Source organism: Thauera aminoaromatica, from assembly GCF_000021765.1.
GTDB lineage: Bacteria > Pseudomonadota > Gammaproteobacteria > Burkholderiales > Rhodocyclaceae > Thauera > Thauera aminoaromatica.
Genome location: NC_011662.2, coordinates 4344089 through 4457145 on the forward strand (window position 1 = coordinate 4344089; position 113057 = coordinate 4457145).

Genomic DNA, 113057 nt, shown 5'->3' on the forward strand with positions numbered 1-113057 from the left:
TGAGGTAATGCACCCGCTGCGCCACCGCGGCCGCGGCGATGCGCATGCCGATGTCGAAGGGCCCGGCGTCGATCACCGCCCAGCGCCCTTCCAGCTCCGCGGCGAGCGCATCGGCGTCGGCGACGTCCAGCGCGCAGGCCTGCACGTGCGCGAGCTCTGCCCCCACGCGCTCGACCGCGGCGGGGTCGCGATCCGCGACCGTCACCGCATAGTCTCCGCTCCCGGCGAGCAGATCGGCGATCACCGTGCCGATCTTGCCCGCGCCGACGATCAGGATGTCCCTCATGACGCCCTCCCCGCGCGGATTGGCTGGTTTCAGGCCTTGAGACCCTGCGCGCGGGGAAATGGTTGCGCGGCGCGGGCCGCGGGGCGCCGGCGCCTCTTCAGCCCAGCCAGGGCGCCGCCAGCGCCGCCACGTCCACGCGCGCGCGCAGCCGCGCCGCGAGCAGGTACAGGCCGCCGAGCTTGCGGTGCAGGAAGAGCGCATCGGCGGGCGGGGTGTGCCAGAAGTCGCGCTCCATGCTCAGCTTCAGCCCGGCATCGCGCAGGCGCAGCGGCAGGTCGCTGGTACCGAAATCGTAGGCGCCGGGGTGGCGCACCGGCTCGCAAGCGATCTCGAAGAGGTCGATCACCGCATCGCGCTGATGGGCATGGATATTGTCCTGGAAGTAGCCGATCGCCTGCGCCGCCTCGCCCATCGTGACGCGGTCGCCACGCACCGAGCCCGCCATCAGGCGGCGGTAGGCCTCGACCACCGGCTCGGCGTAGGGCCGGGTGGCGCCGAAGTCGAGCAGGACCACACGGCCGCTGGCGGCGTCGAAGCGGTAGTTGGCGAAGTTGGGGTCGGTCTGGATGAGGCGGAACTCGAACAGCTCGCGGAACAGCAGGCCGATCAAGAGGCTCGCCACGCGGTCGCGCAGCGCCTGGTCGGCCGCCTGCGGGTCGGCGAGCGTCTCCACCGCCACGCCCTCCACCCAGCTCATCGCCAGGATGTCGCTGCGGGTGAGCGCATCGACCGCGCGCGGCAGCACGAAGTGTTCCGCATCGCCGAGCAGGCCGCCGAAGCGGTGCAGGCTCTCGGCCTCGCGACGGTAGTCGGCCTCCTCGTGGAGCTGGCGCTTGGCCTCGGCGAGCAGCGGCGCGAGATCGAGCGCCTTGGGCAGCAGCCCGGAGACGCGCAGCAGGGTGGCGACGTTGTCCACGTCGCTGTCGATGCTGCGCCGCACGCCGGGATATTGCAGCTTGATCGCCAGTTCCTCGCCATCGCGGGTGCGCGCGCGATGCACCTGGCCGATCGAGGCCGCCGCGCACGGGGTGAAGGAAAAGCGCTCGAAGCCCTGCTCCCAGCCCTTGCCCCAGTGCGTCTCCAGCACCTCGACCACCTGGCTCATCGGCATCGTGCGCGCGTCCTCGCGCAGGCGGGCGAGGATGTCGGCGAGTTCGGGCGGCAGCAGGCTGCCGGCGTCCATCGACATCAGCTGGCCGACCTTCATCGCCGCACCGCGCAGCTGCGCGAGCTGTTCGGCGACGCGGCGGGCGTTGGCCGGGGTGAGCACCAGCTCGCTCACCTTGGGTCGTTTGCCGGCGGCGAGCTGGCGCGCACCCTCGGCGAGCATGCCGCCCGCCACCCCGGTGGCGAGACTGCCCAGGCGGGCAAGACGGGACAGGCGGCCGCCCGGTACCACGGCGCTGCGCGCGGCATCCGCGACGGGAATGCTCGGGTCGATGGCGCTGGCGGCGGTGTTCATGGCGTGCTCCTCGGTGGAGATTCGGGCCGGGCTCGGGTGGGCAGGTGCAGACTTCAGTACGGCCATTGCACGAAGGCGCCGCTGATCAGCGCGATGCAGGCGACGGTGGTGAGGCGCAGGCGCAGCGGCAGATACCACTCGGGCAGACCGGCCACGCGGGCCAGACGGCGGTCCTGCACGTAGTGCAACACGAAGCCGAGCACCAGCAGCACCGCGGCGTCCGACGGCACCAGCAGCAGCGCCGGCCAGGCAATCAGCGAAGGCACCACGCTCCACAGCAGGCTGCGCACGCGAGTACGTTCGTCCAACCCGGGCAGCGCCATCGCGAAGCCCCAGTGCAGCGCGCACACGAAACTGAGGATCACGGCCCCGTAGGCGAACAGCGCGTCGCTCCAGGTGATGCCATGGTGGGCGTCGAGCAGGCTGGCGGGGGCGAGCACCACGAAGGGGATCAGGCCGGCGTAGCCGAGCCGGTTGGCGGTGCGGCGGACGGAGTCGGGAAGCAGGACGTTCATGATCGCGGCTCGCGGGGGAGGAAGAAGGGCAGGCTTGGGGGCGGAGGGACAGAGCGGAGTCCGGGGTGGGCGCCGTGGCCGGCCCTGCGCCGCCAACGGAGGCTCGGAGTCGGATTGCGCGCCTTGGCCATGCACGCCCCGCGCTTGAGTTCATCTTATGAAGCCAATCCTATTTTGTCCAGGACAAAAAGAGTATATTCAAGCTCGTGTCCAACTCCCCCCTTCCTCCCGGATCGCCCATGAACGCCAATCCACACCTTGCAATCATCGGCGCCGGGATTGCCGGCCTGGCCTGCGCGCGCAGCCTCGCCGACTCCGGAGTCCGCGTCACTGTCCTCGACAAGAGTCGCGGCCCGGGCGGGCGCACCAGCACCCGCCGCGGCGAGGGCTGGGCCTGCGACCACGGCGCGCAATACTTCACCGCGCGCCACCCGGACTTCATCGAGGAACTCGCAGCCTGGCAGGCGGCGGGGGTGGCGGCGCCGTGGCCGGCGCGCCTCACCGTGTTCGACAGCGACGGCCGCCGCGGCGTGCACGGCGAGGAGGCGCGCTTCGTCGGCACGCCGCGCATGACCGCGCCCGCCCGCCACCTGGCGCGAGGCCTGGACCTGCGCGTGCAGCTGACGGTGAGTGCGCTGCAGCGCTACCCGCACGGCTGGGAGATCGCCACCGCCGAGCGCGGGATGCTGCCCGAGGCCTTCGACGGCGTGCTGCTCGCGGTGCCCTCGCCGCAGGCGGTGCCGCTGCTGCTGCCCTTGTCGCCGGCGCTCGCCGCGACGGCGCAGGCGGCGCGGATGCAGGCCTGCTGGGCGCTGATGGCGCGCTTCGATGCCCCCCTGGCGGTGGATTTCGACGCCGCCTTCGTCAATCGCGGGCCGCTGCGCTGGGTCGCGCGCGACCGCTCCAAGCCGGGGCGGGACGGGCTGGAGACCTGGTCGCTGCACGCGAGCGCGGAGTGGAGCGAGGCGCACATCGAGGATGCGCCCGAGCGCGTCGCCGTGGCGCTGGTCGGCGCCTTCGAGGAACTCGGCGGGCGCATGCCGCTGGGCTGGGCGGCGCACCGCTGGCGCTACGCGATCACCGAATCCGCGCTCGACGGCGGCTGCGCCTGGGATGCCGCGCAGGCCTTGGGGCTGTGCGGCGACTGGGCCAACGGCGGCCGCGTGGAGGGCGCCTGGCTGAGCGGGCGCGCGCTCGCGCGCCGGGTGCTCGACGGCCTCGCGGCGGGCTGAGCGTGCGCGCATGAATGCGCTGCCGGGGTCGAGCATGACCGCGCCCGCGACGCGTCCCGCTCGCGCACGCACGCGCAGGAGCGCGCCGTGAGCTACGGCCTGGTCTGGTTCAAGCGCGACCTGCGCCTCGCCGATCACGCCGCCTTGGCCACGGCCGCGCGGCGCGGGCCGGTGCTGTGCGTGCTGATCGTCGAGCCGTCGCTGTGGGCGCAGCCCGACGCCGCGCGCCAGCACTACGAGTTCATGCTCGAAAGCGCACGCGAGCTGCACGCCGGGCTGGCCCGCGTCGGCGGTCGCCTGCACCTGCTGGTGGGCGAGGCCGTCGCGGTGCTCGATCGCCTGCACGCCGCAGCGCCCTTCGACACCCTGCATTCGCACGAGGAGACCGGCAACGCCGCGAGCTACGCGCGCGACCGCGCGGTGGCGCGCTGGTGCCGGGCGCGCGGCGTGCGCTGGCACGAGCCGGCGCAGTTCGGCGTGGTGCGCCGGCTCGACGACCGCGACCGCTGGCAGGCAGCGTGGGAGGCGCAGGTCGCCGCGCCGCAGGTCGAGCTGCCCGAGCCCTCGCGGCTGCGCTTCGTTGCGTTGCCCGCTGCCCTGCAGCCGGGCGCCGGCGCGACCTGGCCGGATCGCGGCGCGATCGCCGCCGTGCGTGCGCCGGCGGCCGTGGCCCTCGGGCTCGACGCCTTCGAGCCGCCCCGGCGCCAGCGTGGCGGGCGGCACGCGGCGCTGGAGGTGCTGCACGACTTCCTCGACGCGCGCAGCGGGCAATACCGCGGCGGCATCTCCTCGCCGCTGAAGGCACCCACCGCGTGCTCGCGGCTGTCGCCCTACCTGGCCTGGGGCTGCCTGAGCCTGCGCGAACTGGTGCAGGCCACCCGCGCGCGCGTCGCCGCGCTGCCCGAGGGCGACCGCCGCCGCGCCGGCCTGGCGGCCTTCCTCAGCCGCCTGTACTGGCACTGCCACTTCATCCAGAAGCTGGAGAGCGAGCCGACGCTGGAGTTCCGCAACCTGCACCGCGGCTACGACGGCCTGCGCGAGCCGGAATGGAACCAGGCGCATTTCGACGCGCTGGTGGGCGGGCGCACCGGCTGGCCACTGGTCGACGCCTGCGTGGCGATGCTGCGCGCGACCGGCTGGCTCAACTTCCGCATGCGCGCGATGCTGGTGTCGGTGGCGGCCTACCCGCTCTGGCTGCACTGGCGCGAGGTCGGCCTGTGGCTGGCGCGCGCCTTCCTCGACTACGAGCCCGGCATCCACTGGAGCCAGCTGCAGATGCAGTCCGGCACCACCGGCATCAACACCACCCGGGTGTACAACCCGATCAAGCAGGCGCGCGACCACGACCCGCAGGGCGTGTTCGTGCGGCGCTGGCTGCCGGCACTGCGGCGGGTGCCGGACACCTGGCTGTTCGAGCCCTGGCGCATGCCGGAGTCGGTACAGGCGCGCTGCGGCGTGCGCGTCGGCGAGGACATCGCGTTGCCGGTGGTCGATCTGGAGAGCGCCACGCGCGCCGCCAAGACGCGCATCCACGCACTGCGCGCCCAGCCCGAGGTGCGCGCGGCGAAGGCGGCCATCGTCGAGCGCCACGGCTCGCGCAAGCCGCCGCAGGGGCGGCGCAAGACGGCGGCGGGGTCGGCGTCGGGACAGCTGGACCTGGGGTTTTGAGGGGGCAAGGCGATGCGGATGCGGCGCAAGGGGGATCTGCCGACGAAGCCATGCGCGGGGTGTGGGCGGCCGTTCGCGTGGCGGAAGAAGTGGGAGCGCGTGTGGGACGAGGTGCGCTTTTGCTCGGAGCGCTGCCGGCGGGAGCATGGCAAGCCGGGGCGCTGAACGACGACTTTTTGCGGCGGGCCGCGGAGAACAGGCGGGCCTCGAGGGCTTTGCGGGTGGGTGTCGATGCTTTCGGACGTGGTGATCTTCTGGTTTCGCAACGATCTGCGCGTGGGTGACAACCTCGCGCTGGTGGAGGCCTGTGCGTCCGCCGGGCGCCTGCTTCCGGTTTACTGCCACGACCCCTCCGCCGATGCACCGACGCGCTGGGGCTTCGTGCGCCGCGGGCCGCATCGGCGCGCCTTCCTGGAGGCGGCGCTGGGCGACCTGGATGCGGCCCTGCGGGCGCGCGGCAGCGCGCTGCTGCAGCTGAACGGCGCGCCGCGTGCGGTGCTGCCGGCGCTCGCGGAAGCCGTGGGGGCGGCCGTGGTGGTGTGCGAGGCGATCGCGGCACCCGAGGAGGAGGACGAGCTCGCCGCGCTACGCGCCGCCGGGCTGAAGGTGAAGGCGATATGGCAGTCCACCCTGCTCGACCCCGCGGCGCTGCCTTTCGCGGCGGCGCGCCTGCCCAAGGTGTTCACCGCCTTTCGCCAGGCAGTGGAGTCCGCCGGCCTGCAGCCGCCCGCGCCCCTGCCGGCGCCGCGGACCCTGCCGCCGTGGCCACCGCTCGATCGACCGACCCGCAGGAGCGACGCAAGTCGCGATCTCCGCGCCGGGCGCTCGCCGGGGGTGGCCGGTCGCGATCCTTGCGCCGGGCGCTCGCCGGGGGTGGAGCGTGCGGAACCGGGGAATCGCGACTTGCGTCGCTCCTACGGGGGCTCCTGCGGGGCCGCCGATGCGCTCACCGTGGAAATCGGCGAACAGGCCTCGTTTCCGTGGTGGCAGCCGGCATTCGCCGGGGGCGAGCGTGCGGCGCTCGCGCATCTGGCACGCTATTTCGCCGGCGATCGGCCGCGGCACTACAAGGCGACGCGCAACGGGCTGAGCGGCGTCGACTTCTCCAGCAAGTTCTCGCCCTGGCTGGCGCAGGGCGCCTTGTCGGCGCGGGTGGCCTTGGCCGCGCTGCGCCGCCACGAGATCGAGCAGGGGCCGAGCGACGGAAGCTACTGGCTGTGGTTCGAGCTGCTGTGGCGCGACTACTTCCGCCTCCTGCATCTGCAGCAAGGCCGCCGTCTGTACCGGGCGCGCGGGCTGAACGAAGGCGCAGCGCAGCCCGCGCACGACGCCGCTGCGTTCGCGGCCTGGCGCGTGGGCGGCACCGGCCATCCCTTCATCGACGCCGGCATGCGCGAGCTCGCGGCCACCGGCTGGCTGTCGAACCGCATGCGCCAGATCGTCGCCAGCTACCTGATCCACGACCTCGGCTGTGACTGGCGTGCCGGCGCGGCGTGGTTCGAGGCGCAGCTGGTCGATTACGACGTGTATAGCAACCAGGGCAACTGGCTCTACATCGCCGGCCGCGGCACCGATCCGCGTGGCGGGCGGCGCTTCGATCCGGACCGGCAGGCGGCGATGTACGACGCGGACGGCGCCTATCGGGCGCTGTGGGCCGAGCCCGAGCCGCGCACGCGGGCCAGCGCCGCTGGCGGCAGCGCGCCGAGCAGGGCCCCGGCCGACACCACCACGATGCCGACGATGGTGGTCGTGCCGAGGGCCTCGTCCAGGATCAGATAGGCGCCGATCGCGGTAAACGCGGGCACCAGCGCCAGCATCATCGAGGCTTCGCCGGCGCCGACCTTCTGCACCGCGTAGCTGTAGAAGCCGGCGGCGAGCATGGAGGCGATCACGCCCTGGTACACGCACTGCAGCGCGATCTCGCCCCAGCTTGCGGCGCCGATGCCGGATGGCAGCCAGAGCAGGTAGATCGGCATGAAGACCAGCGCCGAGAAGCTCGCGATGCCGAGGATGCCGAACTGCGGCTTGACCTGCCAGCGCCGCATCAGCAGGCCGAAGATCGCCCACGCCAGTGCGGCGGCGAGGAAGAGCAGGTCGCCGATCCAGGCGCTCCCCTGCGCCGGGGCGAGCAGGCTCTCGAAGCCGATCAGCAGCAGGCCGGCGGTCGAGAGCAGCAGGGCGACCACGGTCGGGCGGGCGATGCGGAAGCCGCTCGTCACCGCCATGATCACGATGGTCCAGAACGGGATGCCGCCGTTCACGAAAACCCCCGCGTGCGCGCTCGGCGCGAAGGCGAAGCCCCAATACACGCACAGCCCGTAGGCCAGCCCGCCGACGCAGGCGAGCACGGCATGGCGCGGCCAGTCGCGCATCGGCACGAAGCGCAGGAAGAAGGGCAGCGCGATCATGCCGGAGACGCCGTAGCGCATCGCGGCGAGGTCGAAGGGGCTGAAGCTGGTGGTGGCGCCGAAGCGCGACACGAGGTTGAAGCCGGACCAGAACACCACCACGGCGAGTGCGGCGAGCAGGCCCCGGACGGCGTCGGAGTGGGAGGGGTGGGGCGTGGTCAATTCGGCTCCGGATAAGGTACGGGTGGGCGGCGGTGATCGTCGGCGCGCCAGGACCGGGAGCGGCCGGGCGCGCCGGGCGGCCGCGGGCGGCTTCAGCCCGGCTGGTTGCGCATGAAGTCGGCGGTCTTGAAGAAGCTCTGCAGCAGGCGCTCGCGCATCGGCTCGGCGATTCCCGCCTCCTCCATCGCCAGCAGCATGCAGGCGACCCACTGGTCGCGCTCGCGGGTGCCGATCGCGAACGGCATGTGGCGGGCGCGCAGGCGCGGGTGGCCGAACTGCTGCACGAAGAGGTCCGGCCCGCCCAGCCAGCCGGAGAGGAACATGAAGAGCTTGTCCCGGGAGCCCTGCAGGTCTTCGGGGTGCAGCGCGCGCAGTTCGGCGAACTGCGGGGTTTCGGCCATGAGGCCGTAGAAGCGGTCGCACAGGCGGGCGAGTACGGGTTCGCCGCCGATCGTGTCGTAGGGGGTGGTCGGGTCCATCGTGGTCCACGGGGGCTGTGGGGGGGGTTGCGGCACCTCGAACCAGGCGCACCGACCAGGATTGTCGCAGACTCGGGCAGCGCTTGCGCGGTTCGGCGCCCGGCGGTACGCGCGGCGAGGCATCCACCTCCGGCGCGGCCGGATTGCAGCCGCGGGAGCGGGCTGGCTGGCGTATCCGAAACCGCACTCGTCGCCGGCTGCGCCGGTTTTCCGTGGGAGCGACGCGAGTCGCGATGACGGCCACCCGGCTGCGACGAGTCTCGGCGGGTGATCAGACGTTGCCATCGCGACTTGCGTCGCTCCTGCAGAATCCGCCTTGCATCCCGGATGCTGCGCCGGCTGCGCCCGACTCGTGCCCCGCCCCCCGGGGGGCGTGGCTGCGCCTTAGAGCTGCACCACCGGCAGCCGCCTCACCGCCTTGACCAGGATCTTGTAGATGTCGTGGTCGAAGGCCGGGCGGCCGGCCTCCAGCAGGTCGGCGAGCATGGCTTCGTCGGTGGCGGTGCCGAGCCAGCGCCAGCCGTCGACGACGTGGATGGCCTCGCCCTCGCGCAGGCCGACCGGGCCGGGCCAGGTCCAGTGCTCGACCTTCAGCGCGTGCAGGGCCTCGATCAGGCGCAGGGCGTGGGCCTGGGGGGATTCGCCGCCGTGGCAGGCGCCACGGCAGCGCTTCAACTGGAAGTCGAAGCAGCGCGCACCTTGCGGGGGTTTCTCCAGGCCGAGCAGCGGCGGGCACAGGGCGTGGTCGCGGGCGAGCGCGCGCAACCGGTTGGTGGCCTCGCGGCGGGTGCGGAAGAAACCGTAGAGGTCGTCGCGGCGGCCGAAGTCGAGGTCGGCCGCATGCACCAGCTCCAGCCGCCAGTCGCCGACGATGTCGGTGGCGAGCCGCCAGGTGCACAGCTCGCGGTTGCGGCGCAGCTGGCGGTTGTGGGTGGGCTGCAGGCGCTTGACCAGTTCGGCTTCCTTCAGCAGCGCGCCGATCTCGCCGGCGGTCGCGATCCATTCGATGCGGCGCACCTGCTGGGAGAGGCTGAGCTCGCGGTCGCTGCTGTGGTCGGCGGCGAAGTGCGACAACACCCGGCTGCGCAGCCGCGTGCTCTTGCCGATGTAGAGCGGCAAGTCCTGCAGCGGCGCGTGGCGCTTGCGGTCGCGCGCGCCGGTGCGCGCCCTGCCGGGTCCGAGCGGATCGGCCTCGGCTTCGGCGTCGGCTTCATCGTTGCCCCCAAGCTGGCTGCTCTCGCCCCCGCGCTCGCCGTAGAACAGATACACCCCCGGCGTGTCGGGCAGGTCGGCGATTTGCTCGGGGTCGAGGTGGGGGGGCAGGCTGGGGTGGCCGATGAGTTCGCGCACCGCGGCATCGATGTGACCGGGCGGAAAGCGTTCGTGGATCTTCTGCCAGAACTGCCACAGCAGCCGGGCGTCGCCGAGCGCACGGTGGCGGTCGGCCACCGCCAGGCCGTGGCGCTCGATGAGGTGGTCGAGACCGTGGCGGCGGTGGTCGGGGAACAGCCGGCGCGACAGCTTGACGGTGCACAGCACCTGCGGCCGCATGTCGAGCCCGGCGCGGCGGAAGGCGGCGCGCAGGTGGCCGTGGTCGAAGCGTGCGTTGTGGGCGACGAAGAGGCGGCCGTCGAGACGGTCGAAGACCTCGTCGGCGATGTCCTCGAAGCGCGGTGCGTCGGCGACCATGTCGTCGTCGATGCCGGTGAGGCGCTGGATGGTCTCTGGGATGCGCGACGCGGGACGCACCAGCGTCGACCACTCGCGCACGCCGTCCTCATCCACCTGGACGATGCCGATCTCGGTGATGGATTCGCGTTGGGCGGGGCCGCCGGTGGTCTCGATGTCGACAAAGGCGAGGCCGCCGGGAAAGCTGCGGAGGGTGGGCGTCAAGAGGGGGCGAACCGGCGGATGGGGTCGCTCTTCGAGCGTGCGCGGGCGCGCGGGTTCCCGTGCCCGCCGTGTTCAGCGCACGCCGAAGCCGGCGTCCTCGATGGCCTGGTGGATGTCGGCCTCGGCGACGAAGGCGCCGTGCTCGATGGTGGCCGCGCCGGTCGCGAGCGAGATCTCCAGCCAGCCGATGCCGGGCAGGTCCTGGATGGCATTGGTCACCAGGCGCAGGCACTCCTCGTCGCGCATGCCGGTGATCGTGAGCGTGGTGGTGTTCATGGGCAGCTCCGTGTCCGATCGGCGCATCTTGTGCGCAGGCACGGGCGCGCGCAAGCCCGGGCCGCCTGCCGAGCGTCTCAGCGGGTGGAGACGACCTGCGACGCGTGCACCGGCGGCACAGACTGCGGCGCGGCGAGCAGCCTGCGGTAGAGCGCGGCGAGCCGCCCGGCCATCACGCCGTCGGCCCACTCCGCGGCGTAGCCCCGCGCCTCGGCGGCGAGGCGCCGACGCAGGCGGGGGTCGGCGAGCACGACGTCGACCACGGCGGCGAAGCCGTCGGGATGGTCGGGCGCGATGCGTGCGCCGCGCTCGGGGCGCAGGATGTCGGTGGTGCCCATCGCGGACAGCGCGACCACCGGCAGCCCGGCGGCCATCGCCTCGAGCAGCACCAGGCCCTGCGTCTCGGTGCGCGAGGCGAACACGAACACGTCGGCGGCGGCGTAGCAGTCGGGCAGGCGGCGACGGCGCTCGAGATAACCGACGAAGCGCACGGTGCTGCCCAACCCGGCGGCGAGCGCCTGGCGCTGCAGGCGGGCGTTCGCCGGGCCCTCGCCGGCGACCACGAGGACGAAGTCGGGGCGGCGCGCCTTCAGCCGGGTGGCGACCTCGAGCAGGAAGCCGATGTTCTTCTCGTGCGCGACGCGGCCGATGTAGAGCGCCATCGGCGCATCTTCCGGGATGTCGTAGAGGCGGCGGAAGTGCGGACCGTCGCCGGCGGCGAAGTCCTGCAGCGGGATGCCGGTGGGCAGGACCTCCATCGGGCTGCGCACGCCGTAGCCGGCGAGGCGCTCGTGCATCGCGGTCGAGGGCACCACCACCGCATCCACCGCATTGCACTGCGTGCGCGACACCCGCCGCGCCAGCCCGCGCAGCACGCCCGCGGGCAGGAAGGGCAGGTAGTGGTGGAGGTATTCCTCGAAGAAGGTGTGATAGGTCAGCAGTACCGGCCTGTCCTGGGCGCGCGCGGCGCGCAGTCCGGCACGATGGGCGAGGAAGGGGGTCTGGATGTGCACCAGGTCGCAGACGGCGGCCTCGCGCAGGGCGGCGGCATGCATCGCGCGCGCATCGACCAGGCGGTCCTCGGGGTCGAGCGGCAGGCGGCGCCCCGCGACGCGCACGATGCCGGGCTCCTCGGCCTCGCCGGCGTAGCGCGGCGCGATCAGGCGCACCTCGACACCCTGCGCGGCAAGCGCGCGGCGAAAGGTCGCGATCGACGTGGACACGCCGTTCACACGCGGAAAGAAGACGTCGGAGACCATCAGCACGCGGATCATTCGGCCAGCATGCGCCGGGCGTGTTACCGCAGGGTGAAGGCCTCCCTGCGGGTTAGCCGAGGTCCGCCTGCCGGGCCACGGGTGCGACAATGTGCGCAGCCGCCTCAGGTTTCAGTCGGCTGGAGCCGTTATACAGAATCTAAAGCCTGTGCCGAGTCCCCCATGAACCGTCCTGAATCCGACCGCCTCCTGAGCGAGGAGGCCTTCTCCATGCCCGGCAACGACGAGACCCGCGTCGGCGAGATCATCGGCCGCAACCTGCTCGAGTGCGCCCCGGACGAGCCCCTGCACGAGGCCGCGCGGCGCATGAGCGAGCGCCGGGTGAGCTCGATCCTGGTGGTCGAGGACGACCGTGTGGTGGGCATCTGGACCGAGCGCGACGCATTGCGGGTGGATTTCGACGACCCCACGACCTTCGCCCTGCCGGTACGCGCCGTGATGAGCTCGCCGGTGCGCGTGGTGTCGACGGCGACGCCGCTGCACGAGCTGACCGTGCGCTTCCGCGAGGAGCACGTGCGCCACTACGTGGTCGAGGACGAGACCGGCCGGCGCGTGGGCATCGTGTCGCAGACCGACGTGGTGCTGAACCAGGGCATCAAGCACTACCTCAAGCTGCGTCGGGTGGATGCGCTGGTCAAGGGCGGCCTGCACGCGCTGCCCGCGGCGGCGGGGCTGGGCGAGGCGACGCGGCGCATGCGCGAGGGCGGGGTGGACGCGGTCGTGGTGGATTACGGCGCGGCGGACGCCTCCGCGCCCGCGGGGCGCTACGGCATCCTCACCGAGCGCGACGTCACCCGGCTGGTGGCGCAGCGCACGGCCGACCGCGCGCTCGGCGAGCTCGCCAGCCGGCCGCTCGTCACCTGCCGCGCCGACGACAGCCTGTACCGCGTGCGCATGCTGCTCGCCGAGCGCCACATCCGCCACATCGGCGTGCTCGACGGCGAAGGCGAACTGGTCGACCTGGTCAGCTTCAAGGACATCCTCAGCGGCATGGAGCTGGCGTACGTGCATGAGCTGCACGACGCCCTGCGCGCGCGCGACCTCGCGCTGAGCGCCTCGCAGCGCGACCTCTACCTGGCCGAGAAGGTGATCGAGAGCTCGCTCGAAGGGGTGATGGTCACCGACGCGCACGCGCGCATCCTCTCGGTGAACCCCGCCTTCACGCGCATGACCGGATATGCGCCGGAAGAGGTCGTCGGGCTCAATCCCTCGGTACTCAACTCCGGCCGCCAGAGCCCCGCCTTCTACGCCCGCATGTGGGACGGCCTGCTGGGCGACGGCCAGTGGCAAGGCGAGGTGTGGAACCGGCGCAAGACCGGCGAGGTGTATCCGCAGCTGCTGCACATCACCGCGATCCGCGACCGCGAGGGCGTGCTCACCCATTACGCGGCGCTGTTCACCGACATCAGCCGGCTCAAGGAGACCGAGGCGCGCATCCGCGACCTCGCCTATTACGACCCGCTCACCGGCCTGCCCAACCGCCGCCTGCTCGACGACCGCCTGCAGGTCGAGCTCGCCCACGCCGCACGCCTGCGCTGCCGGCTGGCGGTGATGTTCGTCGACCTCGACCGCTTCAAGCGCATCAACGACAGCCTCGGCCACGCGGTGGGCGACAAGCTGCTGGTCGAGATCGCCGCCCGCCTGCGCGCCAGCCTGCGCGACGACGACACCGTCGCCCGCATGGGTGGCGACGAGTTCCTCGTCGTGCTCAACAACCTGTCCGGCCCCGACGAGGCGGCGACGATGGCGCGCAGGATGGTCGCGGAGCTGCGCCGCCCGGTGAATGTCGAGGGCCGCGAGCTGGTGGTGACGACCAGCGTGGGCGTCGCCGTGTACCCGGACGACTCGCGCGACGCCGACACCCTGGTCAAGCACGCGGACGTGGCGATGTACCGCGCCAAGGACGAGGGGCGCAACAGCTTCCAGCTCTTCGAGCCGGCGATGAACGCGCGCTCGCTCGAGCGCCTCGCGCTCGAGACCGCGCTGCACCGAGCCCTGCCGCGCGACGAGCTGCAGCTCTACTTCCAGCCGGTGATGAAGGCCGAGGGAGGCGAACTGGTCGCGGTCGAGGCCTTGCTGCGCTGGCGCCACCCCGACCTCGGCCTGGTGTCGCCGGCCGACTTCATCCCGCTCGCCGAAGACACCGGCCTGATCGTGCCGATCGGCGAATGGGTGCTGCGCAGCGCCTGCGAGCATCACCGGCGCTGGTGCGAGGCGGGCGGCGCACCGCTGCACATGATGGTGAACATCTCGGCGCGCCAGTTCCGCGAGGAAGGCTTCGCCGCGATGGTCGGCAGCGTGCTCGCCGAGACCGGCATGACGCCGGGCGACCTGACGCTGGAGCTCACCGAAAGCATGCTGATGGACGACACCGACCGCGCGCTCGCGCGCCTCGACCATCTGCGCGCGCTCGGCGTGTGCCTGGCGATCGACGATTTCGGCACGGGGTATTCGTCGCTCGCCTATCTCAAGCGCTTCCCGATCGACGAACTCAAGATCGACCGCCTGTTCGTGCGCGGCATCGACCGCAATACGCGCGACGCGGCGCTGGTTTCGGCGATCGTCTCGCTCGGCCACAGCCTGGGCCTGCGCGTGGTCGCCGAGGGCGTCGAGACCGCCGCCCACCTCGACGTGCTGCGCCGCCAGGGCTGCGACCTGGCGCAAGGCTTCCACTTCAGCCCGCCCTTGCCCTGGGAAGAGTTCGTCAAAGCCTACCCGCCGGCGGGCTGAGCGCCGCGGTCCTCGTACGGCCAAATCGCGACTTGCGTCGCTCCTACCGGGGCTGCACCGGCGGCGGTCGTCCGGAGCGCGGTGCCGCGGTTCTCGTAGGAGCGACGCCAGTCGCGATCGGCCGCAATCCACGCGCCGCGGTCCTCGTACGGCCAAAATCGCGACTGGCGTCGCTCCTACCGGGGCTGCGCCGGGGGCGGTCGTCCCGGAGCGCGGTGCCGCGGTTTTCGTAGGAGCGACGCCAGTCGCGATCGGCCGCAATCCACGCGCCGCGGTCCTCGCCCGGCCAAATCGCGACTTGCGTCGCTCCTACCGGGGCTGCGCCGGCGGCGGTCGTCCCGGAGCGCGGCGCTGCGGTTTTCGTAGGAGCGACGCCAGTCGCGATCGGCCGCAATCCACGCGCCGCGGTCCTCGCACGGCCAAATCGCGACTTGCGTCGCTCCTACCGGGGCTGCGCCGGGGGCGGTCGTCCGGAGCGCGGCGCCGCGGTTTTCGTAGGAGCGACGCCAGTCGCGATCGGCGGCAATCCACGCGCCGCGGTCTTCGTACGGCCGAATCGCGACTGGCGTCGCTCCTACAGGAAACCGCTACGGTTTCCGGGATGGGGGCGTCCGACCGCCTGCCACGCCGCGCGCACCGCCTCCTCGCCGTAACGGCGTTCCAGCCGCCGCACGGTGAAGTGGCCGCGGCTGACGGCCTGGAAGTGGTCCATGAACATCAGGTTGATCGTCGCCCCCGCGGCGGCGCCGATGCCGGGCACCAGCATGCCGGCGGCCTTCTGGGTGAGCTGCACCTTGTAGCGCGCCGCCACCATCGTGATCAGCCGTGCCAGCGCCGGCGCGCCCTCGCTCGACAGCCCCTTCTGCGCGAAGTGGCGCGCGGCCTCCGACACCGTGGTGGCGAGGGCCGCACGCACGGCGTAGTAACCCGCCTCGGCCGCGTCGTCGCTGCTCGCGTTGCCGCCGAGGGCGAACACCTCGAGCGCGGCCAGCCTCGCCTGCGCGCTGCCGATGTCCTCGCCCTCGCCGCGCGCGATGTCGAGGATTGAGCGCATGATCAGCACGGTCGACAGCGGGATCTCCACCGTCAGCCCGGCGACCCCGAAGGCGCCGCCGCCCGCGCCGCTCACCGAGCCGAGCAGCTTGTGCAGGCGCGGAGAGGCTGGCTGGGCGGCGGGCTGCAGGGTCTTCGCGGCGGTGTCCATCGCCTTCATCAGCGCGTCGTGGGCGAGCCCGCCGATGCGCTCGCGCCAGCTCGCCGGCAGGCGCGCCATGCCCTTCTCCAGCGGGCTGCCGACGAAGCTGCTCAGGCGCGCGGCCAGGCTGGGCCGCTCGAGCAGCACGCGCGCCTCGGCGAGCGCGCGCAGGTCGGCGGCGTCGAGCATGTGGCGGGTTTCGTGGCTTGCGTTCATCGCGATCGGGTCCGGTGAGGGTGTCCCTGCTCAGACGCGTCGGTGGCGGCGGGCGTTCCCGCCCTCAGGACGGTTTGCCGGTTTCCAGCGCCTGCAGCAGCGCGGCGCCGATCACCGCGGCGGACTGTGCGCCCGACAGGCTGAGGCGGCGGTCGAGGATGAAGAAGGGCACGCCCTCGATGCCCTGGCGACGCAGCCCGGCGGCCATGCGCTGCACCTTGTCGGCATCGGTACCGCGCTCCAGCCACTCGCGCACCAGTTCGCGGCGGTCGCCGCAGGCGGCGGCGAGATCGGCCAGGGTGTCGAGGTCGCCGATGTCGCGCCCCTCCTGGAAGTGCGCGGCGAACAGCGCGTGGGCGAGCGCGCGCACGCGCTCCGGCTTGTGGCCGTGGGCCTGGGCACGGTAGAGCAGGCGGTGCGCGGCGAGCGTGTTCGGGCGCGTGGCGATGCGCTCGAAGGCGTACTGCAGCCCGTCGCCGGCGGCGGCCTCGCGCACCTGGTCCAGCACCGCCTCGGCCTTCACCGGGCCGCCGAACTTGCCCTCCAGGAAGGCGCGGTAGGGCTCGCCCGCGGGCGGAGTGTCCGGGTTGAGGAAGAAGGGCAGCCAGTTGATGCGCGGCTCGATGTCGGGGCGCGTCGCGCGCAGCTCGGCGAGCGCGCGGTCGAGACGGACGGCGCCGAGGAAGCACCACGGGCAGACGAAGTCGGAAACGAGGTCGATGTTCAGGATCATGGGGAGGGGGTGAGTTTCGATGTACGGCTGGGGAAGCGGGGATGCGGGCACGTCGTCCGCGGCGGGGCTCAGGTTAAAGGATTCCTGAACACCGCGCGTCCACGTTGAAGCCCGCCTTGATGGCGACACACGACCGCGCCCGGCCGGCGGTGGTCGCACTTCACAGAAAGCGCGCGATGAAGCAGGGTCGCGCCGGGTCCGCATCCGCCGGCAGCGCCAGCCAGACGCGCCGGCCGCTGCCCGGCACACGCTGGATCGCCTCGCCATCGGCGCCGAACAGCCGCTCCAGCACCGCCTCGGTGTTGCCGCCCGGCTGTACGAACTCCAGCCGGTCGCCGACGCCGAAGCCGTTCTTGACCTCGACCTCGGCCAGGCCGCGCGCGGCATCCCAGCCGACCACCTCGCCCACCAGCAGGCTGCGCCCGGATTCGGAATGGCCGCGCAGGTAGTTCTGCTGCTCGGGGGTGGAGTGGCGCTGATAGAAGCCGTCGGTGTAGCCGCGGCTGGCCAGGCCCTCGAGTTCGCCGAGCAGGCGTACATCGAAGGGCCGCCCGGCCACCGCATCGTCGATCGCGCGCCGGTAGCCCTGGGCGGCGCGGGCGACGTAGTAGGGGCTCTTGGTGCGGCCTTCGATCTTGAGCGAATCGACGCCGATCTCGACCAGGCGCTGCACGTGCTCGATCGCGCGCAGATCCTTCGAGTTGAGGATGTAGGTGCCGTGCTCGTCTTCCTCGATCGGCATCCGCTCGCCCGGGCGGGTGCCTTCTTCCAGCAGCCACAGCTTGCTGCCGCCGAGGTGGCGCGGGCCGCCGCCGAGTGCGAGGCCCTGCGCGGTGTCGAGCGCGCTGCGGGTGGCGGTGCCGACCGCGCCGGCGTCCTTGGGGTTGCCGATCGGCGCGCCGCCGCAGGCCTGCACGTCGCCGGCGGCGTCCTCGGCGGCCTCGTGCAGCTTGTAGTCCCAGCGGCAGGAGTTGGTGCAGCTGCCCTGGTTGGGGTCGCGGTGGTTGAAGTAGCCCGACAGCAGGCAGCGCCCGGAGTAGGCGATGCACAGCGCACCGTGCACGAAGACTTCCAGCTCCATGTCCGGGCAGGCGTCGCGGATCTCGGCGACCTCGTCCAGCGACAGCTCGCGCGACAGGATGATGCGCTTGACCCCCACCGACTGCCAGAAGCGCACCGAGGCGTAGTTGGTAGTGTTGGCCTGCACCGAGAGGTGGATCGGCAGCTCGGGCCAGCGCTCGCGCACCATCAGGATCAGCCCGGGGTCGGCCATGATCAGCGCGTCGGGCTGCAGCGCGATCACCGGCGCCATGTCGTCCTCGAAGGTGCGCAGCTTGGCGTTGTGCGGATAGATGTTGGCGACGAGATAGAACAGCTTGCCGGCGGCGCGGGCCTCGGCCATGCCGGCGGCGAGCGTGTCGAGCTGGCCGAAGTGGTTGTTGCGCACGCGCAGCGAATAGCGCGGCTGGCCGGCGTAGACCGCGTCCGCGCCATAGGCGAAGGCGGTGCGCATCATGTCGAGGGTGCCGGCGGGGGCGAGCAGTTCGGGGCGGCGCGGGGCCGGGGGGGAGGCGGGCATCGGGGGCGGGCGGGCAAAAGCGCATTTTACCTGCGCGGGCGGGGGGCGCCGGCGGTGGATTCTTGCTGCGATGATCGATCTGCCGCACCTCCGCCACGTCACCCGGCTGCGGCGGCCGGCATTCAAGCCCTCAACGATGCTCGAATCTCGGCTTCCGCTTTTCCGTGAACGCGGCAAGCCCCTCGCGAAAGTCATGCTCGGAGAAACACGCGTGGAACAGCTCGCGCTCCAGGGCAAGGCCGGCATCGAGCCCCACCTGCGCCCCATTGACCGCGGCCTTGATCCTGCAGGCGACCGGGCTCGAGTACGACGCCACCAGCCGGGCGACGGACATGGCAGCGGCTTCGAGCGCCTCATCCGGAACCACGCGCGACACCAGGCCGGCGACAAGCGCCTCGTCCGCGCTCAGCGCGCGCCCGGTGAGCAGCAGATCCATCGCGACATGCTTGCCCACGACCCGCGCCAGCCGCTGCGTACCGCCCGCGCCCGGCATGGCGGCCAGCGTGATCTCGGGGTGGCAGAAGCGCGCCGAAGCGGCGGCCACGACGATGTCGCACATCTCCACCAGCTCGCACCCGCCACCCGCCGCCAGTCCCCTCACGGCAACGATCAAGGGCTTCCGGAGCCGGGGTGGCGCGGAAACGCAGCCAACAAACCCCGTCGCCCTGGCCTGTTCGGCGCTCATGTCCAGCATCTCCCGGATGTCCGCCCCGGCACAGAAGTGCCTCAGCGACGTGGAGATGAGGATCGCCCGCACGTCTTCGCGCGCGTCCAAGGCCAGGAGCGCATCGTCGATTTCCTTGCAGAACTGCAGGTCCAGCGCATTCAGCGCATCGGCGCGATTCAGCTCAAGATGGCCGACGCCATCAGCGCATTCGACGGCAACCGAGGTCATTGTCGTTGTCTCCGCTGTATGCAGATTCAAGAATTTCGTTGTCCGCTTGGAATGACTGCAGTCGACCCAATCCAGCCGTCGGGCACTTCGTGGCTCGAACGGCAAGTAACCGAGTGAAGCCGCCACCTCGCATGAGATATTGGGGACGCGAAGTTGGTGCTTCGTTCAATCAATGTGAGTGCCGATGGTGGATGTCTGGAAAGTGCGGGTGCTTGTGAACCAGCGCCTCGTGACGGTGCCAATGTTCATGTGACTCGTCACTGTTCCAGGCGAAGTCGTGTTCGTGCTGGTGGTGTTCGTCATGGGTGTGCCGATGGCCATGCTCCATCGGCTCATGCACGTGCTCGTGCTCGTGATGCTCGGTGAGGTGTAACCACACCCCCCAGCCCATCAGGGCTGCCGCAATCCAGAATGAGATCGAGGTCGACTCCCCCAGCAGGGCCAGCGACACTGCCGCGCCGATGAACGGCGCAGTCGAGAAGTAGGCGCCGGTGCGCGCCGTCCCCAGTCCGCGCAGCGCAAGCACGAAGAGGACCAGGCTGATGCCATAGCCGAACAACCCGACGACCAGGGTGCCGAGCAGAACCGCACCGTCCGGCAGGCTCGCGCCGAGCGCAAACGCCAGTCCGACGTTGACCGTGCCCGCCACCGCACCTTTCGTGGCCGCGATGAAGAGCGCATCCGAGGCCGACACGCGCCGCGTCAGGTTGTTGTCGATTGCCCAGCACATACAGCCGGCGGCGATGGCGAGCGGGCCGATCCAATCGTTCGTGCTCTCTTCACTACCCGACCAGGACAGCACGACCCCGCCAGCGACGATCGCGAGCATGCCGAGCACGATACGGCGGTCGGCGTTCTCCCTGAATACGACCCACGCGATCACGGCGGTCAGTACCGCCTCGAGGTTGAGCAGCAGCGACGCGGTCGAGCCGCTGGTGCGCGTGAGGCCGAACATCAGTGCGAGCGGGCCGAGCACGCCGCCGAAGAAGATCGCCCCCAGCAGCCACGGCCATTCCCGCTTGCCCAGGCCGGAGGGCGTCCAGCTGCGATCGCGGATTAAGCGCGCCACAGCCAGCCCGAGCCCGCTTCCAAGGTAGAGCAGCCCGGCCAGCAGCCAGGGCGACATCTCGCCGACCAGCAATTTGGCAAACGGGGTGCTCGCGCCGAACAAGGCCGCCGCGAGCAGTGCATGGATCACGTGGATGTTGTTCATTGCCCTGGCCCGGACGGCGTGGCAGCCATCCGATGGAAACGATAGCCGGAAACGCCCCCGCCCCGGACAGGGCGAGGGCACCACGTTTACAGCACGCGCTCGATCCTGGCGTACTCGCCCTGGGTCTTGAGCGTGACCGTGACGTCGTAGCCGGAGCGGTTGCGCCAGAACCAGCCATGCTTGCCGTCGAACGCCGCGACCAGTTCGCCCTTGCTGCCGAGCTCGTTACGCCCCTTGCCGTAGCCGTGATAGAAGTCCTTCGGCGCGTCGTAGGGGTCGCCATGTGTGTCGAAATTCACTGGGCCGCCGGCGCTCGCCCACTCATAACGAACGCGGTGGTCCTTGTTCATCGTCAGTTTGACTTCGGCGCCCTGACCGGGCTTGAGCGTCACGGTCACCGTGTCCTGTCGTGCGGCGGCGGGCGCGGGCGCGACCGCTGCGGGCGGCAGTGCGGCGACCGCGAACGGCGCAGGTGCCGGTGCCGGGACAGGCGCCGCTTCGGCACGAACCGCAGGCGCGACGGCTACGGGCTGTGCGGGCGCCGTTTCCGTGGCAACGCGCTCGTCGGCGCGGGCCTCGGCCGCGAGCGAGATCTTGATCTCGCCCATCGGCGTGAGGCCCAGGGCGCGGCCGATCCCGGTGGGGTCGATGCCGTACTCGGCCGGCAGTACGGTGGTGACGAGGAGCCCACCGGCGATCAGGGCAGCGAGGGCGGTCGAGCGCAGCAGCTTGCCGGTGGTCGGCAGGTCGGCGCGTTTGGGAAGGTCGGTGTTGTACATGGTGGATGACTCCAGGAATCTCAGGATACGAACAGGCCGGTGAGCTGATAGCCGATCAGCATGAACCCGGCGCACATCATGGCGACGTTGGCGGTATAGGCGTGCTGGAAGAAGCCGGCGGTGCGGCGCCAGAAGCCCATCGCGATCAGGATTGCGCCGAGCGCGAGCAACTGGCCGATCTCCACGCCGACATTGAACGCCAGCAGGTTGGGCAGCAGGCCATCGCGGGCGATCTCGAACTCCTGGATCTTGGCCGCCAGGCCAAAGCCATGGAACAGGCCGAAGACCAGGGTCGCCACCTTTGTGTTCGGCTGCACGCCGAACCAGCGCTGGAAGGCGCCGAGGTTGTCGAGCGCCTTGTAGACGACCGACAGGCCGATGATCGCGTCGATCAGGTAGGCATTGACGTTCACCCCGGCGTAGACGCCGTACAGCATGGTGACCGAGTGCCCGATCGCGAACAGGCTGACGTAGAGCGCGATGTCCTTGAGCTTGTAGAGGAAGAAGATCACCCCGGCGAGGAACAGCAGATGGTCGTAACCGGTGACCATGTGCTTGGCGCCAAGGTAGGTGAAGGGCAGCAGGTGCGTGCCCGAGATCTCCTGGATGTAGCCCTTGTCGCCCTCGGTCACGCCATGGGCGTGCGCGAAAGCGCTCAGGAACAGGTAGAGCAGCACGCCGATGAAAGCGTGCAGCAGCGGTCCGGAGCGTGGCAGCACGGCTGCCCGCCCCCGGCTGGGGAAGGTATGGGTCATGAAAGTCTTCCGATGAAGTTTGTTGGGTGAGCCCGGCGCTTCACGCGCGCGGGACTCGACAGGTCAAACGATCAGGAGACGTTTTGGCGGGCGCTCGAGCAGGGCGCAGGGCGCGGGATAGGCGGGTCGACGCTCGTCGGCGATCCACTGATCGGACAACGGTGCGACACCCATCGCGTGCGTGGGCGGCACGTTCGGCTTGTCGTGACTGTGATCGGCCGGATTGTGCCCATGCTGGTGGGGCCCGCCCTCGTCCTCGAAGTCATCATGGCGATGGCCATGATCGTCCTGACCTGTGTCTGCATCGGCAAACGCATGCGCGTGCGTGCTTGCATGCAAGGGGTCGTGAGACAGGGAGATCGCGCTCGAGAACGCGATCAGCGCATGCGAGAGCATCAGCAGCCCGATCACCCCCCTCGCCAGAACGCGGGCGATCTTTTGCGAGAAGAGAGAGGGGGCGGCAAACACGGTCATGTCGGGTCGGTTTCGCGAGGGCCGGGCGCCTTCGGCGATCCGTTGGCCGTTTTATACAGGAGTCCGGATTGTTGCGGGAAATTCGCAACAAACGGAAACGTCAGGGCCTTGGCGAGAATCGACCCGCCCACGTGTGGACGCAACTCCGTTGCCGGCACCAAGGTTGGGGATGACGCAACGAGTGCAGCGGGCGGGAGTGTGGTCTGGATGGCCGTTATCCCGATGCGGTTTGCGCGGTCGCCGAGGAGGGATGAGCCGCAGAGATGGGTAATAGGTTGAACAGAACGTTGTGGTTCAAACATCAAACAACACTCATCACCTTGGGAAGTTTGGTTTTGAGCTATCTCGTCCGTCTTGTGAGCCTTCCCAAGTCATCAACTGGGTGCAGGCGCGTCTGCCGTTCGGTCAAGGCATGGGGCTGACGAAACCCGGCTCGCCAACCCTGACCGTACCCTTTCATTCTCATGACTTAAACGTAATTGCCGGGTCACTGCCCTGTCAGTGGTCGGCTCATATGATCGAGTCCATGGTTACTCAAGCACGAGCAGCCAATCTGGACAACCGGACAAGGAGCCATCATGAAAAAGTCGATCATCGCCGTCCTCGCCGTCTCGGCCATCAGCAGCCTTGGATCTTCCGCTGCGTTCGCACACGAAGACTATTCCAAACGCGGTACGTTGCACTGGCTCGAGCATGTCCAGGCACGCGCTTCAAGCCCGACCGAGCGAGAGCTGGCCACGTATGGCTACGCGAGCAACGCCACACCCTCCCGCACCGTGATCGTCAATGCGGACACGCGCTACATCAACGTCACGCGGCTTGAGACGGTTGCCCTGAAGGTCGGTGACAAGACGGTCAACTGGACCTTCGACACCATCGGCACGAACAGCTTTCCGCTTTCGAAGGTGATCCAAGGCGGCGACAAGGTGACTGTCTATCTCGAAGAAAGCCCGCTTTACCGCAGCGGCTCCTGATAGGACCAAGGTTCCCCAGGAACCGAGGCGGGTAAGGCATCGGGCAAACTTCTAACGGCGACGCCCGATGGGATTTTCAGCGGTTCATTCAAGGAGCGAAAATGTTGAAGAAGGCACTAATGGTCGCGGCACTTGGGATTGCCACCACATCGGCCTTCGCGGTCGATGTCGAGCGGGTCGAAAAGTCCATCCCCATGAAGGATGGCTCGACGGTCTACATCTTCAAGGATGGGAAAATGGGCATGGAGGACAAGATGGGCCGTGCGGTGAGGATGAAACACGGCGAAGTGATGGAGACCAAGGATGGACAGAAGATCATGATGCACGGCGACGAGGTCATGCGTCTCGACAGCATCCTTCGCCACGACACCCGTAACTGATTCGCACGTTTCAGGATGAACTTGCCCCCGGTGTCGATCCCGGGGGCTTTTCTGTCGACCTTTTTCAGGATCGGCGGGTTTGATTGATCAAACTCACTCTGCCCCGCGCGCATGCATGGTGCCCCAAACTCAAAGGCGCCTTGCTTGCAGGCAATGAGGAATCTGCGCGTCGGCATCTCCCTCTACTTCGCAAGCGGCGCTCTGGACCAAACGATCCGTCGAACTACCGCAGGCGAGGAATGAACGCCGGCGTGCGGTCGCGGTATGAGCGATAGGCATCACCGAATGCCTCGATCGCATCGAGTTCTTCCCGGCGGGCGAGCCTGGCGTACACGATCAACAGAACCGGGAACATGATCAGCGTGATCAAGGTCGGCCATTGCAGCAAAAAGCCGAACATGACCAGAACGAAAGCGACGTATTGCGGGTGTCGAATGCGTGCGTACGGGCCACTGTCGGCGACGCGGCGGGTGCGCTGAGCCTCGAGGAGTACGGGCCAGGCCTTTGCCAAGAGCCAGAAGCCACCGACGATGAACACCGTGCTCAAGAGGTGAAACGGGCCGAAGTGCGGGTTACTGCTCCATCCGAACATCACCTCCAAGAGGTGCCCCGAGTCGTGGGCAAAAAAATCGATTCCCGGAAATTTCGAAGACAGCCACCCAGAGAGCAGGTAGATCGTCAACGGAAAGCCGTACATCTCGGTGAAGAGCGCGAGGATGAAGGCCGAGTAAGCGCCCAAGGATCGCCAGTCCTGGCTTGTGCGGGGACGCGTGAAGCTGAATGCGAAGGCGATGAAGAACAGCGAGTTGATGATAACCAGTGACCACAAGCCGTAACTCGACGTCTCACTCATCTCGATCTCCCGTGGCATCACGCATCATGGTTACCTTGGTCTTCAGCCGGCGTTCGTTTTCTCTTGTGGCCGTGACCGCGATGCATGAAGACGTGCATCAGGGGGCACGCAAGCAAGATGAGCCACGGTAGGTAGCCGAGCACATGGAGCCGGTGCTCGGCGATAAGGAGAACGGCCGCCAGTACGACGAAGACCGGAAATACGCGGCGAACCCTTAAGTTCGATTCAGCCCGACCGGATGGACGGGGCTCGGCTTCCGTCTCGGCTTTCATGAGACAGCTCCTTGTGCGCAAACATCGACACGCTGACGCCGGCATGCCTCCCAACGAACGAAGTACCCGTCACGCAGTTCGTCTGCCCAGCTTTCCGTGCGGGCGGATTGAGGTCGATCAGATCCTTTTCCGTCCGAGGCGCAACGCGTTGCCGACCACGGACGCCGAACTGAAGCTCATCGCCAGGGCGGCAATCAGCGGTGAAAGAAGCAGCCCGAACGCTGGATAGAGCACCCCGGCTGCGATCGGCACACCCGCTGCGTTGTACAGGAAGGCGAACACGAGGTTCTGGTGCATGTTGCGCACGGTGGCGACGGAGATGCTGCGTGCGGTGGCGATGCCCCGGAGATCACCCTTGACCAAAGTCAGATGGGCACTGTTCATCGCGACGTCGGTCCCCGTGCCCATCGCGATACCCACATTCGCGCGCGCGAGCGCCGGCGCGTCGTTGATGCCGTCGCCGGCCATGGCGACGATGTGCCCCTCGGCCTGCAGTCTTCCGACCAGATCGTTCTTGTCGGCGGGCTTCACTTCGCCATACACCTCGTCGATGCCCAGGCGGGCACCGACCGCGCGCGCCGTGGTGAGGCCATCGCCCGTGGCCATGATGATCCTGAGCCCGCTCGCCCGCAGCGCATCGAGCGCTTCCGGGGTCGAAGCCTTGATCGGGTCGGCAACGGCGATGAGGCCGACGAGCACGCCCTCTGCGGCGAGGTACATCACGCTTGCGCCCTCAAGGCGCAGAGCCTCGGCGCGTTCCGCGAGCCCGCGCCAATCGATGCGCTCATCGTCCATCAGGGCGGTGTTCCCCAGAACCACACGTTGGCCATCGACTGTACCGCGCACGCCGATGCCGGAAGAGGATTCGAAGGTGTCCGGTGTGCTGAGCGCCAGACCGCGCGCGCGGGCCTCGGTCACGATGGCCTGGGCGAGTGGGTGCTCGCTGCCCTGATCGAGGCTGGCTGCGATGCGAAGCACGTCGGCCTCCGTCCCGCCCGGCGCCGCCACCACACTATGGAAGGCGGGGCGCCCTTCGGTCAGGGTGCCGGTCTTGTCCACGATCAGGGTGTCGACCTTGCGCAGCGACTCGATCGCCGCCGCATCGCGAAACAGCACGCCCTGGGTGGCTGCCTTGCCGGTCGCGACCATCACCGACATCGGCGTGGCCAGGCCCAATGCGCAGGGGCAGGCGATGATCAGCACCGCCACCGCGTTGATGAGGCCGTAGGCCCAGCTCGGCTGGGGTCCGAAGAGTCCCCACACCACGAACGTGGTGAGGGCGATGAGCACGACGACGATGACGAACCAGCCCGCGACGACATCCGCCAGGCGTTGCATCGGCGCGCGCGAACGCTGAGCCTGCGCGACCATCTGCACGATCTGCGACAGCATGGTCTGTGCGCCGATCTTCTCGGCGACCATGACCAGCGCTCCACTGGTGTTGAGCGTGGCGCCGATCACCTTGTCCCCGGGGCGCTTGGTCACCGGGATCGGCTCGCCGGTCAGCATCGATTCATCGACCGCGCTTTCGCCTTCGTCAACGGAACCATCGACGGGCACCTTTTCGCCCGGACGAATGCGCAACCGGTCGCCAGGATGGACGTGGGTCAGCGGGATATCCTCTTCGGTGCCATCCGCGCGAATGCGCCGCGCGGTCTTGGGCGCGAGGCCGAGCAGCGCCTTGATCGCGGCGCCGGTCTCCGAGCGCGCCTTCAGCTCCAGCACCTGGCCGAGCAGCGTCAGCGAGATGATCACCGCTGCTGCCTCGAAATACACCGCCACGTGTTCGCCCATGCGGAAAGAGGCCGGAAACACTTCGGGCGCAACCGTAGCGACGACGCTATATAGATAGGCCGCCCCAACTCCCAGTCCAATCAGCGTCCACATGTTCGGGCTGCGGTTGCCGATCGACTGCGCGCAGCGCACGAAGAACGGCCAACCGGACCAGAGCACGACCGGTGTCGCCAGGGCCAGCTCGACCCAGGGGCGCGCCGCACCCAGCATCGGATCGAAGACGCCACCGGACATGGCGATCGCGGTGACGATCACCGTCAGCGGCAGCGTCCACCAGAAGCGGCGGCGCAAGTCGGCGAGCTCGGGATTGTCCTCCTCGTCGAGGCCCGGCATCACCGGCTCGAGCGTCATGCCGCATTTCGGGCAGGTACCGGGCCCAATCTGGCGGATCTCCGGATGCATCGGGCAGGTGTACTCAGTGCCGGCCACCGGTGCGGGCTCCGTTGACGGCTGACTTGTCTCCGGTGCCAGATACCGCGCCGGATCGGTCTCGAACTTGCCTTGGCACTTCGCACTGCAGAACCGGTATTCGTGTCCGGCGTGAATGACCCGATACGGAGAGTCGGGCTTGACGGTCATGCCGCAGACCGGATCGGTATCCTGGCCTGGTGATGCATGATCGTGGCGATGAATGTGGCCAGAATGGCCGCCCTGCGAATGCTCGTGGGTCATGATGCCTCTCCCCGGCGATTGTTGTTATCGAATGCCGACCTTGCGCTGTTCACCACGGATGAATGCCGTGACATGAGCGACCTCGTCCGGCGTCAGGCCGGGAACAGGTGCCATGTCGCCGAACTGCCAGTGGTGAGCGCGCACACCGTTCGCTACCGACAACTGAAAGGCGATATCCGCGTGATGACTGGGTTCGTAGACCTTATGGAGCATGGGCGGCCCCTTGTCCGAGCCCTTGAGGTCGGTCCCATGGCAAGCGGCACAGTGCTGTGTGTAGAGCCCCTTTCCTTGCCCAGGATTGGGCATCAGCCCCGGAGAGGGCTGCGGGATCGTCCAGCCTTGCGCCGCTGCGCTCGAAATCAAGACGCCCGAAAGCGCCGCGATGACGACGCCACGGCCAAGGCGTGCCCCTGTCATCGACATCTCAGCGCTTCTCCGAATCGGTGTCGTTGCTGCGGTGCCCGCCGTGATGTCCTCCATGGCCAAACAGGTGCATCAGGGGACACAGCAACAGGATCAGATACACCCAGTTGCCCGACACATGCGCCCAGTGTTCGCGCAACAGGAAGAACAGTGCGATCGCCGCCAGCATCAGGCCGGCGATGACGCCGGGGGAGCGATACCAGGCGACAGATCGAGGGAGTCCAGGATCATGAGCAGGCTTTGTGTTCATGGCTTCATACCTTGCGGGTCGGCGAATGGCGAACGGCTGCGGGCGGCTTCGAGCAGCACGGCGAGAGCGGGGCATCCCGGTGGGCCCGCTCGTTCTCGCGACACCAGTTCTTGAAGGATTGCCAGAGGGATTTGATCCAGGTAAGCATCGCAATGCTCCTCGTCACGTTCAGCGGCAGCCTCGGGAACGGGGCCTTGGAAACAGGCTACGCCCCCGATGCTGTCGCGCCGCTGACCGCTGCATTACAAGTTAGACACCGTCACTGGAACCTGCGCCGGCGCTGGCCGGGCGCTGCGGCGCAGCTCCCACTGCTTCACCAGCGCATACAGCGCCGGAATCACCGCCAGCGTCAGCACGGTCGACGACACCATGCCGCCCACCATCGGCGCGGCGATGCGGCTCATGACCTCGCTGCCGGTGCCGGTGCTCCACATGATCGGCAGCAGGCCGGCCATGATCGCCACCACGGTCATCATCTTCGGGCGCACACGCTCGACCGCGCCTTCCATGATCGCCTCGTACAGGTCGGTGACGCCGGCCTCGCGGCCCTCGGCTTGGCAGCGCGCCCGCACCTCGCGCCAGGCATGGTCGAGGTAGATCAGCATGATCACCCCGGTCTCCGCCGCAACACCCGCCAACGCGATGAAGCCCACCGCCACCGCCACGCTCATCTGGTAGCCCAGCCACCACATCAGCCACACCCCGCCGACCAGCGCGAAGGGCACCGACAGCATCACGATCAGGGTCTCGGTCAGGCGCCGGAAGTTGAGGTAGAGCAGCACGAAGATCAGCGCCAGCGTCACCGGCACCACGATCTTCATCTTCTCCTTGGCACGCTCCATGTTCTCGAACTGGCCGCTCCAGGTGGCGTAATAGCCCTGCGGGAACTCGACCTCCTCGGCCACCGCCTGCTGCGCGCGCTTGACGAAGGCGCCGAGGTCGGCCTCGCGCGTGTCGACATACACATAGGCCGCCAGCAGCGCGTTCTCGGTGCGGATGGCGGGTGCGCCGCGCGTCAGTTTGACCTCGGCCACCTGGCCGAGCGGGATCGGGCCGTTCATCGTCGGCACATAGACGTCGGACGCGAGCCGCACCGGGTCGTCGCGCAGGCCACGCGCGTAACGCACCGACACGCCGTAGCGCTCCAGGCCCTCGACCGTGGTCGTCACCATCTCGCCGCCGAGCCCGGTGGCGATCACGTCCTGCACGCTGTCGATGGTGAGCCCGTAGCGCGCGAGCTGGTCGCGGCGCGGCACGATGTCCACGTAGTAGCCGCCCGCCACGCGCTCGGCGTAGGCGCTGCTTGCGCCCGGCACCTTGCGTACGGCGGCTTCCACCGCCTGCGCTACCTTCTCCAGGGTTTCCAGATCCTTGCCGAACACCTTCACCCCCACCGGCGTGCGGATGCCGGTGCTGAGCATGTCGATGCGGGCCTTGATCGGCATGGTCCACGAGTTGGCCAGGCCGGGGAACTTGAGCGCGGCATCCATCTCGGCGATCAGCTTGTCGGTGGTCATGCCCGGCCGCCACTCGTCCTGCGGCTTGAGGTTGATGACGGTCTCGAACATCTCCAGCGGCGCCGGGTCGGTGGCGGTGTTGGCGCGGCCGGCCTTGCCATAGACGGATTCGACCTCGGGGAAGGTCTTGATGATGCGGTTGGTGGTGGCGAGCAGGCGCCCGGCCTCGGTCACCGACATGCCCGGCAGCGCCGCCGGCATGTAGAACAGCGTGCCTTCGTTCAGAGTCGGCATGAACTCCGAGCCGATCTGGCGCGCGGGGACGAGGGTCGCGGCCATCGCCAGCACGGCGAGCACGAGCGTGAGGACCTTGAAGCGCAGCACGCCCTGGATGATCGGCCGGTACAGCCAGATCAGCAGCCGGTTAACCGGGTTCTTCGCCTCGGGCAGGATGCGCCCGCGCACGAAGAACAGCATCAGCACCGGCACCAGGGTCACCGACAGCAGCGCGGCGCCGGCCATGGCGAAGGTCTTGGTGAAGGCGAGCGGCGAGAACAGCCGCCCCTCCTGGCCTTCGAGCGCGAACACCGGCAGGAAGGACACGGTGATGATCAGCAGCGAGAAGAACAGCGCCGGCCCCACCTCCTTGCACGCGAGCACGATCGCGGCGCCGCGCGCCTTCTGGTCCGCCCCTGCGGGCAGGCGCTCGATGTGCTTGTGCGCGTTCTCGATCATCACGATCGCGGCATCGACCATCGCCCCGATCGCAATCGCGATGCCGCCCAGGCTCATGATGTTGGAGCCGAGGCCGAGCGAACGCATGGCGATGAAGGCGAACAGGATGCCCAGTGGCAGCGTAATGATCGCCACCAGCGCGCTGCGCACATGGAGCAGAAAGACGATGCACACGGCGGCGACGATCAGGCTCTCCTCGAGCAGCGTCCATTTGAGGTTGCCGATCGCGCGCTCGATCAGTTCCGAGCGGTCATAGACCGGCACGATCTCCGCGCCCGTCGGCAGGCCGGGGGCGATCTCGGCGATCTTGGCCTTGACGTTGGCGATCACGTCGAGTGCGTTCTGGCCGAAGCGCGCCATGACGATGCCGGACGCCACCTCGCCCTCGCCGTTCAGCTCGGCAATGCCGCGCCGCTCGGCCGGCACCAGCTCTATTCGGGCGACGTCGCCAACCCGCACCGGCGTGCCGCGCTCGGCCTTGAGCACGATGCCGGCGATATCGTCCACGCTTTGCAGGTAGCCCCGGCCGCGAACCATGTATTCCTTCTCGGCGAGTTCCACGACGCGGCCGCCGACGTCGCGGTTGGAGGCGCGGATCGCCTGCGTCACCGCATCGAGCGTGATGCCGTAGCCGGCGAGGCGCAGCGGATCGACGGTGACCTGGTACTCGCGCACGAAGCCGCCGATGCTGGCGACCTCGGACACGCCCTGCGCCTTGGTGAGCTGGTAGCGCACATACCAGTCCTGCAGGCTGCGCGTGTCGGCCAGGCTCATGTCGCGGCCCACCACCGCGTACTGGTACACCCAGCCCACGCCGGTCGCGTCCGGCCCGATCTGCGGCGCCACGCCCTGCGGCAGGCGGCTGGCGGCGGTGCTCAGATATTCGAGCACGCGCGAACGCGCCCAGTAGATGTCGGTGCCGTCCTCGAAGATCACATACACATAGGACGCGCCGAACATCGAGAAGCCGCGCACCACCTTGGCGCGCGGCACCGCCAGCATCGAGGTGGTGAGCGGATAGGTGACCTGGTCCTCGACCACCTGCGGCGCCTGGCCGGGGTAGTCGGTGTAGACGATGACCTGCACGTCCGAGAGGTCGGGCAGCGCGTCGAGCGGCGTGTGCTTGACCGCGTAGAGGCCACCGCCAATCAGGAACAGCGTGGCCAGCAGGACGAGGAAGACGTTGCGTGCCGACCAGTCGATGACGCGGTCGAGCAGGCCGGGTGCTGCCGGTCTGGCTGCCGCGTCGGTTGGCACGACGTTCGAAGAGTCTGTCACAGGGGCATGCATCTCAGTGCCCCCCGTGACCGCCGGCGCTCGGTGCAGGCGCAGTGCCTGCAACCGGCTCGATGCCTGTGATGATGTACTCGCCTGGCTCACCCGCCTCGAAGACGAACCGCACCGGCGAGCCTGGGGCGATGCTCTTCACCAGCGCCGGATCGGCAATCTTGAAGTCCATGGTCATCGCCGGCCACTGGAGGGCCGGGATCTCGCCATGCGTCATCGTCACGCTGCCGCCTTCGGCGTCGAGTGCATCGAACGTCCCTTGCGCTTCGTAACGGGTAGGGCTCGCTTGGGGCTGATCGCCGGCATCGGGCTCGACAAGGTTGGAGAGTGCCGCCTTGAGCTGGCTTTCCGAGTCGATCAGGAAGTTGGCCGAAACCACCACGCGATCGCCCGCCGCCACGCCGTCGAGCACCTCGACCACATCCCGACCGCGCTGGCCGAGCTTCACCGGCTGCGGCTTGAAGCGCCCTTCGCCGAGCGCAATCAGCACGACCCGCCGTTCGCCATCGTCGATGATCGCCGAGCTCGGCACGGCGACCCTCGGGGTGGCATCACCTGCCGCCAGCGCGATCTGGGCGAACATGCCTGGGCGCAACAGGCCCTCCGGGTTGTCCAGTTCCAGGCGCACGCGGGTGCTGCGCGTCGCGGCGTCCAACGTCGGATAGAGATAATCGACTCGCGCCGCGAAGCTGCGACCGGGATAGGCCTCGAGCGCCACCTGCGCGCTCTGACCGACCTGCACGCGAGCGAGATCCTGTTCATACACATCAGCAATGATCCACACCTTCGACAGGTCGGCGATGCGGAACAGTGCGTCTCCCGGCATAAAGCGTCCGCCTTCGATGGCCTCCTTCTCCAGCACCACGCCGCTCGCCGGGGCGTGGAAGACCTGGCGCGCACCGGCCTGGCCGGCCACCTGCAGGTTGCGCAGGCGCGCACGCGTCGCCTCCGCCAGGCGGCGGGCGGATTCGCTTGCGATCGGATCCTGCGCCGCGCTCTGGCTGGCCAGACGCTCGGCAATGCGCAACTCCTCGCCAGTGGATTGCAGCTCTGGACTGTAGGCGGTGAACAGCGGCTGGCCCTTCCTCACCGGGTCGCCGACCGCATTCACATGCAGGCGCTCGATCCAGCCCTCGAAGCGCGGCGCCACCACCACCTGCCTGCGCTCGTCGAACTCGATACGGCCGCTCGCGCGCACCGCCGCATCCACGGTGCGCAGCTCAACCTCTGCGGTCTTCACCCCCAGGGTCTGGATGCGCGCAGGGCTGACCACCACCGCGCCGCTGTCGTCGGGCTGGTCGTCGGCGTAGACGGGGATGTAGTCCATGCCCATCGAATCCTTCTTCGGCACGGGCGAGGTGTCGGGCAGGCCCATCGGGTTGCGGTAGTAGAGGATCTTGCGTTCGCCGTCGGCCGGGGCTGCGCTATCGCTTTGCGCCTGGCTTTCGGTGATCAGCGGAACTGGATTTCCAGCATTTTGCAGGTGCGCAATCCAGTACCCCGCACCTATGGCAATCGCCACGCCCACAGCGATCGCCGTCATTCGAACGGCTGAGCTCACTTCAGATCCCCTGTCAGTTTCTTGATTTCTGTCAGCGCCAGGCGCGTGTCGAGCTCGGCCTTCAAGCGTTGAGTCCGGATGTCGATGAGCTGGCGCTCGGCTTCGATCACGCTGTCGAAGTCGACCTTGCCGCTGCTGAGCGCGGCCTGACTTGCATCCCGGGTGGCCTGGGCCTGCGGCAGCAACGTATGTTCGAGCAGGCGCAAGGTCTCGCGGCCTTGCGCATACATCGACCAGGCAATACCGAGCTCGCCGGTCGCGCGCGCGCGGGCGTCCTCCCGCCGCGCCTCGGCCGCCATCAGCATGTACTCGGCTTCGCGCTCCCTGGCGCGACGGCTGGACTGCTGCAGCGGGATCATCACCTCGAACATCACGTCCCACGACGCCTTGCCTTCATCCGGGCGGTTGTTGCGCACGCCAACGGCGAAGTCCGGCAAGCGGTCCTGATACGTTCGTTCGCGCTCGGCACGTGCCACGTCGATGCCGTAGGCGGCGGCATTCACGTCCGGGTTGGCACTGGCCGCCGACTCAAAAAGGGCGCCCGCCTCCAGCTGCTCGGGCAAGGGGGCTGGATCTGCGGGTGTGGCGAGCGGCGCATCATGCGCCCGGCCGAGCAGGCCGTTGAGCCCCGCTGCCAGCCCCTTGCGCCGCTGTTCGACCTCCACGAGCGCGAGGCGCTGGGCAGTGATTTCGCGCTGCATGCGCAGCACCGCCTGCTGCGGCAGCAGACCCAACTCGTAACGGGCCAGGCTGAGTTCCTCCAGGCTTTTCAGCAAGGTCAAGCCCTCGCGGTTGAGGACGAGTTCGCGGTCGGCGGCGTAGTAGCGCAACCACAGCGTCTCGATCTTTGCCGCGAGCTCAGCCCAGGAGGTATCGCGCATCGCATCAGCCTGGGTCGCCTGGGCTTCGGCGGCCTTCACCGCCAGCTCGCGCTTGCCCCACCCGGGTAGCGGCTGGGTGATGCGGTAGCGGGTCTCGCCCACCTGGCCGGGCAGCAACGACGCCGAGCGCCCGCTCATGGTGTTGGTGGCGTCCATCAGCTCGACCTCGAACGTCGGGTCGGGCAGCGCACCGGCGGGCGTCACGCGCTCCTGCGCTGCGGACGCTTCCGCGCGGGCAGCGGCAAAGCCGGGGTTGCTGTGGCGCGCATATTCAATCAGCGCCTGGGGGCTCGAGCCGAGCGTTGGAGTGTCGGGCGAACCCTGTGTCCAGGCACTGCCACTTCCCAGCGTGAGCGCGACCACCAGTGCAAGCGCTGCAGGACGTAGCAGGTGAGATGAGGGTACTGCGAACGGGGATTTCATCGAGAAACGATTCCGGCAGGCGGTGAAGTGCATGCGCAGGCCCTTCGCCACCCGCCTCGTCGTTCAGCCACTCAGTGGGGCATCCCCACGGCTGGCCGGTCAGAGTGGAACGCGACGCACCTGCGGGATAGGCGTCACTGGGCGGGCTCGAGAGACGTCACGGTCAGCGCACCGCCGACCTTCTCGACCGCGAACCGGATCTTGTCGCCCGCCTTGACCTGATCAAGCATGCCCGGCTCGGCCGCGCGGAACACCATGGTCATCGCCGGCATGCCGAGCGACTCCAGGGGGCCATGGGCAATGGTCAGCTTGCCAGCCGACTTGTCGATCTTCTTGACCGTGCCCTCGGCCAGCTTGGCGTTGGCTTCGGCCGGGGCACTCGCCCCGCCGTGATGTGCATCGTGATCGGCCTGTGCGAACGCAAGCGGGGCGCCGCCGCCGAGCAAGGCCAGGAGCGCAGTGGTGATGAGGGTCTTTTTCATGATGGGTTTCTCCAAGGGTTGAAATTCTGTGTGAATTCGAGCATGAGCACGATTATGCGAAGCGCTCACCAACGGGACGCTGACGCACGGATTACATTTCTGTCAGCCGACCTTGATCGTGCCGATCATGCCGGCCTGGAAGTGGCCGGGAATCAGGCAGGCGAACTGGAATTCGCCCGCACGGTTGAAGTGCCAGATCATTTCTCCGCGCCCACCTGGCGCGACATGCGACATCCACGGTTCGTCATGTTCCATCTCCGGGAAGCGCTGCATCATCTCCGCGTGCTCGGCAAGCGTCTTGGGCGTACCGACCACCATCTCGTGCATCACCGCGCCTCGATTTTCGTGGGTGAATCGGATCGTCTCGCCCAGACGCACCTCGATGCGGTCCGGAACGAAGCGCATCTCATCGGTCATCACGATGGCGATCGCGCGCGAGACGGCTTTCGCGTCCCCCGCAATCCCCCATTCCTGCTGCTCCTTGGGGGTATCGGACGCTGCTTTGTCGGCATGTTCGGCATTGCCATGGGCGAACGTGCTGCGGTGAACGGCAAGCACACCGGCGGCAAGGCTGGTGGCCAGAAATCGACGACGACTTTTCATGGGGATCTCCATCTCTCTGTTGGGTGAGGCTTCATTTGTGCCGGGGTTTGCGCCGATTGCACGGCGTTCGACCTCAATGACCTTGATGGCCAGTGGGTTTGCGTACGGCCATCTCGACAGGCGGTCCGCCCGCTGTACGCGGCATGCTCGAGGCGCCCGCCGCGTCGCCGCGAGCGGGTTCAGGCAGCGCCGCGCCCGTCCACTCGTAGGCCACCGCCCCCTTGGGATGCCTGAACCAGCCCGGGTCGCGGTAGTCCCCCGGCTTCTGCTCGCGGCGCACCTTGAGCACGGTGAACATGCCGCCCATCTCGACCGCGCCGAAGGGCCCCTGCCCGGTCATCATCGGCAGGGTGTTGTCGGGCAGCGCCATCTCCATCTCGCCCATGTCGGCCATGCCACGCTCGCCCATCAGCATGTAGTCGGGCACCAGCTTCTGGATGTCCTCGACCAGGCCGCGATGGTCGACGCCGATCATGGTCGGCACGTCGTGCCCCATCGCGTTCATGGTGTGGTGCGACTTGTGGCAGTGCATCGCCCAGTCGCCCTCCTCGTCGGCGATGAACTCGATCTGGCGCATCTGGCCGACCGCGACGTCGGTGGTGACCTCGGGCCAGCGCGACTCGGGGCGCGTCGGCCCGCCGTCGGTGCCGGTCACCTCGAACTCGTGGCCGTGGATGTGGATCGGGTGGTTGGTCATGGTCAGGTTGCCGATGCGCACCCGCACCCGGTCGCCCTTCCTGACATTGAGCGAGTCGATGCCCGGAAAGGCGCGGCTGTTCCAGGTCCACAGGTTGAAGTCGAGCATCGTGTTGATCTTGGGCACGTAGCTGCCGGGCTCGATGTCGTAGGCGTTGAGCAGGAAGCAGAAGTCGCGGTCCACGCCCGCGATGTGCGGGTGCGGCGCGCGCGGATGCGTGACCCACATGCCCATCATGCCCATCGCCATCTGCACCATCTCGTCGGCGTGCGGGTGGTACATGAAGGTGCCGGGGCGGCGGGCGACGAACTCATAGACGAAGGTCTTGCCCGGCGGGATCTGCGGCTGGTTGAGGCCGCCGACCCCGTCCATGCCGTTGGGCAGGCGCTGGCCATGCCAGTGGATGGTGGTGTGCTCGGGCAGACGGTTGGTGACGAAGATGCGCACGCGGTCGCCCTCGACGACCTCGATCGTCGGCCCGGGCGACTGGCCGTTATAGCCCCAGAGCCGCGCCACCATGCCGGGGGCGATCTCGCGCTCGACGGGTTCGGCGACGAGGTGGAACTCCTTCACCCCAGCGTTCATGCGCCAGGGCGCCGTCCAGCCGTTGAGCGTGACGACCGGGTCGTACGGGCGGCCTGTGGGCGGGGTCAGCGGGGCCGCCGTGGCTGCGCTGGTCTGAATTACGGGCTCGGGCAGCGCAGCGAGCGCGGCGCGGTTGACGGTTCCGGCAGCGGCCAGCAGGCCTGCCCCGGCGAGAAAGCTGCGTCGGGTGGTCATGATCGTCTCCGGACAGGTCAGTGGCCAGCGCCGGCTTCTGCCGGCGATGCGCTTGATTGAAGGCTGATCGGTGCGATCGGCTGGCCGAGCAGGCTGGCCTTGAGCGCGGCCTCGGCGCGCCAGAAGTCGCGTTCGGCTTCGATCGCCTGCACCACGCTGGCCGACTGAGCGCGGGCAGCGGCAAGCAGCTCGAACACACCGATCAGCATCCCGTTGTACTGGAGCACCGACTCTTCGGTAATGTTCTGACGCAGTGGAACCACCTCGCTGCGGTAGTGGCGCGCGAGGTCGTATGCACTGCGGTAGCCCTCGTAGGCCACGCGGACCTGGGAGCTGGCGTTATTGGCAACCTCGAGGGTGCGGTTGAAGGCCGAGAGATAGCGGGCCTCACTGCTGGCGCGGGCCGCATCGCCGAAGTCGAACAGGGGCAGCGGCAGTTCGACTTCGAAGCCGCGCTGCGACGACTCGCCGGTCTCGCTGTTGCGCACGCCGGCCACATGCAGGCCGTTGACCACGCTGGTCACCTGCGTGAGGCCCAGGCTCTTCGCCGTACGCTCGAGGTCGGTGCGGGCGATGCGCACATCGAGCCGGTTGTCGAGCAGCGCCGCGCCGGCGGTCGCTTCATCGATCGGCGCCTCGGGCAAGGCCGGCAACTGATCCGGTAGGCGTAGCGCCTGCGCCTGGCTCGGGGTCAGCCCCAAGCGCTGGATCAGCGCCTCGCGCGCGGCGGTGGCGTTCTGACGGGCGCGGATCAGGTTGGCCGTCTCCTCGGCGGCCAGCGCCTGCTCGCGGGCGCGCTGCAGGCGGCTGAAGTTGCCCGTGGCCTGCATCCGACGCGCGAGTTCGGCAGCGGTACCAGCGGCCGTGGCCACTTCCTCCCGGTAGTGCGCGACCTGTCGCGCCGCGACCGCATCGACCCAGGCCTGGCGCACCTCCGTGACGGTGCTCAACAGCGCAATCGAAGACTGCAGCCGGGTCTGCTGCTGGCGGAACTCGGCCTGCTCCAGCCGTGCAGGCAGGAACAGCAGGTCGAACAGCGAGATGCCGAGCGAACGGCCGATGTCGAGTTCGCGGCCCTCGGCGCCCGAGCGAAACAACCGCTCGAAGGTGAACACCGGATTGCCGATGCGAGCGGAACCGGTCGCATCCGCCGAGGCCACGGCGGCTTCCGCCAGCAGGGACTGGAAGGCCGGGCTGTAGCCGAGCGCGATGCGCACCGCGTCGTCAATTGCGAGCGGCTGGGCCAGCAGCCGATCGACCTCGGTGCGCATCGCCTCGCGCTCGGGGTCCGAGCGCAGCCAGCGCACCTCGCTGCCCGTCTGCTCGCGCGCAAAGCGCTCAACCTCGGCGAAGTTCTCATCGATCGCAACGCTGGCACACCCGGTCAGCACGGTAGCAGCCAGCAAGGATATGGGGAGACTGCCTCTCATCGCTCGCCCCCTTTCGACGACGGCGCGAGGTGGCCCATGTGCCCGCCCAGGCGTCTGGCCTCGTCGTTGGCATCCTTCCACGACCGCAGGGGCTCATCGACACGGTAGGGCCGATATTCGTTCAGGGGCGAGCGATAGACCGGAAGGGGCTGAGGCTTGGGTTGCTCACTCGCTGGGGCAGTCTGGGTCGCGCCGAGCGCGGGGTCAGCGGGGCTTGATGGCGAGGAGGACTCGGCCTGCGCGCCCGACACGAGCGCCACGGCGACGGCCAATCCTCCACCGAGGTGGATGATTCGTCTCTGCATGGGGAATGTCTCTTTGTTGGTCTTGTGATGAATCGGACGCGGGGCGATCGACGAGGTCGCCGCTCCGCGTCCCGATGCTCAGTTGGGCATCGCCGGCTTGGCGGCCGGATGCATCTTCATCATGTTCTGCATCATGCCCATGTGCTCTTGCATCATCTTCATGTGCTCCTGCATGAGCTTGGGATCCATCATCATGCCGCCCATGGGTCCAGCCCCGGGTCCAGGACCACCACCCTTCATCATCGGACCAGCCCCCATCTGCCCCCCCATCATCGGGCAACCAGTGGGCGTGCCCTGCGATGCAGCCTCCAGGGCCTTGACCTGCTCTTCCATCAGGGCCATGCGACGTTCCGGGTTGGTCTCGGCACGGATCGACTTCATACGTTCCTGAAGCGCGGGGACACTCGCTGCGGGCGGCCAGGCCTGCACCGGATCGGTCGTCTGCGCGACGACCGGACTGCCATGCAAGGCTGCAGCCAGAGCGACGACGGGCATGAGCCCGGCGAGACGGTACAAACGCAGTTTCATGATCGATCTCCCATTGGTCGCGGGGTTCCGTCGCGGTACGGAACGCTGTGCCACGCAGAGCATCTTGCGCCCGCCTGCCTGTCGTTGGCCTGACCTGGAAATTACATTTCTGTAAGCCCGGGGGTTATCCAGCACCCCGGGCGCAAAATCGGGCACAGGCAGCACGAAGCGCGTAGGAGCGAAACAATGAAAATTCTGATCGTCGAAGACGAAGTGAAGACCGGCGACTACCTCCGCCAGGGGCTCACCGAAGCCGGGTTCGTCGTCGACCTTGCAAGAGATGGCCTCGATGGGCTCCACCTCGCACTCAATGGCGATTACGACCTCATCGTGCTGGATGTGATGCTTCCGTCGCTGGACGGCTGGGGCATCCTGCAAACACTGCGGCGCGGCGGCCGTGAGACGCCTGTGCTGTTCCTCACTGCCCGCGACCAAATTGAGGATCGCGTTCGTGGCCTTGAGCTCGGCGCCGATGATTACCTGGTCAAGCCCTTCGCGTTTTCCGAGTTGCTCGCGCGCGTTCGCACGCTGCTGCGCAGGGGAAGAAACCACGAACCGGAGACCCTGCGCTCAGCGAACCTGGAGCTCGATTTGCTTCGCCGCCGGGTGAACCGATGCGGGCAGCGCATCGATCTGACCGCCAAGGAGTTTGCCTTGCTGGAACTGCTGCTGCGACGCAAGGGTGAAGTATTGCCCCGCTCACTCATCGCTTCGCAGGTGTGGGACATGAACTTCGACAGCGACACGAACGTGATCGAAGTTGCCGTGCGCAGGTTGCGCGTAAAGGTCGACGACCCCTTTGAGCCGAAGCTGATCCACACCGTGCGGGGTATGGGCTACGTGCTTGAGGCGATGGAGCCGATCTGACGATGATCCGCATTCACTCGCTGACGGCGAGACTGGCAACACTATTTGCCGTCCTCGCTGCGAGCCTGCTTGTGCTGGCAGCGATGCTCTTTGGGCGCATGTTGGACATGCATTTCCAGGAGCTGGACATGCACGAGTTGCAGGGCAAGGTCACGCTCATCCGCAACGCGCTGCAAAGTGTTGATGCGACTGGGGGGCGATCGGAACGCATTGAGGCGCTCGAACGCTCCTTCGTTGGACATGAAAGTGTCGGTGTCCTGGTTCGCGACGTCGAGGGACGCGTCCTGTACATCATCCATCCCGAGCATTTCACCGCCTCCCAGCGGGCAGGCGAACCCCTTTCACGCGCGTTAACCGACTGGACCGTGGATGAGCGCCCCCATCGAGGGCTCGAGGTCAGCATCGCGCTACCGAGCCTTGGGGCGAAGGAGCAGACGATCGAGGCGCTGGTCGCAGTGGATCTGTCGCATCACGTCCACTTCCTCGCGTCGGTACGTCATGCAACTTGGGCGGGCGTCTTCGTCGCTGCCTTGGCGGCGGCGCTATTCGGCTGGTTTGCTGCGCACCGGGGCCTCGCCCCCCTGCGTCGGGTCACCGAAACTGCCCGTCGGCTGTCGGCAAGGCAACTCGGCCAGCGTCTCGCCATCGATGATGCGCCGCTGGAAGTGCGCGACCACGTCGAAGCCTTCAATGGCATGCTCGCTCGGCTCGAAGCCGCTTTCCAGCGGCTCGGCGATTATTCGGCGGATATAGCCCACGAACTGCGTACGCCGATCTCGAACCTGATGACCCAGACCCAGGTCGCGCTGTCGCGGCCGCGCACGCTCGACGAATACCAGGACATCCTGGCCTCGAACCTCGAGGAATACGAGCGCATCGCGCGCATGGTCAGCGACATGCTGTTCCTCGCCAAGGCCGACGAGAACACCCTCGCGCACGCGGGCGAGGCGATCGACCTGGCCCGCGAGGCAGACGCACTGATCGACTTCTACGAGGCGCTGGCCGACGAGCGCCAGGTCCGCATCGTGCGCCAGGGCCAAGCGAGCGTTCAGGGTGATCGCCTGATGCTGCGGCGCGCGCTGTCGAACCTGATCTCGAATGCGCTTCGTCACACACCGAAAGAGGGGCAGATCACGATCAGGATTGACGCGGACGCAGCCGGCGTCCGTCTCGCCGTCTCTAATGTCGGCGACCCGATACCCGCCGATCAGATCGAACGGATCTTCGAACGCTTCCATCGCGGTAGCGCCCAGCGCGAATCTCGCGGTGAAGGCGCAGGGCTCGGACTCGCGATCACGCGTTCCATCGTCCAGGCCCACGGGGGTCACATCACTGCGCGCTCCGCTGAAGGTGTCACCTGCTTCACGATAACCTTGCCTCGCAATGAAGCCTCATCGCCTTCCTGATCCTGCAAAGTCGACCGGGGTCCCGGCTGTCTGACGGAAATGTAATTTTGAGGTCAGCTTCCCGTTGGGCTCAAAGTGCCAAACTATGCCTCGACGCCATCAACCGGAAGACGAACATGAAGACGAAAACTTTGCTCGGCGGGCTCGTGGCAAGCCTGATGATCGTGAGCGGCGCAGCGTTTGCGCAGGGGCCCGTACGCGTAGAGGTCTACAAGAGCGCTTATTGCGGGTGCTGCGGGAAATGGGTCGAGCACCTGAGAAAGAACGGCTTCGATGTCGTGACGAAAGACGTCGATGATGTCCCCGCAGCCCGCAAGGCACTGGGCATGCCGGACCAATACGGCTCGTGTCACACGGCCAAGGTAGGTTCCTACTCCGTCGAGGGGCACGTCCCTGCGGACGACATCCGCCGGCTTCTCGCCGAGTCCCCAAAGGCAATCGGACTGGCTACGCCAGGCATGCCGCAGGGGTCGCCCGGCATGGAGACCTCGACCCCGCAACCCTATGAGACGCTTCTGGTCGGGCTTGACGGAAGCGCGAGGGTTTTTGCCCGACACTGACGGCAGAGCTGGTGAGTATCGACTTTATGAGCGCAGTGCCGGCCGATTTACGAACCACGCTGGCCTCAGCTCGCTCTAGGGCTGGTTTCGGATCTCACCGGTCGCTCGAATGACGACTCTGCTACTACCATGTGTGGCAGCAAATGGCCGAACTGAGACACCCTCCCGCTGCAACGGAGCCTTGACTCAATCGAGTTCGCCTTCCGCGAAGACGTTGCGCAGGTGCCGCCGGATCACCGTCCGGTCCCGGCCGAACAACTGGCTCAACTGCTCCTGGCGCAGCCAGACGGTATCGCCTTCCAGCCTGACCTCGACCGTGCCGGCATCGCCGCGGTAGATGACGAGTTCGCTCATCCCGCCAGCCCCTCGATCATCTGCTTGATCCGGTCCATCGAGCGCTTCAGGTCGGCGTCGATCTCCGCCAGCGGCCGCGGCGGCTCGAAAACGTAGAAGTGGCGGTTCAAGGGGATCTCATAGCCGATCCGGGTCTTGTCGTGGTCGATCCAGGCGTCGGGGGCGTGGGACAGCACCTCGCGCTCGAACCAGGCCTGCACGTCCTCGAACAGCGGCACGTTCTCGGCGTCGCGCAGCGGGCGCTCGATGGTGATCGTGCGGTAGCCGAAGTCCTGGTTGCGGAAGACGCGGGCGATGGGCACACGCTTGACCTTGCCGCCCGCGGGCGCGGCCGGGCAGCGCACCTCGGGGAAGAGGGTCACGCGCGCGAGCTCCTTGCCCTGGGCGTCGCTCACCACCGCCTGCTCGGCTTCGAGGAATTCGCCGAGCAGGCGGGTGATCTCGCCGATGTGGGTCTCGGACAGCGTGTTGCCGAGCACGATGCTGCGCACGTCCTGGCCCTTGATCAGCATGTCGGCCTTGCAGATGGCGTAGGACTCGGGGTTGAGCTCCTGGCCGAACATGGTGAGGCGCGCGCCGGGCTTGATCTCGTGCAGGTGCTCGCCCGCCACCGACAGCATGCGGCCGGTGCCGGTGCCGGCGGTGGGGTCGTAGATGGTGCGCACGATGCCGGGCTTGGACAGCGCCTCGTCGTCCTCGATGAAGAGCGGGCTCACCATCAGGCGGATGAGCTCGCGCGGGGTGAAGTGCTCGCCGGCGGTCTCGTTGGAGATCTCGGCGAACTTGCGGATCAGCTCCTCGAAGACCAGGCCCATGTGCACGTTGTCGACGCGCCTGGGGTGGGGCTCGATGTGGGCGAACTTTTCCACCACCAGGTAGAGCAGCCCGGCCTGCTCCTTGTCGCGGTGTTCGACGAGCACCGCGGCCTTGGTCGGCGCCAGCACGCAGTCGAGCCGGCGCAGCACGGTGAAGGGCAGGATCACGCGGCCGTATTCGGACTGCTTGAAGTCGCCGCGCAAGAGGTCGGCGACCGACCAGATGAGGGCGGAGAGGGCTTGCTGGTTCATGGGGTCGGGGTCGTCGGGCGGGGATCGCCTGCGATTATGGGCAGGACGATTGGCCGGCCCACGCTCGACTGCCTCGCACGGGACGCCGGGCCGGACATCCGGCGGGCGGCAGAACTGCCGTCCAGTCTTGGCCCGACGTTCCACCCTGCGGAACATTCTCAGATCGCGCAGCTTTTCTCGAGAATTGAATTAAATTTATGGAACCGGCCAGAAGCCGGGCTTATTCCAGGAGACAGACAATGAAAGCAGCGCTCGCGACCCTGCTGATCCCGGTGGCAACGCTCGCCATCGGCGTCCAGGCCGGCCACGCCGCCTCGCCGGTCCAGCACGACCGCCCCAACATCCTGCTGATCATGGCCGACGACCTCGGCTACACCGACCTCGGCAGCTACGGCAGCGAAATCGCCACTCCCAACCTCGACACCCTGGCCGACACCGGGGTCAAGATGACCCAGTTCTACGCCTCGCCGTTCTGCTCGCCGACGCGCGCGATGCTGATGTCCGGCACCGACAACCACCTCGCCGGCTTCGGCGACATGGCCGAGCTGATGCTGCCCGAGCAGCGCGGCAAGCCGGGCTACGAGGGCTACCTCAACGAGCGCGTGGTGCCGATGGCGCAGGTGCTGCGCGATGCCGGCTATCGCACGCTGATGACCGGCAAGTGGCACCTCGGCGTGCCCGAGCAGTACAGCCCGGCCGCGCGCGGCTTCGACCAGTCGTATGCGCTGGTGCATGGCGGCTCCAGCCACTGGAGCGACGGCGCGGGCATCGTCGCCGCCGATCCGGCCAAGCCGCCGAAGGCCATCTACCGCGAGAACGGCAAGGAGACGACGCTGCCGAAGGACTTCTTCTCGTCCGACTTCTTCACCTCGCGGCTGATCGAGTACATCGACGCCGGCAAGGGTTCGGGCAAGCCCTTCTTCGCCTACCTCGCCTTCACCGCGCCGCACTGGCCGCTGCACGCGCACGACGCCGACATCGCCAGGTACGAGCAGCGCTACAAGGACGGCTACGACAAGCTGCGCCGCGAGCGCCTCGAGCGCATGAAGAAGCTCGGCCTGGTGGCCGCCGACACGCCGGTGTTCGAAGGCCATCCGCTGTGGCCGAAGTGGGACAGCCTGAGCGCGGCGGAGAAGGAATCCGAGGCCAGGCGCATGGCGGTGTACGCCGCGATGGTCGACAACATGGACCAGAACATCGGCCGCATGCTCGACTACCTGAAGAAGACCGGGCAGCTCGACAACACCTTCATCTTCTTCCTGTCCGACAACGGCGCCGACGGCAACTCGGTGTACGACGTGGCGCGCACCCGCGAGTGGATCCACAAGGACATGGACAACAGCATCGCGCACATCGGCAAGTCCGGCTCCTACGCCGAGTACGGGCCGGGCTGGGCGCAGGTGGGTTCGACGCCGTTCCGCATGTTCAAGTCCTTCATGTACGAGGGCGGCATCGCCGTGCCGGCGATCGCCTGGGGCCCGGGCGTCAAGGGCGGCAAGCTCGAGTCGGCGATGGCCCACGTGACCGACATCGCGCCCACGCTGTTCGAGCTCGCCGGCGCGAAGCACCCCGGCACCGAGTACCAGGGCAGGCCCGTGCTGCCGCTGCGCGGCGCCTCGATGCTGCCGCTGCTGCAGGGGCGCGGGCAGGCCGTGCATGGCGCGGACAAGGCGATCGGCTGGGAGCTGGGCGGGCGCAAGGCGCTGCGCAAGGGCGACTGGAAGATCGTGTCGGCGAACCAGCCCTGGGGCACCGGCGACTGGGAGCTCTTCAACGTCGCGCAGGACCGCAGCGAGAGCCGCAACCTCGCCGCCGCCAACCCGCAGAAGCTGGGCGAGATGCTGGTGGCCTGGCGCGACTACGTGCGCGAGACCGGCACGCTGGAGATCCCCAACCTCGCCAACCGCCCCGGCTACAGCAACGGCGCGAAGTACTACGAGGACCTGAAGTACGAGGCCACCCTCGTCCCGCGCACGGCCAAGCCCTGAGCGCATGCGCCTGCCCGCCCTGCTCCTCGCCTGCATCCTGATGGCGCCGGCCGCGTTCGCGGCCGCCCCGCAAGCGGGGGCGCGGCCCGACCACGTCGCCGACCGCGACTGCCTCGCCTGCCACCCCGACCAGGCGGACGCCTGGGCCGAATCGAAGCACCGCCATGCGATGCAGCCGGCGACGGCGCAGACCGTGCTCGGCGACTTCGGCGAGGCCGGCTCCGGCGAAGTCCACTTCGGCGAGGGTGCGGCGGCGGCGCGCTTCTACCGCCGCGGCGGCGACTTCATGGTCGCCGCGCAAGGGCCCGACGGCCGCACGCAGGCGCTCGCGGTCAGCCACGTCTTCGGCATCCGGCCGCTGCAGCAGGTGCTGCTGCCGCAGCAGGGCGGACGCCTGCAGGCCTTCACGATCGCCTGGGATACCACGCGCAAGGCCTGGTTCTCGCTGCACGCCGACGGCCCGGTCGCCCCGGGCGACAACCTGCACTGGAGCGGGCGCTACCAGAACTGGAACCTGATGTGCGGCGAGTGCCACACCACCGCCTACCGCAAGGGCTACGACGACGAGCACGACCGCTACGCCACCACCTGGGCCGAGGCGAACGTGGGCTGCCAGGCCTGCCACGGCGCCGGCCGCGCGCACGCCGAGAGCGCACGCAGGCGCGCCGCCGCGGGCGAGCGCGGCCAGGCGCCGCTGCCCACCCCGAACCGGGCGCTCGCCGGCGCGCACGCCCAGGTCGACCAGTGCGCCACCTGCCACGCGCGCCGCACCCGGCTGGTCGAGGACGCCGTGGCCGGCGCGCCCCTGTTCGACCAGTTCATCCCCGACAACCTGCGCCCCGGCCTCTACCACGCCGACGGCCAGCAGCTCGACGAGGTCTTCGAGTACGGCTCCTACCGCCAGAGCCGCATGTACCAGGCGGGCGTGGCCTGCACCGACTGCCACGACCCTCACCGCGGTCGCCTGCGCGCCGAAGGCAACGCGCTGTGCACCGCCTGCCACAATCCCGCGCCCGACCGCGGTCGCTTCCCCGGCCTGCAGGCGAAGGACTACGACGCGCCCTCGCATCACTTCCACCGCGGCGGCGGCGCCGGCAGCCAGTGTGTGGACTGCCACATGCCGAGCCGCAACTACATGGTCGTGCATCCGCGCCGCGACCACGCCATCCGGGTGCCGCGCCCCGACCTGGGCGCGCGCACCGGCGCGCCCGACGCCTGCACCGGCTGCCACGCCGACCGCGGCGCGGAGTGGGCCGCGGCGGCGATCGAGCGCCACCACGGCAAGCGCACGCATCCACCCCACTACGGCGAGATCCTCGCCGCCGCACGCGCGGGCGCCCCCGGCGCGGCCGCGGGCCTGGCCGCGCTCGCCCGCGACGCCGCCGTGGCCGCGATCGTGCGCGCGAGCGCGATCGAGCAGCTCGCCCAGCTCGACCCCCAGGCCGTGCCCGCCGCCGCGCTGCGCGACCCCGACCCCGCGCTGCGCACCAGCGCCGCGGCCGCCTTCGCGCTGCGCCCCGCCGAAGAGCGCCTCGCGCAGCTCGCCCCCCTGCTCGCCGACCCCGTGCGCGCGGTGCGCATCACCGCCGCGCGCGCGCTCGCCGACCTGCCCGCAACCGCGCTCGCGCCCGAGCTACAGGACCGCCAGCGCGCCGCGCTGGCCGAGTTCGTCGCGGCACAGCAGGCGATGGCAGACATGCCGAACGCCCAGCTCAACCTCGCCGGGCTGGCGCTCGCGCAACGCGATCCGCTCGTGGCGGAGCAGCGCCTGCGCCGCGCGCTGCAGCGCGAACCCGCGCTCGACAGCGCACGCCTCGGCCTGGCCACGCTGCTCGCGCAGACCCGCCGCGAGGACGAGGCCGAGCGCGTGCTGCGCGACGGGCTCGCCCGCGCCACCAGTCCCGGCGAGCTCCACCTCGCCCTCGGCCTGCTCGCCGGCCAGCGCCAGCGCTGGGAGGAGGCCGCGCGCGAGCTGCGCACCGCCGACGCCCTGCTGCCGGGCCATGCGCGCGTGCGCCGCAACCTCGACGCCGTGGAACGCTACCTGGAGCGCACCCGCCCGCGCTGAAGGGCTCCGCGACGGCGCGGCGGTGCTCAGGGCTGGCGCGGCGACGCGAGCGCGGCCGCGATCGCTGCGGCGCAGGCCTGCAGGTCGGCCAGATGCGCCTCCACCACCTTCGCGCGCAGGTCGTAGCGCCGCGGCCACACCAGGTTGATCGCCCCGCGCACCCCGCCATCGGCGAGGATCGGCACGGCGATGGCGTCGAAGCCGTCGTCGAAGCCCGCCATGTCCTCGAACGAGCCGCCGAAGAGCGCGTCGCGCACCGCATAGCCGCGCTGTCGCGTCTCCTCCAGGAGGGCGTCGATCTCGCCCTCGAGGACCGCCGCCGTGCGCGGATTCGACGGCGAGGCGGCGCGCCAGTGGGCGAGCACCGCTTCGCGTTCGGCCGCAGCGCAGAAGGCAAGCCAGGCCCGCCCGGGCGCGGAGAGCAGGATGTCCACCCGGTAGCCGATGCGGTAGCGCGGATTGAGCGCCAGCCCGGAGAGGCGGCGGGAGCTCTCCGCGACCTCCATCGCGAAGTCGCGGTACACCAGCAGGTCGGACGGCCACAGCACCGTGCGCTGCAGCGCCACCAGGTGCGGCGCCGCGGCCTCGACCAGGCGCGGATCGATCGCGTGCCCGCTCGGCGCCGCGGTCCACGCCAGCGAGCGCCGCCACAGCCCGTCGTCGATCGATCGCCACGCCAGCCCGCCCCGCTCCAGGGTGAGCAGGATGCGCAGCAGGGTCGGCTTGGGGAGCGCGCTGGCGGCGTGGAGCGCGCGCAGCGAGCTGCCCTCCTGGGGGCCGAGCAGGCGCAGCACCTCGATGCCGCGTTCGAGGGCACGGATCGAGGTGCCACGTTCCGAACTCATGCGTGGCGGCTCCTGTCGTCCATCCGGGACCTCCCGCGGCTCATGACATGGGAGGAATATAGAGGCTCTCCTTCACCTCCTCCATCACCACGTAGCTGCGCGACTCGGTCGCCGAGGGCAGCTTGAGCAGGATGTTGCCGAGCAGGCGACGGTAGTCGCTCATCTCCGAAATGCGCGCCTTGATCAGGTAGTCGAAGTCGCCCGACACGAGGTGGCACTCCATGACCTCGGGGACGAAGGCGAGCTCCTTCTTCACGCGCTCGAAGGCGTCGTTCGACTTGGCGGCGAGCTTGAGCTCGACGAAGACCAGCAGCGGGCGGCCGAGCGCGCGCGGGTCGACGCGGGCGTGGTAGCCGGTAATCGCGCCCTCGCGCTCCAGGCGGCGCACGCGCTCGGTGCACGGGGTCGCCGACAGGCCCACCTGGTGGGCGAGCTCGGTCATCGTCAGGCGCCCGTTCTTCTGCAACAAATCCAGTATTTTCAGGTCTGTACGGTCGAGGTCGCGCATTTCACTGCGCCGCCGGCAAGGCGGCCTCCGGATTGGTGATCTTCACTGATTGGCGATATCAGTTTAGTGACTTTCGCTAGCAAGGCCTCATTAGACTGCCGCAATTCCATCGAATACAGGCAGGAGACGCGAAATGAACGTGATCGTACTCGGCAGCGGCGTGATCGGCACCACCACCGCGTGGTATCTGGCCCAACGCGGCGCGCGCGTCACCGTGATCGACCGCCAGCCCGGCGCCGCGCTCGAGACCAGCTACGCCAACGCCGGCCAGGTCTCGCCCGGCTACTCCACGCCCTGGGCCGCGCCCGGCATTCCGCTGAAGGCGCTGAAGTGGCTGTTCCAGCGCCACGCCCCGCTCGCGATCCGCGCCGACGGCAGCCTGTTCCAGCTGCGCTGGATGGCGCAGATGCTCGCCAACTGCTCGAGCGCGCGCTACGCGGTGAACAAGGAACGCATGATGCGCGTCTCCGAGTACGCCCGCGACTGCCTGCGCACGCTGCGCGCCGACACCGGCATCGCCTACGAGGAGCGCAGCCGCGGCACGCTGCAGCTGTTCCGCACCCAGGCCCAGCTCGACGCCGCCGCGCGCGACATCGCGGTGCTGGAGGAGTGCGGCGTACCCTACGAGCTGCTCGACGGCGACGCGCTCGCCGGCGCCGAGCCGGCGCTGGCCCGTCGCCCCGGCAAGCTCGCCGGCGGCCTGCGCCTGCCCAACGACGAGACCGGCGACTGCCAGCTCTTCACCACCCGCCTGGCGGCGATGGCGGAGGCGGCCGGCGTGACGTTCCGCTTCGGCACCGAGGTGCGCGAGCTGGTGCGCCGCGGCGGCCATATCGAGGGCGTGCGCATCGCCGGTGCCGACGGCGTCGAGCACACGCTGGTCGCCGACCGCTACGTGCTCGCCTTCGGCAGCTACTCGCGCGCGCTCGCCGCCAGCCTCGGACTGGACCTGCCGGTGTATCCGGTGAAGGGCTACTCGCTGACCGTGCCGCTGGTCGACGCCGCGCGCGCGCCGGTGTCCACCGTGCTCGACGAGACCTACAAGGTCGCGGTGACGCGCTTCGACGAGCGCATCCGCGTCGGCGGCATGGCCGAGCTCGGCGGCTTCGACCTGCGCCTCAACCCGCGCCGGCGCGAGACCCTGGAGCTGGTGGTGAACGACCTCTTCCCCGGTGGCGGCGACGTCAAGGCGGCGGAGTTCTGGACCGGCCTGCGCCCGATGACGCCGGATTCCACCCCGATCATCGGCGCCACGCCCTTCCCCGAGCTCTTCCTCAACACCGGCCACGGCACCCTGGGGTGGACGATGTCCTGCGGCGCCGGCGCGCTGGTCGCCGACCTGGTCGTCGGCCGCCAGCCGGCGATCCGCCACGACGACCTCGGCCTCGCGCGCTACGGCGCCGAGCACCGCAGCATACCGGTGGCCGGCGCCCGCCAGCGTCCGCTCGGCACCGTCTGAAGCGCGCTTGCGCGGCTTCGTGAGCCACGGCGCGTACCCGGGGGGCTGCATCGCGACTCGCGTCGCTCCTACAGTGCCCCGGCAGCGTGGGCGGCCCCTGTAGGAGCGACGCAAGTCGCGATTCCACGGCTCCATGTGCTGCGGCGGTGATCCGCGCGCCCGATCGCGACTTGCGTCGCTCCTACGGCGCGGCTCCGGCAGCGTGGCGGGCCCTCGTGGGAGCGACACGAGTCGCGATTCCACGGCGCGGGAGCCTCTGTGGGAGCGACGCGAGTCGCGATCGGGCCGCGCATTGCGGCGCTGGCGAATTCCCCGCACCATTTTGCCTTTCCACCCCTTCCGATCCCCGCCATGCGTCCCGCCCGCGCCCTCATCGACCTCTCCGCCCTGCGCCACAACTATCTTCTCGCTCGCGAGCGCCACGGCGGGCGGGCGCTCGCGGTGGTCAAGGCCAACGCCTATGGCCACGGCGCGCTGCGCTGCGCGCAGGCCTTGCGCGACGAGGCCGACGGCTTCGCGGTAGCCTTCCTCGGCGAGGCGCTGGAGCTGCGCGCGGGCGGCATCGATGCCCCCATCCTGCTGCTCGAGGGCGTGTTCGCCGCCGACGAGCTCGCCGAGGCGGCGCGCCAGCGGCTGTGGATGGTCGTTCACCACGAGGAGCAGCTGTGCATGCTGGAGCGCACGCCGCTCGCCGCACCGGTGGATGTGTGGCTGAAGGTCAATAGCGGCATGAACCGCGCCGGTTTCGTCGGCGACGCGGTGGCGCGGACCTGGCGGCGCCTGCAGGCGAGCGGCAAGGTCGGACGCATCGTGCTGATGACGCACTTCGCGCGCGCCGACGAGCCCGAGCTCGGAACCACGCTGGAACAGTTGCAGCGCTTCGAGGCCGCCACCGCCGGCCTGCCCGGCGCGCGCAGCGTGGCCAACTCGGCAGCGATCCTGGCCTGGCCGCAGGCGCGCCGCGACTGGGCACGCCCGGGCATCCTGCTCTACGGGGCGGATCCCATGCCCGCCGAGGGCAACGGCCTGCGTGCGGTGATGACGCTGGAGAGCGCGGTGATGGCGGTGCGCGAGATCGCGTCCGGCGAGGCGCTCGGCTACGGCGGCCGCTTCGTCGCCGAACGCCCGACGCGGGTCGGCCTGGTGGCGATGGGCTACGCCGACGGCTACCCGCGCGTGGTGCCCGACGGCACCCCGGTGGCGGTGGAGGGCCGCGCGAGCCGGATCATCGGCCGGGTGTCGATGGACATGCTGACGATCGACCTCACCGCGCTGCCCGAGGCCTGCCTGGGCAGCCAGGTCGAGCTATGGGGCAAGCAGGTGCCGATCAACCACATCGCCCAGGCCGCGGGCACGATCAGCTACGAGCTGCTGTGCAACGTGAAGCGGGTGCGGCTGGAGTATGCGGACGCGCGAGGCGTGGGAGGCAAGGCGTAGGGAGCGAGGCGTCAGCTGCGGCGGGCGATCGAGCGTCCACCGGCTTCCTGAAGCCTCTCAGCGCAGCTTGCGGAGGTTTTGCTCCTTGCCCCCGACGCCTCGCACCCGACGCCTCACTCCCGTACCCGATCGATCGTCACCGTCACGCCTTCGGCATCCGGCGCCACCGGAGCGCTGACGCCCTCGAGGTCGCCGGGGCGTGCGGTGGCATCGCCACCCTTGGAGACGCGCGCCGCGATCACGACGCGCTCGGGCACCGCGGCGTCGCCCATCATCAGCCTCGCGCCGTCGAAGTCGAAATTCACCGGCAGCTCGCTGCCCTTGAAGCGCAGCGCCGCCAGCGGGGGGCCGCCGGCCGGGCCACGCACGAACACGAACACCGCGTCCTCGGCCGCGACCTGGCCGGCGAGCGCGCCCTCGACCTGCAGGCGGCCGGCGACCTTGAGCGGCGAGGCCGGCGGCGGCGCGGCATTGCCTTCGTTGGTGGCGAGCGGCGCCATGCCGGCCTTCGCGCGCGCCTCGTTGATGCTCGCGCGCACGCCGCGCGCGACGTCGTCGCCCGGGGGGATCAGGGCGAGGATGCGCTCCCAGTAGCCGGCGGCGGCGGCGAAGTCGTCGCGCTGGTAGGCGGCGGTGCCAGCCAGCGCCAGCGCCTTGGGATGCTTCGGTTCCGCCTCGAGCGCACGCAGCACCAGCGCCTCGGCATCGCTCCCGACCTTGCCGGTCTGCGCGGCGACCACGTCGGCCCAGTCGGAGAGCACGTCGGGGTCGTTGGGCAACAGCTTGTCGAGGCGTTCGTAGGCGGCGGCAGCCTTGGGGAAGTCCTTCAGCACCAGGTAGGTGCGCGCCAGCATCGCCCAGCCCTCGGCGTTGTCGGGGTTGGCGGCGAGGTGCTTCTCCAGGCTGCCCACCATCTCGGTGACCTGCTCCTGCGTGAAGCCCTGCTGGCCCTCGACGTTCTTCGGGTCGAGCGCGGCGGGCTCGCCGATCATCAGGTAGGTGCCGACGGCAAGCGCGGGGATGGCGAGGCCGGTGGCGAGCGCCCACGCCTTGCTCGGCCGGCGGTCGGCGCTGTCGGCCGTCTCGGCGGCCACCTCGGCCTCCTCGAGGGCACGGCGCTCGAGCTCCTCGCGGCTCTTCGCATGGGTCGCGGCGTCGATGCGGCCCTCGGCGAGTTCGGCGTCGAGATCGGCGAGTTGCTCGCGCAGCACGGTCAGCACCATCGCGCTCTGGCGCATCTGCGCCTGGCTGCGGCGGCCGTAGCCGAGCAGCGGCGGCAGGATCAATAGCAACGCGCCGGCCACGAGCAGGCCGGCGAAAACGAGGAAGGCGGTCACTTGCGGGACTCCGGGGATGCGGGATTCGAGGCGGCGTCCCCGCCGCCGGCGAGCAGCGCACGCGCGCGCTCGCGGTCTGCGGCGCTGAGCGCGCCCTCGGCGGCGATCTCGCTGCGGCGCCGGCGCAGGCGCCAGGCCAGCCAGCCGGCGCCCCCCAGCAGCAGGGCGAACGGCCCGACCCAGAGCAGCCCGGTCACAGCCTTGAAGGGCGGCTCGTAGAGCACGAAGTCGCCGTAGCGCTCCACGAGGTAGTCGATCACGTCGTCCTTGTCCTTGCCCGCGGCGAGCTGTTCGCGCACCTGGTTGCGCAGGTCCACCGCGAGCGGCGCGTTGGATTCGGCGATCGACTGGTTCTGGCAGACCAGGCAGCGCAGCTTGTGCGACAGCTCCATCATGTCGGCTTCGAGCTTGGGATCGGCGGCGACCGCCGGGGCGACGCCCGGGTCGCTCGCGGTGGCGATGCCGGCGGGGGTGATGGCCGGGCCGCCTTCGGCCGTGGCGGCATGGAGCGGCGCGGCGATCAGCGCGGCGAGCGCGCCGACGCCGAGCACGCGACGCAGGCCGTGGAGCCCGGACGGGACGAGCTTGGGATCAGCCGGCACGACGCAGCTCCTCGACCTTGGGCATGATCTGGGTCTGCAGCGACTCGGGAGTGATCGGGCCGATGTGCTTGTAGCGGATGCGGCCTTCGCGGTCGATCAGGAAGGTCTCGGGCACGCCATACACGCCGAAGTCGATGCCGACGCGGCCGTCGATGTCGAGCACCGAGAGCAGGTAGGGGTTGCCGTGATCGGCGAGCCAGCGCCGTGCGCGCTCGATCGCCATCGTGGCCTCGGCCTCGAGCGCCATGCCGCGGGTGCTGATCGCGCCGTCGCCGCGCACTTCCTTGTAGTTGAGGCCGACCACCGGCACCAGCTTCTGCGCGGCCATGCGTACCAGCACCGGGTGCTCCTGGCGGCAGGCCACGCACCACGAGGCCCACACGTTGAGCAGCCAGACCTGGCCGCGCATCTCCTCGAGCGCGAAGGTCTGCTCGGGCTGGTCGAGACGGGCGAGGCGGAAGTTCGGCGCCGGCTTGTCGATCAGCGGCGAGGGCACCTCGCGCGGGTTGAGGGTGAGGCCGAAGGCGAGGAAGCCGGCGAGGCCGAAGAACAGCAGCAGCGGTACGAGAAACTTGGCTTTCATGGTTTTCCCAGGTCGAACTCAGGCGGCGACGCGACTGCCCACCGCCGCGGCGGCGTCGCGCGCGGCCAGGCGGCGATAGCGGCGGTCGGCGGCGGCGAACACGCCTCCGAGGCCCATCAACACGCAACCTGCCCAGATCCAGCTGATGAAGGGCTTGTAGTAGAGGCTGACGATCCAGGCGCCGTCCTCGAGCTGTTCGCCGAGCGAGACGTACACGTCGCGGAACACGCCGATGTCGAGCGAGGCCTCGGTCATCGGCATGCCCTGGGCGAGATAGACGCGCTTCTCGGGAGTGAGCATGTCGAGCGAGCGGCCGTCGCGCAGCAGTTCGATCCTGCCGCGCGCGGCGTCGTAGTTGGGGCCGTCGGCATCCACCGCGCCACGGAAGACGAAAGTGTAGCCGGCGAGCTCGGCGTGCTGGCCTTCCTTCATCTTGACGTCGAGGTGGCGGTCCAGGCTGCCCACCATGGTGACGCCGATGATGAAGATGCCGATGCCGAAGTGGGCGAGCCACATTCCCCACCACGACGCGGTTATCGAACGCAGGCGCGAACCGGCCGAGGCCCCGGCGCGCTCGCCGAGGCGGCGGACGAGCAGTTGCAGGCTGGCGAGCACCACCCAGGCCGCGAGCGAGAGGCCAAGCGCGGTGCGCCAGGTGAGGTGATCCACCGCCCACGCGCTGCCGACGCCGATCGCCACGCTGGCGACGAAGGCGGGCGCCACGCGGCGCACCTCGGCGAGGAGCTCGTCGTCCTTCCAGCGCAGGAAGGGGCCGAACACCATCAGCACCACGACCGGGGTCATCAGCGGCACGAACACCGCCTCGAAGTAGGGCGGCCCGACCGAGATCTTGCCGAGGCCGAGGGCGTCGAGGAAGAGCGGATACAGCGTGCCGAGCAGCACCGAGGCCGAGGCCACGGTGAGCAGGACGTTATTGGCGAGCAGGGCGGTCTCGCGCGACACCAGGCCGAAGCTGCCGCCGCCCATGAGCTTGTTCGCACGCATCGCGTACAGCAGCAGCGAGAAGCCGATCACGATCACGAGCAGGGCGAGGATGTAGAGGCCGCGCCTGGGGTCGGTGGCGAAGGCGTGCACGCTGGTGATGACGCCCGAGCGCACCAGGAAGGTGCCGAGCAGCGACAGCGAGAAGGCGCCGATCGCCAGCAGCACCGTCCAGCTGCGGAAGGCGCCGCGCTTCTCGGTGACGGCGAGCGAGTGCATCAGCGCGGTGCCGAGCAGCCAGGGCATGAAGGAGGCGTTCTCGACCGGATCCCAGAACCACCAGCCCCCCCAGCCGAGCTCGTAGTAGGCCCATCCCGAGCCGACCGCGATGCCGGCGGTGAGGAAGACCCAGGCGATCGTGGTCCACGGCCGCGACCAGCGTGCCCACGCGGCATCCATCCGTCCCGACAGCAGCGCCGCGATCGCGAACGCGAAGGCCACCGAGAAGCCGACGTAGCCCATGTAGAGCAGCGGCGGATGGATGATCATCCCCGGGTCCTGCAGCAGCGGGTTGAGGTCGCGGCCCTCGGCGACGGCCGGCAGCAGGCGGTCGAAGGGGTTGGAGGTGACCAGGGTGAAGGAGATGAAGCCGGCGCTGACCAGACCGAGCACGCCCAGCACGCGGGCGAGGAAGGCGTCGGGCAGGTGGCGCGAGAACACCGTCACCGCGACCGTCCACAGCGACAGCGACATCGCCCACAGCAGCAGCGAGCCCTCGTGGTTGCCCCACACGCCGGTGATCTTGTACATCAGCGGGGTGGCGCTGTGCGAGTTGGTGGCCGCGAGCTGGACGGAGAAGTCGCTCTGGATGAAGGCCCAGGTCAGGCAGAAGTAGCTGAACAGGATGAAGAAGAACTGCCCCTGCGCCGCGGGGCGGCCGACCGCCATCAGCGCCGAGCTGTTGCGCTGCGCGCCGACCAGCGGCACGACCGCCTGCACCAGCGACAGCACCAGGGCAAGAATGAGGGCGAAGTGTCCGAGTTCGGGAATCATGTCACTGGCTCAAGGTCTGGGCGGCCTTCTGGGCCTGTTCCACGGCGTGGGCGGCCTCCGGCGGCATGTAGTTCTCGTCGTGCTTGGCGAGCACTTCGGTGGCGCGGAACACGCCGCCCTCGAGCTTGCCCTGCACCACCGCGCCCTTGCCCTCCTTGAAGAGGTCGGGCAGCGTGCCCTTGTAGGTCACCGGGATGACCCTGGCGGTGTCGGTGATCGCGAAGCGCACCGTTACACCGTCGGCCTCGCGCTGGATCGAGCCGTCCTCGACCATGCCGCCGATACGGAAGGTCTTGCCGGTGGGCGCCTTGCCCTCGGAGACCTCGGTCGGCGTATGGAAGAACACCAGGTTTTGCTGGAAGGCGCTCAGCACCAGGGCGACCGCGGCGAACAGCAGGGCCACCCCGCCGCCGACCAGCATCAGACGTTTGCTACGGGCTTTCATGTTTCCGACTCCATGGCGGGCATCGTGCCTTCGCCGTTACGCTTGCCTGCATCCTTGCCCACCGCGCGGCGCCAGCGCAGCAGGCGACGGGTGGTGTCCTTCCGACGCTGGAACACGAGCACGAGTTCCAGCGCGATCAACGCGAACGCGAGGCCGTAGCTGCCCCACACGTAAAAGGCGGCACCGCCCATGTCCCAGAACGCGGACCAGCTCTCCCACTGCTGCATCAGGCACGCCCTCCGGCGGTTTGCGAAAGCTTCGCGGCGCGCTCGAGCTCGGCGCCGACCCACTCGGTGTGGCGCTCGCGCTCGAGGATCATCGGCCGCACCCGCCACAGCACCACGGCGAGGGTGTAGGCCCACGACGCCAGCGCCATCACCAGCATGCCGGTGAGCATGGTGGTCGCCATCGACGGCGCCTTGGTGAGGCTCACCGAGGCGCCCTGGTGCAAGGTGTTCCACCACTGCACCGAGAAGTAGATGATCGGCACGTTGACCGCGCCCACCAGCGCGATGATTGCGCCGGCGCGGTCGGCGCGGCGCGGATCCTCGATCGCGCGCGTGAGCGCGATGAAGCCGAAGTAGAGGAAGAGCAGCAGCAGCTGCGAGGTCAGGCGCGCATCCCACACCCAGTAGGCGCCCCAGGTGGGCTTGCCCCACAGCGCGCCGGTCCACAGCGCGACGAAGCAGAACATCGCCCCGGTGGGGGCGAGCGCCTGGCTCATCACGAAGGACAGGCGGGTGTTCATGACCAGCCCGACCGCCGACCAGAAGGCCATGACGAGGTAGATGAACATCGACATCCAGGCCGCCGGCACGTGGATGAAGATCACCCGATAGACCTGCCCCTGGGTGGCGTCGGTGGGGGCGACGAAGAAGCCGAGCCACAGCCCGACCGCGGTGAGGACGACGGCGCTCGCGGCGAACCAGGGCGCGAGACGACCGGCGAGGGGATAGAAATTCTGCGGTGCAGCAAACCGCAGCAGGCTGCGACCGCGTTCGGGATTCGTCATGCTTCGAGGCTTCGCTTTCTCGGCCCGCCGCGCCCGCCTGGGGGCGCGGCTGCGTCGTCAATCGGTTGAAATTCTGAGCGCTGCCGCGCACGCCACCGGCGCCAGCGCGAGCGCCCCCGCCAGACCACCGCCGAGCAGCAGCAGATGGGCGGCGGCACCGCTACCCGACAGCTCGGCCTCGACCGCGCCGGCACCGAAGATCAGCACCGGGACGAACAGCGGCAGCACCAGCAGGGCCAGCAGCATGCCACCGCCGCGCAGCCCGAGGGTCAGCGCCGCGCCGACCCCACCGAGCAGCGCGAGGATGGGCGTGCCGAGCAGCAAACTTAGTATCAGCACCGGCAGCCCGCCTTGTTCGAGGTCAAGCAGCAGCCCCATGGCCGGCGCCACCGCCACCACCGGCAGGCCGGTGCTGAGCCAGAACGCCAGCACCTTGGCCATCACCCACAGCGCAGCCGGCTCGCTAGACAGGAGAAGCTGCTCGAGAGTTCCGTCGCTGTAGTCCTGCGCGAACAGGCGATGCAGCGAAAGCAGGCAGGCGAGCAGCGCCGCGACCCACAGCACGCCGGGCGCGATCGCGCGCAGCTGGTTGGGCTCGGCGCCGACGCCGAAGGGGAACAGGCACACCACGATGATGAAGAAGGCGAGCGTGACGAGCACGTCGGCGCGCCCGCGCCAGGCCAGCAGCAGGTCGCGCCGCAGCACGGCGAGGAAGGTGCTCAGCATGCGAAGACTCCGACGTCGAGCACCTCGGGCGGGCGCGCGAAGGGCGCGTCCTGGTGGGTGGTGAGCATCACCATGCCGCCCGCTTCGCAGTGCTGCGAGAGCGTGGCGGCGAGATCGGCGACCGCACGCACGTCGAGCGCGGTGAAGGGCTCGTCGAGCACCCACAGCGGGCGCGCGTTCGACAGGAACAGCCGCGCCAGGCCGACGCGGCGGCGCTGGCCCTGCGACAGCACGCGCGCCGGCAGGTCGAGCTGGTCGGCGAGGCCGATGCGCTGCAGGGCCTGCACGCAGTCCTCCGCGTCGACCGCGTCGCCGGCGGCAGCGCAGGCGAAACGCAGGTTCTCCAGCGGGCTGAGGAGGTCATTGAGCGCGGCGGCGTGGCCGAGGTAGAGCAGGTCGCCGTGGAAGGCCTCGCGCGCGCGCCGGATCGACTCGCCGCGCCAGCGGATCTCGCCGGCCTCGGGCAGCGCCAGCCCGGTGACCAGGCGCAGCAGGCTGGTCTTGCCGACCCCGTTGGGCCCGGCGACGCGCAGCAGGCCACCCGCCTGGAGGCGGAAGGCGAGGTCGCGGAACAGCAGGCGATCGCCTTTCAGGCAGGCGAGACTTTCGACTTCGAGCATGGGGACGGATTGGAACACAGGCGGCCCGGGATGCGCCATCCCGGCACACACCGGAAAGGCGCGCCCCGCGGCGCACCGCTCGATGCGGCGCAGCGCGGGGCGGGGGCTGCGGCGCAGCTCAGTCCTTCTTCGCGGGCGGGTGCATCACCTCGGGAGCGACGCCTTCGCGCGGCGCGCCGATGTGCTGGTCGACCGGCGGCAGCGAGTGCGCGATGCCCTTGTGGCAGTCGATGCAGGTCTTGCCCTCGGCGAAGCCGGCCTGGTGCATCTGGTTGGAGCGACGGCCCTGCACCGAGTAGTCGAAATACTCGTAGTTGTGGCAGTTGCGGCACTCCTGCGAGTTGTTCGCCTTCATGCGGTTCCACTCGTTCTGCGCCAGGCGCAGGCGCTCGGCGGCGAACTTCTCCGGCGTGTCGATGGTGCCCATCACCTTGCCGTAGAGCTCGCGCGAGGCCTTGATCTTGCGGATCATCTTCGGGCCCCACTCCTTGGGCACGTGGCAGTCCGGGCAGGTCGCGCGCACCCCGGTGCGGTTCTGGTAGTGGATGGTGTTGCGATACTCCTTGAAGACGTTCTGCTCCATCTCATGACAGGAAATGCAGAACTTCTCCGTGTTGGTCATCTCCAGGGCCCAGTTGAAGCCCCCCCAGAACACCACGCCCGCGGCGACGAGCAGGACGATGGCGCCCCAGCCCGCACCGCGGATGCGCTGCATCAGGCTCTTGTTGTTGTCGGTCATGTCGATCCCCGTGTGTCGATTCTTCAGCGCAGGCCTTCCGCGCGCTGGAACTTGTTGCCGACCAGCGGCTTGGCGTCGGTCTGGGGCACATGGCACTGCATGCAGAAATAGCGGCGCGGCGAGATGTTCGACAGTTCGCCGCCGTCACGATCCTTGAAGTGGGTCAGGCTGACCTTGGTGGCGCCCGACTCCTTGTAGCGGCTCCAGGCGTGGCAGTCCATGCACTTGTTGAAGTTGATCGTGACCTCGTAGCCCTCCACCTTGTGCGGGATCAGCGGCGGTTGCTGCACGTAGTCGCGCTCGATCGGCGCCTGGTCGGGAATCGGCTTGTAGTTGCCGACCTGCAGCTCCTGCTCGGCCACGTCGGCGCCGCGAATGCTCTTCACCGCCTGCGCCATCGCCGCGGGCGGCACCATGGCACCGAAGCCGACAGCGGCGACGAGCGCGAGCACCAGATTTCGGGTTTGTTTGTTCATGACTCGCTCCTGTTGAATCGGGTCGTAATGCGGAAAACGTCCTTGCCGCACACATCCACGCAGCGTCCGCAGGTGGTGCAGTCGGCATCCAGAATGAGGGGGTGGTCCTGGCCTACGCCCTTGAGCGCGGGCCGGATGACCTGGGGCTCGGGGCAGACGGCGAAGCAGTCCATGCAGTCGTTGCACGCGCTGCGCTTGGCGGCCGAGACCTTGACGACGGCGGCGCGTCCGAGCAGGGCGTAGAAGGCGCCTTGCGGGCACAGGTGGCCACACCAGCCGCGCGGGGCGATGAGCAGGTCGTAGAAGAAGATGCCGCCGACGATGCCCCAGGCCAGTCCGAAACCGAAGATCAGGCCGCGGTGGAACATCGACACCGGATTCACCCACTCCCACGCCAGCGAGCCGGTCGCCGCCGCGATGACCAGCACGAAGCCGAGCAGCCAGTAGCGCGTGCTGCCCGACGGCACCTTGCCACCCTTGAGGCCCAGCCGCCGGCGCAACCAGGCGGCGGCGTCGGTGACGAGGTTGACCGGACACACCCACGAGCAGAACAGCCGCCCACCGAAGAGCAGATAGAAGGCGAGCACGATGCCGGCGCCGAGCAGCGCCTCCCGGTAGGGCCAGTGCCCGGCGGCGAGCTGCTGCACGACCAGGAAGGGGTCGGTGAGCGGCAGCACGCCGAGGGTGAGGCTGGACGACAGGTTGCCCTTGACGATCCACCACCCCAGCCATGGCCCGACGAGGAAGAGTGCGAGGATGCCGAGCTGCGACGCGCGCCGCAGCAGCAGCCACTTGTGCGCGCGCAGCCAGCCCTTCGCCTCCACCGCCTCGCGCCCGGGACGTGCGACCACGCCGCGCATCGCGGCGCCGCGCACGCTGGTGGGCGGGACCTTGCGTTCCGGCACGCCGCCGGCGCCGAGTCGCGCGCTCATGGCTTCCACCCCGAGTCGAGACCACCGCCCGCCGGCTTCGCGGGAACGTAATCCGGCACCTGCGCGGGCGCCTGGACCGGCCCTTGCCCGGGTTCGACCCGAGTGTCACCGTAGGCCTTGCCTTCGAGGCCGCGCACCGGCAGCTCGACCTGGTCGCCGATGAGCGACTTGCCGGCGGCCTCCTTCTCTTCCCAGCCACGCAGGTAGTGTTCGGCCTTCGAGCCTTGCGCCAGCTTGATCGGCAACACCTTGATCGCCGCCTCGCCGGGCAGCACGCAGGCCTTCTCGCACTTGCCGCAGCCGGTGCAGTGCTCGGAATGCACGGTCGGCAGCAGCATCGCGTGACGGTCGGAGCGCGGGTTGTGCATGCGCTCGAGAGTGATCGCCTGGTCGATGACCGGGCACACCCGGTAGCACACGTCACAGCGCAGGCCGAGGAAGTTGAGGCAGTTCTCCTGGTCGATCAGGACCGCCAGCCCCATCTTCGCCTTGGTGATATCGACCAGCGCACGGTCGAGCGCGCCGGTCGGACAGGCCACCACGCAGGGGATGTCCTCGCACATCTCGCAGGGAATGTCGCGCGCCTCGAAGTACGGCGTGCCCGTCGCCACCCCGTCGCCGAACTCGGCCAGCTTCAGGGTCTTGTAGGGACAGTCGCGCACGCACAGGCCGCAGCGCACGCAGGCCGCGAGAAAAGCGTCTTCGGGGAGAGCGCCGGGCGGACGGATGGCCGTCGCCGGCAACGCCGACGCCTGCTTCGCGTACATCCCGGCACCGAGCGCGAGCAGACCCGCACCGCCGGCGACGCCCGCCGCATCCTTTAGGAAGCGGCGGCGCGAAGCCGGAGCGACGGGTTCAACGCGTCCGGTCGATTGCACCTTGTCGTTCATCAGCATCGCGAGCCCCGCCCTCCGCGCGTCCCCCCGGTCGGCGGGGGCCGGACTCGCGCCTCCTCTCATCAGACCTTAAGGACCTTCACCGCGCATTTCTTGTAGTCGGTCTCCTTCGAGATCGGGCAGGTGGCGTCGAGCGTGAGCTTGTTCACCAGCCGGCCTTCGTCGAAGAAGGGCACGAAGATGAGCCCGACCGGCGGCTTGTTGCGGCCGCGGGTCTCCAGGCGGGCGACGATCTCGCCGCGCCGCGACACCACCTTGACCGCCATTCCGCGCTGCAGGCCGCGCTTCTGCGCGTCCTCGGGGTGCATGAAGATCTGTGCCTCGGGCACCGAGCGGTGCAGCTCGGGCACGCGCCGGGTCATCGAGCCGGTGTGCCAGTGCTCCAGCACGCGGCCGGTACACAGCCACATGTCGAACTCGGCGTCGGGCATCTCGGGCGGATCCTGGTAGGGCAGCGCGAACACGACCGCCTTGTTGTCCTTGTGGCCGTAGAACTTCACGCCCTCGCCCGCCTTCACGTACGGGTCATAGCCCTCGCGGAAGCGCCACAGGGTCTCCTTGTTGTCCACCACCGGCCAGCGCAGGCCGCGCGCCTTGTGGTAGACGTCGAAGTCGGCGAGGTCGTGGGCGTGGCCGCGACCGAAGGCGGCGTACTCCTCGAACAAGCCCTTCTGCAGGTAGAAGCCGAGCTCCTTCGACTCGTCGTTCATGTAGCCCGGAATCGCATGCCCGTTGGCCTTCTCGACGTCGGCGAGCGGGAACTTGTTCACCTGGCCGTTGGCGTAGAGCACGTCGTACAGGGTCTTGCCGCGGTACTCGGGCTTCTTGGCGACGAGCTCCTCCGGCCACACTTCCTCGACCTTGAAGCGCTTGGCGAACTGGATGTACTGCCACAGGTCGGACTTGGCCTCGCCCGGCGCCGACACCTGCTGGCGCCAGAACTGGGTGCGGCGCTCGGCGTTGCCGAAGGCGCCTTCCTTCTCGGCCCACATCGCGCACGGCAGGATCAGGTCGGCCGACAGCGCGGAGACGGTCGGATAGACGTCGGACACCACCACGAAGGCCTCCGGGTTGCGCCAGCCCGGGTAGATCTCGTCATTGACGTTGGGGCCCGCCTGCATGTTGTTGGTGGTCGTGGTCCAGTAGCACTTGAGCTTGCCGTCCTTGAGCGCGCGGCTCTGCGCCACCGCATGCAGACCGATCTTGGGCGGGATCGTGCCCTCGGGCAGCTTCCACAATTCCTCGGTGAGCGCGCGGTGCATCGGGTTGGTGACCACCATGTCGGCCGGCAGGCGGTGGGCGAAGGTGCCGACCTCGCGCGCGGTGCCGCAGGCCGAGGGCTGACCGGTGAGCGAGAACGGGCTGTTGCCGGGCTCCGAGATCTTGCCCACGAGCAGGTGGACGTTGTAGATCATGTTGTTCACCCAGGTGCCGCGGGTGTGCTGGTTGAAGCCCATGGTCCAGAACGACACCACCTTGCGGTTCGGGTCGGCATACTGCTCGGCCATCTTGACCAGGCGATCCTCCGGCACGCCCGAAAGCTTCGACACCTTCTCGGCGGTGTACTCCGAGACGAACCTGGCGAACTCGTCGAAGCTGATGTCCTTGGCCGCGCCGGTGTCGCCCTTGGGCTTGCCCTCGGCACCCGGGTAGCCGTTGCTCGTGGCCTTGGCTTCCAGCACATGGTTCGGGCGCAGGCCGAAACCGATGTCGGTCTCGCCGATCTTGAACTTGACGTTGCGCTCGACGAAGGCCTTGTTCACCTTGCCGTTCTGGATGATGTAGTTGCAGATGTAGTTGAGGATCGCCAGGTCGGTCTGCGGCACGAAGATCATCGGGTTGTCGGCGAGCTCGTAGGAACGATGCTCGAAGGTCGACAGCACGTGCACCTGGCAGCCTTGCTTGGACAGGCGGCGGTCGGTGATGCGGCTCCACAGGATGGGGTGCATCTCCGCCATGTTCGAGCCCCACAGCACGAAGGTGTCGGCGTTCTCGATGTCGTCGTAACAGCCCATCGGCTCGTCGATGCCGAAGGTGCGCATGAAGCCGGCCACCGCCGACGCCATGCAGTGGCGCGCGTTGGGATCGAGGTTGTTGGTGCGGAAGCCGGCCTTCATCAGCTTCGAGGCGGCATAGCCCTCCCACACCGTCCACTGGCCCGAGCCGAACATGGCGACGGAGTCGGGGCCGTGCTCCTTGATCGCCTTCTTCCACTTCTGCTCCATGATGTCGAAGGCCTGCTCCCACGAGATCGGCGTGAACTCGCCGTTCTTGTCGAACTGGCCGTTCTTCATGCGCAGCAGCGGCTTGGTAAGGCGGTCCTCGCCGTACATGATCTTGGACAGGAAGTAGCCCTTGATGCAGTTCAGGCCGCGGTTGACCGGCGAGTCCGGATCACCCTGGGTGGCGACCACGCGCCCGTCCTGCACGCCCACCAGCACCGAGCAGCCGGTGCCGCAGAAGCGGCAGGCCGCCTTGTCCCAGCGCACCTTGGTGCCGCCCGCGCCGGGCTGCTGCGCCTCGGCGACGACCGGGATCCCGATGCCGGCGGTGGCGGCCGCCGCGGCGATCGCGTTGTTCTTGATGAATTCGCGTCGATTCATGCTCATGTCAGACCTCCGTCAATTCCAGACCTTCATCGGTGTATTCGTAGGCGATCGTCAGCCCCTGCACCTTGGGCAGCAGGTTCACCGCCAGGATCGAGTCGGTCACCGACCAGCCCGCGCCGTCCTCGATGGTGATGACGATGTTGCCCTTCTCGGCGGACTGCCCGTGCAACTCGACCCCGGGCACCTTCTTCAGGCCCTCGACGATCTCGGGGAAATCCGCGGGAAAGGCCCGCACGACCAGACTTGCAATATTCATGTTGCGCTCTCCGTAGGGAGGGGATTGCGCACGCGCGTGTCGATCGCACGCGTCGGGCACGGGCCGATGCAGGCGCCGCAGGCGGTGCACGCGGCGGCGTCGAGTTCGGGATGGGCGACGCCCCCGAGGCGGGGACGGAAGCGGATGGCGCCCTCGGGGCAGGCCTCGCCGCACACGCGGCATTCGACGCCGCGCGCCGCCAGGCAGGCTGCGCCGATCACGGCGACACGATCCCAGGGCGCAGCGGACGCGTCCTCGCGCCAAAGCGCGCGAGGTTCGCAGGCGGCGACGCAATCGCCGCAGAAGCTGCATTCGCCGCGGCTGAAATCGACCCCGGGGAAGCCGCCGTCCATGCGCACCAGGATGGTGGTGGGACAGGCCTCGATACAACGCTCGCAGCGCGTGCAACGCGCGACGAAGTCGTCCTCCTCCAGCGCCCAGGGCGGGCGGAGTGCGGGCTCGACTGCGCGCGTGCGTCCGAAGAGGAAGTTCCGGCGGGAACTCGCCGCGCGCGGAGATGCGGAGGAAGCCAAGGACGATCCAGCAAATTTCGCAGCCGCCATTACAGCCCAGTAGCAGCAGTCAATTATTGACCTGAGTCAACCTGCGAACTCATCTCAATACAGCCGGGCTTGCCGCGCGCCCCCTTCCCCGCCGCTCAGGCCCGCAGATGCTCCACCGCCCACACCGCGGCCTCGACGCGCGAGCGCAGCTCGAGCTTGCGCAGGATGTGCTTGACGTGGACCTTCACCGTACCCTCCGCGATGTCGAGCTCGCGCCCGATCTGCTTGTTGGGGAGCCCGGCGGCGATCTTCTCGAGGATGCGCAGCTCCTGCTCGGTGAGCCCGGCGGCGCCCGCCGATTGTGGCCGCGACTCGCCGCGCAACGCGGCGGCGAGGAGGTGGTTGAGCTGCGGGGGGATCACCACCCGCCCGGCGGCCACGGCCTGCAGCGCCTCGAGCATGGCCTCGGGCTCCATGTCCTTGAGCAGGTAGCCCTCGGCGCCGCCGCGCAAGGCGGCCACCACATCCTCGCCGGAGTCCGACACGGTGACCATCACCACGCGCGCCTCGCTGCGCGCCGCGCGCAGGCCGCGCAGCATGTCGAGCCCGTCGCCGTCGCGCATGTTGAGGTCGAGCAGGACCAGGTCGGGGCGCAGCTCGCGCGCGAGCACGAGCCCTTCTGCGCCACTGGCGGCCTCGCCGACGAGGACGAAGGCTGGAATCGTGCGCAGCAGCTGCACCAGTCCGCGTCGGAACAGCGGGTGGTCGTCCACGATCAGCACGCGACAGCTCTCGTTCATGTCTCCGTTTCCTTCTTCGCATCACCCTGCGCCATCGCCGCCATGCTCGCGTTGGCGGATCGGAAGCGCACGCACACCCGGGTACCGCTCGGCAGCGCCGGCCCGATGTCGATTTCCCCGCCCATGCTGCGCGCGCGCTCGCGCATGATCGCCAGCCCGTGGTGGTTGCGGGCATCCGCCGGCGGCGCGCCGATGCCGCAGCCGTCGTCGCGCACCTCCAGCAGCACCTCGCCATCCGCGCCGCCACGCAGCGCCACCCAGGCATGGCGTGCCGAAGCGTGGCGCACCATGTTCGACAAGGCCTCGCGCACGATCTGCAGCACATGCACCTCCTGGTTCGGGCTGAGCTGGCAGGCGCCGAGCTCCACGGCGAGCTCGACCTCCAGACCGCCGCGCGTGCCGTATTCGCGCGCCGCATCTTCCATCAGGGTGGCGAGGTCGGCCGACAGGCCGAGGCGGAAGGACACCAGCAGCTCGCGCAGCTGACGGTAGGCGGCGCTGATGCCCTCGCGCAGGTCGGCCAGGATCGGCTCCGCCTCCGCCGTGCGCGCCGGATCGGCGAGTGCGCGCTGCAACAGGCTGACCTGGATCTTCATGTAGGACAGCGCCTGCGCGAGCGAATCGTGCAGCTCGCGCGCGATCACCGAGCGCTCCTCCTGCAGTGCGAGCAGGCGCTCCTGCTCGGTGCGCCGTGCCGCGCCGAGCGCCATGCCGATGTGGCGCGACAGCGCCTCGACGAGCTGGCGCTGCCAGTCCTCGAGGCGCGCGCCGTCGGACAGCGACAGGCGCAGCATGCCGTGATGGTGCTCGCGGTCGCGCAGCGGAAAGCGCAGCAGGGTCGGCGACAGCAGCGCCAGCGCCTGCCCCTCCGAGCCGGCCCGGCAGGCCGCGCAGGCGTCCTCGCCGCGCTCGGCGCGATCCGGACAGGGCCCCATGGACGAGGCGATCACCGCCGCGGGGGCGCCGGGGCGCGGCTCGATGCAGACGAAGGAGCCCTCCAGCCCGGCGACGCGGTCGATGTCGCGCAGGGTCGCCTCGTAGGCGTCGGGCGCGCTCGGCGCCTGGTAGAGCCGGGCGATGGCGTGGTAGAGCAGCTCGAGCGAACGGTTGCTGCGCTGCAGCTCGGCGGTCTTCTCGGTGACGCGCAGCTCGAGCAGGTGATAGTGGCGGGCGAGTTCGTCGGCCATCAGGTTGAAGGCGCTGCCGACCTGGCCGAGTTCGTCCTCCCCGGTGTAGCGCACGCGCACGCCGAAATCACCGCCGGCGATGCGGCGTGCGGCGTCGAGCAGGCCACCGAGCGGGCGCAGCAGCGCCCGCTGCAGCAAGACGATCACCACCAGCACCACCCCCAGCGTCACCGCCGCGGCGAGCGCGAGGATGCGGCGCAGCTCGTCGATACGGCGCTCGTTCTCCTGGCCGAGCACCGCGACCAGGCTATCGACCTGACCGACGAAGTCGTCGACCCCGGCGAGCAGCGTCTCGACCTCGCGCGCATCCGGCGGCACAGGCCCGGCGAGCGCCTCGATCCGCGGCCGCACCGAGCGCTCCCAACCCGCCTGCACGCCGCGGTAGGTCGCCGCGAAGAGCTCTCCCGGGGCCTCGTCCACGAAGCGGCGCAGCGCGGCCTGCTGCAGCTCGCGCTCGATGTCGGCCATCGCCGCGCGCGTGCGCTCGGACACACCGATGCGGCCCTTGAGCGCATCGATCGCGATCAGGTTGGCGATCCGCTGGGTATGGCCGCGCAGGGTGCTGGCCACGGCGATCGCCTGCACGCTGTCGCGGCTGCGATCCACCACGACGAAGGATGCGCTCATGCCCGCCAGCCCGATCAGCGTCATCGCCACGAGGGCGACCGACACCAGCAGCATGATCGAGCGCCTCACGAGCAGGCGGGGGACCGCCAGATACATGTGAAATCTCCATCCGGACGCGATCCGGGACAACAACGTGGACATACCCCTTCCACTTCGATCCTCGGCTGCAACGCCTGCAAGCCTCGACCTTTGCGTCTACTTTTCAGTGACTTGCCAAAATCCGCGGATACCTCTTCGGAGGTATGCCAAAAACACGCGCGCGCCCCGCTGCAGGTCGCGACGCCATGCAGGGTGGAAACCAGCGGCTAGTCTACCGACTGGAAAACCACGCCGACGTCCGCAGGAGATCCGCATGAGCTGCAGGCCCCCCTCCCTCGCCCCCGACGCCAGCGACCTGCTCGCCCGCTTCGCTCCCTTCGACATGCTCGACCCTTGCGCCCGCGAGCGCGTGCTCGCCGCCGCGCGGCCGATCCACGCCGTCCGCGGCGAACTCCTCGTGCAGCAGGAGGACTGTCCGCGCGGTATCTACCTGGTGCTCGACGGAAGAGTCAAATGCTTCGTCCTCTCGCCCTCGGGCGGCGAGAAGATCGTCCGCCTCGCCGAGCCCGGCAGCTTCTTCGGCGAGGAGGCCGCGCTGATCAACCGCCCACACGTGGCCAACGCCCAGGCGATCGGAACGAGCGAGCTGCTGCTGGTGCCGACCGCCGCGCTGCGCACCGCGATGGTGAGCTCGACCGCCTTTTCGGTGTCGATGAGCAACCGGCTCGCGGAAGCCAGCTACGATCTGATGTCGACCATGCAGGTTCAGTTCCAGCTCAGCGGCACGCAGCGCGTCGCCCACTACCTGACCCGGCTCGCGCCGGAAGATGCCGAGCGCTGCGAGATCCGCCTCGACATCGACAAGCAGACCATCGCCGCGCAGCTCAACCTGACCCCGGAAACGCTGTCGCGCATCCTCTCGCAGCTCACCCGCGACGGCATGATCCAGCCGCGCGGCCGCCGCGGCATGGTGCTCAGCAAGCTGTCGCAGCTGCGCGACTGCGCGGCGCACTAGGCCGCGTCCGGCGCATCGTTCGTGGCCGGCACCACCGCGGCAGCCTGCGCCGCTTAACCGCCCCGCTCCCCTTCGCCCGCCTGCGCGGCGAGCACGCGCACCTGCGCGAGATGGGCCGGCACCGCCAGCCAGCGCGCGAGGATGCGCCAGACGTCGGCGTCGAAGGCGCGCGGCGCCGCGGCGAGGGCGAGCGCGCCGGCCTCGTCCTGCGCGCTGCCCAGGTGGCACCAGCGGTCGAACACCTGCAGCCGGTGCGGGCCGTGCGCGCGCACCTCTTCCACCGCCACCGGCCCCGCCCACGGCCAGGGCTTGACGCCCACCCCGGCGAGCGCGCCGGCGAGGCGGGCGTCGTGCTCCTCGGGGGTCTCGCGCCGCGCGCACACGCCCGCGCAGCGCCGTGCGGCGTGCGCGGTGCAGGGGCCGCTGCCGCCCTCGAGGCCGAGCCGGCGCGGGCACAGCCGGTACAACAGCGCCAGCTCGCGCAGCAGGTTGTCCGCCTCGCGGCGGTTGCGGAACACGCCATGGAGGTCGTGCCAGTCCGCCGGGTCGGTGCCGGCGATCGCCACCGTCTCGTAGATCGGCGCGCGCCGCCGCCTGGGCAGCAGGCGCAGCGCGAAGGCGGCCTCGGCGGGCTCCTGCGGACGGTTGTACGGCGGTGCCAGCGCACGCAGCAGGGCGTTCTCGCGCAGCGAGGTGTCGAGCTCGCCGGCGGTCTCGATCCACTCCACCCGCTTCACCCGCGCCGCCAGCTCGGCGTCGCGCCCCTTGCGCGCACCCGCGCCGAAATGCTCGCGCACCCGCGCGCGCAGACTCTGCGCGCGCCCGACGAAGAGTGCCGGGTCGCGCGCGCCCGCAGGCGGTGGCTCGGGCTGGGCGTGGAAAAGATAGAGCCCGGGGGCGTCGGGCAGGGCCTCGAGCATGCCTTCGGGCAAGCCGGGCGGCTGCGTCGGCGCCTTCATCGCGCGTGCGGCTGCGCGCGCCAGCACCTCGGGCGCGAAGCCGGCCTCCAGCCCGCGCACGAACTGCCACAACACCTCGACGTCGCCCATCGCGCGGTGGCGCGCGGCGCAGACGAGGCCGTGGCGCTCGATCAGCGCATCCAGTCCATGGCGGTGGTGTTCGGGGTAGAGGGCGCGCGACAGCTTGACGGTGCACAGCACCGGCGCCTCGAACTCGCGACCGATGCGGGTGAAGGCGTTGCGGATGAAGCCGTAGTCGAAGCGCGCGCTGTGGGCGACGAAGACGCAGCCCTCGAGCAGCGCGGCGACCGTATCGGCCAACACCTCGAAGGCGGGCGCCTCGGCCACCATGGCGTCGGAGATGCCGGTGACCTCCTCGATCAGCGGCGGGATGGGCTGGCCGGGCGCGACCAGACTCTCCCAGCGCGCGACGACCTCGCCGTCCTCGACGCGCAGGATGGCGATCTCGGTGATGCGGTCGCGCACCGGGTGCGCGCCGGTGCTCTCGACATCGATGAAGGCGAGACGACTCGGCAGGCTCATGTCGGCCTGACGCGATGCCGGAGGCGAGCTTGCAACGGAGGGACGAGGCGCCGCGGCCGGAGCGGGCGGCGGCGCGAGCACAGCCGCGTCACCCCCGGCGCGTCATGCCGGATCAGTTGTTGATGTCGTAGTAGTAGGGCTTGACCGGCACGCGGGCGGCGGCGACGCGCTTCTGCTCCTCGACGCTCTGCGGCTTGTCCCACCACAGGGCACGGCCCTCTTTCTGCTCGTCGCGCTGCTCCGGGTGCTTCTCCATCCACTCGCGCATGAACTTGGTGTGATCGGATTCGTACATCGCCATGTCGGGTCCCCCGTGGGTTCACGTGCGGCGCCACAGAGGCGTCGCGGTCGGCGCGCATTCTAGCAGCGTCGGCGGACGGCGGGGTCCTCAGCCGACGCGGCCGTCGGCCTTGACGCGTCCGATGCGCACCACTTCCTGCACCCTGCGCACGCCGCGCATCACGCGCGCCAGGTGCATGCGGTCGTGCACCTGCACGGTGAAGTTGAGCGCGGTGTATTCGCCCTGTCCGCCATCCATGCTGACGCTCTGGATGTTGCTGTCCTCCTCGGCGATCGCACTCGCCACCCGCGCCAGCACGCCGCAGGCGTTGTGGCTGAGCACGCGGATGCCGACGTCGAACAGGCGGTCGTCGACCATGTGCTCCCACTCGACATCCACCCAGCGCCCGCGGTCGCCGCGCAGCTTGGCCACGTTGGGGCAGTCGTGGGTGTGGACTTCGAGGCCCTGGCCCTTGCGCAGGGTGCCGATGATCGGGTCCCCCGGGATGGGATGGCAGCAGCGCGCGAGCTGCACCGCCACACCTTCCGAGCCGCGGATGCTGATCGCCCCCGCCGGCTTGGGCTTGACCACGTCCGGGCGACCGGACTCGAGGTCCTGCGCCTCGGCGAGGCGGCGCGCGACGATGACCGGCAGGCGCTTGCCGAGCCCGAGGTCGGAGAAGACCTCCTTCTTGTGGCGCACGCCGCGGTCGCGCAGGAAGCGGTCCCAGGCGAAGCTGGAGATCTGCCCGAGGGTGAGCCCGTGCGGGCGCAGCGCCTGGTTGAGCAGGCGCTCGCCGAGCGTGACCGACTCGTCCTGCTGCGCGTTCTTCATGAAGTGGCGGATCTGCGCGCGCGCCTTGCCGGTGCGCGCGTAGGACAGCCAGGCCGGGTTGGGGTTGGCGTGGGCCGCGGTGATGATCTCGACCTGGTCGCCATTGCGCAGCTCGCTGCGCAGCGGCATCAGGTCGCCGTTGATGCGGCAGGCAACGCAGCGATTGCCGACGTCGGTATGCACCGCGTAGGCGAAGTCGACCGGGGTCGAGCCCTTGGGCATCGAGAAGATCTTGCCCTTGGGCGAGAACACGTAGACCTCGCCGGGGAAGAGGTCGATCTTGACGTGCTCGAGGAACTCGGTGGCCTCGCCCGAGGCCGACTGCAGCTCGAGCAGGGACTGCAGCCAGGAGTGCGTCTTCTGCTGCAGCTCGGTGAGGGTCTTCTCGTCTTCCTTGTACAGCCAGTGCGAGGCCACGCCGGTCTCGGCGATGTGGTGCATCTCGCGGGTGCGGATCTGCACCTCGACCGGCATGCCGAAGGGACCGATCAGGGTGGTGTGCAGGCTCTGGTAGCCGTTGGCCTTGGGGATGGCCAGATAGTCCTTGAACTTGCCCGGCACCGGCTTGTACATCGAGTGCAACGCACCGAGCGCGAGGTAGCAGCTCGGCACGTCCTTGACGATGACGCGGAAGCCGTAGATGTCGAGCACCTGCGAGAAGGACAGGTGCTTCTCGACCATCTTGCGGTAGATGCCGTAGAGGTGCTTCTCGCGCCCCTGCACCTCGGCGGCGATGCCCCACTGCGGCAGGCGCTCCTCGATGCTGGCGAGGATCTTGCCGACCACCTCGCGGCGGTTGCCGCGCGCCGAGCGGATCGCCTTGGCGAGCACCTCGAAGCGCAGCGGGTACTTGTTGCGGAAGGACAGCTCCTGCAGCTCGCGGAAGAGGTCGTTGAGCCCGAGCCGGTTGGCGATCGGCGCGTAGATCTCGAGCGTCTCGTTGGCGATGCGGCGGCGCTTGGCCGGACGCATGTGGTCCAGCGTGCGCATGTTGTGCAGACGGTCGGCGAGCTTGATGAGGATGACGCGCAGGTCGCTCGCCATCGCCAGCAGCATCTTGCGGAAGTTCTCCGCCTGCGCCTCTTCCTGCGAGCGGAACTCGATCTTGTCGAGCTTGGAGAGGCCGTCGACGAGTTCGGCGGAGACCTTGCCGAAGCGCTCGGCGATCTCCGCCTTTGTGATGTGGGTGTCCTCCATCACGTCGTGGAGGAGCGCGGCGATCAGCGCCTGCGGGTCGAGGTGCCAGTCGGCGACCAGCGAACACACCGCCACCGGGTGGCTGACATAGGGCTCGCCGCTGACGCGGAACTGGCCGGCGTGGGCATCGGCGGAGAAGTGGTAGGCCGCCTCGACGCGGCCCACGTCCTCGGGCCGGAGGTAGGTCTGCAGCTTGGTCTTGAGCTGCTGGAAGTCGAGCGCGAGCACGCTCGACACCGGCGGGCGGAAGACTTCGGGGGCTGGGCCTGCTTCGGCGGCTTTCATGCAACCCCCGGGCGATTTCAGGCCTGGCCGCGGTTGAGCATCTCGAGGCCGACCTTGCCCGCTTCGATCTCGCGCAGCGCGATCACGGTCGGCTTGTCCCGGTCGAGCGGATCGACGTCGATCTGCGGCGTGCCGCCAGCGGTGAGCTGGCGGGCACGATAGGTCGCCGCCAGGGTGAGCTGGAAGCGGTTCGGGATCCTCTTGAGGCAGTCTTCTACGGTGATGCGGGCCATGTTCAATCCTGTTCGAGAAAGGCGAAGTACTCGGGATGCCGCTGGTGCTGCTTGGCGCAGCGCAAACGCGCGGCGCGCACCACGGCGACGAGGTCGTCGAGTGCGGCATCGATTTCGTCGTTGATTATAACGTAGTCGAATTCCGCGACATGGCGCATTTCCCCGCGCGCGCCGAGCAACCTGCGGCTGATGACCTCGTCGCTGTCGGTATTGCGACCGCGCAGGCGGGCCTCGAGTTCATCCATCGAGGGCGGCAGGATGAAGACCCCGACCGCGTCCGGGAAGTGCTTGCGCACCTGCTGCGCGCCCTGCCAGTCGATCTCGAGCAGGGTATCGCGCCCGGCCTCGACCTGCTGCTTGAGCCACACGCGCGAGGTGGCGTAGTAGTTGCCGTGCACCTCGGCCCATTCGAGGAACTCGCCGCGGTCGCGCAAGGCACGGAAGGTGGGCACGTCGACGAAGTTGTACTCGCGCCCGTCCTGCTCGCCGGGGCGCGGCGCGCGCGTGGTGTAGGAGATCGACAGCTGCACGCGCGCGTCGCGCTGCAGCAGCCCGCGCACCAGGGTGGTCTTGCCGGCGCCCGAGGGCGCGGTGACGATGAAAAGGGTTCCGGCCATGGTCGTTGTCTCAGGGCCGGTGCAGCGCACCGGCAGAGGGATGGGAGGCGGCCGACGCAGCAGAACGGCCGCCGAGGGGAGCCGCCGGGCGGGCGGCAGCGTGCTGCAACCGCAAGCGTTGCCGGAAGGCGCTCACTCGAGCGCGACCGAGGAGATGGTGGCTTTCGTGCCGATCCCCAGGGTCAGCGGGAAGGACACATGATGGAAACGCGTTGTGACGTTGTCGTCATGAACGGCAAAGCCCACGTTGACGACGCCGCCCGGCTTCAGGGCCTTGTCGTCGTCGGCATGCCCGGTGTCGAGCTTGCGCGTCCACAGCACCGTCCACTGGCCATCCGCCCACTCGCCGCGGACGTCGGCATTGTCCGCCGCCGAACCGCTTGCGTCGGCGCGTGAGAGCAGGCGCCCGGGAAGGACGTCGCCCTTCTTCCAGCCCGCGGCCGGATCGTAGGCCACGGCGTTGTCTTCCCGGATCAGCGCGTGCGGCTTCGACGCGTTGCCGACATCCGCGAGCGCAAGCGCCTTCACACCGACTTTCGCAGGGTCGAACATGAACTTCGGCGTCATGGTCTTGCGGTCGACGTTCCAGCCGAACGGGCCCTTGCCGGCGTCGACGAGGCGATAGTCGAGCACGTAGCCATCGTCGGCCATGCCCACCGGATTGCTGCGATGACCGCGCCACTGCATCAGCTCGACGAAGGCGCCCGCCTCCTTGAGGCGGGCGATCTCCTCCGGCGCGCGGGTCTTGTCCCAGCTCGCCGCCTCGTCCGTGCGCGTGGCCGGCAGATACTTGCGCACGTCGCTTTCCTTGTGCGTCTGACCGATCAGCGGATGGGCCTGGACCTGTTCCTTGGTCGGCTCTCCGGGCATGTCGCGCATGCCGGTGTGGCAGGTCAGCCAGCAGCCCTGGTTGGCGAACATCGGCACCTTGCCGTCGTCGATCATCACCGACAGGCGATCCTCGTAGAGCGGCGGCTGGGCGCCGCTGCGCACGGCTTCCTTCGAGCGCGGCCCGCCGATGAAGGCCCACTTCTCGCCGTCGTACATCATGTAGTCGTGCATCTGCCCGGCCCGCGCCATCTGCGTCTTCCACTGGAAGCGCAGGTACAGGTTGGCGTCGTCATGGGCGGCCTGGACCTGGAGCGCGACCGCGCCGAGCTTGCCGGCGATCGGGACCGGTTCGTGCCGCCCGCCCTTGACGAGGGTGGCGCCGAGTTCGGCCTCCTCGCCCTCGTGGCAGGACAGACAGGCTTCGCCCTCCCTGACCTTGGCATTGGCACGCTTGTGCTCCGCGCTGCGCAGCCAGCCGTAATCGACCTGCCCGGGATAGAACAGCGTCACCGTCTGCACCGGGATGGCTGCCCAGTCAGCGGGAGCCGCGGCGAAGGCCGGTGTCGCTGCAGCAGCCACACAAGCGGCGAATGCTGCGGCGCCGGAAGCACTCCATGTCGATGTAGTCATCATTTCTCTCCGTCTGATCCGGGGACAAACATGCGCGGAGGCTGCCGGGCGCTGGCGATTGCAGCGCTGCCGTGCCCGCCCGCACAAGGATCTCCATGCCAGCCGGAAAAAACCTGAAGCGGCCGGGTGGAGGCCCTCTTGTTACCACGAACGGCACGTGCTCGATAGACCGACACCCGGCCCTTCCACCTCCCCGCTCCCCGGGGGCGGTCATTCCTCACTCGAGGTTCTGCACCTGCTCGCGCATCTGCTCGATCAGCACCTTCATCTCCATCGCGATCGCGGTGATGTCGGTGGCGGGCGACTTGGAGGCCAGGGTGTTGGCCTCGCGGTTGAGCTCCTGCATGAGGAAGTCGAGCCGCTTGCCGGCGGCGCCGGCGCTCTTCAGGATGCGCTCGACCTCGTCGAGGTGGGTGGACAGGCGGGTGAGCTCCTCGTCCACGTCGATGCGCTGGGCGTAGAGCGCGACCTCCTGGCGGACGCGGTCCTCGTCCAGGCTGGCGACGGCGTCGCGCAGCTTGGCGGTCAGGCGCTCCTGGTACTCGAGCACCACCGCCGGCATGCGCGGGGCCGCCTGGGCGACGAGCTCGCGCATGCGTGCGACGCGCTCGCGGATCATGTCGGCGAGCTTGTCGCCCTCGCGCTGGCGGGTGGCGACGAGCTCGTCGAGCGCGGTGTTGGTCAGCTCGACGATCGCCGGCAGCATCTCGTCGAAGCCGAGGCTGTCGTCGGCAAGCATGCCCGGCCAACGCAGCAGCTCGTTGACCGACAGCGGCGCGGCGTCGGGGAAGCGCGCACGCAAGCCGTCCTGCGCAGCGGCGAGCTGGTCGAGCAGCGCGCCGTTGAGCGCCATGCTGCGCGGCGCGGCGTGGCCGGCCTGCAGGTTGAGGCGACATTCGACCTTGCCGCGGCCGAGGCGCGCGGAGATGCGCTCGCGGATCGCGGGCTCCGCGGCGCGCAGGTCGTCGACGATGCGGAAGCCGAGATCGAGATAGCGCGAGTTGACGCTGCGCAGCTCGAGATGAAGGCTGACACTACCCAGGTCTCGCGTCTGAACCGCGAAACCTGTCATGCTCTGGACCATGGGGCGCTCCGGGGACCGCGCCCGATCGGATAAACTGGGCGCCTGGATCAGGAATGAAACCGCGAAAACAGCGATTCTAGCGCTCTCGAAGATGCCGTCTCAAGCCAACTGCGCGCTGCCACCGGGGTTTCAGCTCGACCAGTACCGCATCGAGCGGCAACTGTCGCTGGGCGGCTTCTCGATCGTCTATCTCGCGCGCGACGCGCATGGCATGGCCGTGGCGATCAAGGAATACCTGCCCAACTCGCTCGCCCTGCGCAAGGAAGGCGAGACCGAACCGCAGGTCAGCGAGGAGCATCGCCTCGCCTTCCGCTACGGCATGAAGTGCTTCTTCGAGGAAGGCCGCTCGCTCGCCAAGCTGATGCATCCGAACGTGGTGCGGGTGCTCAACTTCTTCCGCGCCAACGGCACGGTGTACATGGTCATGCAGTTCGAGCGCGGCCGCACCCTGCACGACTACATCCGCAAGCACCGCGGCGAGGTCAAGGAGATGCTGATCCGCGCGGTGTTCGCGCGCATGCTCAATGGCCTGCGCGAGGTGCACGCGCACAAGCTCATGCACCTCGACATCAAGCCGTCCAACATCTACCTGCGCAACGACGGCACCCCGGTGCTGCTCGACTTCGGCGCCGCGCGCCAGACCCTGATGAGCGACCAGCCGGTGCTCAAGCCGATGTACACGCCCGGATACGCCGCGCCGGAACAATACGAGAAGGGCGCCCAGCTCGGTCCGTGGACCGACATCTACAGCGTGGGTGCGAGCCTGCACGCCTGCTTCGTCGGCAGCCCGCCGCCGCGCGCGGACGAACGCGCGCGGGAAGACACGCTCCAGCCCCTGGCGAGGACCCAGGCCGGGCGCTACAGCCGGCAGCTGCTCGAGCTCGTCGACTGGTGCCTTCACCTCGACCCGCAGCAGCGCCCGCCCAGCGTGTATGCGCTGCAGAAGGCGCTGATCCATCAAGAAAACGCCCCCGAGCGTCCGGAACACTGGTTCTCGGACTTGGGCAGCCGGCTGCGCTCCTTCATCGGCCGCAGCTGAGGACCCGCCATGCGCTTCACCATCTACCAGGAAAGCCGCCCCGGCAAACGACGCGACAACCAGGACCGCATCGCCCACTGCTACTCGCGCGACGCCCTGCTGATGCTGGTCGCCGACGGCATGGGCGGCCACCTGCACGGCGAGGTGGCGGCGCAGATCGCGGTGCAGTGCATCGCCGAGCGCTTCCAGGCGGAGGCGCGGCCGCTGCTGCCCGACCCCCAGCTGTTCCTCGCGCGCGCGATCGAACGCGCCCACCACGCCATCCTCGACCATGCGCTCGACCGCCAGCTGCCGGAGGCGCCGCGCACCACCCTGGTCGCGTGCGTGATCCAGCGCGGCGCGGCGTACTGGGCGCACGCCGGCGATTCGCGACTCTACCTGCTGCGTCGCGGCCACCTGGTCACGCGCACGCGCGACCATTCGCGCACCCAGCTGATGATCGACCAAGGCGTGATCAAGCCGGAGGAGGCCCACCTCCACCCCGGGCGCAACCGCATCTATTCCTGCCTCGGCGGCAATTACAACCCGCAGGTGGAGTATTCTCCGCGCACCCCGCTGCGCGACGGCGACCTGCTCGCGCTCTGCACGGACGGCGTGTGGGGCCCGATCGACGACGACGGCCTGGTGGTGAACCTCACCGCCGGCGTGCTCAGCCGGGCGGTGCCGCGGCTGATGGACATCGCCGAGCGCAAGGCCGGCGCCAGCGCCGACAACCTGTCGATGGTGGCGATGTGCTGGCACGACGAGAACGCCGTCGGCGCCGCGACCGTCGAATCGATCTCCACCCGCACCATGGAACTGGACGGCTTCGAGTCCCGCCTGGACCTCTCCGGCCCGGGTCCGACGGCCGTCGCCGAACTCGACGAGGACGAGATCGAGCGCGCCATCCGCGAGATCAACGCCGCCATCCACAAATTCGACTCCCGCTCCTAGGACCTCACGATGCGACCCAGCCTGCGCCAGCCCGACCAACTCCGCGCCGTCCGCCTCACCCGCGGCTTCACCTGCCACGCCGAAGGCTCGGTGCTGGTCGAATTCGGCGCCACCCGCGTGCTGTGCACCGCCAGTGTCGAGGAGACGGTACCCGGCTTCCTGCGCGGCAAGGGCCAGGGCTGGGTGACCGCCGAATATGGCATGCTGCCGCGCGCCACTCACACGCGCAGCGCGCGCGAGGCTGCCAAGGGCAAGCAGAGCGGGCGCACCCAGGAGATCCAGCGCCTGATCGGGCGCAGCCTGCGCGCGGTGGTCGACCTCGGCGCGCTCGGTGAGCGCCAGATCGTCGTCGACTGCGACGTGCTGCAGGCCGACGGCGGCACGCGCACCGCCGCCATCACCGGCGCCTGCGTCGCCGTGCATGACGCGCTGGTCGGCCTGGTCGCCGCGGGCAAGCTCGCCCACAATCCGATGCGCGAGTTCGTCGCCGCGGTGTCGGTCGGCATCCACCAGGGCGTGCCGGTGCTCGACCTCGACTACGCCGAGGACTCCGACTGCGACACCGACATGAACGTGGTGATGACCGAGGGCGGCGGCCTGATCGAGGTCCAGGGCACGGCCGAGGGCACCCCGTTCTCGCGCGCCGAGCTGGACGCCCTGCTCGACCTCGCCGAACTCGGGGGCCGGCAGCTGTTCGAATTGCAGCGTGGCGCGGTGCGCTCGGCCATCTTCACGGCCTGAGCCCGGCCCGCGCCAGGCTTCGCCAGGAGAACAAGCATGAGCAAACGACTCGTCCTCGCCAGCAACAACGCCAAGAAGGCCGCCGAGATGCAGGCCCTGCTCGCCCCGCTCGGCATCGAGGTGATCCCGCAGTCCGTGTTCGGCGTCGGCGAAGCCGAGGAGCCCCACCCGAGCTTCGTCGAGAACGCCCTCGCCAAGGCCCGCCACGCCTCCGCCGCCACCGGCCTTCCGGCGGTCGCCGACGACTCCGGCCTGTGCGTCGAGGCGCTCGGCGGCGCGCCGGGGGTCATCTCCGCCCGCTTCGCCGGCGAACCCAGATCCGACGCGCGCAACAACGCCCTGCTGCTGGAAAGGCTCGCCCACCTCCCAGAGCCCGCGCAGCGCCGCGCCTATTTCTATTCGGCCGTGGTGCTGGTGCGCCACGCCGACGACCCGCGCCCGCTGATCGCCGACGGCGAATGGCACGGCGAGATCCTCCCCGCCGCGCGCGGCGAAGGCGGCTTCGGCTACGACCCGCTGTTCTGGGTTCCCGAACTGGAGCAGACCGCCGCCGAGCTGGATTCGGCGCTCAAGAACACGCTCAGCCACCGCGGCGCCGCGATGCGCCACCTGCTCGACCGCCTCGCCGAGCACCCTCTTTGAGCTGCAGCGCAGCCGCAACGGAACGGATTCCGCCGTGACCACCCGCCGCATCATCCCGCTGACGCCGGCCACCGGGGCCGCGCGCGCCCTGCCCCTGCCCGAACGCCCGCAGCTCGAGGCCCCGCCGCCGCTCTCCCTGTACGTGCATTTCCCGTGGTGCGTGAAGAAGTGCCCCTACTGCGACTTCAACTCCCACGCCCCACGCGAGGGCGGCATCCCCGAGCAGGCCTGGCTAGGCGCGGTGCTCGCCGACCTGCAGCACGCCCTGCCCCAGGTCTGGGGCCGGCGGGTGCATAGCGTCTTCATCGGCGGCGGCACGCCCAGCCTGATGTCCGCGACCACGCTCGACGGCCTGCTCACCGGCATCCGCATGCTGCTGCCGCTCGACCCGCTCGCCGAGATCACGCTCGAGGCCAACCCGGGCACGGTCGAGGCCGGACGCTTCCGCGACTACCGCGCCGCCGGCGTCAATCGCCTGTCGCTCGGCATCCAGAGCTTCGACGACGCCATGCTGGCGAAGATCGGCCGCATCCACGGCGGCGAGGAGGCGCGGCGCGCGATCGAGGCCGCGCGCACCCACTTCGAGCGCGTCAACCTCGATCTCATGTATGCCCTGCCCGGCCAGACCCTCGACATGGCGCTCGCCGACCTGGAGACCGCGATCGGCTTCGGCGTGCAGCACCTGTCGTGCTACCACCTCACCCTCGAACCCAACACCCCCTTCGCCCACGACCCGCCGCCGCTGCCCGACGACGACACCGCCGCCGACATGCAGGAGGCCATCGAGGCCCGCCTCGCCGCCGCCGGCTTCACGCACTACGAGACCTCCGCCTTCGCCCGCCCGCACGAGCAGAGCCGGCACAACCTCAACTACTGGACCTTCGGCGACTATCTCGGCCTCGGCCCGGGCGCGCACGGCAAGCTCTCCAGCCACGAGGGCATCCGCCGCGAGATGCGCCACAAGCACCCGGGGCGTTACCTCGAAGGCGCGGCGCGCAGCGACTTCATCCAGGAAGCGCGCGAGGTGTCGGTGGCCGAGTTGCCCTTCGAGTTCATGATGAACGCGCTGCGGCTCACCGAGGGCGTTCCGGCGAAGCTGTTCGCGGCGCGCACGGGGGTGCCGATCGAGGCCATCACCGACGAACTGGCGCGGGCGCGCGAACGCGGGCTGCTGGACACTGCGGACGGAAAACTGCGGCCGACGCTGCAGGGTCGGCGGTTTCTGAACGAGTTGCTGCAGGGGTTTCTAAAGGACTGAACGAACCCCGCCATGCCGAGCGCACTGGATTGACAGGGCTGCACGCACTGCTGACACTGCATTCATTGCATGCAAACGGAGTCCGACGTGGCCGCACTGACGATTCGTAATGTCGACGATGCCACCAAAGCGGCGCTGCGCATCCGTGCAGCCCAGCATGGGGTGTCGATGGAAGAAGAGGCACGGCGCATCCTGCGCGAGGCCCTCTCGCGCACCAGCACACCCTCGCCACTCGGGCAGCGCTTGCTCGAGCGCTTCGCCGGCGTGGCCGGCGCGGAATTCGAGCTACCGCATCGCCAGCGGCCACGCACGCCACCCGACTGGGATGCAGGGGCATGATCCTGCTCGACACCAATGTCCTCTCCGAGTTCATGCGCCCACAGCCATCGGGTCAAGTCGTTGCCTGGCTCGACCAGCAATCCGCCCACGAGCTGCATACCAGCGCCATCAGCCGTGCCGAGATCGAGCTGGGTCTGGCCCTGATGCCACCCGGCAAGCGGCAGGCCGGGCTGAGCATGGCAGCACAGGCCATGTTCGAGGAGGACTTCGCTGGCCGTTGCCTTCCGTTCGACGAAGTCTCTGCCAGCCACTACGCACGGATCGTGTCTGGCCGCACCCGGCGCGGCCAGCCAATCAGTGTCGAGGATGCCCAGATCGCCGCGATCGCGTTGACGCACGCGATGGCGCTTGCCACCCGCAACACCCTGGATTTTGCCGAGATCGAGGGCTTGGCCGTGATCGACCCCTGGCGAGCGGATTGAGACCGGTGGCCCCGCGGACAGAGGACGAAGAGACGTTGCTGCCACGGGAGACTGATGAGGGCAAAGAGAAACCTGCCGAGCGGGTCGGGTCGCCGCATTTCGGGCGTCCGCTGATCAAGCGCCGGGACGGCACCCTGGCTGCTGGACACAGCAGCCGGACCCTTCGTCGCCGCCAGCGCCGAGGGATGCGGCCGCGGCCAGCAGTGCAGCCTTCAGGATCAGTTGTTCGGGAATCGCCTCGAAGGTCTCGCTGCCGATCTCCAGCGTCCGGCACTCCGCCCCGCCACAGACCGAGCAGCAGGTGCTCTTGCCGACGCTCGCGTCGAGCCAGTCCTCGATCGAGCGCCCGGCGATCCAGATCCGGTTCGATTCCGAAGGCATGCCCTTGAAGGCGTCGAGCGCGATCTCCCGCGTCTCCAGGACGGGCATGATGCCCAGCGGCCGCAGCACGTCCCGCAGCGTGGGCATGACCTGGACGATGGCATCGTGCGCGCTGCCGCAGCGCTCGCAGGTGTCGCCTTCCGGCGTGACGAGTCGCTGCCAGAGGATTTTCAGGGTCTTCATGTCGATCGGCATACTTAAAAAGCGGGCTCCGGAGCGCGTCTCGACGATCAGACCTTTTGCGATGAAGGGTTGACTGGGGAATATGCTGGCAGGAAGGGCAATAACCGACCACAACAGGTAAAGATCGCCCTCAAGCCTTCCTGAGCGCTTCCGCGTTATCCGGAAGAATAGCTGAGACGTCTTCGTGGTGCTCGTATGCGGACACCTTATTATCGACCAGTGCGATGGCCAGTGCCGCAAACAGGGCAGGTAGCGCGATCGCCACGAAGTTCAGTTCCAGGGGCAGGGCCATGCCGACGAGGACGCCAAGCAGGATCGGCGCGAGGATGGCACCGGTGCGCCCGATGCCGAGCGCCCAACCCAAGCCGGTGGAGCGGATCGCGAGCGGATAGAACTGTGCCGTGAAGGCATTGGTCACGATTTGCGTGCCGATGGTGCTAGCCCCGGCCAGGCCGACGACGATGAACAGCAACAGCGCAGGCATCGGCTGGCCGAGCAGGCTGATCGAGGCTGCGGCGAGCAGATACATGCCGATCAGCACCCGCTTGATCCTGAACCGGTCGGCAAGCCAGCCTCCACCCAGGGCGCCGACGATCGCGCCGAAATTGAGTACCAAGACGAAGCTCATCGCCGACCCCAGGCTGTAGCCAGCCGTGGCCATCAGCTTGGTGAGCCAGGTACTCAGGGCGTAGATCATGAACAGGCACATGAAGAAGGCCAGCCAAAGCATCACGGTGCTGAAGCCACGGCCCTCGGAGAACAGATGATGGACGGGCGCCTTGTCCGAGCGATCCTCGGCCGGGAGCGCGAAGCGGTCGGTCGCGAGCGGTCGATAGCTCGGATCGATGCGAGCGACGATCGCCTTCAGTTCCTCGAAGCGACCGACGCGCAGCAGGAAGGGCATGGACTCCGGCAGCGAGCGCAGGATGAAGGGGATGAGGACGACCGGCGCCAGCGCCGCGTAGAAGACCGACTGCCAGCCGTAACTGGCGATCATGGCCTTGCCCAGCAGGGCCGCCAGCATGCCGCCCACCGCGTAGCCGCTGAACATCAGCGCCACGAGCGTGGCCCGCATGCGGCGCGGGGCGTATTCGCTCATCTCTGCAACCACGTTCGGCATGACCCCACCGATGCCGAGTCCGGCGATGAAGCGCAGCACTCCGAATGTGACGGGATCGGTGGTCAGCCCCGCGGCGGCGGTAAAGACACTGAACAGCACGATGCAGATCGCGATCACCCGGCGCCGGCCGATGCGGTCGGCAAGCGTGCCCAGGAAGATGGCGCCGAACATCATGCCGAACAACGCCGAGCTCGCCATGAATCCGGCCTGGGTGGCGCTGACGCCCATCTCCTGCATGATTGCCGGCATCGCAATGCCTGCGACGGCAAGGTCGTAGCCGTCAAAAATGATGATCAGGGCGCACCATGCCAGGATGACGCCATGAAAACCATTGAACTTCGCCTCGTCGGCGATCTTGTGAACATCTAACTGACGCATTTTATCGATCTCTCGTGAGCCATTCGTCTGTCGGGCCGGACGCGGCGGTGCGACGCCTCGGAGGACGACGCCCGTGGCCGCGAATGCCGGCAAGTCTTGCTGCCCGGAGAGGCTCGCTGCCGTTGCACGCGCCTCGAATGAGTGTGCGGCCCGCAATTCGCGGCGCCGCAGCGAGCGGCTGGCGACGGACCCGCGCGCCGACAGCGCAGCAGCGGTCGAGAGCTCGGTTGCGCAAGCAACCAGCCTGTCTCCTCTCTCTTCTTCTTGTTGGTTTGAAGCGCGCGCCTGGCGCGGCAAGGGCCGCGTTCGCGCGCCGACCCGAGGGTGAGCGCGCGAACACAGCACTTCGCTTACAGCCAGGTGCCGCCTTGCCGCTCGCTCGGAATCTGGGTGGCCGGATCGAAGTCATGGATCCAGCCGAGGTGATTCATCATCTCCTCGCGATCCGCGAAGCGGGCATTGCGCAGGTCGGCGGCGGGGCCGTCGGGCAGGTGCAGGACATCGGCGGTCGAGATCGAGGCGAACTGCACCTTGCGGGTACGGCCGCGGCGCAGGTGCTCGTAATCCTCCAGCGCCTGCTCGAAGCGTGCCGGGCCCTTTTCGGCGAGTTGCGCCGCCAGCACCACCGAGTCCTCGATGGACTGGTTGGCGCCCTGGCCATGGTGCGGCACCAGTGCATGCGCGGCATCGCCGAGCAGGGTCACCCGGCCGCGCGTCCAGCGCCCCAGCGGCGGCCGGTGGAACAAGGCCCAGCGCTGGCTGGTGGGTACGGCGCTGATCATCTGTACTACCGCCGGGTGCCAGTCGGCGAAGCGCTGCAGCTGTTCGCCCTGCTCGGCGCCGGTCACCCACTCGCGCACCGGCCACGGCGAGGGGCTGCGCTCGACCAGCAGGAAGTTCTGGTCGCCGTTGCCGATCGGGTAATGCAGCAGATGGGCGCCCGGGCCGATCCAGAACTGGATGGCCTCGGGATCGGGCAACAGGTCGAGCATCGCCGGCGGGACAATGCCGCGAAAGCCCGAGCACCCGGAATACAGCGCATCGTCATACCCGAGCATCCAGCGGCGCACGACGGAACGCGCGCCGTCGCCGCCAATTACCAGGTCAGCACGCACGGAGCTGCCGTCCTCGAACTCGAGCACGACCTCGTTGCCGTCATCCTTGAGGTTGCTGACGCGCTTGCCAAGGTGAATGTGCTCTATGCCGACGGCGCGCGACAGGATGGCTTGCAGGTCGGCGCGGTGAATGCCCCAGTAGCGGGCGCCGAACTGGCCCTCGTAGTCCGGCTCACCACTGTGGCGGCCGATGACACGGCCGTCGCGTCCATCGCGGTAGATCAGGGTCGAGATGGAGTAGCAGACCTCGTCGAACTGGCTCCGCAAGCCGATCCGGTCATAAAAGCGTGTCGCATTAGCCGACAGCGCCACGGCCGCACCGACCTCCCTCAACTCCGGCGTCTGCTCATAGAGTTCAACTTCGATGCCATGCTGGCGCAGGGCAAGGGCGAGGGTCAGGCCACCGATACCTGCACCGACGACGGCAATCTTCCAGTCACTCGTTGTCATTCCAGTTCTCCTTCCAGTCGTGGGTCACCGTGCGCAACGGGCATCCGAAATTCAGCGCCCGTTGCGCACAGCAGTTCGTCATCGCAAGAATTGAGTCGAACTCGACACTTTCACCGCCAGGGTCAATGAGCCCTCAGGCGGCCTTGGTCTCGAGATTCCTGCGTAAAACCAACAAACACAGCTTAGGGAGGTGATTACCAGGACTCAATGGACTATTTGAGATACTTGGTATGACTGAAAGTAATAATACGGCCCGAGACGCGACGATTTCGCCTGCTGGCTAGCGGCCGGTGCACATGGCGAACAGCCCGCGCCGCCAGCGCGGACTGATCATCCCGCCGATGGCCGAGCGGAGTGCTCACGTGATGCTGTCGATTTCGGGAGGCTCGCACTGGTCGGCGATCAGGTTGCGCAACCACTAGTTGCGCCCGATCGCGATGAAAGCAGGCATGTCAGAACTCGTTGATCGACAGCCGCGGTCGCCAGACTGGATGCTTCGAATATGCGAGGTTCAAGGGATGGACCTTGGGGTGAACAAGCACTTCAGGGACGGTCGCGACAAGATTGGTGCGCTGCAGCAAGTGCTCCAGGCTCGTATGACTGAGCACCCTGAGCATCACCTTCCACCTCCAGCCCCGCTCTTCGATGATCTTATCGATACGCGCGTGCTCCCCCCTCGGTGCTGACGACGGCGTGCTCCGCCTGGAGGCTGTCCTCGAGCGACATCGCCCACCCGGCCAGTCGGCGACCCAAGGCGAAACCTAATTAGAAATGATGTTCAGCCAAGGTCACGGGCGGCTGCCACAGGCATCTGCTGTGCATATATATGCTCTTGCTGGAAGGTGTGCCATGGCCATCAACCGTGTGCAATTTCAGCGTGAACTGTCCCAGATGCCCCGCGCCGATGCCGTGCTTCCTGCTCGATCTGGATCAGAAGGAACCCGCCAAGGGCAAGCTTGGCGCGACTGCGACTGCCGTCGGCCAATAGGCGCTTGCGCCACCGGTTGCGTGCTTGCGGCGACAGCCCATCACGCTCGGAGTACGTCTTTGTGGTGATGCCCTCGGCTTCGATCGCCGACAGGTGCGACAACCAGCACCTGCTGCGCTCCGACATGCTCGCGCGCCCTGAAAAACGAAAGCCGAAGCATGGGGGCTCCCCTGTGGCTACGTGAGGATGGGGTTGGGGTAGCGCTTGCCAAGTTCCTCAGAAATTACGCGAGATATTGATGCGCGCAATACGCACAATGCAGCCAACGCGTTGAAGTAGCTCCCATAGCCTCTTACCGTGCGCACTAGTCGAAGCCCATCGGTTTCGCCGCCACTGAAGGAGACAAAAAATATGCTTTCGGGACATGTGCCTCTACCGCAGGATTTTGCAGAGCTTTATCGCAAGAAAGGCTACTGGGAAAACATCGGCGTCACGGAGATGGTCAAGCGCACGGTCGAGCGGCATTCAAATAAAGTGGCCCTAGTGGCGGGGATAAATCGCATTACCTACCAATTCTTGTATCAGGCCATTGAGCGTCTGGCCTGTAGATTTACTGAAGCAGGTTTGCGCCCGCTTGATCGGGTTATCCTCCAGTTACCCAATACGCCTGAACTCATCTATGCATATCTTGCACTCACGCGCATCGGCGCGATTCCCGTCATGGCGTTGCGGGCACATCGCGAAACCGAAATCAGGCATTTCATAAATGCTTCCGGGGCAGTGGCGTATGTGATCCCCGATCAGGTCAATCATTTCGACTATCGCGTGATGGCCGATACATTACGCGAAGAGTGCTCTAGCCTTCGGTACATCTTCGTCGCTGGCACCCCGAGAGATGGGCAAGCCTCACTCAGTGAAATGATCAATGAGGAACGAACCGCGCCTCAAATCGCGGCTGCACTGGGTTCAATCAGGGTCGATCCGACCGACGTCGCGACTATGCTCCTGTCGGGCGGCACCACCTCAATCTCCAAGTTGATCCCACGCACGCATAACGACTACGTGCTAAATGCCCGCCTCTGCGGAGAAGCCGCAAGCCTCGACGAACAGACTGTTTTCATGGCAATCCTGCCATTGGGCCATAACTACAATCTAGCCTGCCCTGGCTTTCTTGGTACGTTCTATTACGGCGGCACGGTGGTGCTTGCTCCCTCCGGTGACGCCAATGAAGTGTTCTCCTTGGTCGAAAGGGAAAAGGTCACGGTCATCGCGGCGGCGGTTCCGCTAATTACAACTTGGCTGAACTCGAATACATACGAACGCTATGACCTGTCCTCGCTCCGAATCATTCAGAATGGCGGCGCACGACTTGCGCCAGAACTGCGTAAGCGAATCTTGCAACAACTTGGCTGTTTCCCACAGGAGATCTACGGTACTGCTGAGGGGTTGATCAACATGACGCGCCTTGGAGACGCGGAGCGGGCGGTTATCGAAAGCTCAGGCTCTCCGGTGTGCGAGGACGACGAGATCAAGGTCGTTGACGAATTCGGAGACGAAGTTCCTGACGGCGAAGCCGGTGAACTTGCCACTCGTGGTCCCTACACGATCCGCGGCTACTTCAATGCACCGGAAATAAACAGCGCCGCTTTTACAAAGGATGGCTTTTACCTGATGGGCGATATCGTTCGCAAAGAGGGCCGTTTTGTTTTTGCCGAAGGCCGGAAAAAGGATTTTATCAACCGCGGCGGCGAAAAAATAAGTTGCGAGGAAGTCGAGAATTTGATTCTGCAGCACCCAAAGGTATTTCAGGTTTCGCTGGTGGCCATGCCGGACGACACTTTCGGTGAGAAGGCTTGCGCATTCGTTCGCCCGCGAGCCGATGAGACCCTTGGATTCGAGGAGCTTATCCATTTTCTTCGATCAAAAAAAATTGCAAGCTTCAAGCTTCCCGAGCGCCTCGAGATTATTGAAGCTTTTCCTGTAAGCCCCGTGGGTAAAATTCTAAAGCGACAGTTGCGCGAGATTATCGCCGCAAGAATTACAACAGAAAAAATCGCCGCCAAGAATTAAAGCATCCAGTGTCGCCGCAGAAAAGCCAAGGAGATTGAATTCAAGAAGGCCGATTGTCACGATGAGATTATTTTAATGAGCCTGAAGAAGTTCGGCGAATTTTTTCAGGTGAAGTTTGCAAGCACTCACGCCTTTTGCTTAACAGCCGCTCGCACGCACAAGAGGAGACAAAAAAGAACAATCGCAAACGGGTACGTCTTTCTGCCACAGCACTGGGTCTTGGCTTGACGGCGCTAATGTCCTTGAGCAGCGCTAACGCTGAAGACAAAGTCAAAGTTGGCTTGATGCTTCCGTATACGGGCACTTATGCCGCACTCGGCACCGCAATCACCAACGGTTTTAGACAGTATGTGAACGAACATGGTGGTAAGCTCGCTGGACGCGAGGTAACGTATTTCGTGGTCGATGACGAGTCCGATCCAGCCAAAGCAACCGAAAATGCTAATCGTCTTGTCAAGCGGGACGAAGTCGATGTCTTGGTAGGAACAGTCCATTCCGGTGTTGCACTAGCGATGGCAAAGGTAGCCCGCGACAACAAGACCTTGACCATCATCCCGAATGCGGGCGCCGACGAACTCACTGGCCAGCTGTGCGCCCCGAACGTTTTCCGAACTTCGTTTTCAAATTGGCAGCCGGCGTTTGCCATGGGCAAAGTCATGGCTGCAAGAGGGCACAAAAAGGTGGTCACCCTGACCTGGAAATACGCGGCTGGCGAGCAATATGTGCGGGGCTTCAAGGAAGCTTTCGAAAAGGAAGGTGGCCAAGTGATTAGCGAGTTGTACCTGCCTTTCCCCGGCGTGGAGTTTCAGCCCTTCCTGACGCAGATCAGCAGCCTCGGCGCAGACGCGGTGTACGTTTTTTTTGCCGGCAGCGGAGCTGCCAAGTTTGTTAAGGACTATGAAGCCGCAGGACTCAAGGCAAATCTTCCGCTTTACGGAACGGGCTTCCTGACTGACGGGACGCTGGAGGCAATGGGTGGCGCGGGTGAAGGACTACTGACCACGCTGCACTACGCTGACGGCCTCGAAAATCCGGTAGACAAGGCGTTCCGAGCCGGGTACGTCTCAGCCCACAAGGTGCAGCCTGACGTCTACGCCGTGCAGGGATATGATGCAGCCCAGTTGTTGGCGGCGGGTCTGGCGGGCTCTCCTTCAGGCAAGTTTGACAAAGAGGCCGTTATGAAGGCGATGAGCGCGGCGAAGATTGAAAGTCCACGCGGCAGCTTTAATTTGTCGGCAGCCAACAACCCGGTGCAGGATATTTACCTACGCAGGGCCGAAGGTAAACAGAACACGATCGTGGAGATTGCGGTTCCCAAGCTTGCCGACCCTGCGCGCGGTTGCCGCATGAATTGATTTCGCCAAGAAGAGCTTCCGCGCGCCACGGCACTGCTCGTGGCGCGGGGGCCCCGGGGGGCTTCGAACAAACTGCAAGGACAGGCGGGCGCCTCGAATAACCTGCGGTTATCAGTGAATCCCACGGTGATGACGGTCGCCGAACCTGGTTCAGCCTCTTCACGAAGTTTCTGCATTTCACCGCGAGATGCTGTCACCGACCGGCACATTGGGGCCTCGCTTTCGCCTTGAATCGCTTCGCATGACGAAGATTCAGCCCATGTTGGGCGCCGGAAGGCTGCGATCCCGATATTCTGGAAGCAGGTCAACTGCCACAGCTTGTAGCAGGGCCCCATCAGTGTCTTCGTGGAGCTCGCCAGCACCTGCCCGATGATGCGAATCAGCTTGCCGTCTGTTTGGGGAATGTCTGCCAACAGATGCGCGACCTGCACTTCATCGGCCGCCACCGCCGCAAAGGCGGATTGGAACTCGATCTGGGAAACGGGCTAAACACGAGTCGCCTTCTTGCGGGGTGGTCGCCCGCGAGCAAGACGGCCTTGATGGCGCCACCCGTTTCATCCGGCCAAGCCGTAGCCTGGCGAAGGATAATGTATTCTGCCTATGACAGGCTAAAGGGCTCTTCAAGGTAGCTGGGCTTGTATCAACAAGCTAGTCATATTTATACCCCCGGAAGGCCGATTAGCTCCTAGCCAAGACTCAATTGCCAAATGTTTCGCAAATCAAGGTGCGTAGCCACTGGCTCCCTGCGTCACGATGGTATTTGGCGTGCCAGAAGAGGTTAATCTGGATATCCGGAAGGTCCAACGGATGGGGTACGAAGCGCAGCGGGAAGGATGACGCCAAACGCATTGCAATTCTCTCGGGGACAGTGGCAACGAGATCGGTTTCTTCAAGGATGTAAGGTAGCGCGACGAAGTGGGGTACTCGTAGTCGTACGTTGCGCCGAACGGCGGAGCGTTCGATGAGCTCATTGTTGCCGGCTCCCTGATTCCGCACAAATCTGGCGTCGTTAAACGGCGTCGTCGAGTGGGCGCCGGCGGCGCCGTAAACGGCACGAGGGCCGCGCGCGTCGGCCCTCGTTGTGCTGGGGGGCGGGGCTCGATCAGAACGACGGATCGTCGAACGGCAGCTCGGCCTGCGTGAGGCGGTCCTGGCGGTAGTGCTCGAACAGGGCGAGCTCGTAGTGCGCCCAGATGCGCTCGCGCAGATCGTCGAGCAGCTCGATCACGGCCCGGGCCTGCTCGGGCGTCCAGTCGGCGTCGATGAGCAGGTCCAGACCGCGCAGCAGCCCGGACGGCGGGTGGTCGGTCTTCATGCGGGACTCCGTGCGGATTTGCGTTTGCGGGCGTTGGTGGCGGCGCGCTCCTGGGCTTCCTTGTGGCGCCAGGACGGGCCCTTGAGGGCGATGATCTCGGCGTGATGGACCAGGCGGTCGATGAGCGCGACCACGCAGGCGGCGTTGGGGAACACCTCGGACCATTCGGCAAAGGACTTGTTGGTGGTGATGAGGGTGCTCTTTTTCTCGTGGCGACGGCTGATGAGCTCGAAGAGCAGATCGGCGTGGCGGTTCGAGTAGGAGAGGTAGCCGACCTCGTCGATCACCAGAAGCGTGGGGCTGGCGTAGTGGCGCAGGCGGCGGCGCAGCGCCGAGTCGGAGTCGAGCGCGGCGAGCTCGCCCAGGAGTTGGCCGGCGGTGGTGAAGAGCACGGTGTGCCCGCGCAGCACCGCCTGGTGGGCGATGTTCTGCGCGATGGTGGTCTTGCCGAGCCCGGAGGGGCCGACCAGCAAGGCGTTGGTGGCGGTCTCGAGGAAGCCGAGCGTCATCAGCTCTGCGATGGCGGCCTGGTCGCACTGCTCGGGCCAGCGCCAGTCGAAGTCGGCCAGCGGCTTGAAGCGGCCGATGTGCGCGCAGCGCAGCCCGGCGCTCGAGTGAGCGTCGGGCGCGCTCGGTCTCCTCCCACTCGATGAGCGGGGCGATCCACGGGGCCTGGGCGCACTCGGCCCAGTGGCTCACCACGCCGTGCAGTTGCAGCGCGCGGGCGCGCGCGAGCAGCGGTTCAGGCGTCGTCATGGTCGTCCTCCAGCAGGCGGTCGTAGCCGGCCAAGGGGTGGGCGCGCACGGTGACGTCGCGCGTCTTCAGATGCGCGGGTAGCGGCACGCCCAGCGGCGGGGGCGCCTCGCGCCGGCGCTCGAGCGCCAGGCGTACCGCGTTGGGATGCGGCACGCCGCGCGCGAGTGCTTCGTCGACGGCGACGGCCAGTTCGCCCGCCCCGTAGCGATCGAGCAGGTCGGTGAGCGCACGCGTGGTGCGCCCGAGCGGCTCACCGCGCTCGGCGGCCTGGGCGAGCAGCGCCTGGCAGGCCGGCACGGCCGCCGTCAGGCGGTCGGTGGCGCGGTGGGCGCGGGCCGCGTGCTTGTGCGCGACGAGCGCCTCGAGGTGCGCGGCACACTCGATCTGCTGGCGGCGGTCGTAGCTGCGCGCGTGGGTGGCGATGACGTCCTCGCCGTCGAGGATGCGCACCCGCAGCGGGTCGGCGCACACGGTGAGGGGGCGCTGCACATGGGTGTGGGGGATCGAGTAGTCGTTCAGATCGAAGCGCACGTACGGAGTCTTGCCCGCCGACACCGCGCGCAGCTCATCGGTCGGGAACGGCGCCTCGGGCAGCGCGAGCAAGCGCTCGCGCTCGGCCGCGAAGGCCTCGGTCACCGTCATCGAGGCGTCCTCGGGGCAGCGCCGCGCGCCGGCGGCGCCCTCGCACCAGGCCTGGGCCTGCGCGTTGAGGTCGTCCAGATCGGCGAAGGCGCATCCGGCGAAGAAGGCCTCGCGCACGTAGCGGATCGCGCGCTCGACGCGCCCCTTCTCGTTGCCACGCGCCACCGCCACCGGGCGCGGCTCGAAGCGGTAGTGGCCGGCGAGCGCGAGCAGGGTCGGGTGGAAGCGGATCGCGTTGCCGCAACGCTCGAGCACCGCGCTCTTCAGATTGTCGTAGAGGGCGATGCGCGGCACCGCGCCCCAGCACTCGAAGGCGCCGACATGGCCGCGCAGGAAGTTCTCCATGCGCGCATCGAGGAAGAAGCGCAGATAGATCTGGCGCGACCACGACAGCACCATGACGAAGGCCATCAGCGGACGGCGTGCGCGCCCGATCGTCAGGTGCCCGAAGTGCCCCCAGTCGACCTGGGCCTGCTCGCCGGGCAGGGTGCGTAGCCGCAGGTAGGCCTCGGCGCTCGGGCGCGGGCGGTGGCGGGCGATGAGGTGGCGGAAGTGATCGGGGCGCCCGGGGTAACCGCGTGCGCGCACCATGTCGTAGAGCCGCGCGGCCGTAAGGCGCGGAAACTGCGCGAGCGTCTCGTGGAGGAAGGGCAGATAGGGGTCGATCGCCGAGGCGCGCTGCACGGGGCCGTGCCGGGGCAGGCCGGCCTGGGCGAGCACGCGCGCGACGGTGTCGCGGTGCAGCCCGAGCTGCACGGCGATGGTGCCGATGCGCCAGCGCTCGGCGTGGTAGTAGCGCAGGATCTGCGCTTCGTGTTCAGGGGACAGGGCCATGGCGGGGCGGACTCCGTTCGGATCGCGGACAGGGGCGCCGAACCGGGGAGTGCAGGAAGTCCTGACGCACGAACGGGGACAGCACACGGTGGCACAGGTGGCACTGCCCGCTCGCGGACGGTACGGACTCGGGCACGGTCGGCGCGGTCCTTACTTCAACAGGCGGGGCCGGCGGCGGGGAACCCTGATGCGTCACTTCCTGGCGTCGCGCGCGGTAGCGGCGCTGGCGTTGCGCGTGCGCCAGGCGCCCCGCAAAGCTCGCCTGGTAGCGCGTGCCGGCTGCCCGCAGCGAGGCCGCGCGGGCACGCTGGGCGCAGCCGGCGGCGCAATAGCGCTGCCCCCGATCACAGTGGCTGCAGATCAGCACTGCCGCGCGGCACGCGGCACAGAGATAGCGTCGTCCGGTCGACTCCATGGGGCCTTGAGGCCCGTGGGAGACTCGACGCCAGCGCCCACTTCGTGAAAGACTACGGGCGCAACGACCGCGCAGCCTTGCGCGGGTGCGGGGCGCGACACTGGGGATGACTTGGCGGTTTGAGCCGGTGTCGCGCCTGCGTTGCCACAGGCCGAGCCCGATTGTGCGCGCATCGGCCACTCGGGTGCCAAACGCCCTCCCTCCCGATTGCACGAACACCCCGCCCGCCATCGGCGCGCCGGGGTCAGGGGCGTTTCCAGTCGCCCTACGGGCGCCTTCCAACGCCCCTGACCCCATCAAGCAAACAGCCGCTATCCGCTCACCAGATCAAGGTCATGCTGTGCCGTGCCGGCGGTGGACGCCGGATTTGTGCGGGAATCGACCGCCGTTAACACTCATCGGTTTTCCCGTGTCCCGTACCGGATGAAACCACCACCACATGTTCGGCAGCAGCGAATTCATCGACGCCGAAAGGAACACCGTCGAAAGGGTGGCCGACGCGGAACAGACATGCGTACCCCTGCCGGAAAAGCCTGCGTTGGTAAAAATCATTCTTCAAGTCGGGCAGAAGACCGATCGCCAAGTCCACCAGACCATCCTCCATTTCCACCTTCAGATTCACCCTGCTGTTCCGAACGGTGCTGATTGTTACCCCGGGAGCCAGCTTGCTGATGATCCGCATCAGGGAAGGAACAAAGTAAATTTCACCGACGTCCGTCATGCCGATCACGAACCGGCGGGAGCTCGTGAGCGGGTCGAAGGCGGAACGCTGATTTACGGTCTGCCGGATCAGAGCCAAGGCCTCTTCGATGGGCTCAGCTAGCTCTTCTGCATAAGGCGTTGGTTGCATCCCCCTTCCCGTGCGGTAGAACAGTTCGTCACCCAGAAGTCGACGTAAGCGGTTGAGGGCACTACTGACTCCGGGCTGCGAGAGATCAAGCGCCTCAGCGGCAGTAGTGACGCGTCGATCCCGGAACAGCTGGAGAAATATCACCAACAGGTTCAGGTCGAGGTCCTTCAGTTCAAGTTCCTGCATTATTGTCTCCAGCAATACATACTATCTTTGATAGCCCGTTTTGTAATTTTTATAGAGGTGTAATGATGCGCTACAGAGGCCGTCAGGTCCACCCCTGTTGAGAGAAAAATCCAACAATAACAATACGTTGCGCAATATTTTGGAGCAGGCGTCTGCCGCGAGTAGCATGCGGAAGGCCCCTGAAATAGTCGTATTCACCGGTTCGTATGAGGAGATTTCCGATGCTGCCCAAGCACATCGATACATGGCAAATGACTACCCCTGGCGTTCTGGAGCGCACTCGGATCCCGATGCCTGAGCTCAGCCCGGGGGATGCAGTCGTGGAGATTGCGGGTTGCGGCGTCTGTCACACCGACCTGTCTTACTTCTACATGGGTGTCCCCACCATCCAGCAGCCTCCGCTGTCGCTCGGGCATGAAATCAGCGGTGTCGTGATTGCCGGCGACGAGGCGGTGATCGGCAAGGAAGTCATCGTCCCTGCCGTCATTCCATGCGGTGAATGCGAACTCTGCCGGAGTGGGCGGGGGAATCGCTGCTTGTCACAACGCATGCCGGGATATTCGATGGGCATTTATGGTGGGTTCTCGAGTCATATCGTCGTTCCAGCGAACGTCCTTTGTGTTGTGCCTGATCGCGGGGGGGTTCCGCTCGAACATCTGGCGGTCGTCGCTGATGCTGTAACTACGCCCTACCAGGCTGGACTTCGCGCGCGACTGCAACCGGGCGATCGGGCGATCGTGATCGGCGCGGCAGGAGGAGTGGGCTCGTTCATGACCCAGGTGGCAAAAGGCATGGGCTGCGCGGCAGTTGTGGGGATCGACATCAACGAAGAGAAGCTTCAGATGATGAGGGATTATGGTGCGGATCTCACCATAAATCCCAAGGGGCGCTCCCCGAAGGACTTGAAGAAGCTGATCACTGAATATTGTGTCGAACGCGGGCTTCCTTCGGGTTATGGATGGAAAATATTCGAAGTGACGGGAACGAAAGCGGGGCAAGAGCTTGCCTTGGCGCTCCTCTCCTACACCGGAACCTTGGTGGTGGTTGGCTACGGTACCGATCAGACCACCTACATGTTGTCGCGACTGATGGCCTTCGATGCGGAAATCATTGGCACATGGGGCTGTACTCCGGAAAAGTATCCGGAAGTGCTTGGCATGTGTCTCGACGGACGAATTGCACTCGCTCCATTCGTCGAGGAGCGGCCAATGAGCCAGATCGCTCAGGTATTCGAACTGGCGCATCACGGCGAACTGAAGAAGCGTGTAGTCCTGACCCCCGATTTCTAGGAGAGCACACATGCGTTCCGGAGAACAAAAACTTCCCCATCTGTTCCAGCCCGGACAATTCGGGCGCTTCAAGATCAAGAACCGCATCAAGTATGGTGCATGCTGCGTATCGAACTACAACACGCGAGATGGTTTCATCACCGAGCGTGAGTTGGCGCGCGTCAAGGTAATCGCCGATACAGGCTGCGGCATCATCACCAATCAAGGTGCCTATCCCGACCCCCTGGGCGAAGGTAAGGCTTATTTCCGCCAAGTCGCGATCTACGACGATAAGTTCTTACCCCAGTTCGAGAAGATCGCCGCCATGATCAAGGATCAGGGTGCGATGGCCATTCAACAGATCCTGCACGCAGGCCGCTATGGCGGCATCGATCTCGGCTACTGCGTCCAGCCATCCGACGTGCCGCAGACGCTTCCTCACTTCAGGCCGCCGAAGATCATGACGACGGAGGAGATCCGAGACTGTGTGCGCCAGCACGCTGACGCTGCGAAGCGCTGTATCCGCGCCGGATTTGACGGTACCGAGATCACCAGTTTCATGGGATACCTACTCGCCAACTTCAACTCTCGCTTCACTAACCAGCGAACGGACGAATATGGCGGCTCGATTCAGAATCGAGGCCGCTTCATGCGGGAGTTGATCGACGGCATCAAGCAGGCGACTCCCGACAATCCGCTGATCGTGCGCCTCAACGGTGCCGAGTTGATGGATAAATGGGGTGGAAATACTGAAGACGAATGCTTCGAGTTGATGCAGCAGGCCGTGGACTGTGGCGTCGACATGATCAGCGTCACGGTAGGCTGGCAGGAAGCGCCCGAGTCATCCATCGGTCGCGACATCCCTCCCGGCTACTGGAACTATCTGTCCGAGCGGGCAAAGAAGACGTTCCCAAATACCTTGATCACATTCGGCAACCGCCTTCCCGATCCTCGCATGGCGAACGACTGCATTCGTGACGGCGTTTTCGACTTTTGGGAAGTCTGTCGGCCCCTGCTGGCCGACCCGGAGTTGATCCACAAGGCCGCCGAGGATCGCTTGGACGAGGTTCGCCGCTGTGTCGGTTCGCTCAACTGCCTGTCGCGTCTGTTCCGCGACTTGCCCTACACCTGCACGATGAATCCGGCTCTTGGGCACGAAGTGGAGCCCGAATATCACGTCACGCCCACCACTGTGAAGAAGAAGATCATGGTGATCGGCTCGGGGCCGGCGGGCATGGAGTGCGCGATCACGGCAGCCAAGCGGGGGCACGAAGTCACCGTGTTCGAGAAGACTGGGCGCATCGGCGGCAACCTCTATGCGTATGCCGCCAACGATCTCGCTCGCCCGGACGATCTTCATTCGATCATCCGGCATTACGAAGCGGTCGCGAAGCGGGTCGGGGTTGAGATTCGGCTCAACACCGAGGTCCACGCAAAGTTCATGCGCAGCGTCCTGCATCAGTACGACGTTTGCGTCGTCGCGGCTGGCGCAACTATCGACCACGACAGCCATTGCACGGTCGAGGGGCACGAGTTGATGATCGATGCGCTCGATGTCGCGCACGGGCGGGTAAAGACCGGTAGCAGGGTGGTGATTGTCGGCGGAGGCAAGATAGGTCTTACCGTAGGCGAATCCCTCCGCAAGAACGGGGCAGAGGTCACCGTGGTCGAGCGCGAAAAACGTATCGCCGGCGATATCAAACCGTCGTTCAAGTGGCGTCACGCTTCCTGGGTCGACGAGTTGGGTATCCGTTGCCTCACGAGCAGCCGCCCGACGCGGATTACGACCGATGGAGTGACCGTCCTCAATGACAAGGGCGAAGAAAGCTTTGTCCCTGCCGATACCGTGCTACTCGCCGCATCGCGCAAGCCGGCCCATGATCTACTCCATGAGTTCGAGTGGATGGTCGATGAACTCCACGGTATCGGCGATGCAGTAGTCCCCCGCGGCCTTGAGCAGGCGATCCAGGAAGGATTCCGGTTGGGTGTACGGATATGAATAGCGCCGCGCTTCCCGATCCGCAGGCTTGGCGGGCTGCCGCAGCGGCTCGACCAGAGCTGTTCCAGGCCCTGGATGAGGGGGCCCGGATCGGCCTTATCGCGCGCTCGGCACCGGCGCAGATGCTCGTGTGGGAGGCTGCTGCAGGCGGCCCTGGGGCTTGCCTAGCCACGTTTCCCGGGTACGCCAATGCAGGGGTGGACTTGCTAATGGCTGCCAACGATTCGGCCTTGGGCGACATCGTTGCCGTAGCCCGGAATGGGCTGTTCGATGTGCTGCGTGCTGGAATTCGCTCCGGCGAGGTCGTTTGCTACATGCTGCGCAGGCGTTGCGACCTAGAAGCCCTCGGCTACGAGGAGTTGCTTGAAGCGCTGGGCTTTGCATTCATGGGGGCCTGCCGATGATCTTCACCAATCCCCGCGGCGCTCCAGAGCTCGCCTGCGACAACTGTGGCTGCCGCTGGGTCGACCGCATCAAGAGCGCATGCTACGAGTGTGGAGCACCGATCTCCGCGGAAGCCCAGACGGAATTCGCATGTGCCTTGGCCGAGTTCAGCGACAGGCGGAAAGCCGAGCTGAAGGCCGGCGTCCAGACCGGCCTAGGCCCCAATAACATGCCCTCTGCCCCCTGATGCGACGGGGACCGAACCCGTCCAACCTCACTGCCGCACGCTTCGACGCACCCGGGCTGCAAGAGGAGCGCTCCGCCAGCAAAACAGCGCCCCCAATCATCGACGGAGAGACACGAGATGAACACAAAAATGCAGCCTTTCACCCCGCCTGCCATAGGCCATCTGTTTAGTGGAGCCACTGCAGATCAGTACCGCGCGCACTATGACCCGGGCCGCCTGGACTCGGTAGCGTCGCGAATTGCTATCGGTACGGCGGCAGATGTAGACCTGGCAGTCCAACAGGCCTATCGAGCCTTCCCGGGCTGGCGAGACACGCCGGTGGCTCAGCGTGCGGCATCACTTGCGAAGGCTGCTGCGCTTGTCCAAGCCAACTCGGCCGAACTTGGCCCCCTCCTTGTTCGCGAACACGGAGGCGTGTCATGGGAGGCTCAGGCCGATTTTGCGCTGGGATACGGAGTGCTGAGTCACACCGCCGATCTCGCGGAGCGCTTCTTCAACCCTGTCACGCACGACGAGGAACAGAGCTTCATCAGCATAGAGAAGGATCCGCGTGGCGTAGTCTCAGCCATCGTGCCTTGGAACATGCCGGTGGTGCTGACGATGATGAAGCTCGCTCCTGCGCTTGCGACAGGAAACACGCTGGTCCTCAAGCCATCCCCCTTCGCAGCAGGAGCACTGACCCTGCTGATCGAGCGATTGAGCATGTTTTTCCCCGAAGGCGTAATCAACGTAGTCCAAGGGGATGTCGAAGTGGGCCAAGCGCTGACAACCCACCCCCTTGTCCGCAAGGTAGCCTTCACCGGCGGAACAGCGACCGCACGTCACATCATGACCGGCGCAGCCAACACGATAAAAAACATCACCCTCGAACTCGGTGGTAACGATCCGGCAATCGTCCTCGACGATGCAGACCTCGACGCCACGCTGGACCGGATGTTGCCGGGGATCTTCACACGCAGCGGCCAGATTTGTTTCGCGGTAAAGCGCATCTATGTTCCACGTGCGTCCTACCGCAGGTTTGTAGACGCTTTGTGCCAACGCGTATCCGAGTACAAGGTGGGACATGGGTTGAACCCGGAGGCAACGCTCGGCCCCTTGAACAACAAGGCTCAGTACGAGCGTGTGTGCAAGTTTATCGATGGGGCTAAGTCCGGCCCCGCAAAGGTGGTGGAGCTCGGCCGCAGGCTCGAGCCTGACCAGTGGGACAATGGCTACTACGTCCTCCCCCACGTCGTTAGCGACGTGGCGCACGAAGCGCAGACCACCTCACGTGAGCAATTCGGCCCAATCATCCCGGTCGTTGCTTACGATTCCGAGGAGCAGGTACTCGCTTGGGCCAATGACAGCGAGTACGGCTTGGGTTCCTCCGTATGGACACGGGATAGTGCGCGTGGACTCGCTTTCGCCCGCAGGATCGAACCCGACTTTGACACTTCCAAGGCACATTTCCGCCCCACCTCCAGCAACGGCGCGGGTTTCCGGGCGATGATGCGCCAAAATCCTAGATACATGGATTGTTGATTTTTCGGCCGTGAAGCCGCTACTGTGCTGCACATGTACCTGAGACAGAGCAAACAGAAGCGGGCCGACGGACGGGAGATCACCTACCTGCAACTGGCTGAGAACGTGTGGGATGCCTCGAAGGGGCGCTCACAGGCCCGGATCGTGTTCAACTGCGGCCGTGCAGACGATCCGGAGGTCATTGAGCGGCTGCGCCGTCTTGCCAAGAGTATCCTGCGCCGATGCTCGCCCGAGACCATCGTTGCCGACGATCCGGGCTGGCAGCTGGTGTGCGCCTGGCCCTATGGCGATGTGCATGCGCTTGAGGCAGTTTGGCGGCGGCTCGGGATCGACGCCATCGTACGTGCGCAGGCCGAGGGGCGGCGCTTCGGCTTCGAGTTGGAGCGGGCCTTGTTCGCGCTGGTGGCCAATCGCGCCTGTGCGCCGGGCTCCAAACTCTACTGTCATGAACAGTAGCTCGAGGAGGAGGTGCATATCGAAGGCACGCAGGCCCTGGCGCTGCACCAGCTCTACCGCGCGATGGACTTCCTCGAGGCGAACAAGGCCGCCATCGAGCAGGCGATCTTCTTCCAGGTCGCCGACCTGTTGAGCCTAGACGTGGAGATCGTGTTCTACGACACCACCTCATTGCACTTCGAGATCGACAACGAGGATGCGGGCGACCTTGATGGCCAGATGCAGGGTAGCGTCGCGGCCGGCGCCAAGCGCTACGTGGCGCCCCGCAAGCGCGGTTACAGCAAACGGGCGGGGCGATGCGCCGCAGATCGTGGTCGGCTTGGCGGTCACGCGCGACGGCTTTGCGGTGCGCCACTGGGTGTTTCAGGGCGACACCGTCAATGTCACCACGGTGGCCCGGGTCAAGGAAGATCTGAAGGGCTGGCAGCTCACCTGCAGCCTGTTCGTCGGTGACGCCGGGATGGTCTCGCAGGCGAACTTCCAGGCGCTCGCGAAGGGCGGCGGCAAGTACCTGAGGCGATTCCGATGCGCCGTGGCGACGAGGTCACCGAAGCGGTGCTATTGCGCCCGGGCCGCTACCGCAAGATAGCCGACAACCTCGAAGTCAAGGAGGTCGTCGTAGGCGGCGGCGCTATGCAGTGTGCTTCAACCCACAGGAGGCCCATCGACAGCGCACCTATCGCGCCGAGCGCATCCTTGAGCTCGAGGCCGAACTCGCCTGCCTGGCCGATCAGGACGAGGGCGGACACAGCAAGCGCGTATGCGCGCTACAGGCGCTTCTTGAAAGAGACCAAGCACGGCCTGGCGATCGACCGCCAGGGCATCGCCGAGCTCGAACGTTTCGACGGCAAGTTCGTCGTCCACAGCAACGACGACACCCTCACCGCCGAGGACATGGCGCTCGGCTACAAGCAGCAGCAGCGAGTCGAAGAGGCCTGGCGCACGATGAAGGGCGGCCTGCGCATGCGCCCCATGTTCAACTGGGCGCCGCACCGCATCCACGCCCATATAGCGATCACGGTGCTGGCATTGCTCCTGGAGCGCGTGATCGAGCACGCCTGCCAGGACACTTGGCGCAACATCCGCGACGATCTCAGGCGCATCCAGCTTGCGCAATTGTCCAGCCCCAACGGCACCGTCTGGCAGATCACCGAGCCGACGACGTAAGCAGCCAACCGACTGAAAGCATTGAAGATCATGCCGACGCCGGCCATCCTCAAGCTCGATTGAGCGCGACTCCCACATAGATACACGCCCGTTTCCGGCCCCTCGTCGGACGCCTTGCGCTGCGCGCCATGTGGCGGGGCGTGTGACTTGGTGGTGTCAAAGTCGGGGGCGACCGCGCCGGCGCGTACTCCGACATCACCGCCAACGCCACCACCGCCACGGCCGTGAGACTGATGAGGGCAAAGAGAAACCTGCCGAGCGGGTCGGGTCGCCGCATTTCGGGCGTCCGCTGATCAAGCGCCGGGACGGCAGCCTGGCTGCTGGACACAGCAGCCGGACCCTTCGTCGCCGCCAGCGCCGAGGGATGCGGCTGCGGCCAGCAGCGCGGCCTTCAGGATCAGTTGTTCGGGAATCGCCTCGAAGGTCTCGCTGCCGATCTCCAGCGTCCGGCACTCCGCCCCGCCACAGGCCGAGCAGCAGGTGCTCTTGCCGACGCTCGCGTCGAGCCAGTCCTCGATCGAGCGCCCGGCGATCCAGATCCGGTTCGATTCCGAAGGCATGCCCTTGAAGGCGTCGAGCGCGATCTCCCGCGTCTCCAGGACGGGCATGATGCCCAACGGCCGCAGCACGTCCCGCAGCGTGGGCATGACCTGGACGATGGCATCGTGCGTGCTGCCGCAGCGCTCGCAGGTGTCGCCTTCCGGCGTGACGAGTCGCTGCCAGAGGATTTTCAGGGTCTTCATGTCGATCGGCATCCTTATGAAGCGGGCTCGGGACTGAAACGGCCGGGCGGCGTCGAGCAGTCCGGCGACACCGGGTACTGAAGGATCTTCGCAGGGATTTCCGCCGGGCAAGCATCGCCATGGTCTTCATGATGTTCAGCGGTAACCCGGCGATGGAGCCTTGGAAACAGCCTGCGCCCATGATGCGGTCGCACCACTGACCGCTGCATTACAGATCCGACACCGTGGCCAGCGCCTGCGCGGGTGCTGTCTTGGCGCTTCGGCGCAGCTCCCACTGCTTGACCAGCGCATACAGCGCCGGGATCACCGCCAGCGTCAGCAAGGTCGAGGACACCATGCCGCCCACCATCGGCGCGGCGATGCGGCTCATCACCTCGGCGCCGGTGCCGGTACTCCACATGATGGGCAACAGGCCGGCCATGATCGCCACCACGGTCATCATCTTCGGCCGCACGCGCTCGACCGCGCCTTCCATGATCGCCGCGTAGAGATCAGCGATGCCGGCCGCGCGGCCCTCGGCCTGCCTGCGCGCGCAGACTGCCTTCCATGCGTGGTCCAGGTAGATCAGCATGATCACGCCGGTCTCCGCCGCCACCCCGGCGAGCGCGATGAAGCCCACCGCCACCGCCACGCTCATCTGGTAGCCCAGCCACCACATCAGCCACACCCCGCCCACCAGCGCGAAGGGCACCGACAGCATCACGATCAGGGTCTCGGTGAGCCGGCGGAAGTTGAGGTAGAGCAGCACGAAGATCAGCGCCAGCGTCACCGGCACGACGATCTTCATCTTCTCCTTGGCGCGCTCCATGTTCTCGAACTGGCCGCTCCAGGTGGCGTAATAGCCCTGCGGGAACGCGACTTCCTCGGCCACCGCCTGCTGCGCGCGCTTGACGAAGGCGCCGAGGTCGGCCTCGCGGGTGTCGACATACACGTAGGCCGCGAGCAGCGCGTTCTCGGTGCGGATGCCCGGGGCGCCACGCGTCAGCTTGACCTCGGCCACCTGGCCGAGCGGGATCGGGCCGTTCATCGTCGGCACGAAGACGTCGGACGCGAGCCGCGCCGGGTCGTCGCGCAAGCCGCGCGCATAGCGTACCGACACGCCGTAGCGCTCCAGACCCTCGACCGTGGTCGTCACCATCTCGCCGCCGAGCGCGGTGGCGATCACGTCCTGCACCATGTCGATGGTGAGCCCGTAGCGCGCGAGCTGGTCGCGGCGCGGCACGATGTCCACGTAGTAGCCACCGGCCACGCGCTCGGCGTAGGCGCTGCTCGCGCCCGGCAACTTGCGCACGGCCGCCTCCACCGCCTGCGCCACCTTCTCCAGCGTCTCCAGGTCCTTGCCGAAGACCTTCACCCCCACCGGGGTGCGGATGCCGGTGCTCAACATGTCGATGCGCGCCTTGATCGGCATGGTCCATGAGTTGGCCAGCCCCGGGAACTTGAGCGCAGCGTCCATCTCGGCGATCAGCTTGTCGGTGGTCATCCCAGGCCGCCACTGATCCTGCGGCTTCAGGTTGATCACCGTCTCGAACATCTCCAGCGGCGCCGGGTCGGTCGCGGTGTTGGCGCGGCCGGCCTTGCCGTAGACGGATTCCACCTCGGGGAAGGTCTTGATGATGCGGTTCGTCGTGGCGAGCAGGCGCCCGGCCTCGGTCACCGACATCCCCGGCAGCGCCGCCGGCATGTAGAACAGCGTGCCTTCATTCAAGGTCGGCATGAACTCCGAGCCGATCTGGCGCGCGGGGACGACGGTCGCGGCCATCGCCAGCACGGCGAGCACGAGCGTGAGGACCTTGAAACGCAGCACGCCCTGGATGATCGGGCGGTACAGCCAGATCAGCAGCCGGTTCACCGGGTTCTTCGCCTCGGGCAGGATGCGCCCGCGCACGAAGAACAGCATCAGCACCGGCACCAGGGTCACCGACAGCAGCGCGGCCCCGGCCATGGCGAAGGTCTTGGTGAAGGCGAGCGGCGAGAACAGCCGGCCCTCCTGGCCTTCGAGTGCGAACACCGGCAGGAAGGACACGGTGATGATCAGCAGCGAGAAGAACAGCGCCGGCCCGACCTCCTTGCACGCGAGCACGATCGCGGCGCCGCGCGCCTTCTGGTCCGCCCCTGCGGGCAGCCGCTCGATGTGCTTGTGCGCGTTCTCGATCATCACGATCGCGGCATCGACCATCGCCCCGATCGCGATCGCGATGCCGCCCAGGCTCATGATGTTCGAGCCCAGGCCGAGCGAGCGCATGGCGATGAAGGCGAACAGGATGCCGAGCGGCAGCGTGATGATGGCCACCAGCGCGCTCCTCACATGGAGCAGGAAGATCACGCACACCGCGGCGACGATCAGGCTCTCCTCGAGCAGCGTCCATTTCAGGTTGCCGATCGCGCGCTCGATCAGTTCGGAGCGGTCGTACACCGGCACGATCTCGGCGCCTGCCGGCAGGCCGGGCGTGATCTCGGCGATCTTGGCCTTGACGTTGGCGATCACGTCGAGTGCGTTCTGGCCGAAGCGCGCCATCACGATGCCCGAGGCCACCTCGCCCTCGCCGTTCAGCTCGGCAATGCCGCGCCGCTCGGCCGGCACCAGCTCGACGCGGGCCACGTCGCCTACGCGCACCGGCGTGCCGCGCTCGGCCTTGAGCACGATGTCGGCGATGTCCTGCACGCTTTGCAGGTAACCCCGGCCGCGCACCATGTATTCCTTCTCGGCGAGCTCCACCACCCGGCCGCCGACGTCGCGGTTGGAGGCGCGGATCGCCTGCGTCACCGCATCGAGCGTGATGCCGTAGCCGGCGAGGCGCAGCGGATCGACGGTGACCTGGTACTCGCGCACGAAGCCGCCCAGGCTCGCCACCTCGGACACGCCCTGCGCCTTGGTGAGCTGGTAGCGCACGTACCAGTCCTGCAGGCTGCGCGTGTCGGCCAGGCTCATGTCCTTGCCCAGAACCGCATATTGATAGACCCAGCCCACGCCGGTGGCGTCCGGCCCGATCTGCGGCGCCACGCCCTGCGGCAGGCGGCTCGCTGCGGTACTCAGGTACTCCAGCACGCGCGAGCGTGCCCAGTAGATGTCGGTGCCGTCCTCGAAGATCACATACACATAGGACGCGCCGAACATCGAGAAGCCGCGCACCACCTTCGCGCGCGGCACCGCCAGCATCGAGGTGGTGAGCGGATAGGTGACCTGGTCCTCGACCACCTGCGGCGCCTGCCCGGGGTAGTCGGTGTAGACGATCACCTGCACGTCGGACAGGTCGGGCAGCGCGTCGAGCGGCGTGTGCTTGACCGCATACACGCCACCCCCGATCAGGAACAGCGTGGCCAGCAGTACCAGGAAGACGTTGCGCGCCGACCAGTCGATGACGCGGTCGAGCAGGCCGGGTGCTGCCGGTCTGGCTGCCGCGTCGGTTGGCACGACGTTCGAAGAGTCTGTCACAGGGGCATGCATCTCAGTGCCCCCCGTGACCGCCGGCGCTCGGTGCAGGCGCAGTGCCTGCAACCGGCTCGATCCCGGTGATGATGTACTCGCCTGGCTCACCCGCCTCGAAGACGAACCGCACCGGCGAGCCTGGGGCGATGCTCTTCACCAGCGCCGGATCGGCAATCATGAAGTCCATGGTCATCGCCGGCCACTGGAGGGCCGGGATCTCGCCATGCGTCATCGTCACGCTGCCGCCTTCGGCGTCGAGTGCATCGAACGTCCCTTGCGCTTCGTAACGGGTCGGGCTCGCTTGGGACTGATCGCCGGCATCGGGCTCGACCAGGTTGGAGAGTGCCGCCTTGAGCTGGCTTTCCGAGTCGATCAGGAAGTTGGCTGACACCACGACGCGATCGCCCGTCGCCACGCCTTCGAGCACCTCGACCACCTCGCGGCCGCGCTCGCCCAGCTTCACCGGCTGCGGCTTGAAGCGCCCTTCGCCGAGCGCAATCAGCACGACCCGCCGTTCGCCATCGTCGATGATCGCCGAGCTCGGCACCACCGTCCTCGGGCTGGCGTCGCCCGCCGCGAGCGAGACCTGAGCAAACATCCCGGGGCGCAGCAGGCCTTGCGCGTTGTCCAGTTCGAGCCGTACCCGGGTACTGCGGGTGGCGGCGTCGAGCGTCGGATACAGATAGCCTACCCGCGCCTCGAAGCTGCGGCCGGGGTACGCCTCGAGCGTGACCTGCGCACGCTGGCCGGGTTGCACCCGGGCGAGATCCTGTTCATAGACGTCGGCGATGATCCACACCTTCGACAGGTCGGCGATGCGGAACAGCGCCTCGCCGGGCATGAAGCGGCCGCCCTGGATGGCTTCCTTCTCCAGCACGACGCCGCTCACCGGTGCGTGGAAGACCTGGCGTGCGCCGGCCTGGCCCGCCACCTCCAGATTGCGCAGGCGCGCACGCGTCGCCTCGGCCAGACGCCGCGCGGATTCGCTCGCGACCGGATCCTCAGTGGCGCTCTGGCGGGCAAGACGCTCGGCGATGCGCAACTCCTCGCCAGTCGATTGCAGTTCCGGGCTGTAGGCGGTAAAGAGCGGCTGCCCCTTCTTCACCGGGTCGCCGACCGCATTCACATGCAGGCGCTCGATCCAGCCCTCGAAGCGCGGCGCCACCACGACCTGGGTGCGCTCGTCGATCTCGATGCGGCCGCTGGCACGCACGGCCGAATCCACCGCGCGCAGCTCCACCGCGGCGGTCTTCACGCCCAGGGTCTGGATGCGCGCCGGGCTCACCACCACCGTGCCGCTGTCGTCCGGCTTGTCGTCGGCATAGACCGGGATGTAGTCCATGCCCATCGAGTCCTTCTTCGGCACCGGCGAGGTGTCGGGCAGACCCATCGGGTTGCGGTAATAGAGGATCTTGCGCTCCCCTTCGGCCGCAGCCGCGGGTGCGGCAGGCGCTGCGGCCGCGGTGGCGTTCGCGGCGCCGAGCGGCGCGGCGGGCGTCGCCGCATGTTGCACCTGTGCGAACCAGTACCCCGCACCCGCAGCGATCGCCACAGCGATGGCAATCGTCGTCATCCGGACAGCAGCGCTCAATTCAATTCCCCTGTCAATTTCCTGATCTCGGTCAGCGCCAGCCGGGTCTCGAGCTCGGTCTGGAGTTGGCGCATGCGGATGTCGATGAGCTGGCGCTCGGCTTCGATGACGCTGTCGAAATCGACCGTGCCGCTGGCGAGTGCCGCCCGGCTGGCATCGCGCGTGGCCCGGGCCTGCGGCAGCAGCGTGTGTTCGAGCAGGCGCAAGGTCTCGCGGCCCTGCGCATACATGGACCATGCAGTGCCGAGTTCTCCGGAAGCGCGCGCCCTGGCGTCCTCGCGACGCGCTTCGGCGGCGATCAGCATGTACTCGGCTTCGCGCTCCCGGGCGCGACGGCTGGACTGCTGCAGCGGGATCATGACCTCGAACATCACGTCCCACGAGGCCTTGCCCTCATCGGGACGGTTGTTGCGCACGCCCACGGCGAAGTCCGGCAAGCGGTCCTGATAGGTCCGTTCGCGCTCGGCACGCGCCACGTCGATGCCGTAGGCGGCCGCATTCACGTCCGGGTTGGCGCTGGCCGCCGCCTTGAAAAGGGCGCCAGCTTCCAGCTGCTCGGGCAAGGGGGCGGGATTGGCAGGCGCGGCCAGTGGAGCGTCGTGCGCCCGCCCGAGCAGGCCGTTGAGCCCCGCTGCCAGGCCCTTGCGCCGCTGTTCGACCTCCACGAGCGCGAGGCGCTGGGCAGTGATTTCGCGCTGCATGCGCAACACCGCCTGCTGCGGCAGCAGACCCAGCTCGTAACGAGCCAGGCTGAGTTCCTCCAGGCTTTGCAGCAGGGTCAGGCCCTCGCGGTTGAGGACGCGCTCCCGGTCGGCCGCGTAGTAGCGCAACCACAGCGTCTCGATCTTTGCCGCGAGCTCGGCCCAGGAGGCGTCGCGCATCGCATCGGCCTGGGTGGCCTGCGCCTCGGCGGCCTTCACCGCGAGGTCGCGCTTGCCCCACCCCGGCAAGGGCTGGGTGATGCGGTAGCGCGTTTCACCCACCTGGCCGGGCAACAGCGAGGCCGAACGTCCGCTCATGGTGTTGGTGGCATCCATGAGCTCGATCTCGAAGGTGGGATCGGGCAGTGCGCCGGCAGGGGTGACGCGCTCCTGGGCGGCGGACGCTTCCGCACGGGCCGCGGCAAAGCCGGGGTTGCTCTGGCGCGCATACTCGATCAGCGCCTGGGGGCTCGCGCCGAGCGTCGGGGTGTCGGGCACGCCTTGCGTCCAGGCATGACTGCTTCCCAACGTGAGCGCGAACACCAGCGCGAGCGCTGCGGGGCGTGGCAGGCGGGAGGAGGATACTGCGAATGTGGGTTTCATCGGGGAACGATTCCGGCAGGCGGTGAAGTGCACGCGCAGGCCCTCCGCCACCCGCCTCATCGTTCGTCCACCGAGGGGTTCCCCCCGGTCGGATGGTCAGAGTGGAACGCGACGCACCTGCGAGGCAAGCGTCACTGAGCAGCTTCGAGAGACGTCACGGTCAGCGCACCGCCGACCTTCTCGACTGCGAAGCGGATCCTGTCGCCGACCTTGACCTGATCGAGGAGGTTCGGCCGCGCCGCGCGGAACACCATGGTCATCGCCGGCATGCCGAGCGATTCGAGCGGGCCGTGGGCGATGGTGAGCTTGCCGGCCGACTGGTCGATCTTCTTGACCGTGCCCTCGGCGAGCTTGGCGTCGGCCTCGCTCGCGGCACTCGCCCCGCCGTGATGGGCACTGTGTTCGGCCTGCGCAAACGCCGCCGGGGCAGCGCCCCCCAGCACGGCCAGGAGGGCAGTGGTGATGAGGGTCTTCTTCATGATGGGCTTCTCCAAGGATTGAAAATCCGTGCAAATTCGAAAGTCCCCACGATTATGCGAAGCGCCCACCGACAGGACGCTGACGCACGGATTACATTTCTGTCAGCCAACCTTGATCGTGCCGATCATGCCGGCCTGAAAATGGCCGGGAATCAGGCAGGCGAACTGGAAGTCCCCCGCGCGGTTGAAGTGCCAGATCATTTGCCCGCGTCCACCCGGGCCGACATGTGCCATCCACGGCTCGTCATGCTCCATCCCGGGGAAGCGCCGCATCAGTTCGGCGTGCTCGGCGAGCGTCGCGGGCGTGCCGACGACCATCTCGTGCATCACCGTGCCGCGATTCTCGTGGGTGAAGCGGATCGTCTCGCCCATGTGTATCGCGATACGGTCGGGGACGAAACGCATTGCATCGGTCATCACGATGGGGATCGTTCTCGCAACGGATCTCTCATCGCCCGCGATTCCCCATTCCTGCTGTTCCTTGGGGGCATCGGACGCAGCCTTGTGGGGATGCTCGGCCTTGCCATGGGCGAACGCGCTGCGGTGAGCGGCAAGCACACCGGCCGCAAGGCTGGTGGCGAGGAATCGACGACGGCTTCTCATGGGGATCTCCATCTGCCTGGCAGGTGAATCAGCACCACGGCCACGCCCACCCCCCCACCATCGTGGATGACCTGTCTCTGCATGGGGAAATCCGTTTGCTGATCTTCTCCTGAGCCGGACGCGGGGCGATCGACGAGGTCGGCGCCCCGCATCTCGAGGCTCAGTTGGGCATCGCCGGCTTGACCGCCGGATGCATCTTCATCATGTTCTGCATCATGCCCATGTGCTCTTGCATCATCTTCATGTGCTCCTGCACGAGCCTCGGGTCCATCATCATGCCGCCCATCCCTCCAGCCCCGGGTCCAGCCGCGGCGCCCTTCATCATCGGGCCGGCGCCCATCGGTCCTCCCTGCATCTGGCCGCCCATCATCGGGCACCCGGCGGGCGTGCCCTGCGATGCCGCCTCCAGGGCCTTGATCTGCTCCTCCATCAGGGCCATGCGACGTTCGGGGTCGGTCTCGGCACGGATCGACTTCATGCGGGCCTGAAGTGCGGGGCCACTCGCGGCGGGCGGCCAGGTCTGCGCCTGCTCGGTCGTCTGAGCGAGGACCGGACTGCCGTGCAGGGCTGCGGCCAGAGCGGCAACGGGCATGAGCCCGGCGAGACGGAATAAACGCAGTTTCATGATCGATCTCCCATCGGTTGCGGGGTTCCGTCGCGATACGGAACGATGTGCCACGCAGGGCATGTTGCGCCCGCCCGCCTGTCGTCGGCCTGACCTGGACATTACATTTCTGTAATTCCGCCTGCTCTCCCGCACCCCGGAGGCAGAATCGGTCACCGGCAGCACGAACCGAGTAGGAGCGAAACAATGAAGATCCTGATCGTCGAAGACGAAGTGAAGACCGGCGACTACCTGCGCCAGGGCCTGACCGAGGCCGGATTCGTCGTCGATCTCGCGCGCGACGGCCTCGATGGACTTCACCTCGCGCTCAGCGGCGACTACGACCTCATCGTGCTGGACGTGATGCTGCCGTCGCTGGACGGCTGGGCCATCCTGCAGACACTGCGTCGCAGCGGTCGCGAGAACCCGGTGTTGTTCCTGACCGCCCGTGACCAGATCGAGGACCGCGTTCGTGGCCTCGAGCTTGGCGCCGATGATTACCTGGTCAAGCCCTTCGCATTCTCCGAGTTCCTCGCCCGGGTCCGCACCCTGCTGCGCAGGGGGCGGAGCCATGAACCGGACACCCTGCGCTCGGCGAATCTCGAACTGGATCTGCTTCGCCGCCGCGTGACGCGCTGCGGGCAGCGCATCGACCTGACCGCCAAGGAATTCGCCCTGCTCGAACTGCTGCTGCGGCGCAAGGGTGAAGTGTTGCCGCGCTCCTTGATCGCCTCCCAGGTGTGGGACATGAACTTCGACAGCGACACCAATGTGATCGAGGTCGCTGTACGCAGGCTGAGGGTGAAGGTCGACGACCCCTTCGAGCCCAAGCTGATCCGCACCGTGCGCGGCATGGGCTACGTGCTCGAAGCGATGGAGCCGAGCTGACGATGATCCGCATCCACTCGCTGACGGCGCGCCTGGCGACGCTGTTTGCCGTCCTCGCCGCGAGCCTGCTCGTGCTGGTGGCGGTGCTCTTCGGCCGCATGCTGGACGCGCATTTCCAGGAGCTGGACATGCACGAGCTGCAAGGCAAGGTCACGCTGATCCGCAACACGCTGCAGGATGAGGCTGCGAGTGGCGGACGCGCGGAACGCATCCAGGCGCTCGAGCGCTCCTTCGTTGGACACGAAAGCGTGGGGGTGCTGCTACGCGACGTGGACGGGCGCGTGCTGAACGTCATCCATCCCGAGCACTTCACCGCTGCCCAGCGGGCTGGAGAACCCCCATCGGGCGTGGTGACCGACTGGACGGTCGATGGGCGCCCCCATCGAGGGATCGAGGTCGGCATCGCGCTGCCGCGCAGCGGGTCGAAGGACCAAACGATCGCAGCGCTGGTCGCACTCGATCTGTCGCACCACGTCCATTTCCTCGCATCGGTGCGCAACGCCACCTGGGCGGGCGTGGTCGCGGCAGCCATGGCGGCCGCGCTCTTCGGCTGGTTTGCGGCGCACCGGGGCCTCGCTCCCCTGCGCCGGGTCACCGAAACCGCCCGCCGGCTGTCGGCACGACAACTCGCCGAGCGTCTCTCCATCGACGATGCACCGCTGGAGGTGCGCGACCACGCCGAGGCGTTCAACGGCATGCTCGCCCGGCTCGAGGCCGCGTTCCAGCGCCTCGGCGACTATTCGGCCGACATCGCGCACGAACTGCGCACGCCGATCTCGAACCTGATGACCCAGACTCAGGTCGCGCTATCGCGGCCACGGACGATCGACGAGTACCAGGACATCCTGGCGTCGAACCTCGAGGAGTACGAGCGCATCGCGCGCATGGTCAGCGACATGCTGTTTCTCGCCAAGGCCGAGGAGAACACACTGGCGCATGCCAGCGAACCCGTGGACCTGGCGCTCGAGGCGGATGCACTCATCGATTTCTACGAGGCCCTGGCCGAAGAGCGCCAGGTCCGCATCGTTCGGGAGGGGCAGGCGAGCGTCCAGGGTGATCGACTGATGCTGCGGCGCGCCTTGTCGAACCTGATTTCGAACGCCCTGCGCCACACGCCGGACGAGGGGCAGATCACGATCAGGATTGACGCGGACGCCACCGACATCCGCCTCGCCGTCTGTAATGTCGGCGATCCGATCCCCGGCGACCAGATCGAGCGGATCTTCGAGCGCTTCCATCGCGGCAGTGCCCAGCGCGAGTCCCGCGGTGAAGGCGCAGGGCTCGGGCTTGCCATCACACGCTCCATCGTCCAGGCCCACGGGGGTCAGATCAGTGCACAGTCGGCTGAAGGTGCCACATGCTTCACCATCACCTTGCCCGGGCACCGGGCGCCATCGTCTTCTTGATCCAGCGAATTCGGCACGGGTTCGGGCGTTCTGACTGGCTGCAACGAGGGGCCCCTCCCTGCGGACGACAGCCGACGACTTCTCTGCGAGTCCCCGGAGTCAGCCGGACGGGCTTGATCGAGTGGGGATTCAGGACCTTTTTCCACGATGCG

The 113057-nt window shown here is 67.8% G+C and carries 105 protein-coding genes and 1 pseudogene (1 of these 106 cut by a window edge); 33 read left to right on the forward strand and 73 right to left on the reverse strand.

Annotation, left to right across the window (positions count from 1 at the left end):
* The 3 genes from TMZ1T_RS19130 to TMZ1T_RS19140 form a co-directional block, all read right to left on the reverse strand.
* Nucleotides 1–286: the start of a saccharopine dehydrogenase family protein gene (locus TMZ1T_RS19130; protein WP_012586245.1), read on the reverse strand. It extends 854 nt beyond the left edge of the window; 286 of the gene's 1140 nt are visible here — the first part of the coding sequence; the start codon lies at nucleotides 284–286; the stop codon falls past the left edge of the window.
* A gap of 97 nt (nucleotides 287–383) precedes the next feature.
* On the reverse strand, nucleotides 384–1748 hold the full coding sequence (locus TMZ1T_RS19135; RefSeq protein ID WP_012586246.1) for an ABC1 kinase family protein: 1365 nt from the start codon (nucleotides 1746–1748) through the stop codon (nucleotides 384–386).
* Between the two features lie 53 nt (nucleotides 1749–1801).
* Nucleotides 1802–2263: a DUF3429 domain-containing protein gene (locus tag TMZ1T_RS19140; RefSeq protein WP_012586247.1), complete on the reverse strand. Its 462-nt coding sequence runs from the start codon at nucleotides 2261–2263 to the stop codon at nucleotides 1802–1804.
* A 239-nt stretch (nucleotides 2264–2502) separates the two neighbouring features.
* On the opposite strand from TMZ1T_RS19140, the gene TMZ1T_RS19145 reads away from it, so the two are divergent.
* The 4 genes and pseudogenes from TMZ1T_RS19145 to TMZ1T_RS19155 form a co-directional block, all read left to right on the forward strand.
* Nucleotides 2503–3495, forward strand: coding sequence for an NAD(P)/FAD-dependent oxidoreductase (locus TMZ1T_RS19145; protein WP_004325689.1), 993 nt, complete (start codon nucleotides 2503–2505; stop codon nucleotides 3493–3495).
* Nucleotides 3496–3582: 87 nt separating this feature from the next.
* Complete coding sequence (locus TMZ1T_RS19150) at nucleotides 3583–5163, forward strand: cryptochrome/deoxyribodipyrimidine photo-lyase family protein (RefSeq protein WP_012586248.1); 1581 nt, start codon at nucleotides 3583–3585, stop codon at nucleotides 5161–5163.
* 18 nt (nucleotides 5164–5181) lie between these two features.
* Nucleotides 5182–5328 carry a DUF2256 domain-containing protein gene (locus TMZ1T_RS20760; RefSeq protein ID WP_169316034.1) on the forward strand — a complete coding sequence of 49 codons (147 nt, stop codon included), beginning with the start codon at nucleotides 5182–5184 and terminating at the stop codon, nucleotides 5326–5328.
* 66 nt (nucleotides 5329–5394) lie between these two features.
* Nucleotides 5395–6762, forward strand: a pseudogene (locus TMZ1T_RS19155) (DASH family cryptochrome); the annotation flags it as partial.
* A gap of 38 nt (nucleotides 6763–6800) precedes the next feature.
* On the opposite strand, the gene TMZ1T_RS20765 reads toward TMZ1T_RS19155, so the two are convergent.
* The 5 genes from TMZ1T_RS20765 to TMZ1T_RS19180 all read right to left on the reverse strand — a co-directional run bounded on the left by TMZ1T_RS20765 (nucleotide 6801) and on the right by TMZ1T_RS19180 (nucleotide 11655).
* A complete protein-coding gene (locus TMZ1T_RS20765; protein WP_012586250.1) occupies nucleotides 6801–7733 on the reverse strand; it encodes a DMT family transporter in 933 nt (310 codons plus the stop codon).
* Nucleotides 7734–7825: 92 nt separating this feature from the next.
* A complete protein-coding gene (locus TMZ1T_RS19165) occupies nucleotides 7826–8212 on the reverse strand; it encodes a group II truncated hemoglobin (RefSeq protein WP_004316760.1) in 387 nt (128 codons plus the stop codon).
* A 384-nt stretch (nucleotides 8213–8596) separates the two neighbouring features.
* Complete coding sequence (locus tag TMZ1T_RS19170; RefSeq protein ID WP_012586251.1) at nucleotides 8597–10105, reverse strand: 3'-5' exonuclease family protein; 1509 nt, start codon at nucleotides 10103–10105, stop codon at nucleotides 8597–8599.
* A gap of 72 nt (nucleotides 10106–10177) precedes the next feature.
* Nucleotides 10178–10381, reverse strand: coding sequence for a heavy-metal-associated domain-containing protein (locus TMZ1T_RS19175; protein WP_004316756.1), 204 nt, complete (start codon nucleotides 10379–10381; stop codon nucleotides 10178–10180).
* Nucleotides 10382–10458: 77 nt separating this feature from the next.
* On the reverse strand, nucleotides 10459–11655 hold the full coding sequence (locus tag TMZ1T_RS19180) for a glycosyltransferase (protein ID WP_012586252.1): 1197 nt from the start codon (nucleotides 11653–11655) through the stop codon (nucleotides 10459–10461).
* 162 nt (nucleotides 11656–11817) lie between these two features.
* Between TMZ1T_RS19180 and TMZ1T_RS19185 the strand changes: the two genes are divergently transcribed.
* Nucleotides 11818–14385 carry an EAL domain-containing protein gene (locus TMZ1T_RS19185; RefSeq protein WP_012586253.1) on the forward strand — a complete coding sequence of 856 codons (2568 nt, stop codon included), beginning with the start codon at nucleotides 11818–11820 and terminating at the stop codon, nucleotides 14383–14385.
* Between the two features lie 574 nt (nucleotides 14386–14959).
* Here the strand turns inward: TMZ1T_RS19185 and TMZ1T_RS19190 are convergent.
* From TMZ1T_RS19190 to TMZ1T_RS19225, 8 genes are all read right to left on the reverse strand, one after another.
* Nucleotides 14960–15796: an EcsC family protein gene (locus TMZ1T_RS19190; protein WP_004316752.1), complete on the reverse strand. Its 837-nt coding sequence runs from the start codon at nucleotides 15794–15796 to the stop codon at nucleotides 14960–14962.
* Between the two features lie 64 nt (nucleotides 15797–15860).
* Nucleotides 15861–16529, reverse strand: coding sequence for a DsbA family oxidoreductase (locus TMZ1T_RS19195; protein ID WP_012586254.1), 669 nt, complete (start codon nucleotides 16527–16529; stop codon nucleotides 15861–15863).
* Between the two features lie 160 nt (nucleotides 16530–16689).
* Entirely contained in the window at nucleotides 16690–18108 is a 1419-nt protein-coding gene (gene trhP, locus TMZ1T_RS19200) for a prephenate-dependent tRNA uridine(34) hydroxylase TrhP (RefSeq protein WP_012586255.1), read from the reverse strand.
* A gap of 130 nt (nucleotides 18109–18238) precedes the next feature.
* On the reverse strand, nucleotides 18239–19003 hold the full coding sequence (locus TMZ1T_RS19205) for an enoyl-CoA hydratase-related protein (protein WP_012586256.1): 765 nt from the start codon (nucleotides 19001–19003) through the stop codon (nucleotides 18239–18241).
* A gap of 169 nt (nucleotides 19004–19172) precedes the next feature.
* Nucleotides 19173–20216: a DMT family transporter gene (locus TMZ1T_RS19210; RefSeq protein ID WP_012586257.1), complete on the reverse strand. Its 1044-nt coding sequence runs from the start codon at nucleotides 20214–20216 to the stop codon at nucleotides 19173–19175.
* 86 nt (nucleotides 20217–20302) lie between these two features.
* Nucleotides 20303–20995, reverse strand: a complete 693-nt coding sequence (locus TMZ1T_RS19215; RefSeq protein WP_012586258.1) for a hypothetical protein — start codon at nucleotides 20993–20995, stop codon at nucleotides 20303–20305.
* Between the two features lie 20 nt (nucleotides 20996–21015).
* On the reverse strand, nucleotides 21016–21750 hold the full coding sequence (locus tag TMZ1T_RS19220; RefSeq protein WP_012586259.1) for a HupE/UreJ family protein: 735 nt from the start codon (nucleotides 21748–21750) through the stop codon (nucleotides 21016–21018).
* A gap of 63 nt (nucleotides 21751–21813) precedes the next feature.
* On the reverse strand, nucleotides 21814–22224 hold the full coding sequence (locus tag TMZ1T_RS19225; RefSeq protein ID WP_012586260.1) for a hypothetical protein: 411 nt from the start codon (nucleotides 22222–22224) through the stop codon (nucleotides 21814–21816).
* Nucleotides 22225–22802: 578 nt separating this feature from the next.
* On the opposite strand from TMZ1T_RS19225, the gene TMZ1T_RS19230 reads away from it, so the two are divergent.
* Together TMZ1T_RS19230 and copK are read left to right on the forward strand one after the other, a co-directional pair.
* Nucleotides 22803–23198, forward strand: a complete 396-nt coding sequence (locus tag TMZ1T_RS19230) for a CzcE family metal-binding protein (RefSeq protein WP_012586261.1) — start codon at nucleotides 22803–22805, stop codon at nucleotides 23196–23198.
* 101 nt (nucleotides 23199–23299) lie between these two features.
* Nucleotides 23300–23578 carry a periplasmic Cu(I)/Cu(II)-binding protein CopK gene (gene copK / locus TMZ1T_RS19235; RefSeq protein WP_004265708.1) on the forward strand — a complete coding sequence of 93 codons (279 nt, stop codon included), beginning with the start codon at nucleotides 23300–23302 and terminating at the stop codon, nucleotides 23576–23578.
* A gap of 223 nt (nucleotides 23579–23801) precedes the next feature.
* Here copK and TMZ1T_RS19240 read toward each other — a convergent pair whose 3' ends face one another.
* The 13 genes from TMZ1T_RS19240 to TMZ1T_RS19295 all read right to left on the reverse strand — a co-directional run bounded on the left by TMZ1T_RS19240 (nucleotide 23802) and on the right by TMZ1T_RS19295 (nucleotide 39011).
* Nucleotides 23802–24431, reverse strand: coding sequence for a methyltransferase family protein (locus TMZ1T_RS19240; protein ID WP_012586262.1), 630 nt, complete (start codon nucleotides 24429–24431; stop codon nucleotides 23802–23804).
* Nucleotides 24432–24448: 17 nt separating this feature from the next.
* Nucleotides 24449–24703: a DUF2933 domain-containing protein gene (locus TMZ1T_RS19245; RefSeq protein WP_004265702.1), complete on the reverse strand. Its 255-nt coding sequence runs from the start codon at nucleotides 24701–24703 to the stop codon at nucleotides 24449–24451.
* 117 nt (nucleotides 24704–24820) lie between these two features.
* Nucleotides 24821–27169, reverse strand: a complete 2349-nt coding sequence (locus TMZ1T_RS19250) for a heavy metal translocating P-type ATPase (RefSeq protein ID WP_012586263.1) — start codon at nucleotides 27167–27169, stop codon at nucleotides 24821–24823.
* Between the two features lie 24 nt (nucleotides 27170–27193).
* Nucleotides 27194–27592, reverse strand: coding sequence for a c-type cytochrome (locus tag TMZ1T_RS19255; RefSeq protein WP_012586264.1), 399 nt, complete (start codon nucleotides 27590–27592; stop codon nucleotides 27194–27196).
* 1 nt (nucleotide 27593) lies between these two features.
* Nucleotides 27594–27842: a DUF2933 domain-containing protein gene (locus TMZ1T_RS20770; RefSeq protein WP_012586265.1), complete on the reverse strand. Its 249-nt coding sequence runs from the start codon at nucleotides 27840–27842 to the stop codon at nucleotides 27594–27596.
* A 242-nt stretch (nucleotides 27843–28084) separates the two neighbouring features.
* The gene (locus TMZ1T_RS19260) at nucleotides 28085–31324 is read right to left on the reverse strand and encodes an efflux RND transporter permease subunit (RefSeq protein ID WP_012586267.1); all 3240 of its coding nucleotides are present in this window, start codon (nucleotides 31322–31324) and stop codon (nucleotides 28085–28087) included.
* Between the two features lies 1 nt (nucleotide 31325).
* Entirely contained in the window at nucleotides 31326–32864 is a 1539-nt protein-coding gene (locus TMZ1T_RS19265; protein WP_012586268.1) for an efflux RND transporter periplasmic adaptor subunit, read from the reverse strand.
* A gap of 14 nt (nucleotides 32865–32878) precedes the next feature.
* Nucleotides 32879–34126 (reverse strand): TolC family protein, encoded by a 1248-nt coding sequence (locus TMZ1T_RS19270; RefSeq protein ID WP_083768717.1) that lies wholly within the window; start codon nucleotides 34124–34126, stop codon nucleotides 32879–32881.
* A gap of 194 nt (nucleotides 34127–34320) precedes the next feature.
* The gene (locus tag TMZ1T_RS19275) at nucleotides 34321–34668 is read right to left on the reverse strand and encodes a copper-binding protein (protein WP_004357704.1); all 348 of its coding nucleotides are present in this window, start codon (nucleotides 34666–34668) and stop codon (nucleotides 34321–34323) included.
* Nucleotides 34669–34770: 102 nt separating this feature from the next.
* The gene (locus tag TMZ1T_RS19280; protein WP_012586270.1) at nucleotides 34771–35271 is read right to left on the reverse strand and encodes a cupredoxin domain-containing protein; all 501 of its coding nucleotides are present in this window, start codon (nucleotides 35269–35271) and stop codon (nucleotides 34771–34773) included.
* 73 nt (nucleotides 35272–35344) lie between these two features.
* Entirely contained in the window at nucleotides 35345–36748 is a 1404-nt protein-coding gene (locus TMZ1T_RS19285) for a multicopper oxidase family protein (protein ID WP_012586271.1), read from the reverse strand.
* Between the two features lie 17 nt (nucleotides 36749–36765).
* Nucleotides 36766–38178, reverse strand: a complete 1413-nt coding sequence (locus tag TMZ1T_RS19290; RefSeq protein WP_012586272.1) for a TolC family protein — start codon at nucleotides 38176–38178, stop codon at nucleotides 36766–36768.
* A 383-nt stretch (nucleotides 38179–38561) separates the two neighbouring features.
* Nucleotides 38562–39011 carry a hypothetical protein gene (locus TMZ1T_RS19295; RefSeq protein ID WP_012586273.1) on the reverse strand — a complete coding sequence of 150 codons (450 nt, stop codon included), beginning with the start codon at nucleotides 39009–39011 and terminating at the stop codon, nucleotides 38562–38564.
* A gap of 186 nt (nucleotides 39012–39197) precedes the next feature.
* On the opposite strand from TMZ1T_RS19295, the gene TMZ1T_RS19300 reads away from it, so the two are divergent.
* From TMZ1T_RS19300 to TMZ1T_RS19310, 3 genes are all read left to right on the forward strand, one after another.
* The gene (locus tag TMZ1T_RS19300) at nucleotides 39198–39878 is read left to right on the forward strand and encodes a heavy metal response regulator transcription factor (protein WP_012586274.1); all 681 of its coding nucleotides are present in this window, start codon (nucleotides 39198–39200) and stop codon (nucleotides 39876–39878) included.
* A 2-nt stretch (nucleotides 39879–39880) separates the two neighbouring features.
* Entirely contained in the window at nucleotides 39881–41284 is a 1404-nt protein-coding gene (locus TMZ1T_RS19305) for a heavy metal sensor histidine kinase (protein WP_004357698.1), read from the forward strand.
* 116 nt (nucleotides 41285–41400) lie between these two features.
* Entirely contained in the window at nucleotides 41401–41844 is a 444-nt protein-coding gene (locus TMZ1T_RS19310; protein WP_002943438.1) for a DUF411 domain-containing protein, read from the forward strand.
* A 186-nt stretch (nucleotides 41845–42030) separates the two neighbouring features.
* Here TMZ1T_RS19310 and TMZ1T_RS19315 read toward each other — a convergent pair whose 3' ends face one another.
* Both TMZ1T_RS19315 and TMZ1T_RS19320 read right to left on the reverse strand, forming a co-directional pair.
* Nucleotides 42031–42198 carry a hypothetical protein gene (locus TMZ1T_RS19315; protein ID WP_004322541.1) on the reverse strand — a complete coding sequence of 56 codons (168 nt, stop codon included), beginning with the start codon at nucleotides 42196–42198 and terminating at the stop codon, nucleotides 42031–42033.
* On the reverse strand, nucleotides 42195–43265 hold the full coding sequence (locus TMZ1T_RS19320; protein WP_012586275.1) for a type I restriction-modification system subunit M: 1071 nt from the start codon (nucleotides 43263–43265) through the stop codon (nucleotides 42195–42197). The genes TMZ1T_RS19315 and TMZ1T_RS19320 overlap by 4 nt, the downstream gene beginning before the upstream one ends.
* Nucleotides 43266–43504: 239 nt before the next feature.
* Here TMZ1T_RS19320 and TMZ1T_RS19325 point away from each other — a divergent pair, with 239 nt between their 5' ends.
* Nucleotides 43505–45253 carry an arylsulfatase gene (locus tag TMZ1T_RS19325; protein ID WP_004322533.1) on the forward strand — a complete coding sequence of 583 codons (1749 nt, stop codon included), beginning with the start codon at nucleotides 43505–43507 and terminating at the stop codon, nucleotides 45251–45253.
* 4 nt (nucleotides 45254–45257) lie between these two features.
* The gene (locus tag TMZ1T_RS19330; RefSeq protein ID WP_012586276.1) at nucleotides 45258–47321 is read left to right on the forward strand and encodes a cytochrome c3 family protein; all 2064 of its coding nucleotides are present in this window, start codon (nucleotides 45258–45260) and stop codon (nucleotides 47319–47321) included.
* A gap of 26 nt (nucleotides 47322–47347) precedes the next feature.
* Here TMZ1T_RS19330 and TMZ1T_RS19335 read toward each other — a convergent pair whose 3' ends face one another.
* Both TMZ1T_RS19335 and TMZ1T_RS19340 read right to left on the reverse strand, forming a co-directional pair.
* Nucleotides 47348–48166, reverse strand: coding sequence for a helix-turn-helix domain-containing protein (locus tag TMZ1T_RS19335; protein WP_004325464.1), 819 nt, complete (start codon nucleotides 48164–48166; stop codon nucleotides 47348–47350).
* A gap of 40 nt (nucleotides 48167–48206) precedes the next feature.
* Nucleotides 48207–48674 carry a winged helix-turn-helix transcriptional regulator gene (locus TMZ1T_RS19340; protein WP_004325466.1) on the reverse strand — a complete coding sequence of 156 codons (468 nt, stop codon included), beginning with the start codon at nucleotides 48672–48674 and terminating at the stop codon, nucleotides 48207–48209.
* Between the two features lie 133 nt (nucleotides 48675–48807).
* Here TMZ1T_RS19340 and TMZ1T_RS19345 point away from each other — a divergent pair, with 133 nt between their 5' ends.
* Both TMZ1T_RS19345 and alr read left to right on the forward strand, forming a co-directional pair.
* Nucleotides 48808–50133, forward strand: coding sequence for a D-amino acid dehydrogenase (locus tag TMZ1T_RS19345; RefSeq protein WP_012586277.1), 1326 nt, complete (start codon nucleotides 48808–48810; stop codon nucleotides 50131–50133).
* Nucleotides 50134–50484: 351 nt separating this feature from the next.
* The gene (gene alr, locus TMZ1T_RS19350; protein WP_012586278.1) at nucleotides 50485–51570 is read left to right on the forward strand and encodes an alanine racemase; all 1086 of its coding nucleotides are present in this window, start codon (nucleotides 50485–50487) and stop codon (nucleotides 51568–51570) included.
* A gap of 113 nt (nucleotides 51571–51683) precedes the next feature.
* Here the strand turns inward: alr and ccmI are convergent, their stop codons facing one another.
* The 18 genes from ccmI to TMZ1T_RS19440 all read right to left on the reverse strand — a co-directional run bounded on the left by ccmI (nucleotide 51684) and on the right by TMZ1T_RS19440 (nucleotide 68011).
* The gene (gene ccmI, locus TMZ1T_RS19355; RefSeq protein ID WP_012586279.1) at nucleotides 51684–52907 is read right to left on the reverse strand and encodes a c-type cytochrome biogenesis protein CcmI; all 1224 of its coding nucleotides are present in this window, start codon (nucleotides 52905–52907) and stop codon (nucleotides 51684–51686) included.
* A complete protein-coding gene (locus TMZ1T_RS19360; RefSeq protein WP_012586280.1) occupies nucleotides 52904–53509 on the reverse strand; it encodes a cytochrome c-type biogenesis protein in 606 nt (201 codons plus the stop codon). The genes ccmI and TMZ1T_RS19360 overlap by 4 nt, the downstream gene beginning before the upstream one ends.
* A complete protein-coding gene (locus TMZ1T_RS19365) occupies nucleotides 53499–54092 on the reverse strand; it encodes a DsbE family thiol:disulfide interchange protein (protein WP_012586281.1) in 594 nt (197 codons plus the stop codon). The genes TMZ1T_RS19360 and TMZ1T_RS19365 overlap by 11 nt, the downstream gene beginning before the upstream one ends.
* Before the next feature lie 18 nt (nucleotides 54093–54110).
* Nucleotides 54111–56087 carry a heme lyase CcmF/NrfE family subunit gene (locus tag TMZ1T_RS19370; RefSeq protein ID WP_012586282.1) on the reverse strand — a complete coding sequence of 659 codons (1977 nt, stop codon included), beginning with the start codon at nucleotides 56085–56087 and terminating at the stop codon, nucleotides 54111–54113.
* Nucleotide 56088: 1 nt separating this feature from the next.
* Nucleotides 56089–56532: a cytochrome c maturation protein CcmE gene (gene ccmE / locus TMZ1T_RS19375; RefSeq protein WP_012586283.1), complete on the reverse strand. Its 444-nt coding sequence runs from the start codon at nucleotides 56530–56532 to the stop codon at nucleotides 56089–56091.
* Entirely contained in the window at nucleotides 56529–56759 is a 231-nt protein-coding gene (gene ccmD, locus TMZ1T_RS19380; protein ID WP_004314207.1) for a heme exporter protein CcmD, read from the reverse strand. The genes ccmE and ccmD overlap by 4 nt, the downstream gene beginning before the upstream one ends.
* Complete coding sequence (ccmC, locus tag TMZ1T_RS19385) at nucleotides 56759–57544, reverse strand: heme ABC transporter permease CcmC (protein WP_004314205.1); 786 nt, start codon at nucleotides 57542–57544, stop codon at nucleotides 56759–56761. Before ccmC ends, ccmD begins: the two co-directional genes overlap by 1 nt.
* A 57-nt stretch (nucleotides 57545–57601) precedes the next feature.
* Nucleotides 57602–58270 carry a heme exporter protein CcmB gene (gene ccmB, locus TMZ1T_RS19390; RefSeq protein WP_004314203.1) on the reverse strand — a complete coding sequence of 223 codons (669 nt, stop codon included), beginning with the start codon at nucleotides 58268–58270 and terminating at the stop codon, nucleotides 57602–57604.
* Nucleotides 58264–58890, reverse strand: coding sequence for a cytochrome c biogenesis heme-transporting ATPase CcmA (gene ccmA / locus TMZ1T_RS19395; RefSeq protein ID WP_012586284.1), 627 nt, complete (start codon nucleotides 58888–58890; stop codon nucleotides 58264–58266). The genes ccmB and ccmA overlap by 7 nt, the downstream gene beginning before the upstream one ends.
* Before the next feature lie 118 nt (nucleotides 58891–59008).
* The gene (locus tag TMZ1T_RS19400) at nucleotides 59009–59629 is read right to left on the reverse strand and encodes a NapC/NirT family cytochrome c (protein ID WP_004314200.1); all 621 of its coding nucleotides are present in this window, start codon (nucleotides 59627–59629) and stop codon (nucleotides 59009–59011) included.
* Between the two features lie 23 nt (nucleotides 59630–59652).
* Nucleotides 59653–60105: a nitrate reductase cytochrome c-type subunit gene (locus TMZ1T_RS19405; protein WP_004314198.1), complete on the reverse strand. Its 453-nt coding sequence runs from the start codon at nucleotides 60103–60105 to the stop codon at nucleotides 59653–59655.
* Entirely contained in the window at nucleotides 60102–61037 is a 936-nt protein-coding gene (gene napH, locus TMZ1T_RS19410) for a quinol dehydrogenase ferredoxin subunit NapH (RefSeq protein WP_004314196.1), read from the reverse strand. The genes TMZ1T_RS19405 and napH overlap by 4 nt, the downstream gene beginning before the upstream one ends.
* A complete protein-coding gene (gene napG, locus TMZ1T_RS19415) occupies nucleotides 61034–61933 on the reverse strand; it encodes a ferredoxin-type protein NapG (RefSeq protein ID WP_004314194.1) in 900 nt (299 codons plus the stop codon). The genes napH and napG overlap by 4 nt, the downstream gene beginning before the upstream one ends.
* A gap of 62 nt (nucleotides 61934–61995) precedes the next feature.
* Nucleotides 61996–64542: a nitrate reductase catalytic subunit NapA gene (napA, locus tag TMZ1T_RS19420; protein WP_004314193.1), complete on the reverse strand. Its 2547-nt coding sequence runs from the start codon at nucleotides 64540–64542 to the stop codon at nucleotides 61996–61998.
* Nucleotide 64543: 1 nt separating this feature from the next.
* On the reverse strand, nucleotides 64544–64798 hold the full coding sequence (locus tag TMZ1T_RS19425) for a chaperone NapD (protein ID WP_004314191.1): 255 nt from the start codon (nucleotides 64796–64798) through the stop codon (nucleotides 64544–64546).
* On the reverse strand, nucleotides 64795–65331 hold the full coding sequence (gene napF / locus TMZ1T_RS19430) for a ferredoxin-type protein NapF (protein WP_041589718.1): 537 nt from the start codon (nucleotides 65329–65331) through the stop codon (nucleotides 64795–64797). Before napF ends, TMZ1T_RS19425 begins: the two co-directional genes overlap by 4 nt.
* 125 nt (nucleotides 65332–65456) lie before the next feature.
* Nucleotides 65457–66101 carry a two-component system response regulator NarL gene (narL, locus tag TMZ1T_RS19435; protein WP_004314188.1) on the reverse strand — a complete coding sequence of 215 codons (645 nt, stop codon included), beginning with the start codon at nucleotides 66099–66101 and terminating at the stop codon, nucleotides 65457–65459.
* Complete coding sequence (locus TMZ1T_RS19440; protein WP_004314186.1) at nucleotides 66098–68011, reverse strand: histidine kinase; 1914 nt, start codon at nucleotides 68009–68011, stop codon at nucleotides 66098–66100. Before TMZ1T_RS19440 ends, narL begins: the two co-directional genes overlap by 4 nt.
* A 256-nt stretch (nucleotides 68012–68267) precedes the next feature.
* On the opposite strand from TMZ1T_RS19440, the gene TMZ1T_RS19445 reads away from it, so the two are divergent.
* On the forward strand, nucleotides 68268–68969 hold the full coding sequence (locus tag TMZ1T_RS19445; protein ID WP_012586286.1) for a Crp/Fnr family transcriptional regulator: 702 nt from the start codon (nucleotides 68268–68270) through the stop codon (nucleotides 68967–68969).
* A 53-nt stretch (nucleotides 68970–69022) separates the two neighbouring features.
* Here the strand turns inward: TMZ1T_RS19445 and TMZ1T_RS19450 are convergent, their stop codons facing one another.
* The 7 genes from TMZ1T_RS19450 to TMZ1T_RS19480 form a co-directional block, all read right to left on the reverse strand.
* Nucleotides 69023–70471, reverse strand: a complete 1449-nt coding sequence (locus TMZ1T_RS19450; protein ID WP_012586287.1) for an exonuclease domain-containing protein — start codon at nucleotides 70469–70471, stop codon at nucleotides 69023–69025.
* A 112-nt stretch (nucleotides 70472–70583) separates the two neighbouring features.
* Complete coding sequence (locus TMZ1T_RS19455) at nucleotides 70584–70772, reverse strand: DUF3460 family protein (protein WP_004301132.1); 189 nt, start codon at nucleotides 70770–70772, stop codon at nucleotides 70584–70586.
* 87 nt (nucleotides 70773–70859) lie between these two features.
* On the reverse strand, nucleotides 70860–73067 hold the full coding sequence (locus TMZ1T_RS19460; RefSeq protein ID WP_004301131.1) for a RelA/SpoT family protein: 2208 nt from the start codon (nucleotides 73065–73067) through the stop codon (nucleotides 70860–70862).
* A gap of 17 nt (nucleotides 73068–73084) precedes the next feature.
* Nucleotides 73085–73300, reverse strand: a complete 216-nt coding sequence (gene rpoZ, locus TMZ1T_RS19465) for a DNA-directed RNA polymerase subunit omega (protein WP_004301130.1) — start codon at nucleotides 73298–73300, stop codon at nucleotides 73085–73087.
* Between the two features lie 2 nt (nucleotides 73301–73302).
* The gene (gene gmk / locus TMZ1T_RS19470) at nucleotides 73303–73917 is read right to left on the reverse strand and encodes a guanylate kinase (RefSeq protein WP_012586288.1); all 615 of its coding nucleotides are present in this window, start codon (nucleotides 73915–73917) and stop codon (nucleotides 73303–73305) included.
* 132 nt (nucleotides 73918–74049) lie between these two features.
* A complete protein-coding gene (locus TMZ1T_RS19475) occupies nucleotides 74050–75378 on the reverse strand; it encodes an ethylbenzene dehydrogenase-related protein (RefSeq protein WP_012586289.1) in 1329 nt (442 codons plus the stop codon).
* 217 nt (nucleotides 75379–75595) lie between these two features.
* The gene (locus TMZ1T_RS19480; protein ID WP_012586290.1) at nucleotides 75596–76462 is read right to left on the reverse strand and encodes a YicC/YloC family endoribonuclease; all 867 of its coding nucleotides are present in this window, start codon (nucleotides 76460–76462) and stop codon (nucleotides 75596–75598) included.
* Nucleotides 76463–76553: 91 nt separating this feature from the next.
* Here TMZ1T_RS19480 and TMZ1T_RS19485 point away from each other — a divergent pair, with 91 nt between their 5' ends.
* The 7 genes from TMZ1T_RS19485 (at nucleotide 76554) to TMZ1T_RS19515 (ending at nucleotide 81836) form a co-directional block, all read left to right on the forward strand.
* The gene (locus TMZ1T_RS19485) at nucleotides 76554–77501 is read left to right on the forward strand and encodes a serine/threonine protein kinase (protein ID WP_012586291.1); all 948 of its coding nucleotides are present in this window, start codon (nucleotides 76554–76556) and stop codon (nucleotides 77499–77501) included.
* Nucleotides 77502–77510: 9 nt separating this feature from the next.
* Nucleotides 77511–78434: a PP2C family protein-serine/threonine phosphatase gene (locus TMZ1T_RS19490; RefSeq protein WP_012586292.1), complete on the forward strand. Its 924-nt coding sequence runs from the start codon at nucleotides 77511–77513 to the stop codon at nucleotides 78432–78434.
* 9 nt (nucleotides 78435–78443) lie between these two features.
* Nucleotides 78444–79175: a ribonuclease PH gene (gene rph / locus TMZ1T_RS19495; RefSeq protein ID WP_012586293.1), complete on the forward strand. Its 732-nt coding sequence runs from the start codon at nucleotides 78444–78446 to the stop codon at nucleotides 79173–79175.
* 36 nt (nucleotides 79176–79211) lie between these two features.
* Entirely contained in the window at nucleotides 79212–79817 is a 606-nt protein-coding gene (gene rdgB / locus TMZ1T_RS19500; RefSeq protein ID WP_004301104.1) for an RdgB/HAM1 family non-canonical purine NTP pyrophosphatase, read from the forward strand.
* A 34-nt stretch (nucleotides 79818–79851) separates the two neighbouring features.
* Nucleotides 79852–81075, forward strand: a complete 1224-nt coding sequence (gene hemW, locus TMZ1T_RS19505; RefSeq protein WP_004301102.1) for a radical SAM family heme chaperone HemW — start codon at nucleotides 79852–79854, stop codon at nucleotides 81073–81075.
* An 87-nt stretch (nucleotides 81076–81162) separates the two neighbouring features.
* Complete coding sequence (locus tag TMZ1T_RS19510; RefSeq protein WP_231570724.1) at nucleotides 81163–81414, forward strand: FitA-like ribbon-helix-helix domain-containing protein; 252 nt, start codon at nucleotides 81163–81165, stop codon at nucleotides 81412–81414.
* Nucleotides 81411–81836: a type II toxin-antitoxin system VapC family toxin gene (locus tag TMZ1T_RS19515; protein WP_004301098.1), complete on the forward strand. Its 426-nt coding sequence runs from the start codon at nucleotides 81411–81413 to the stop codon at nucleotides 81834–81836. The genes TMZ1T_RS19510 and TMZ1T_RS19515 overlap by 4 nt, the downstream gene beginning before the upstream one ends.
* 114 nt (nucleotides 81837–81950) lie before the next feature.
* Here the strand turns inward: TMZ1T_RS19515 and TMZ1T_RS19520 are convergent, their stop codons facing one another.
* The 4 genes from TMZ1T_RS19520 to TMZ1T_RS20780 all read right to left on the reverse strand — a co-directional run bounded on the left by TMZ1T_RS19520 (nucleotide 81951) and on the right by TMZ1T_RS20780 (nucleotide 86577).
* Nucleotides 81951–82400, reverse strand: coding sequence for a DUF2703 domain-containing protein (locus TMZ1T_RS19520; protein WP_245537140.1), 450 nt, complete (start codon nucleotides 82398–82400; stop codon nucleotides 81951–81953).
* 130 nt (nucleotides 82401–82530) lie between these two features.
* Nucleotides 82531–84195, reverse strand: a complete 1665-nt coding sequence (locus TMZ1T_RS19525; protein WP_315968368.1) for an MFS transporter — start codon at nucleotides 84193–84195, stop codon at nucleotides 82531–82533.
* Nucleotides 84196–84248: 53 nt separating this feature from the next.
* Nucleotides 84249–85463: an FAD-dependent monooxygenase gene (locus tag TMZ1T_RS19530; protein WP_004301092.1), complete on the reverse strand. Its 1215-nt coding sequence runs from the start codon at nucleotides 85461–85463 to the stop codon at nucleotides 84249–84251.
* 856 nt (nucleotides 85464–86319) lie between these two features.
* Entirely contained in the window at nucleotides 86320–86577 is a 258-nt protein-coding gene (locus TMZ1T_RS20780; RefSeq protein ID WP_012586294.1) for a hypothetical protein, read from the reverse strand.
* Nucleotides 86578–86802: 225 nt separating this feature from the next.
* Here TMZ1T_RS20780 and TMZ1T_RS19535 point away from each other — a divergent pair, with 225 nt between their 5' ends.
* Both TMZ1T_RS19535 and TMZ1T_RS19540 read left to right on the forward strand, forming a co-directional pair.
* Nucleotides 86803–88461 (forward strand): (2,3-dihydroxybenzoyl)adenylate synthase, encoded by a 1659-nt coding sequence (locus TMZ1T_RS19535; protein WP_012586295.1) that lies wholly within the window; start codon nucleotides 86803–86805, stop codon nucleotides 88459–88461.
* 236 nt (nucleotides 88462–88697) lie between these two features.
* On the forward strand, nucleotides 88698–89816 hold the full coding sequence (locus tag TMZ1T_RS19540; protein ID WP_144312190.1) for an ABC transporter substrate-binding protein: 1119 nt from the start codon (nucleotides 88698–88700) through the stop codon (nucleotides 89814–89816).
* A 1102-nt stretch (nucleotides 89817–90918) separates the two neighbouring features.
* Here TMZ1T_RS19540 and TMZ1T_RS19545 read toward each other — a convergent pair.
* From TMZ1T_RS19545 to TMZ1T_RS19560, 4 genes are all read right to left on the reverse strand, one after another.
* Complete coding sequence (locus TMZ1T_RS19545) at nucleotides 90919–91131, reverse strand: hypothetical protein (RefSeq protein WP_004359146.1); 213 nt, start codon at nucleotides 91129–91131, stop codon at nucleotides 90919–90921.
* Nucleotides 91128–91733: an ATP-binding protein gene (locus tag TMZ1T_RS19550; protein ID WP_315968373.1), complete on the reverse strand. Its 606-nt coding sequence runs from the start codon at nucleotides 91731–91733 to the stop codon at nucleotides 91128–91130. Before TMZ1T_RS19550 ends, TMZ1T_RS19545 begins: the two co-directional genes overlap by 4 nt.
* A 140-nt stretch (nucleotides 91734–91873) precedes the next feature.
* Nucleotides 91874–93364, reverse strand: a complete 1491-nt coding sequence (gene istA, locus TMZ1T_RS19555; RefSeq protein ID WP_012585351.1) for an IS21 family transposase — start codon at nucleotides 93362–93364, stop codon at nucleotides 91874–91876.
* An 803-nt stretch (nucleotides 93365–94167) separates the two neighbouring features.
* Nucleotides 94168–94815 carry a LysR family transcriptional regulator gene (locus TMZ1T_RS19560; protein WP_041589930.1) on the reverse strand — a complete coding sequence of 216 codons (648 nt, stop codon included), beginning with the start codon at nucleotides 94813–94815 and terminating at the stop codon, nucleotides 94168–94170.
* Between the two features lie 221 nt (nucleotides 94816–95036).
* On the opposite strand from TMZ1T_RS19560, the gene had reads away from it, so the two are divergent.
* From had to TMZ1T_RS20325, 7 genes are all read left to right on the forward strand, one after another.
* Complete coding sequence (gene had / locus TMZ1T_RS19565) at nucleotides 95037–96104, forward strand: 6-hydroxycyclohex-1-ene-1-carbonyl-CoA dehydrogenase (RefSeq protein ID WP_004301084.1); 1068 nt, start codon at nucleotides 95037–95039, stop codon at nucleotides 96102–96104.
* Between the two features lie 10 nt (nucleotides 96105–96114).
* Nucleotides 96115–98082: an NAD(P)/FAD-dependent oxidoreductase gene (locus TMZ1T_RS19570; RefSeq protein WP_004301082.1), complete on the forward strand. Its 1968-nt coding sequence runs from the start codon at nucleotides 96115–96117 to the stop codon at nucleotides 98080–98082.
* 209 nt (nucleotides 98083–98291) lie between these two features.
* Nucleotides 98292–98486: a hypothetical protein gene (locus TMZ1T_RS21230; RefSeq protein WP_012586298.1), complete on the forward strand. Its 195-nt coding sequence runs from the start codon at nucleotides 98292–98294 to the stop codon at nucleotides 98484–98486.
* 344 nt (nucleotides 98487–98830) lie between these two features.
* Nucleotides 98831–100234 (forward strand): aldehyde dehydrogenase family protein, encoded by a 1404-nt coding sequence (locus TMZ1T_RS19580; RefSeq protein WP_012586300.1) that lies wholly within the window; start codon nucleotides 98831–98833, stop codon nucleotides 100232–100234.
* 33 nt (nucleotides 100235–100267) lie between these two features.
* Complete coding sequence (locus tag TMZ1T_RS20315) at nucleotides 100268–100690, forward strand: hypothetical protein (RefSeq protein WP_144312191.1); 423 nt, start codon at nucleotides 100268–100270, stop codon at nucleotides 100688–100690.
* Nucleotides 100691–100702: 12 nt separating this feature from the next.
* On the forward strand, nucleotides 100703–101143 hold the full coding sequence (locus tag TMZ1T_RS20320; protein WP_004301075.1) for a hypothetical protein: 441 nt from the start codon (nucleotides 100703–100705) through the stop codon (nucleotides 101141–101143).
* Between the two features lie 180 nt (nucleotides 101144–101323).
* A complete protein-coding gene (locus TMZ1T_RS20325) occupies nucleotides 101324–101857 on the forward strand; it encodes an IS1634 family transposase (RefSeq protein WP_261789209.1) in 534 nt (177 codons plus the stop codon).
* 293 nt (nucleotides 101858–102150) lie between these two features.
* Here the strand turns inward: TMZ1T_RS20325 and TMZ1T_RS19590 are convergent, their stop codons facing one another.
* From TMZ1T_RS19590 to TMZ1T_RS19620, 7 genes are all read right to left on the reverse strand, one after another.
* Nucleotides 102151–102612, reverse strand: coding sequence for a DUF2703 domain-containing protein (locus TMZ1T_RS19590; RefSeq protein ID WP_004301070.1), 462 nt, complete (start codon nucleotides 102610–102612; stop codon nucleotides 102151–102153).
* A gap of 196 nt (nucleotides 102613–102808) precedes the next feature.
* A complete protein-coding gene (locus tag TMZ1T_RS19595) occupies nucleotides 102809–106048 on the reverse strand; it encodes an efflux RND transporter permease subunit (RefSeq protein WP_012586302.1) in 3240 nt (1079 codons plus the stop codon).
* 1 nt (nucleotide 106049) lies between these two features.
* Nucleotides 106050–107603, reverse strand: a complete 1554-nt coding sequence (locus tag TMZ1T_RS19600) for an efflux RND transporter periplasmic adaptor subunit (protein ID WP_012586303.1) — start codon at nucleotides 107601–107603, stop codon at nucleotides 106050–106052.
* A 14-nt stretch (nucleotides 107604–107617) separates the two neighbouring features.
* A complete protein-coding gene (locus TMZ1T_RS19605) occupies nucleotides 107618–108925 on the reverse strand; it encodes a TolC family protein (RefSeq protein ID WP_261789098.1) in 1308 nt (435 codons plus the stop codon).
* A 131-nt stretch (nucleotides 108926–109056) separates the two neighbouring features.
* On the reverse strand, nucleotides 109057–109404 hold the full coding sequence (locus tag TMZ1T_RS19610; protein ID WP_012586305.1) for a copper-binding protein: 348 nt from the start codon (nucleotides 109402–109404) through the stop codon (nucleotides 109057–109059).
* A 102-nt stretch (nucleotides 109405–109506) separates the two neighbouring features.
* Entirely contained in the window at nucleotides 109507–110007 is a 501-nt protein-coding gene (locus TMZ1T_RS19615; RefSeq protein WP_012586306.1) for a cupredoxin domain-containing protein, read from the reverse strand.
* Nucleotides 110008–110167: 160 nt separating this feature from the next.
* Entirely contained in the window at nucleotides 110168–110632 is a 465-nt protein-coding gene (locus TMZ1T_RS19620; RefSeq protein ID WP_004322389.1) for a hypothetical protein, read from the reverse strand.
* Nucleotides 110633–110818: 186 nt separating this feature from the next.
* On the opposite strand from TMZ1T_RS19620, the gene TMZ1T_RS19625 reads away from it, so the two are divergent.
* Both TMZ1T_RS19625 and TMZ1T_RS19630 read left to right on the forward strand, forming a co-directional pair.
* Nucleotides 110819–111499 (forward strand): heavy metal response regulator transcription factor, encoded by a 681-nt coding sequence (locus TMZ1T_RS19625; protein ID WP_012586307.1) that lies wholly within the window; start codon nucleotides 110819–110821, stop codon nucleotides 111497–111499.
* 2 nt (nucleotides 111500–111501) lie between these two features.
* Nucleotides 111502–112905, forward strand: a complete 1404-nt coding sequence (locus TMZ1T_RS19630) for a heavy metal sensor histidine kinase (RefSeq protein WP_004322385.1) — start codon at nucleotides 111502–111504, stop codon at nucleotides 112903–112905.
* Nucleotides 112906–113057: the final 152 nt, after the last annotated feature.

Coding starts and splice junctions, on each gene's coding strand:
- TMZ1T_RS19600 (WP_012586303.1), bottom strand. CDS start 107,603: ATGACGACGATTGCCATCGCTGTGGCGATCGCTGCGGGTGCGGGGTAC.
- had (WP_004301084.1), top strand. CDS start 95,037: ATGCTGCCCAAGCACATCGATACATGGCAAATGACTACCCCTGGCGTT.
- TMZ1T_RS19455 (WP_004301132.1), bottom strand. CDS start 70,772: ATGGCGATGTACGAATCCGATCACACCAAGTTCATGCGCGAGTGGATG.
- TMZ1T_RS19445 (WP_012586286.1), top strand. CDS start 68,268: ATGAGCTGCAGGCCCCCCTCCCTCGCCCCCGACGCCAGCGACCTGCTC.
- TMZ1T_RS19580 (WP_012586300.1), top strand. CDS start 98,831: ATGAACACAAAAATGCAGCCTTTCACCCCGCCTGCCATAGGCCATCTG.
- TMZ1T_RS19220 (WP_012586259.1), bottom strand. CDS start 21,750: ATGACCCATACCTTCCCCAGCCGGGGGCGGGCAGCCGTGCTGCCACGC.
- napA (WP_004314193.1), bottom strand. CDS start 64,542: ATGAGCATGAATCGACGCGAATTCATCAAGAACAACGCGATCGCCGCG.
- TMZ1T_RS19540 (WP_144312190.1), top strand. CDS start 88,698: ATGTCCTTGAGCAGCGCTAACGCTGAAGACAAAGTCAAAGTTGGCTTG.
- TMZ1T_RS19535 (WP_012586295.1), top strand. CDS start 86,803: ATGCTTTCGGGACATGTGCCTCTACCGCAGGATTTTGCAGAGCTTTAT.
- TMZ1T_RS19560 (WP_041589930.1), bottom strand. CDS start 94,815: ATGCAGGAACTTGAACTGAAGGACCTCGACCTGAACCTGTTGGTGATA.
- TMZ1T_RS19300 (WP_012586274.1), top strand. CDS start 39,198: ATGAAAATTCTGATCGTCGAAGACGAAGTGAAGACCGGCGACTACCTC.
- TMZ1T_RS19310 (WP_002943438.1), top strand. CDS start 41,401: ATGAAGACGAAAACTTTGCTCGGCGGGCTCGTGGCAAGCCTGATGATC.
- ccmA (WP_012586284.1), bottom strand. CDS start 58,890: ATGCTCGAAGTCGAAAGTCTCGCCTGCCTGAAAGGCGATCGCCTGCTG.
- rph (WP_012586293.1), top strand. CDS start 78,444: ATGCGACCCAGCCTGCGCCAGCCCGACCAACTCCGCGCCGTCCGCCTC.
- TMZ1T_RS19280 (WP_012586270.1), bottom strand. CDS start 35,271: ATGAAAAGTCGTCGTCGATTTCTGGCCACCAGCCTTGCCGCCGGTGTG.
- TMZ1T_RS19210 (WP_012586257.1), bottom strand. CDS start 20,216: ATGAACAACATCCACGTGATCCATGCACTGCTCGCGGCGGCCTTGTTC.
- TMZ1T_RS19290 (WP_012586272.1), bottom strand. CDS start 38,178: ATGAGAGGCAGTCTCCCCATATCCTTGCTGGCTGCTACCGTGCTGACC.
- TMZ1T_RS20770 (WP_012586265.1), bottom strand. CDS start 27,842: ATGAACACAAAGCCTGCTCATGATCCTGGACTCCCTCGATCTGTCGCC.
- TMZ1T_RS19315 (WP_004322541.1), bottom strand. CDS start 42,198: ATGAGCGAACTCGTCATCTACCGCGGCGATGCCGGCACGGTCGAGGTC.
- TMZ1T_RS19400 (WP_004314200.1), bottom strand. CDS start 59,629: ATGACCGACAACAACAAGAGCCTGATGCAGCGCATCCGCGGTGCGGGC.
- TMZ1T_RS19175 (WP_004316756.1), bottom strand. CDS start 10,381: ATGAACACCACCACGCTCACGATCACCGGCATGCGCGACGAGGAGTGC.
- TMZ1T_RS19620 (WP_004322389.1), bottom strand. CDS start 110,632: ATGAAACTGCGTTTATTCCGTCTCGCCGGGCTCATGCCCGTTGCCGCT.
- TMZ1T_RS19190 (WP_004316752.1), bottom strand. CDS start 15,796: ATGAACGCAAGCCACGAAACCCGCCACATGCTCGACGCCGCCGACCTG.
- TMZ1T_RS19320 (WP_012586275.1), bottom strand. CDS start 43,265: ATGAACCAGCAAGCCCTCTCCGCCCTCATCTGGTCGGTCGCCGACCTC.
- TMZ1T_RS19480 (WP_012586290.1), bottom strand. CDS start 76,462: ATGGTCCAGAGCATGACAGGTTTCGCGGTTCAGACGCGAGACCTGGGT.
- TMZ1T_RS19630 (WP_004322385.1), top strand. CDS start 111,502: ATGATCCGCATCCACTCGCTGACGGCGCGCCTGGCGACGCTGTTTGCC.
- TMZ1T_RS19340 (WP_004325466.1), bottom strand. CDS start 48,674: ATGCGCGACCTCGACCGTACAGACCTGAAAATACTGGATTTGTTGCAG.
- TMZ1T_RS20325 (WP_261789209.1), top strand. CDS start 101,324: ATGCAGTGTGCTTCAACCCACAGGAGGCCCATCGACAGCGCACCTATC.
- TMZ1T_RS19325 (WP_004322533.1), top strand. CDS start 43,505: ATGAAAGCAGCGCTCGCGACCCTGCTGATCCCGGTGGCAACGCTCGCC.
- TMZ1T_RS19185 (WP_012586253.1), top strand. CDS start 11,818: ATGAACCGTCCTGAATCCGACCGCCTCCTGAGCGAGGAGGCCTTCTCC.
- ccmB (WP_004314203.1), bottom strand. CDS start 58,270: ATGCTGAGCACCTTCCTCGCCGTGCTGCGGCGCGACCTGCTGCTGGCC.
- TMZ1T_RS19595 (WP_012586302.1), bottom strand. CDS start 106,048: ATGCATGCCCCTGTGACAGACTCTTCGAACGTCGTGCCAACCGACGCG.
- TMZ1T_RS19450 (WP_012586287.1), bottom strand. CDS start 70,471: ATGAGCCTGCCGAGTCGTCTCGCCTTCATCGATGTCGAGAGCACCGGC.
- TMZ1T_RS19485 (WP_012586291.1), top strand. CDS start 76,554: ATGCCGTCTCAAGCCAACTGCGCGCTGCCACCGGGGTTTCAGCTCGAC.
- TMZ1T_RS19460 (WP_004301131.1), bottom strand. CDS start 73,067: ATGAAAGCCGCCGAAGCAGGCCCAGCCCCCGAAGTCTTCCGCCCGCCG.
- TMZ1T_RS20780 (WP_012586294.1), bottom strand. CDS start 86,577: ATGTCGGAGCGCAGCAGGTGCTGGTTGTCGCACCTGTCGGCGATCGAA.
- TMZ1T_RS19260 (WP_012586267.1), bottom strand. CDS start 31,324: ATGCATGCCCCTGTGACAGACTCTTCGAACGTCGTGCCAACCGACGCG.
- TMZ1T_RS19245 (WP_004265702.1), bottom strand. CDS start 24,703: ATGAAAGCCGAGACGGAAGCCGAGCCCCGTCCATCCGGTCGGGCTGAA.
- TMZ1T_RS19365 (WP_012586281.1), bottom strand. CDS start 54,092: ATGAAAGCCAAGTTTCTCGTACCGCTGCTGCTGTTCTTCGGCCTCGCC.
- TMZ1T_RS19135 (WP_012586246.1), bottom strand. CDS start 1,748: ATGAACACCGCCGCCAGCGCCATCGACCCGAGCATTCCCGTCGCGGAT.
- TMZ1T_RS19625 (WP_012586307.1), top strand. CDS start 110,819: ATGAAGATCCTGATCGTCGAAGACGAAGTGAAGACCGGCGACTACCTG.
- rpoZ (WP_004301130.1), bottom strand. CDS start 73,300: ATGGCCCGCATCACCGTAGAAGACTGCCTCAAGAGGATCCCGAACCGC.
- TMZ1T_RS19440 (WP_004314186.1), bottom strand. CDS start 68,011: ATGTATCTGGCGGTCCCCCGCCTGCTCGTGAGGCGCTCGATCATGCTG.
- alr (WP_012586278.1), top strand. CDS start 50,485: ATGCGTCCCGCCCGCGCCCTCATCGACCTCTCCGCCCTGCGCCACAAC.
- napG (WP_004314194.1), bottom strand. CDS start 61,933: ATGCTGATGAACGACAAGGTGCAATCGACCGGACGCGTTGAACCCGTC.
- TMZ1T_RS19605 (WP_261789098.1), bottom strand. CDS start 108,925: ATGAAACCCACATTCGCAGTATCCTCCTCCCGCCTGCCACGCCCCGCA.
- ccmD (WP_004314207.1), bottom strand. CDS start 56,759: ATGCAGCAGTGGGAGAGCTGGTCCGCGTTCTGGGACATGGGCGGTGCC.
- TMZ1T_RS19370 (WP_012586282.1), bottom strand. CDS start 56,087: ATGATTCCCGAACTCGGACACTTCGCCCTCATTCTTGCCCTGGTGCTG.
- TMZ1T_RS19180 (WP_012586252.1), bottom strand. CDS start 11,655: ATGATCCGCGTGCTGATGGTCTCCGACGTCTTCTTTCCGCGTGTGAAC.
- copK (WP_004265708.1), top strand. CDS start 23,300: ATGTTGAAGAAGGCACTAATGGTCGCGGCACTTGGGATTGCCACCACA.
- ccmE (WP_012586283.1), bottom strand. CDS start 56,532: ATGAAAGCCCGTAGCAAACGTCTGATGCTGGTCGGCGGCGGGGTGGCC.
- TMZ1T_RS19615 (WP_012586306.1), bottom strand. CDS start 110,007: ATGAGAAGCCGTCGTCGATTCCTCGCCACCAGCCTTGCGGCCGGTGTG.
- TMZ1T_RS20315 (WP_144312191.1), top strand. CDS start 100,268: ATGTACCTGAGACAGAGCAAACAGAAGCGGGCCGACGGACGGGAGATC.
- TMZ1T_RS19230 (WP_012586261.1), top strand. CDS start 22,803: ATGAAAAAGTCGATCATCGCCGTCCTCGCCGTCTCGGCCATCAGCAGC.
- TMZ1T_RS19240 (WP_012586262.1), bottom strand. CDS start 24,431: ATGAGTGAGACGTCGAGTTACGGCTTGTGGTCACTGGTTATCATCAAC.
- TMZ1T_RS19205 (WP_012586256.1), bottom strand. CDS start 19,003: ATGACCTCGGTTGCCGTCGAATGCGCTGATGGCGTCGGCCATCTTGAG.
- TMZ1T_RS19570 (WP_004301082.1), top strand. CDS start 96,115: ATGCGTTCCGGAGAACAAAAACTTCCCCATCTGTTCCAGCCCGGACAA.
- TMZ1T_RS21230 (WP_012586298.1), top strand. CDS start 98,292: ATGGCTGCCAACGATTCGGCCTTGGGCGACATCGTTGCCGTAGCCCGG.
- TMZ1T_RS19610 (WP_012586305.1), bottom strand. CDS start 109,404: ATGAAGAAGACCCTCATCACCACTGCCCTCCTGGCCGTGCTGGGGGGC.
- TMZ1T_RS19145 (WP_004325689.1), top strand. CDS start 2,503: ATGAACGCCAATCCACACCTTGCAATCATCGGCGCCGGGATTGCCGGC.
- TMZ1T_RS19165 (WP_004316760.1), bottom strand. CDS start 8,212: ATGGACCCGACCACCCCCTACGACACGATCGGCGGCGAACCCGTACTC.
- istA (WP_012585351.1), bottom strand. CDS start 93,364: ATGGCCCTGTCCCCTGAACACGAAGCGCAGATCCTGCGCTACTACCAC.
- TMZ1T_RS19530 (WP_004301092.1), bottom strand. CDS start 85,463: ATGACAACGAGTGACTGGAAGATTGCCGTCGTCGGTGCAGGTATCGGT.
- TMZ1T_RS19140 (WP_012586247.1), bottom strand. CDS start 2,263: ATGAACGTCCTGCTTCCCGACTCCGTCCGCCGCACCGCCAACCGGCTC.
- TMZ1T_RS19345 (WP_012586277.1), top strand. CDS start 48,808: ATGAACGTGATCGTACTCGGCAGCGGCGTGATCGGCACCACCACCGCG.
- TMZ1T_RS19285 (WP_012586271.1), bottom strand. CDS start 36,748: ATGACCACCCGACGCAGCTTTCTCGCCGGGGCAGGCCTGCTGGCCGCT.
- napH (WP_004314196.1), bottom strand. CDS start 61,037: ATGAGCGCGCGACTCGGCGCCGGCGGCGTGCCGGAACGCAAGGTCCCG.
- TMZ1T_RS19305 (WP_004357698.1), top strand. CDS start 39,881: ATGATCCGCATTCACTCGCTGACGGCGAGACTGGCAACACTATTTGCC.
- TMZ1T_RS19265 (WP_012586268.1), bottom strand. CDS start 32,864: ATGACGGCGATCGCTGTGGGCGTGGCGATTGCCATAGGTGCGGGGTAC.
- TMZ1T_RS19335 (WP_004325464.1), bottom strand. CDS start 48,166: ATGAGTTCGGAACGTGGCACCTCGATCCGTGCCCTCGAACGCGGCATC.
- TMZ1T_RS19590 (WP_004301070.1), bottom strand. CDS start 102,612: ATGCCGATCGACATGAAGACCCTGAAAATCCTCTGGCAGCGACTCGTC.
- TMZ1T_RS19405 (WP_004314198.1), bottom strand. CDS start 60,105: ATGAACAAACAAACCCGAAATCTGGTGCTCGCGCTCGTCGCCGCTGTC.
- TMZ1T_RS19255 (WP_012586264.1), bottom strand. CDS start 27,592: ATGTCGATGACAGGGGCACGCCTTGGCCGTGGCGTCGTCATCGCGGCG.
- rdgB (WP_004301104.1), top strand. CDS start 79,212: ATGAGCAAACGACTCGTCCTCGCCAGCAACAACGCCAAGAAGGCCGCC.
- TMZ1T_RS19330 (WP_012586276.1), top strand. CDS start 45,258: ATGCGCCTGCCCGCCCTGCTCCTCGCCTGCATCCTGATGGCGCCGGCC.
- TMZ1T_RS19295 (WP_012586273.1), bottom strand. CDS start 39,011: ATGAAACTGCGTTTGTACCGTCTCGCCGGGCTCATGCCCGTCGTCGCT.
- trhP (WP_012586255.1), bottom strand. CDS start 18,108: ATGCCCGCCTCCCCCCCGGCCCCGCGCCGCCCCGAACTGCTCGCCCCC.
- narL (WP_004314188.1), bottom strand. CDS start 66,101: ATGAACGAGAGCTGTCGCGTGCTGATCGTGGACGACCACCCGCTGTTC.
- TMZ1T_RS19195 (WP_012586254.1), bottom strand. CDS start 16,529: ATGATCCTGAACATCGACCTCGTTTCCGACTTCGTCTGCCCGTGGTGC.
- TMZ1T_RS19490 (WP_012586292.1), top strand. CDS start 77,511: ATGCGCTTCACCATCTACCAGGAAAGCCGCCCCGGCAAACGACGCGAC.
- ccmC (WP_004314205.1), bottom strand. CDS start 57,544: ATGACGAATCCCGAACGCGGTCGCAGCCTGCTGCGGTTTGCTGCACCG.
- TMZ1T_RS19515 (WP_004301098.1), top strand. CDS start 81,411: ATGATCCTGCTCGACACCAATGTCCTCTCCGAGTTCATGCGCCCACAG.
- TMZ1T_RS19520 (WP_245537140.1), bottom strand. CDS start 82,400: ATGAAGACCCTGAAAATCCTCTGGCAGCGACTCGTCACGCCGGAAGGC.
- TMZ1T_RS19475 (WP_012586289.1), bottom strand. CDS start 75,378: ATGACTACATCGACATGGAGTGCTTCCGGCGCCGCAGCATTCGCCGCT.
- TMZ1T_RS19275 (WP_004357704.1), bottom strand. CDS start 34,668: ATGAAAAAGACCCTCATCACCACTGCGCTCCTGGCCTTGCTCGGCGGC.
- TMZ1T_RS19545 (WP_004359146.1), bottom strand. CDS start 91,131: ATGAAGACCGACCACCCGCCGTCCGGGCTGCTGCGCGGTCTGGACCTG.
- TMZ1T_RS20760 (WP_169316034.1), top strand. CDS start 5,182: ATGCGGCGCAAGGGGGATCTGCCGACGAAGCCATGCGCGGGGTGTGGG.
- TMZ1T_RS19215 (WP_012586258.1), bottom strand. CDS start 20,995: ATGTACAACACCGACCTTCCCAAACGCGCCGACCTGCCGACCACCGGC.
- TMZ1T_RS19425 (WP_004314191.1), bottom strand. CDS start 64,798: ATGAATATTGCAAGTCTGGTCGTGCGGGCCTTTCCCGCGGATTTCCCC.
- TMZ1T_RS19225 (WP_012586260.1), bottom strand. CDS start 22,224: ATGACCGTGTTTGCCGCCCCCTCTCTCTTCTCGCAAAAGATCGCCCGC.
- TMZ1T_RS19250 (WP_012586263.1), bottom strand. CDS start 27,169: ATGACCCACGAGCATTCGCAGGGCGGCCATTCTGGCCACATTCATCGC.
- gmk (WP_012586288.1), bottom strand. CDS start 73,917: ATGGCCGGAACCCTTTTCATCGTCACCGCGCCCTCGGGCGCCGGCAAG.